This is a genomic window from Dictyobacter formicarum, assembly GCF_016587435.1.
On sequence record NZ_BNJJ01000016.1, the window covers coordinates 115344 to 227678 of the forward strand.

The 112335-nt window shown below is 52.1% G+C and carries 84 protein-coding genes, 4 tRNA genes, 3 rRNA genes and 2 pseudogenes (1 of these 93 cut by a window edge); 43 read left to right on the plus strand and 50 right to left on the minus strand.

Annotation, left to right across the window (positions count from 1 at the left end; all coding sequences use genetic code 11):
* Both JMI88_RS25820 and JMI88_RS25825 read left to right on the plus strand, forming a co-directional pair.
* Positions 1-36 carry the 3' end of a J domain-containing protein gene (locus tag JMI88_RS25820; RefSeq protein ID WP_201364845.1) on the plus strand. The gene continues 870 nt to the left of window position 1, outside the view, so 36 of the gene's 906 nt are visible here — the last part of the coding sequence; its start codon lies beyond the left edge, outside the window; its stop codon occupies positions 34-36.
* Positions 37-108: 72 nt separating this feature from the next.
* Positions 109-1059 carry a dihydrodipicolinate synthase family protein gene (locus JMI88_RS25825; RefSeq protein ID WP_201364846.1) on the plus strand — a complete coding sequence of 317 codons (951 nt, stop codon included), beginning with the start codon at positions 109-111 and terminating at the stop codon, positions 1057-1059.
* On the opposite strand, the gene JMI88_RS25830 is transcribed toward JMI88_RS25825, so the two are convergent.
* Together JMI88_RS25830 and JMI88_RS25835 are read right to left on the minus strand one after the other, a co-directional pair.
* Complete coding sequence (locus tag JMI88_RS25830) at positions 1056-2231, minus strand: hypothetical protein (RefSeq protein ID WP_201364847.1); 1176 nt, start codon at positions 2229-2231, stop codon at positions 1056-1058. The genes JMI88_RS25825 and JMI88_RS25830 overlap by 4 nt on opposite strands.
* 397 nt (positions 2232-2628) lie before the next feature.
* On the minus strand, positions 2629-3657 hold the full coding sequence (locus JMI88_RS25835; protein ID WP_201364848.1) for a hypothetical protein: 1029 nt from the start codon (positions 3655-3657) through the stop codon (positions 2629-2631).
* Between the two features lie 272 nt (positions 3658-3929).
* On the opposite strand from JMI88_RS25835, the gene JMI88_RS25840 reads away from it, so the two are divergent.
* Both JMI88_RS25840 and JMI88_RS25845 read left to right on the plus strand, forming a co-directional pair.
* On the plus strand, positions 3930-6080 hold the full coding sequence (locus JMI88_RS25840; RefSeq protein WP_201364849.1) for a GAF domain-containing protein: 2151 nt from the start codon (positions 3930-3932) through the stop codon (positions 6078-6080).
* Positions 6081-6268: 188 nt separating this feature from the next.
* Complete coding sequence (locus tag JMI88_RS25845) at positions 6269-6751, plus strand: response regulator transcription factor (protein ID WP_201364850.1); 483 nt, start codon at positions 6269-6271, stop codon at positions 6749-6751.
* A gap of 17 nt (positions 6752-6768) precedes the next feature.
* Here JMI88_RS25845 and JMI88_RS25850 read toward each other — a convergent pair whose 3' ends face one another.
* The 12 genes from JMI88_RS25850 to JMI88_RS25905 form a co-directional block, all read right to left on the minus strand.
* The gene (locus JMI88_RS25850; RefSeq protein WP_201364851.1) at positions 6769-7935 is read right to left on the minus strand and encodes a serine/threonine-protein kinase; all 1167 of its coding nucleotides are present in this window, start codon (positions 7933-7935) and stop codon (positions 6769-6771) included.
* 136 nt (positions 7936-8071) lie between these two features.
* Positions 8072-9388 (minus strand): FHA domain-containing protein, encoded by a 1317-nt coding sequence (locus JMI88_RS25855; protein WP_201364852.1) that lies wholly within the window; start codon positions 9386-9388, stop codon positions 8072-8074.
* Between the two features lie 221 nt (positions 9389-9609).
* Positions 9610-10809: a protein kinase domain-containing protein gene (locus JMI88_RS25860; protein ID WP_201364853.1), complete on the minus strand. Its 1200-nt coding sequence runs from the start codon at positions 10807-10809 to the stop codon at positions 9610-9612.
* A gap of 189 nt (positions 10810-10998) precedes the next feature.
* A complete protein-coding gene (locus tag JMI88_RS25865) occupies positions 10999-11949 on the minus strand; it encodes a ribose-phosphate diphosphokinase (protein WP_201364854.1) in 951 nt (316 codons plus the stop codon).
* 126 nt (positions 11950-12075) lie between these two features.
* The gene (locus JMI88_RS25870; protein ID WP_201364855.1) at positions 12076-13923 is read right to left on the minus strand and encodes a S9 family peptidase; all 1848 of its coding nucleotides are present in this window, start codon (positions 13921-13923) and stop codon (positions 12076-12078) included.
* A 178-nt stretch (positions 13924-14101) separates the two neighbouring features.
* Entirely contained in the window at positions 14102-14878 is a 777-nt protein-coding gene (locus JMI88_RS25875; protein ID WP_201364856.1) for a DUF4352 domain-containing protein, read from the minus strand.
* Between the two features lie 281 nt (positions 14879-15159).
* Entirely contained in the window at positions 15160-16281 is a 1122-nt protein-coding gene (locus JMI88_RS25880) for a glycosyltransferase family 4 protein (RefSeq protein WP_201364857.1), read from the minus strand.
* Positions 16282-16293: 12 nt separating this feature from the next.
* A complete protein-coding gene (locus tag JMI88_RS25885) occupies positions 16294-17448 on the minus strand; it encodes a glycosyltransferase family 4 protein (protein ID WP_201364858.1) in 1155 nt (384 codons plus the stop codon).
* 3 nt (positions 17449-17451) lie between these two features.
* On the minus strand, positions 17452-18612 hold the full coding sequence (locus JMI88_RS25890) for a glycosyltransferase family 4 protein (RefSeq protein WP_201364859.1): 1161 nt from the start codon (positions 18610-18612) through the stop codon (positions 17452-17454).
* A 31-nt stretch (positions 18613-18643) separates the two neighbouring features.
* A complete protein-coding gene (locus tag JMI88_RS25895) occupies positions 18644-18985 on the minus strand; it encodes a histidine triad nucleotide-binding protein (RefSeq protein ID WP_201364860.1) in 342 nt (113 codons plus the stop codon).
* A 96-nt stretch (positions 18986-19081) separates the two neighbouring features.
* Entirely contained in the window at positions 19082-20314 is a 1233-nt protein-coding gene (locus JMI88_RS25900) for a hypothetical protein (RefSeq protein WP_201364861.1), read from the minus strand.
* A gap of 416 nt (positions 20315-20730) precedes the next feature.
* Positions 20731-23892, minus strand: coding sequence for a helicase C-terminal domain-containing protein (locus JMI88_RS25905; protein WP_201364862.1), 3162 nt, complete (start codon positions 23890-23892; stop codon positions 20731-20733).
* A gap of 535 nt (positions 23893-24427) precedes the next feature.
* On the opposite strand from JMI88_RS25905, the gene JMI88_RS25910 reads away from it, so the two are divergent.
* A complete protein-coding gene (locus JMI88_RS25910; RefSeq protein ID WP_201364863.1) occupies positions 24428-25213 on the plus strand; it encodes an NUDIX hydrolase in 786 nt (261 codons plus the stop codon).
* Between the two features lie 59 nt (positions 25214-25272).
* Complete coding sequence (locus JMI88_RS25915; protein ID WP_201364864.1) at positions 25273-26007, plus strand: cysteine hydrolase family protein; 735 nt, start codon at positions 25273-25275, stop codon at positions 26005-26007.
* Here JMI88_RS25915 and JMI88_RS25920 read toward each other — a convergent pair.
* A complete protein-coding gene (locus JMI88_RS25920; RefSeq protein ID WP_201364865.1) occupies positions 26004-26690 on the minus strand; it encodes a hypothetical protein in 687 nt (228 codons plus the stop codon). The two genes, JMI88_RS25915 and JMI88_RS25920, sit on opposite strands and share 4 nt — an antisense overlap.
* Positions 26677-27435: an HAD family hydrolase gene (locus JMI88_RS25925; RefSeq protein WP_201364866.1), complete on the minus strand. Its 759-nt coding sequence runs from the start codon at positions 27433-27435 to the stop codon at positions 26677-26679. Before JMI88_RS25925 ends, JMI88_RS25920 begins: the two co-directional genes overlap by 14 nt.
* Before the next feature lie 633 nt (positions 27436-28068).
* Here JMI88_RS25925 and JMI88_RS25930 point away from each other — a divergent pair.
* The 4 genes from JMI88_RS25930 to JMI88_RS25945 all read left to right on the plus strand — a co-directional run bounded on the left by JMI88_RS25930 (position 28069) and on the right by JMI88_RS25945 (position 32913).
* A complete protein-coding gene (locus JMI88_RS25930) occupies positions 28069-29385 on the plus strand; it encodes an ABC transporter substrate-binding protein (RefSeq protein WP_201364867.1) in 1317 nt (438 codons plus the stop codon).
* A 22-nt stretch (positions 29386-29407) separates the two neighbouring features.
* Positions 29408-30343 carry a carbohydrate ABC transporter permease gene (locus JMI88_RS25935; protein WP_201364868.1) on the plus strand — a complete coding sequence of 312 codons (936 nt, stop codon included), beginning with the start codon at positions 29408-29410 and terminating at the stop codon, positions 30341-30343.
* Positions 30344-30439: 96 nt separating this feature from the next.
* The gene (locus tag JMI88_RS25940; protein ID WP_201364869.1) at positions 30440-31336 is read left to right on the plus strand and encodes a carbohydrate ABC transporter permease; all 897 of its coding nucleotides are present in this window, start codon (positions 30440-30442) and stop codon (positions 31334-31336) included.
* A 188-nt stretch (positions 31337-31524) separates the two neighbouring features.
* On the plus strand, positions 31525-32913 hold the full coding sequence (locus JMI88_RS25945; RefSeq protein ID WP_201364870.1) for an IS4 family transposase: 1389 nt from the start codon (positions 31525-31527) through the stop codon (positions 32911-32913).
* 124 nt (positions 32914-33037) lie between these two features.
* Here the strand turns inward: JMI88_RS25945 and prfA are convergent, their stop codons facing one another.
* A complete protein-coding gene (gene prfA, locus JMI88_RS25950) occupies positions 33038-34117 on the minus strand; it encodes a peptide chain release factor 1 (protein WP_201364871.1) in 1080 nt (359 codons plus the stop codon).
* Between the two features lie 756 nt (positions 34118-34873).
* On the opposite strand from prfA, the gene JMI88_RS25955 reads away from it, so the two are divergent.
* From JMI88_RS25955 to JMI88_RS25970, 4 genes are all read left to right on the plus strand, one after another.
* Positions 34874-37117 (plus strand): ATP-dependent Clp protease ATP-binding subunit, encoded by a 2244-nt coding sequence (locus JMI88_RS25955; RefSeq protein ID WP_201364872.1) that lies wholly within the window; start codon positions 34874-34876, stop codon positions 37115-37117.
* 428 nt (positions 37118-37545) lie between these two features.
* Positions 37546-39060, plus strand: coding sequence for a sensor histidine kinase (locus JMI88_RS25960; RefSeq protein WP_201364873.1), 1515 nt, complete (start codon positions 37546-37548; stop codon positions 39058-39060).
* Positions 39061-39081: 21 nt separating this feature from the next.
* Positions 39082-40065, plus strand: coding sequence for an MBL fold metallo-hydrolase (locus JMI88_RS25965; RefSeq protein ID WP_201364874.1), 984 nt, complete (start codon positions 39082-39084; stop codon positions 40063-40065).
* A 130-nt stretch (positions 40066-40195) separates the two neighbouring features.
* Positions 40196-41419: a sensor histidine kinase gene (locus tag JMI88_RS25970; RefSeq protein WP_201364875.1), complete on the plus strand. Its 1224-nt coding sequence runs from the start codon at positions 40196-40198 to the stop codon at positions 41417-41419.
* 128 nt (positions 41420-41547) lie between these two features.
* Here the strand turns inward: JMI88_RS25970 and JMI88_RS25975 are convergent, their stop codons facing one another.
* Positions 41548-42807, minus strand: coding sequence for a Gfo/Idh/MocA family protein (locus JMI88_RS25975; RefSeq protein WP_201364876.1), 1260 nt, complete (start codon positions 42805-42807; stop codon positions 41548-41550).
* 283 nt (positions 42808-43090) lie between these two features.
* Here JMI88_RS25975 and JMI88_RS25980 point away from each other — a divergent pair, with 283 nt between their 5' ends.
* Positions 43091-44158 (plus strand): SGNH/GDSL hydrolase family protein, encoded by a 1068-nt coding sequence (locus tag JMI88_RS25980; RefSeq protein ID WP_201364877.1) that lies wholly within the window; start codon positions 43091-43093, stop codon positions 44156-44158.
* A gap of 272 nt (positions 44159-44430) precedes the next feature.
* Positions 44431-46887, plus strand: a complete 2457-nt coding sequence (locus JMI88_RS25985; RefSeq protein ID WP_201364878.1) for a DNA polymerase domain-containing protein — start codon at positions 44431-44433, stop codon at positions 46885-46887.
* A 9-nt stretch (positions 46888-46896) separates the two neighbouring features.
* Here JMI88_RS25985 and rbsK read toward each other — a convergent pair whose 3' ends face one another.
* Positions 46897-47829, minus strand: coding sequence for a ribokinase (gene rbsK, locus JMI88_RS25990; RefSeq protein ID WP_201364879.1), 933 nt, complete (start codon positions 47827-47829; stop codon positions 46897-46899).
* 233 nt (positions 47830-48062) lie between these two features.
* Between rbsK and JMI88_RS25995 the strand changes: the two genes are divergently transcribed.
* The 5 genes from JMI88_RS25995 to JMI88_RS26015 all read left to right on the plus strand — a co-directional run bounded on the left by JMI88_RS25995 (position 48063) and on the right by JMI88_RS26015 (position 54693).
* Positions 48063-49052, plus strand: a complete 990-nt coding sequence (locus JMI88_RS25995) for a LacI family DNA-binding transcriptional regulator (RefSeq protein WP_201364880.1) — start codon at positions 48063-48065, stop codon at positions 49050-49052.
* Positions 49053-49339: 287 nt separating this feature from the next.
* Positions 49340-50719 carry an ABC transporter substrate-binding protein gene (locus JMI88_RS26000; protein ID WP_201364881.1) on the plus strand — a complete coding sequence of 460 codons (1380 nt, stop codon included), beginning with the start codon at positions 49340-49342 and terminating at the stop codon, positions 50717-50719.
* Positions 50720-50721: 2 nt separating this feature from the next.
* Complete coding sequence (locus JMI88_RS26005) at positions 50722-51702, plus strand: carbohydrate ABC transporter permease (RefSeq protein WP_201364882.1); 981 nt, start codon at positions 50722-50724, stop codon at positions 51700-51702.
* A 1-nt stretch (position 51703) separates the two neighbouring features.
* The gene (locus JMI88_RS26010; RefSeq protein WP_201364883.1) at positions 51704-52549 is read left to right on the plus strand and encodes a carbohydrate ABC transporter permease; all 846 of its coding nucleotides are present in this window, start codon (positions 51704-51706) and stop codon (positions 52547-52549) included.
* A gap of 38 nt (positions 52550-52587) precedes the next feature.
* Positions 52588-54693 carry an ADP-ribosylglycohydrolase family protein gene (locus tag JMI88_RS26015; protein ID WP_201364884.1) on the plus strand — a complete coding sequence of 702 codons (2106 nt, stop codon included), beginning with the start codon at positions 52588-52590 and terminating at the stop codon, positions 54691-54693.
* Positions 54694-54807: 114 nt separating this feature from the next.
* Here JMI88_RS26015 and JMI88_RS26020 read toward each other — a convergent pair whose 3' ends face one another.
* Genes JMI88_RS26020 through JMI88_RS26030 form a run of 3 tightly spaced genes read right to left on the minus strand, consistent with a single transcriptional unit; the run spans position 54808 to position 56658 of the window.
* Positions 54808-55347, minus strand: a complete 540-nt coding sequence (locus tag JMI88_RS26020) for a hypothetical protein (protein WP_201364885.1) — start codon at positions 55345-55347, stop codon at positions 54808-54810.
* Complete coding sequence (locus tag JMI88_RS26025) at positions 55325-55645, minus strand: hypothetical protein (RefSeq protein WP_201364886.1); 321 nt, start codon at positions 55643-55645, stop codon at positions 55325-55327. Before JMI88_RS26025 ends, JMI88_RS26020 begins: the two co-directional genes overlap by 23 nt.
* Positions 55646-55653: 8 nt before the next feature.
* Entirely contained in the window at positions 55654-56658 is a 1005-nt protein-coding gene (locus JMI88_RS26030) for a hypothetical protein (RefSeq protein WP_201364887.1), read from the minus strand.
* A gap of 168 nt (positions 56659-56826) precedes the next feature.
* On the opposite strand from JMI88_RS26030, the gene JMI88_RS26035 reads away from it, so the two are divergent.
* Positions 56827-59424 (plus strand): helix-turn-helix domain-containing protein, encoded by a 2598-nt coding sequence (locus JMI88_RS26035; protein WP_201364888.1) that lies wholly within the window; start codon positions 56827-56829, stop codon positions 59422-59424.
* Between the two features lie 59 nt (positions 59425-59483).
* On the opposite strand, the gene JMI88_RS26040 is transcribed toward JMI88_RS26035, so the two are convergent.
* Positions 59484-59666 (minus strand): hypothetical protein, encoded by a 183-nt coding sequence (locus tag JMI88_RS26040; protein ID WP_201364889.1) that lies wholly within the window; start codon positions 59664-59666, stop codon positions 59484-59486.
* 1071 nt (positions 59667-60737) lie between these two features.
* On the opposite strand from JMI88_RS26040, the gene JMI88_RS26045 reads away from it, so the two are divergent.
* Together JMI88_RS26045 and JMI88_RS26050 are read left to right on the plus strand one after the other, a co-directional pair.
* The gene (locus tag JMI88_RS26045; RefSeq protein ID WP_201364890.1) at positions 60738-61454 is read left to right on the plus strand and encodes a helix-turn-helix domain-containing protein; all 717 of its coding nucleotides are present in this window, start codon (positions 60738-60740) and stop codon (positions 61452-61454) included.
* Between the two features lie 54 nt (positions 61455-61508).
* A complete protein-coding gene (locus JMI88_RS26050; protein ID WP_201364891.1) occupies positions 61509-62102 on the plus strand; it encodes a dihydrofolate reductase family protein in 594 nt (197 codons plus the stop codon).
* 405 nt (positions 62103-62507) lie between these two features.
* Here JMI88_RS26050 and JMI88_RS26055 read toward each other — a convergent pair.
* The 5 genes from JMI88_RS26055 to menC all read right to left on the minus strand — a co-directional run bounded on the left by JMI88_RS26055 (position 62508) and on the right by menC (position 66485).
* A tRNA-Trp gene (locus JMI88_RS26055) sits at positions 62508-62579 on the minus strand.
* 8 nt (positions 62580-62587) lie between these two features.
* Positions 62588-62677 (minus strand) — tRNA-Ser (locus tag JMI88_RS26060).
* A gap of 317 nt (positions 62678-62994) precedes the next feature.
* Positions 62995-63183, minus strand: a complete 189-nt coding sequence (locus JMI88_RS26065; protein ID WP_201364892.1) for a hypothetical protein — start codon at positions 63181-63183, stop codon at positions 62995-62997.
* Between the two features lie 559 nt (positions 63184-63742).
* The gene (locus tag JMI88_RS26070; RefSeq protein WP_373323981.1) at positions 63743-65251 is read right to left on the minus strand and encodes an o-succinylbenzoate--CoA ligase; all 1509 of its coding nucleotides are present in this window, start codon (positions 65249-65251) and stop codon (positions 63743-63745) included.
* A 61-nt stretch (positions 65252-65312) separates the two neighbouring features.
* Entirely contained in the window at positions 65313-66485 is a 1173-nt protein-coding gene (menC, locus tag JMI88_RS26075; protein WP_201364894.1) for an o-succinylbenzoate synthase, read from the minus strand.
* Between the two features lie 269 nt (positions 66486-66754).
* On the opposite strand from menC, the gene JMI88_RS26080 reads away from it, so the two are divergent.
* Positions 66755-66949 carry a hypothetical protein gene (locus JMI88_RS26080; protein WP_201364895.1) on the plus strand — a complete coding sequence of 65 codons (195 nt, stop codon included), beginning with the start codon at positions 66755-66757 and terminating at the stop codon, positions 66947-66949.
* Between the two features lie 60 nt (positions 66950-67009).
* Here JMI88_RS26080 and menB read toward each other — a convergent pair whose 3' ends face one another.
* The 7 genes from menB to JMI88_RS26110 all read right to left on the minus strand — a co-directional run bounded on the left by menB (position 67010) and on the right by JMI88_RS26110 (position 74876).
* The gene (gene menB / locus JMI88_RS26085) at positions 67010-67828 is read right to left on the minus strand and encodes a 1,4-dihydroxy-2-naphthoyl-CoA synthase (RefSeq protein ID WP_201364896.1); all 819 of its coding nucleotides are present in this window, start codon (positions 67826-67828) and stop codon (positions 67010-67012) included.
* Between the two features lie 37 nt (positions 67829-67865).
* Complete coding sequence (menH, locus tag JMI88_RS26090) at positions 67866-68741, minus strand: 2-succinyl-6-hydroxy-2,4-cyclohexadiene-1-carboxylate synthase (protein ID WP_201364897.1); 876 nt, start codon at positions 68739-68741, stop codon at positions 67866-67868.
* Positions 68742-68748: 7 nt separating this feature from the next.
* Positions 68749-70587 carry a 2-succinyl-5-enolpyruvyl-6-hydroxy-3-cyclohexene-1-carboxylic-acid synthase gene (gene menD / locus JMI88_RS26095; protein ID WP_201364898.1) on the minus strand — a complete coding sequence of 613 codons (1839 nt, stop codon included), beginning with the start codon at positions 70585-70587 and terminating at the stop codon, positions 68749-68751.
* 9 nt (positions 70588-70596) lie between these two features.
* The gene (locus JMI88_RS26100; RefSeq protein ID WP_201364899.1) at positions 70597-72015 is read right to left on the minus strand and encodes an isochorismate synthase; all 1419 of its coding nucleotides are present in this window, start codon (positions 72013-72015) and stop codon (positions 70597-70599) included.
* An 80-nt stretch (positions 72016-72095) separates the two neighbouring features.
* Positions 72096-72224 carry a hypothetical protein gene (locus JMI88_RS40240; protein ID WP_268906025.1) on the minus strand — a complete coding sequence of 43 codons (129 nt, stop codon included), beginning with the start codon at positions 72222-72224 and terminating at the stop codon, positions 72096-72098.
* A gap of 1129 nt (positions 72225-73353) precedes the next feature.
* Positions 73354-74466, minus strand: a complete 1113-nt coding sequence (locus JMI88_RS26105; protein ID WP_201364900.1) for a DUF1648 domain-containing protein — start codon at positions 74464-74466, stop codon at positions 73354-73356.
* The gene (locus tag JMI88_RS26110; protein ID WP_201364901.1) at positions 74463-74876 is read right to left on the minus strand and encodes a GntR family transcriptional regulator; all 414 of its coding nucleotides are present in this window, start codon (positions 74874-74876) and stop codon (positions 74463-74465) included. The genes JMI88_RS26105 and JMI88_RS26110 overlap by 4 nt, the downstream gene beginning before the upstream one ends.
* A 62-nt stretch (positions 74877-74938) precedes the next feature.
* Between JMI88_RS26110 and JMI88_RS26115 the strand changes: the two genes are divergently transcribed.
* Complete coding sequence (locus tag JMI88_RS26115; RefSeq protein ID WP_201364902.1) at positions 74939-75082, plus strand: hypothetical protein; 144 nt, start codon at positions 74939-74941, stop codon at positions 75080-75082.
* A gap of 187 nt (positions 75083-75269) precedes the next feature.
* Here JMI88_RS26115 and JMI88_RS26120 read toward each other — a convergent pair whose 3' ends face one another.
* Both JMI88_RS26120 and JMI88_RS26125 read right to left on the minus strand, forming a co-directional pair.
* Entirely contained in the window at positions 75270-75815 is a 546-nt protein-coding gene (locus tag JMI88_RS26120) for a hypothetical protein (protein ID WP_201364903.1), read from the minus strand.
* 144 nt (positions 75816-75959) lie between these two features.
* Positions 75960-76529: a hypothetical protein gene (locus JMI88_RS26125; RefSeq protein ID WP_201364904.1), complete on the minus strand. Its 570-nt coding sequence runs from the start codon at positions 76527-76529 to the stop codon at positions 75960-75962.
* Between the two features lie 615 nt (positions 76530-77144).
* Here JMI88_RS26125 and JMI88_RS26130 point away from each other — a divergent pair.
* On the plus strand, positions 77145-78476 hold the full coding sequence (locus tag JMI88_RS26130) for an MFS transporter (RefSeq protein WP_236023072.1): 1332 nt from the start codon (positions 77145-77147) through the stop codon (positions 78474-78476).
* Positions 78477-78556: 80 nt separating this feature from the next.
* Here JMI88_RS26130 and JMI88_RS26135 read toward each other — a convergent pair whose 3' ends face one another.
* On the minus strand, positions 78557-79045 hold the full coding sequence (locus JMI88_RS26135; protein ID WP_201364905.1) for a hypothetical protein: 489 nt from the start codon (positions 79043-79045) through the stop codon (positions 78557-78559).
* A gap of 409 nt (positions 79046-79454) precedes the next feature.
* Here JMI88_RS26135 and JMI88_RS26140 point away from each other — a divergent pair, with 409 nt between their 5' ends.
* A complete protein-coding gene (locus JMI88_RS26140; protein WP_201364906.1) occupies positions 79455-79913 on the plus strand; it encodes a lipocalin-like domain-containing protein in 459 nt (152 codons plus the stop codon).
* 37 nt (positions 79914-79950) lie between these two features.
* Here JMI88_RS26140 and JMI88_RS26145 read toward each other — a convergent pair whose 3' ends face one another.
* Both JMI88_RS26145 and rrf read right to left on the minus strand, forming a co-directional pair.
* Positions 79951-82866 (minus strand): ATP-dependent DNA helicase, encoded by a 2916-nt coding sequence (locus JMI88_RS26145; protein ID WP_201364907.1) that lies wholly within the window; start codon positions 82864-82866, stop codon positions 79951-79953.
* A gap of 192 nt (positions 82867-83058) precedes the next feature.
* Positions 83059-83175: ribosomal RNA gene (rrf, locus tag JMI88_RS26150) — 5S ribosomal RNA — on the minus strand.
* 1118 nt (positions 83176-84293) lie between these two features.
* Between rrf and JMI88_RS26155 the strand changes: the two genes are divergently transcribed.
* Positions 84294-85774: ribosomal RNA gene (locus JMI88_RS26155) — 16S ribosomal RNA — on the plus strand.
* Positions 85775-85819: 45 nt separating this feature from the next.
* Here the strand turns inward: JMI88_RS26155 and JMI88_RS26160 are convergent.
* Positions 85820-86170 carry a hypothetical protein gene (locus JMI88_RS26160; protein ID WP_201364908.1) on the minus strand — a complete coding sequence of 117 codons (351 nt, stop codon included), beginning with the start codon at positions 86168-86170 and terminating at the stop codon, positions 85820-85822.
* Between the two features lie 20 nt (positions 86171-86190).
* Here JMI88_RS26160 and JMI88_RS26165 point away from each other — a divergent pair.
* Positions 86191-89156: ribosomal RNA gene (locus JMI88_RS26165) — 23S ribosomal RNA — on the plus strand.
* Between the two features lie 306 nt (positions 89157-89462).
* Positions 89463-91001: a serine/threonine protein kinase gene (locus JMI88_RS26170; protein WP_201364909.1), complete on the plus strand. Its 1539-nt coding sequence runs from the start codon at positions 89463-89465 to the stop codon at positions 90999-91001.
* 72 nt (positions 91002-91073) lie between these two features.
* Here the strand turns inward: JMI88_RS26170 and JMI88_RS26175 are convergent.
* Positions 91074-91157 (minus strand) — tRNA-Leu (locus tag JMI88_RS26175).
* A gap of 213 nt (positions 91158-91370) precedes the next feature.
* A tRNA-Leu gene (locus JMI88_RS26180) sits at positions 91371-91457 on the minus strand.
* A gap of 268 nt (positions 91458-91725) precedes the next feature.
* Here JMI88_RS26180 and JMI88_RS26185 point away from each other — a divergent pair.
* The 3 genes from JMI88_RS26185 to JMI88_RS26195 all read left to right on the plus strand — a co-directional run bounded on the left by JMI88_RS26185 (position 91726) and on the right by JMI88_RS26195 (position 94552).
* A complete protein-coding gene (locus tag JMI88_RS26185) occupies positions 91726-93210 on the plus strand; it encodes a Ppx/GppA phosphatase family protein (RefSeq protein WP_201364910.1) in 1485 nt (494 codons plus the stop codon).
* Entirely contained in the window at positions 93197-93784 is a 588-nt protein-coding gene (locus JMI88_RS40245; protein WP_201364911.1) for a CHAD domain-containing protein, read from the plus strand. Before JMI88_RS26185 ends, JMI88_RS40245 begins: the two co-directional genes overlap by 14 nt.
* 126 nt (positions 93785-93910) lie before the next feature.
* A complete protein-coding gene (locus JMI88_RS26195; RefSeq protein WP_201364912.1) occupies positions 93911-94552 on the plus strand; it encodes an HD domain-containing protein in 642 nt (213 codons plus the stop codon).
* A 38-nt stretch (positions 94553-94590) separates the two neighbouring features.
* Here the strand turns inward: JMI88_RS26195 and JMI88_RS26200 are convergent, their stop codons facing one another.
* From JMI88_RS26200 to secD, 3 genes are all read right to left on the minus strand, one after another.
* Positions 94591-95496 (minus strand): VOC family protein, encoded by a 906-nt coding sequence (locus JMI88_RS26200; protein ID WP_201364913.1) that lies wholly within the window; start codon positions 95494-95496, stop codon positions 94591-94593.
* Between the two features lie 102 nt (positions 95497-95598).
* On the minus strand, positions 95599-96987 hold the full coding sequence (secF, locus tag JMI88_RS26205; RefSeq protein ID WP_201364914.1) for a protein translocase subunit SecF: 1389 nt from the start codon (positions 96985-96987) through the stop codon (positions 95599-95601).
* Positions 96988-96998: 11 nt separating this feature from the next.
* On the minus strand, positions 96999-98396 hold the full coding sequence (gene secD / locus JMI88_RS26210) for a protein translocase subunit SecD (RefSeq protein ID WP_201364915.1): 1398 nt from the start codon (positions 98394-98396) through the stop codon (positions 96999-97001).
* Between the two features lie 305 nt (positions 98397-98701).
* On the opposite strand from secD, the gene JMI88_RS26215 reads away from it, so the two are divergent.
* The 3 genes from JMI88_RS26215 (at position 98702) to JMI88_RS26225 (ending at position 103078) form a co-directional block, all read left to right on the plus strand.
* Entirely contained in the window at positions 98702-98959 is a 258-nt protein-coding gene (locus JMI88_RS26215; RefSeq protein ID WP_201364916.1) for an RNA polymerase sigma factor, read from the plus strand.
* Between the two features lie 634 nt (positions 98960-99593).
* On the plus strand, positions 99594-100343 hold the full coding sequence (locus JMI88_RS26220) for an ABC transporter ATP-binding protein (RefSeq protein WP_201364928.1): 750 nt from the start codon (positions 99594-99596) through the stop codon (positions 100341-100343).
* A complete protein-coding gene (locus JMI88_RS26225) occupies positions 100340-103078 on the plus strand; it encodes an ABC transporter permease (protein WP_201364917.1) in 2739 nt (912 codons plus the stop codon). Before JMI88_RS26220 ends, JMI88_RS26225 begins: the two co-directional genes overlap by 4 nt.
* A gap of 32 nt (positions 103079-103110) precedes the next feature.
* On the opposite strand, the gene JMI88_RS26230 is transcribed toward JMI88_RS26225, so the two are convergent.
* From JMI88_RS26230 to JMI88_RS26240, 3 genes are all read right to left on the minus strand, one after another.
* A complete protein-coding gene (locus JMI88_RS26230; protein ID WP_201362594.1) occupies positions 103111-104466 on the minus strand; it encodes an IS4 family transposase in 1356 nt (451 codons plus the stop codon).
* 158 nt (positions 104467-104624) lie between these two features.
* Entirely contained in the window at positions 104625-105905 is a 1281-nt protein-coding gene (locus JMI88_RS26235) for an alkaline phosphatase family protein (protein ID WP_201364918.1), read from the minus strand.
* 215 nt (positions 105906-106120) lie between these two features.
* On the minus strand, positions 106121-106291 hold the full coding sequence (locus JMI88_RS26240; RefSeq protein WP_201364919.1) for a hypothetical protein: 171 nt from the start codon (positions 106289-106291) through the stop codon (positions 106121-106123).
* Between the two features lie 220 nt (positions 106292-106511).
* On the opposite strand from JMI88_RS26240, the gene JMI88_RS26245 reads away from it, so the two are divergent.
* The 6 genes and pseudogenes from JMI88_RS26245 to JMI88_RS40880 all read left to right on the plus strand — a co-directional run.
* Positions 106512-107384 carry a GNAT family N-acetyltransferase gene (locus tag JMI88_RS26245; protein ID WP_201364920.1) on the plus strand — a complete coding sequence of 291 codons (873 nt, stop codon included), beginning with the start codon at positions 106512-106514 and terminating at the stop codon, positions 107382-107384.
* Positions 107385-107436: 52 nt separating this feature from the next.
* Positions 107437-108360: a protein DA1 gene (locus tag JMI88_RS26250; protein ID WP_201364921.1), complete on the plus strand. Its 924-nt coding sequence runs from the start codon at positions 107437-107439 to the stop codon at positions 108358-108360.
* A gap of 85 nt (positions 108361-108445) precedes the next feature.
* Positions 108446-108568, plus strand: a pseudogene (locus JMI88_RS40875) (Ada metal-binding domain-containing protein); the annotation flags it as partial.
* Between the two features lie 153 nt (positions 108569-108721).
* Positions 108722-108934: a hypothetical protein gene (locus JMI88_RS26260; protein WP_201364923.1), complete on the plus strand. Its 213-nt coding sequence runs from the start codon at positions 108722-108724 to the stop codon at positions 108932-108934.
* Positions 108927-110681, plus strand: coding sequence for a recombinase family protein (locus tag JMI88_RS26265; protein WP_201364924.1), 1755 nt, complete (start codon positions 108927-108929; stop codon positions 110679-110681). The genes JMI88_RS26260 and JMI88_RS26265 overlap by 8 nt, the downstream gene beginning before the upstream one ends.
* Positions 110584-111891: pseudogene (locus JMI88_RS40880) on the plus strand (DNA-3-methyladenine glycosylase 2); the annotation flags it as partial. The gene JMI88_RS26265 and the pseudogene JMI88_RS40880, both read left to right, overlap by 98 nt.
* 125 nt (positions 111892-112016) lie before the next feature.
* Here JMI88_RS40880 and JMI88_RS26275 read toward each other — a convergent pair.
* On the minus strand, positions 112017-112335 hold a 319-nt coding region (locus JMI88_RS26275; protein ID WP_201364925.1), incomplete at its 5' end, for a hypothetical protein.

Consider the following 112335-nt stretch of genomic DNA (forward strand, 5'->3'; position numbering starts at 1 on the left):
CTGATTGCCCTGGTGGCGCTAGGTGGTCATTATTAGACCAGGACATCCATGCTATAATGCGCTTAGAACACATATTTATGTCTCTCACGCTTAATCAGGAGGATGTCTATGTCAGGCCAACCCACGATTTTACCAGGTGGTATCTATCCCCCCGTCCCTACATTTTTTGATCCGGATCAGCAATTAGACCTCGTAACTCAGCAGCGCCACTTGCGCCGCCTGGCGACCAGTGGCATCGCGGGCTATGTGGTGATGGGATCGAACGGCGAGGCGGTCCATCTGGATAGCGATGAGCGTGCGCAGTTGCTGGCGGCGAGCTATGAAACGGCGGTCAGAGGCGCGGAGAAGCCGCTGCCCATCATTGCGGGCTGTGGGGCACAATCTACCCGCCAGACCATCGCCAATTGTGAGCAGGCGGCTCGCCATGGAGCGTCCTTCGCGCTGGTGCTGCCGCCCTCATATTATCCGCGCCGCATGAACGATGTGGCATTGAGCGCCCACTATCGGGCCGTGGCGGATGCCAGTCCACTGCCGGTGTTGATCTATAACATGCCCTCCAGTGCGGCTGGCATCAACCTGAGCGTTGACCTGATCTGTGAGCTGGCGGAGCACCCTAATATCATGGGCGTCAAAGATAGCTCCAGCGATATCGTCAAGTTGCAGCAACTGGTGGCGCGTGCTGAACCCACCTTCCGTGTCTTCGCAGGTAGCGCGGATATCCTCTTGCCCGCGCTGGTGGGTGGCGCCATCGGTGCCGTAGCTGCCCTGGCCAATGTCTTTCCACGTACCGTTTGCAGGGTGCAGACCCTGTTTGAGCAGGAAAAAATTGAAGAGGCCCGCATCCTACAGGCACGCCTGATTCCCGCCAATAGTGCTGTGACCTCTAAATATGGTGTGGCAGGGCTGAAGGCGGCCCTGGAGCACTGCGCTGGTTATGGTGGTTTGCCTCGACTGCCGCTACAACCGCTGACACACCAGGAGCAGCGAGCCCTACTGACGGTGCTGGCTCCCCTGGTCGCCAGCGAAAAAGAGGCCGAAACAGGGCAGGTGTTGCCTTAAGGCGTAACCGTAAAAGTGACCACCTGAGCCAGTTGTGCATCGCTACAATTGGCCCGGGTGCACCAATAGAGTTCGGCTGCGCCCTGGGTTGGCCCGTCATAGCGCGTGCTGAAATAGCCACTGGAGTTCGTGGGATCGTGCGCAAACGTATCGGCATCCTTCATATGCTTCCCACTATACCATTTAATCTCAATATAGCCTGTCTTCGTTTTAGTCTGAATATCGAAGCTGATATATATTTTCTGCCCGGCCGCAAAGCTCTTTCCTGGATCGACGGGATTATAATTGATATCGATATGGCTTGAGGTTTGCGCATGCAAGATGATCGTGGACGCTTGCTCTACGCTGAACGTGCCCGATGGACCCTGGACCGGCACAAAAGAAGAGGCCTGCTGCGCCGGGCCGCCGCTATATTTCTGATAGGCAAACACACCAACGACGGTCACCACGACCATGCAGAGTATGAAGATCGTCAGCCACACGCCAATGACTGCACGACCTTTGCGCCGAACTGGTGCCTGCGCTCCGTCATGAGCCTCTGTCGCAGGCTGTTGCGGTGGCTGCCATAGCGATGCTGCCTCTGCTGCCTGTGGTTGTGGTGTATTGGGGAGCGCTGTAAAGGGCGTGCCCGGCATGCTACTGACTGGAGGCAGATTATTCGGCGTCGATGGCGGTGGCTGCATAGGAAACGGCGCAGAGGCTGCCGCCGGCGCTCCCCAGGGCTGCGCTGTCTGCTGCTGAGCAGGCATAGTAGCATTTTGCGGCTGCATGTCTGGCCAGGGAGATAGTTGTGGCTGTTGGGTAGGAAAACCAGCAGGTTGCGGCTGTATACCACGCAAAGATTTATTTCCCAGTAGACCTGATTGTGAAGGTTGTCTCGAAAGGGATGGACCATTCTGAGCTGACGAAGATGGCTGAGAGATAGCGAGCCCTGGTTTCTTAAACAGTGTCGATGGAGTTTTGGGCTGCAGCGGCTGCGCTGGAGCAGAAAACTGGTTACCCTGAGGCATTGCTGTCATGGGCATGACGTTCGGCGGTTGCTGTGGAGCGTTGCCAGCATTGTTAAAAGCTTGTTCACTCTGTGCGTTGCCGGGTGCCAGAGGAGTACCACAAGATTGGCAATAGGGAAGCGACGGCTGTAGTGGAGCGCCACAGAACTGACAGTGCGCCATGAATGATTCCTTCCTGAAATGAATATCGATCGTTATAAGTATTGTTTTTTTGTTATTTCATGCTTATTTGATACATAAATGCCCAATAATTTTAAATTAAGCAAAAAGCCCAAATCAATACGCGACAAACAAGAAAATCTGTAGATGCGCCCTCCCTTACGAGATCTTTCTCCCATCTACGTTTCTTTTTGACGTTCGGCGAGGATTGAAGCGCCAGCAAGGGACGCACGTATGATAGAGATATAACTCTTATTATATACTATTCCTTATTAAAAGGATATAAAGATCTCAAATACGCAAACACGTTAAAAATAGTAGCTAACGTATACATATTAAAAGATTATTGTGATTGGTGATTTAAAGGTGCCTCTCGCAGAGTATGGATACGGTGCACAGATCAGGCTGTGACCGTAAACAGAAAGTGCTGAATGGGTACTTTATCGGTACAGGCGGTTGAACTGGCCCAAGAAATATCCACAGAACCAGAGCCAACGGAGCCCGGTTTGTAATAGAAATAGGCGCTGGTCTGTGCTAAATAAGTGGCTCCACCAGGTGTTGCTGGATTGGAGTAAGGGTAGACATGATTATTCACAGACCAGTCGAGGCAGATGGCACCACTATAGGCGGCCTGGTGAATGATCATCGTTACATACACTGACTGACCCAGGCGGAAAGTCTGCGTTGGCTGTAGTGGCTGTCCTGTACGCATATCAACGCCGTTGGTAATGCTGGTATTATCCACATATAGATTGCCCGAAATGGGCGTAGTCGGCGTCGCGGTCGGAGTTGTTTGTGGCTGGGTAGCGGCAGGTTGGGTAGTGGCCGGTTTGGTCGCGACCGGTTTGGTGTTTGGCTCAGGTGCTACATTGGTGGAAACAGTTGTCTGCGTCAATGGTAGACTTTGCGCCATGATGAAAACAAAGACCATAATAAGGGCACCTGCCATCAGACACATGCCAGCGACCGTGAAGCCCAGTCTTATCCTGGGCTGACGACGCGGGGGTTGTGTCAGCGACGGCGTAGCCATACGAGGTGCCTGAGGAGTAGCGGGCCTGGTTGGGGTTGGTGTGGATGGAACATACATATTATTCTGAGCACCAGTGGCCGGGGGCAAAGGCGCGTTAGTATGAGGTGGATACGCATAAGAATTGGATGCAGGCGAAAACTGGCCCGCCGGAGCTGATACGTTTCCTGCAGCAGGCTGTGCTTCCCATGGTGAAGCAACTGGTGTAGCCGCGCCCCAGGACGGTGGCGCACCATGACCGGCGTTACTGTTATCAGGTGAATGTGAATTAGATGGCGAAGGCGCGGGGGTCAGCCTGATCTTTCCCGATGCACGTGTTCCCACGTTTCCAACCGTTGCTCCACAGCGTGGACAACTGGTACGCGATGGAGAGAGTGGCATGCCGCATTGTGAGCATTTCATGTTCTAATAAACCTCTTTATCAAACAACTACCCTGCCTGTGGACGTCATTTATAATGACGAAGTAAGAGGCCGGGCGGTAAAAAAGAGCATTAAAGTAGGAGATTAGTCATAGAGCTGCTTAATTACATTGGAATCATCGTTCAGTGATCATATACTTCGTATCTTGACACTGACTCATAGCCCAACTAAAATACGATAGATGGACAAAGTGTAATGGATGGTAGATGAAGCGCTATTTTAGCGTGGAATGAAGCAGATTAGGAAAAGAATCGTGATATCAGGCGACGGCGTAGAGCAAGTATTACATACCCATATAACTCGCTTGCAAGCATGCTTACAGCGTGTTTCTGGCGATAGTCATGGTCCAGAGGAGGGAAGTGACGCGTGGCTTCTCCTCAATGCTCTGATAGGGAATGAAGGTGTCAACAATGAAAGCATGGCCGCTCGTTTTGAGCAGTCTGGCCGCTGGTTGGCGGAACAGGGCGGCAAGCTAGACGGGCGTTTGAACGGTTTACAGCAATATATTGATGCACTCTTAAATGAACTGAAAGAAGTTTTTTCAGAGCAACCAATCATGCTGGCCGAGGCCACGACCCGCTTATCACAACTGCAATCTATCAGCGTCATGTCTCTGGCTCGTGGATATCAGAGTGTAACCGACCAATACAAGGTTGAAAGTGTCCATACCACACAACAGCTAGAGCAGCGTCTAACGGCCCTGCAGCGGATCAATGGCGTGAGTAACTCGGCTATGGACCTGGACCAGACGTTAGAAATAACTGCTCAGGAAGTCGCGGCTGAATTACACGTTGAGCTTTGCTCCATCTTTTTCTATGATGAACTGCAGCGCGTGCTGACCTTGCGCGCCACCAATGGTCCGCGTCCCCTGGGTGGGATGCACTTTACCCTGCGCCTGGGTGAAGGCTATAGCGGCTGGGTGGCCGACAAGGGGCGTCCACTATTTATGCCTGATGCTCTGTCCGATAACAATTTTGCTTCTGAAGCGCGATCCTACCATACCGATTTGCACGGCCTGATGGCATTGCCAATTATCTTCTTTGGCAATGCGGAGCGTTTGATTGGCGTCATCAGTGTGCAATCGATCGAGCCACGTGAGTTCACTCGTGACGAGATTAGCTTTGTCGAGGTGGTGGCTGGTATTGTCGCCATCAATATCGAAAACGGGCGACTCTACGAGCAAACCGATGAGCAGCTACGCCGTAAAGTTCACGAACTGGCGACGATTCATCGTGTCTCGTCGATCATCGCCTCTACCCTGAATCTAGACGAAGTGCTACAGATTATCACCACCCAGGCCGTCCATCTCTCAGGGGCGGAGCGCTCCTGCATCTTTGAGCTTGACGAGGATCGGCAGAAGCTGCATGTGCTGGCCCACTACGGTCTCAACAGTAACCTGGCTTCAAGCATACAAATCGGGGTGGGTCAATGCTGCGCCGGTCGCTCGGTCCAGACAGGTCGGCCGAGCATGGCAGTCGATTGCTTCCAGGCCGACGAGTCCTGTTTTATCCATAACGATCCCTTTGTCTCATCAGAGATTCACTCGGTGCTCTGCGTGCCCCTCAAGGTCAAGCAGAAAGTTTTAGGGTGTATTTGTATCTACAGCAATCACCGTCACCTGTTGAGTCCCGAGCAGATGCAGCTAGTGATCACCTTTGCCAACGAAGCCGCCATCGCCATCGAGAACGCTCGATTGTACGAAGAGGCGCGCCGAGGTCTGGAATTAAAATCGGTATTGCTGCGCGAACTGCATCACCGGGTCAAGAACAACCTGGCAACCGTAGGTGGTATACTCTCCCTGCAGCGGCGAAGAACCAAATCGCCCGAGATTCGGGCCACGCTGGCAGAAAGCGTAAACCGCGTCCAGGGCCTGGCCTCGACCCATGACTTGCTGGCCCACGAGGATGTCAGCGAGGCGCGCGTTGATGAAATCGCGCGCAAGATCGTCGGTGTCGCCCATTCCAACCTGTGTCCGCCCGAAAAGCGCATTACCTTCCAGGTTGAGCCGAGCCCGATCGTCATTCCTTCGCGGGCCGTGACTGTGCTGGCCCTGGTCGTCAACGAAATGATCTCCAACTCGATTAAACACGGCATGGCAAATAGAATGGAAGGCTCCATCATCATTCGGGGCCTGGAAGAAGATGGTATGGTTACCGTACAGGTGCTGGACGACGGCGTTGGGCCAGCCTTTGAGCTCTCATTCGACGAATCTGCCGAGGGCAGTTCCGAGGGACTGGGCCTCTCGCTCATCAAACATCTGATAGGTGATCTTGACGGAAAATTTTCCTTGCGCCGTGGCATGGTTACGCTCTCGAATCGCAATGCGCAAGAGAATAACGACCCAGTCGAGCGCACCATCTCAGAAGTTCGCTTTCCCCTGGTGAGACGCAGCCGTACCTCGTAGTGTGGCGCTGGCCGCCGCATCGCGAATTCCTCAGTGTATGTGAACGTCCTCGAAAAGGACATCAACGTGCCAGGGAAAGAAGCGTCCACCGTGCTCGCATGCCTGCTGCGTCGAATGGCGCAATACAGTGATGTTTATCGATGGCAGTTTGTATTTAGAAGGCTGGTGGATAGTAGAGGTAAACGAGTATGTATGAGGCACCACAGAAAAAAAGGATCCTTATTGTTGAAGATGAACGGGCTATCCAGCAGGTTCTCTGCTTCTTTTTACGGCACCATGATTTTGAGGTCGCGGCCGCCTCAAACGGCCAGGAGGCAATGCGTATCATCCCAGAATTTCAGCCGCACCTGATCATCCTTGATCTGGTCATGCAGCCAGGTTCAGGGTGGGATGTGTTGCACTGGTTGCGCAATAACCACCTGATACCTGGTATTCCTGTGCTTGTCGTGAGTGCCCTGGTTCATTTGAAGGACCAGATGCAGGGTTTTGAAGAGGGCGCTATTGAATACCTCACCAAACCTACGCAGCCCAGCGTCATTGTTGAGCGTGTCAGAGCCTTACTGTCCTTGACCATCGAACAGAGAAACATGCTGCACCACAAGCGCATGGACGAGCGGCGCAAAACTCTCGACCGCCTGACCGCCACGCAGCCGGATGAGTTCGTCTATTAGCGCCAGTCTCGTATTTTTTAAATGGCTAGCGGCTGCCCACAGCGCGTACAGAAACGATTGCCGACAGGATTGCGCTCACCGCAGACAGTGCATTGATTGAGTAGATAGCCACAGCGCGTACAATAGCGCATCTGTGGTTTGTTCAAATGCTGACAGTTAAAGCACGTAAAGAGCACATTCTGCTGGCGATTATCGACCATCGTTGGGGTGCGTGGAGCCGGTGGTTGGGCCACTGGAGGCTGAGGGAGCAGCATATGCTGAGGTATGAAGTTACCTCCTCCCATCTGTGGTTGTCCAAACATGCCACCAATGGCTGACTGCGACGGATTATTGATCTGCAATAGCGCTTGATTTAAAGCCTCGCCCATTTCCCTTGCCGTCTGATAGCGTTGCGCAGGATTTTTGGCCAGCGCCGTCAAAATGATATGTTCTATAGCTAGCGGTATCAGCGGATTGAGGGCTCGTGGGCGCGGCGGCTGCTCATAGATATGGCTATGGGCCAGCGCTGGATAGTTATCTGCCACAAATGGCGTGCGCCCGGTTTCGGCCTCAAAAAGCATAACGCCTAGGGCATAAATATCGGCCCGGCCATCTACCGGACCGCCCTGGCATTGCTCTGGTGACATATATTCTGGAGTTCCCACGCCAGCCCCTGGGCGCGTAAGGTTCGTCTTTGTACTGGCCAGCACCTTGGCGATACCAAAATCCGAGAGGATCGGGCGCCCGGCGCGATCCATCAACACATTGACAGGTTTGATATCGCGATGAATGACGCCCTGGCCATGGGCATACGTCAGGGCATCGGACAACTGCACAAAAATAGAGATCAGCTCGGTCGTATCGATTGCCCGCTTCTCCAGTAAAAATCTATCGAAGCGCTGTTTTAGTGTTCCCCCATCGACAAGCTGCATTACAATATACAGGTGACCATATTGTTCGTTCGCATCATGAACGGTCACGATATTCGGGTGCGTGAGCGATGCGACCAACCTGGCCTCCAGATTGAAGCGCTCAACGAAACTACGGTCAGCAGCATACCACGGTGGCAGAACTTTTATCGCCACATCGCGGCCCAGGTTCTCCTGGTGAGCTTTATATACCCGAGCCATTCCTCCCTGCCCTAATGCCTCCAGGATACGGTAATTGCCGAGCGTTGTTCCAATCAGATCGTCTTGCTGCATCATGTCATAGGGCCACGCCGATGATAGCTGCTTGGCTCTCCATCCGGGCAGTACAACTGCGTGGCCCCTTTCCCTCTCTAAATGGCGTTAGTATATGAGCATAGTATAGACATTGGCATAGTTTCAGAAGCGGTTCCGCTTATTTCTTAGCAAACACAAGCACGGTTTGACCAAGCTGGATGCGGTCGCCTTCCTGTAATGGATACGTCTGGAATTTATTGACGAGCTGGCCATTGACCTTGGTTCCGTTGGCGCTGCCCTCATCCTTTAATGCATAGCTACCATTGCCCATATTGACAAGTGAAGCATGCAGGCGTGAGACGGCCAGATCTTCCAGGAAGATATCGCTCTCGCGGCTCCGGCCCATGCTCAATGATTCCTTCCGAATTTCATAGACGCGGCCAGGCTCTTTTCCTTCCTCTATACGTACAAAGCCGACGCCCCCACCCATTTGCGGGCTACCACCCATCTGTGGACCCTGCGAGCGCAACATGGTTTTGTCGTTATCGACACCGCCACCATACATAGCATTGGGATCCTGGCCAAAGCCGCCCTGATTGGGCTGTTGCCATGGCGGGATCGAAGCCGGGTTAGAGAAAGGAGCAGAGGATTGCTTAGGATTGGGCGTTCCCCATGGATCAGCCTGTTGAGGTTGCTGTGGCTGCTGTGGCTGCTGTGGCTGATTCCAGCCTGCATTTGAGCCACCGCCATAGGCAGTTTGTGCCTGCTGCTGTGGAGCAGAGTTGGCCTGGGCACCCCACTGTTGGCCGGAACCACTTTGCGGTTGCTGATTAGCTCCCCAGGCGTCTTGTGCGGGGGCAGAAGCGGCAGGGGCGTTCCAGGGAGCCTGATTGCCCTGATTACCCCAGGCTGGCTGGGAAGGATTTGACGCCCCCCACGGCTGATTAGCCGCTGGCTGAGCCGGATTATTAGAGGCGCCCCATGGATTTTGCTCGGACTGAGCCGGGCTGGCGCCCCATGGATTAGCTCCCTGCGCTGGTGATTGCGCTTGCGGTTGCTGCGCGTTAGCTCCCCATGAAGCCTGAGCTGGATTGGAGGTGCCCCATGGATTTTGCTCGGACTGAGCCGGGCTGGCGCCCCATGGATTGGCACTGGCCTGTGGCTGCTGACCTGGTGTGGCGCCCCAGCTATTTTGTTGAGCTGCAGCCCCGGGCGCATTCCAGGCGTTTTGTCCCTGGCCCGCTTGTTGATTCCAACCGGCGGCCGCCCCTTGCGACTGATTCTGATTCCAGGCTCCCGCTTGTGCCTGCCGCTGCCAATCGCCGGCTCCACCAGCCCCGATAGGTGTTTTCGTCGTTTTATTTTTGCCGCTGCGCCACAGGAACAGTCCGCCAATGGCCAGAATAACGGCAACGGCAACGATTGCTCCAATGAGCACTGGCGTTGGGACAAGGCTGCTTAAAGCAGCAAAGACGGTCAAATATGGCTCTCTCATAACAGTTCACCCCTCTAAGCGTAGGGGCAGCGAGAACGCTCGCCCATGTAGCCCGGCTGATATTTCAGCCTGACCAGACTACATACGAGACTCGCCACCCGATCTGGATCGGGCACCCTTCCAGGTACCCCTACAACTGCGACTCAGTGCTATTCACACCACAGCGAGCGCAATGTTGCGTATTAGCGAATGAGTAAGAATATCCAATAATTAGCCTCTAATCAACGCAATTCGAAACGTACCTCGACGCTCCCAAAGCGTAGAATGTCACCATCTTTAAGGGTACGTTCCTCGTGTGGTGTCAAGGTCACTCCGTTTAAACGAGTCTTATTCAGGGCATTGAGGTCTTCGACTGTATAGACCCCTTGTTGATTCCGCAGGTACGCATGCCGTCGCCCAACCGTTTTGTCCGCCAGATTGATCTCAGGATAGATACCTAGCGTCGGATCTTGTCGACCGACGACCATTTTATCCCCTTTTAACGGAATGCTCTGTCCACTAGAGATCACGACGACGCGCGCCTCCCTGGCAGGCGGTGGGGCTGGTGTCTTTTTGGCATCTCCCTTGCCATCTGGCCTGGGTGGTGGCAAGATCTGGGCGATTCGCTCAAGCGCGGCATTAAAATCCTGAGGTGTCGCAAAGCGATCTTCCGGCGATTTTGCCAGCGCCTTCTGCATAAAGGAGTCCATCTCCAGCGGCAGATCGGGGCGCAACCGACAAATCGACGGCACCTTCTCATTTATGTGTTTGATAACGATATCTACGGCTGTATCCCCCTCATAAGGTGGACGCCCTGTCAGCATCTCGAAAAACACAGTAGCCACCGAGTAAAGGTCAGAACGGGTATCTGCTAAACGCCCACTTTCGGCCTGTTCGGGCGAAATATAGTAGGCGGTGCCCATAAATACATTCGACTGCGTCAGTGTAACAGTGTCCCGACCACGGGCAAGACCGAAGTCAGTAATCTTTATGATATCCTTGCTATTAATGAGTATATTTTGTGGCTTTATATCTCTATGCACTACACCTTGTTTATACGCAGTATCCAGGCCTTCAGTAATCTGGCGTGCGTAGTTAATAGCACGTAATGGTTCCATGGGGCCCTGATTAATCATGTAGTATTTAAGACTTTGTCCATCGATGTAATCCATCACGATATAGTGCATGTTATTATCGTTCCCATAATCAAAGATCTGCACAATATGCGAGTCGCTAAGATTCAAGAGAATATGAGCCTCTCTCTGGAAACGCGCTAGCAGTTCTCCGTCTCCGGATAGCTCTAGATGCATAACCTTGAGCGCGTAGATCCGGTTGTCTCCAAGGTCGCGTACGACATAGACGGTAGCAAAGCTGCCCCGGCCACGTTCATCGATCAGTTTATAGCGACCTTTGATGACACGGCCTATCATGTCACCATTCATGGCGTGAACTCCTCTAATAATAGGCTACTGTTAGCGGCTACATTATACACCATCCATTCATTTGTGTCATGATGCTCGCCGCAATGGCTGGCAGTTTCTCGCAATACACTGCTGCAAGATGGCCTGTGCTTTTAAGCGAGTGGTTCATGACAAAAGTGGCTATGATGTACTGGTGGCCAGTGACCAATCTTACACGCCTTTAAACATTTCACTGATGCTTTCCCGATTATGAATACGTTTAATGGCTTCACCAAATAGTGGCGCTACGGAGACAACCTCTATTTTAGCTGTAAACTTCACCGGGTGATTTTCGACTGTATCGGTAATAAATAGACGTTTGATGGGGCTGTTTTCAATCTGCTCAATGGCATATCCTGTCAAGACCCCATGGGTGACGGCCGCGTAGACCTCGCGCGCGCCTTGCTCCATCAAAAGATTGGAGACGCTGACCAGGGTGCCCCCTGAGGTTGTGAAATCATCAACCACAATGGCGGTTTTATCGCGCACATCACCGATTACCTCCATCACAATCGCCTTTTCATCGTGGGCCAGGCGCTCTTTATATGCGATCGCAATCGGTGTGCCCAGGTTTAGTGCATAGCGACGAGCCTGTTTGGCAAAGCCCACATCGGGCGAAACTATGATAGGATCGATGAGATTCATGGCCTTGATACGATTGCATAGCACTGGCAGGGCATAGAGATTATCCACTGGCTTATGAAAAAAGCCCTGAATCTGAGGTGCATGCAGGTCCATCGTCACCACGCGGTCGGCCCCGGCGGCCTCAATGGCATCTGCACAGACGCGGCCACGGATAGAGACGCGCGGCTCATCTTTTTTGTCGCCCTTGCCGTAGCTAAAATAAGGAATAATGACCGTGACCGAATCTGCACCGGCTCGCTTGAAGGCATCAATCCAGAACAGCAACTCCATGAACGTATCGTTGGTTGGAAAAATAGTGGACTGCACCACGTAGACACGGCGTCCACGAACATTTTCCTGGATGCGTACAAAAGTGTTGCCGTCAGAAAAATGCAGGGTTTCATTTTGACCTTGCGGGAGATGTAAATATTCACAGATACGAGCTGTCAGTTGGGGACTCCCACTGCCTGCAAAGATCAACATTGGGTCGTCGTTCATAAATCTGTTCCCTTGTTTGAACCCTTAAGAGTACATCCATTGAGATGCTAAAGGTTCCACATTCTCTAACGGACGGACTCTTAAGGAAGTGACACAGGGGTACATCTGTGTCATATTGCTTCATTACTACTCTTCGTAGCGTCCACCCAGATTACGAGCTAGAAACTTTTCTGCTGCTGCATAGAATTTGAGACGATTTTCAGGTTTGGCGAAGCCGTGTCCTTCATCTGGAAAGAGCATATATTCATAGTCAATACTCTTACCCTTCATCGCCTCTACGATCTGCTCAGATTCAGCCTGTTTGACCCGTGGATCATTGGCGCCCTGGGCGATCAGCAAAGGAATCTTGATCTTATCGACCGCGAACAGCGGCGAACGCGACTTCAAGAACTCTTCCTCGGTATCGGCATTGCCAACACGCTTTTGGAATGAGGCCAGAGCCGTTGACCAATAGGGTGGAATGGTTCGAATCAAGGTGATCAGATTACTGGGACCAACGATATCGACGGCGCAGGTAAACAGGTCCGGTGTAAAGGTTGCCCCGACCAGAGCGGCATAACCGCCATAGGAACCACCATAGATGGCCACCTTTTGCGGATCGGCTATGCCCTGCTGGACGGCCCACTCGACACCATCCACCAGATCATAATGCATCTTGCGGCCCCATTCTTTATCGCCGGCATTCAGATGCTCTTTACCATAGCCTGTTGAACCGCGATAATTGATCTGTAGGCAGGCATAGCCACGGTTGGCCAGCCATTGTGCCTCAGGATTAAAACCCCAGCTATCACGCGCCCAGGGACCACCATGAACGTTGACGACCAGTGGCAGATTGCTCTGCTGCTCTCCAACCGGCAGGGTCAGATAGCCATGGATCGTCAGGCCATCGCGGGCCTCGTAGGTGATCGGCTGCATCTGTGCCAGGGTGTACTCGCTGAGGTCCGGCATATTCACAAACAGGAACTCCGCGCTCTGGCTCTTACGATGGTAGGCATAGTAAGGAACTGGACCATTATCGGCGATAAAGGCCACGATCCAGGTTTCATCGGCGTTATCACGACTAACGACCGAGAAGTCCCCCTGATGGATCTCATGGATACGATCGAAGTCTAGCCGAATGGATTCGTCCAGCACCTGCCACTCGACGCGATCCTTATTAAAAGCCACCGCCTGGATCTCATACGTATCCGGGTGTACCATTACATCGCCGACATCATATTGAGGATCTTCCGCGATCACACTCTGTTCATTGCTGGCCAGGTGCAACTTGATCAGGCGACCCGCATTCGCCGAGCGCGAATCCTGTAGATAGATCGACTCACCATCCTGACTGAAAAACAGGCCACCACTTGTCAGTGCATCATCGGAGTCCCAGCCAAGGATATGCCGCCACTCGACCTGCTCGGTTTGCCGTATCAAAAGATCCATGCCCCCATCGGGCCGGGCGGCCATGGCACCGCGCACCTTAAACTGCGTATCCACGATCCAGCCCGCCACATTGCCAGGATTTTTCGCCACCAGTGTCAGTGCGCCACTGGTCAGATCCAGGTGATAGACATCGTGGACCTGAGGATTCTCCTTATTCATCGCGATCAGCATCTCGTTAGGAAAATGCTTATCTTGATCAATAATTTGCACCTGCACATCTTCAAACGGCGTCAGATCACGCGTCTCGCGTGTCTCAAGATTCGTAGCGTACAGGCGCCAGTTTTCATTACCGCCTATATCCTGGACATACAGAATATGTTTATTATCGAAGGCCCAGAAATAAAACCGGATCCCGCGCTCCGTATCATTCGTGACAGGATGCGATTCCTCGCTCCCAATATCGCCAACCCACACATTGAGCACATCGTTCACAGGAGCCAGGTATGCCAGTCGTGTCCCATCAGGCGAGATACGAGGACTGGCCTTTACCGGATTTCCGAACAATATACGGCGTGGAATCAATTCGGTCCTGTTTGAAACAGTCATACAAATTCCTCTCTTTTTCTTATGATATCGAAGCAATCAATGCCCGCCAAAACATGCTACGTTCTGTTAATTCTACGTATGGTTGAGGGGGAAAGTTGAGACCGATACGCAAAATGATCCCGGCACAGCGTATAAATATATGCTGTACCAGGATCGCGAAGAGAGAGGTGACTGATTGTTAGACGGAAAGATCCCAGGTAGCCTGATCATCACTAACGAGATCGGGCGTGAATTGCAAGGTGAAATTGTGTTGAGCGCTGGGTACCTCATAGACGATAAAGCCTGCCAGCGGGGAATTAGCTGCAACTTTTCCGTCAGGGGTTGCGCCCGCATCTGGATCGATGGTCTCATTATAGGCCTGACCGTTTTTATCCTGGAGCTTAAAGTAGAGCAGGCTACTCATTGTAAGCGTCTCGCTTGATGTATTTTTCAGACTAACGTGGACAATTACAAAAACATTGCCAGCTTTAGGCTTGATGATGTCGTTACCAGTGGATGTCTTGACGTCTAGCACCTGGGCCGTCCACTTATCATTCACCTTTACTACATCGCCAACTTTATGGTTTCCCTGATTGGGTGATTGCGTGGTTGTTTGGGTAGTGGCCTGCGGCGTGGTAGATGTATTGGCCTGCGACGTTGCGGTAGGTGAAGTGGTTGTGGTCGCAGGTTTCATGTTTGCGGCGACAGCTCCGATAATGCCACATAACACGAGGGCCGCAACGACAATACCAATGATGAGACCAAGTTTTGATTTTTTCTTTGGCGGCTGACCATAAGGTGGTTGCACTCCAGGTGTATAAGGTGGCTGCTGGTTATAAGGATACTGCTGATTAAATTGGCCAGATTGACCAGGTTGATTATACTGATTGGGCGGAAAAGGCTGGCCAGGCTGACCGGGCTGATTAGGCGGAAAAGGCTGATTGGGCTGCACAGGTTGATTGGGATCATTTTGCATGTTAAAAGGCTCCACTTCAGATTTAAAAACATTATATATGATTAGTGTCTATATATGATACTGCAAACCCATCAATAATGCAAGTGTTTGTCATAAATATTGGAATTTTTGTTGTAAGAATGTATTGGAAAAGAATGACAATAATTTAAACATTTTGAGCATACGAAAAAGGACGCTCGTTATATGACCCGGTCTCCATAAACATGAAACAGCTCCCATGGGGACCGGTTCGTAGTTCTGGAACCGGTCCCCATGGGAGCTGTTTCATTTGGTGCCTCTTTTCAGGGTTGTTTTTGGAGGATGGCCTGGTAGGCTTCGTAGGTCTGGCGGGCGATGTGCTCCTGAGTGTAGTTGTCGAGGACGCGTTGGCGGCCACGCTGTGCCAGGGTGGCATAGAGTTGAGGATTTTCGAGCAGCTTCTGGACGTTAGCGCTCAGGTCCAGAGCATCACCTTCTTTAAAGATCAGGCCCGCGTCTCCAATGACATAGGGGATCTCGCCGCTGCTGGAGCCGATGACGGGCGTTTCGCAGGACATTGATTCAGCCAGGACGCGGCCAAACTGCTCAATCCAATTGGGGCGCGAGAGCGAGGGGAGCACGAACACGTCCAGTTTTTCCATCTCACGAGGCACCTGGTCAGTAGGGACGCCTGGCTTGAAAATGACGCGCTGACTGACTCCTAGCCGGGCAGCCAGTTCCTCCAGATGGCTCTTCATTGGACCATGTCCCACAAAGACGACCTGGCAGTAGTCAGGCAGATGGGTCAGTGCCTCTACCATCAAGTGAAGCCCTTTTTCCTCTTTGAGGCGGCCAATGAAGCCCAGGGTGAAGGGGGCGTTGACCGCGCGCGGCTGACGGGGTGCGCTACGTTTATAGATATCGGTATCAAAGCCAAACTGCGGAATGATATGGATGGGCCCCTGGTAGCCTTTGCGACGCAAGACCTCCGAAGCATCGCGGTTGCCAGCGATAGCCAGGGCAGCGTGCTTATAATTGTACAGTTCTATCTGGCGGAAAGGTGGTGGATAGCGGCGATACAGATTTTGCCAGGTGAAGAAGAGCGCCTGTGCCCGCTGTTTCTGGGCCAGGTACATCGCCTGCATGGTTGCCAGATTATACGGCTCCTCATCGATATGCACGATATCGGGCCGCACCTCGCGCATAATCTGGCTCAGTTTTGGATAGTAGTGCCAATGGAACTTGCCATTGAAGGCCATTGGCGTCACAATCATGCGGTAGCCCTCAGTGTAGAGACGCTCAAGCATCTGCTTACTTCCATCATCACTTTGCCAGTAAGGGGGCGTAACCAGCGTCAACTCGACATCGGGACACCTGGCGATCTCTTCTAATTTGCGCTGCGAAGTCCCGGCAACCAGGGCCTTGGAAAGCATCAATATACGCATCGTCAATCCTCTTTAGCTTTTTTTACTTGCCAGCACCTCTTCGTAGACGGCGAGGGTCTGTTGCGCGGCCTGGTGCCAGTGAAAGCGCTTCGCCTGTTGCAACGAACGGGCGCGTAGTTCGGAGCGCAGGGTCTCATCGGTGAGGACGCGATACATGGCATCGACCAGGGCTTTCACATTCTCAGGATCAACACTGATGGCGGCATCGCCGACCACTTCAGGCAGCGACGTACGATTGGAGCAGACCACCGGCGCTCCACAGCTCATAGCTTCCAGCGGATCAAGCCCAAAGCCTTCATAGAGCGAAGGAAACACAAAAACACTGGCCCCGCTATAGATGGCAGGCTTATCTTCTTCCTCGATAAAGCGATAGGTAATCTGACCGCCCATGCCCAGATCGGCGGCCACCGGTCGCGGATCGGGGAAGAGCGAGCCCTTCTGCTTGTCGGGATTGCCCGCAATCAACAATTGTAGATCAGGATCACCGATCTGAGCATACAAACGGGCAAAGGCGCGCACTAGCTGAGGCACATTTTTGCGCTGATCCAGGCCACCAAGGTAGAAGATATAGCGTTCGCCCAGGCCATAGCGGGCGCGTGCAGCGGCCAGCACAGCGGGATCGGTCACCGGCTGATATTCGTCTCCAGCGGCCTCATAGATGACCCGAATACGTCCGGCAGGCAATTTCAGCGCATCGATAATGTCCTGTCGCGCATGCTGGCTGGGGGCAATCACCATACTGGCCCGGTGAGCCGCGCGAGCGATCAGACTGGTATAAGCCTTCACCTTGCTATTGGGCTGGTAAGCAGGCAGGCGCAGAGCAATCACATCGTGGATGGTCACCACGGTTGGCACGGGCGAAAATAACGGAGGAGCAAAGTGAGGAACATGTAAGAGATCAACGCGCTCCTGGCGCGCCGCCAGCGGGCTCGTAAACTGTTCCCAGACCACCTTCTCAATATTCTCATTTCTGGCTGCCAGGGCTGGTACCGCATGTACACGATAGGGATAGGACTGCACAGGTAGCTGCGGCAGCGGGCGTGGACCGAGTAAAACATATTCATTACGATCATCTACCTCAGCAAGAGCATTGAGCAGATGGGATAAATACTGGCCGCTGCCAGTGGCGGGAAACTGAAAGAACTGCGCATTGACGCCGATTTTCATTGGTTATGCCTCGCTTGCAAAGTTACTATGCCCCGAATGCAGTCGCTCATAGACCTGTAGCATCTTCTGGGCGGATTGTTGCCAGGTGTAGAGCTGTACACGTTGATAGCCTCTCTGGCGCAGATCTGTGCGGAGCTGTTCATCTTGTAGCAGGCGCAGCATCGCGTGCGACAGTTCATCTATATTATGGGGATCAACCTGTAACGCAGCATCGCCCACCACCTCTGGTAGTGATGACGTATTCGAAGTGATGACCGGTGCCCCGCAGGCCATGGCCTCCAATGGAGGGATGCCAAAGCCCTCGAAGAAAGAAGGAAAGACAAAGAGCTCGGCCATGCTATACAGCGTAATCAACTCATGCTCTGTAACGCGACCCAGGAAGCGAACCTTGTTTTCGAGCTGTAAATCGCGCACCAGTTGTTGCGTTTCCTCGTACAGCCAGCCAGTGCCCCCCGCAATGACGAGCAAAGGAGGACCATCTTTCTCTTGCTGAGCCTGATAGAAAGCTTTAACGATGCCCTGATGGTTCTTGCGTGGCTCCTGCGTACCAACGGCCAGCACGAAGGGCTGCTCAAGCTGAAACTTATGGCGCGTAGCGCCCAGTATTACGGGGTCCGTGATGCGGCGGAAATAAGGTTGAACACCATTAGGAATGACCACCAGCTTCTCACGTGGCGTCTGGAAATGCTCGATCAAGGTCCGACTGACCTCCTGGGAAACCGTCGCCACCACATCAGCGCTGGCAACCGCCTGTGGTACCACCTTGCGCAGATACTCGGCGAGCGAAGGTACTGCATATTCAGGGTGTTCCAAAAAGGCCAGATCGTGGATCGTCACCACCTTACGCACTCGTTTACCCAGGGGAGGCAGCACGAAATCTGGCCCATGATAAATATCGGTTGGACCAGAAAAGAGCGTGGCCGGCAGCGGAGCCCGCAAACGATACCAGAGAATATTCAGATAACGATCGGGGATATGCAGATTGCGTCCACGCACATTCTCCGCAATAGGAAATGGACGCTCCGAACTGGCGCGTCCACTGGTAAGCAAAGTATAGAAATTATCCTCATCCTGTGCCAGCATCGCAGCCACCAGATTTCGCACATACACGCCGATGCCTGCACCCTGTCGAATTCCCGCCGTATAGTCAATCGCAATACGCATCACAATACCTTTGCCTTGGTAGAGCCTCTTTTTATCCTGGAGGCCAGGTCATGTCGCGGCCGCCCAGGAGATGAAAGTGCAGATGGAATACGCTTTGACCTGCGTGAGGGCCAACATTGGTTACAAAACGGTAGCCCTGTTCTAGATCCAGTTGATGGGCCACATTTTTGGCAGCCGTGAATATACTGGCAAGAAGAGGACCATCCGCAGGCGTCAGCTCCGCCATTGAAGCGATATGACGCTTTGGAACGAACAAAATATGTTCAGGAGCCTGAGGGTTTAGATCCCGAAACGCAAACACATCCTCGTCTTGATAGACAACCGTGCTAGGGATCTGGCCGGATGCAATTTTACAGAAAATACAATCGTCCATAAAAACCTCAATAACCAGATGAATTATCGCCTAATCCATCTGGTTTTGACTAGACTGCATCCCAGGAGGGTGACTTAAGTCCCATTGGTGTGCAGATTATTCGTGGGCAGTCGGACTGCTATCGGACTCGGAAGCTACTGCGGAGGTCTCGGCCGGGGTTGATGGTGCAGCAACTGTCTCTTTCCCTGCTTCGGCTGCATCTTTCTTCTCGCCGCCCTCGTCCTTATTCTCAGCAGGCGCAGCTTTAGCGGCTTCGGCTGCAGCTTTCTTCGCCTGGGCACGTTTGATATGTTCGGCTAGCTCCTCCTCATGGAATTTGGGATCATTATATTGAGGCAGATTCAATTCGGTGCGAATCGCCTTAATAGCCTGGTAGACCGTACCTGGCTTCAGATCCAGCGTCTCAGAGATCTTCTTATGCACTCCTACAGGTGGCACGGGCAGATAGGGCTCATAGATCGCTTTAATACGATCCAGTTCCTCCTGGCTACCCTTATAGGTCTGAATCTCCCACCAGCTTGGAATATGCTGGCGATCGCGTAGATCTTTAATGATTTTCTTGACCGCCTTCTTAGGGATACTAAATTCTTTAGCGATCTGGGTACGGATGCCATCAAACTCGGATGGCTGGGCCAGCATCAGATAGCGCTCCTCCACCTGTGTAATCTGCTCAGGTGCCGGTGTAAACGGTTCAGGTGGCGGCGTCTTTTCGCGTTTAGGCTTTGGTGCGGGAGCTGGCTTAGGAACCTTCGGCTTCTTGCCGCCTCGGGGGCCGCCAGGGCTAGCATTCTTTGCCCAGGGTTTACCATGTCCGCTGCGATTTGGCCCACCCTCGGAAGGCCGGTGTGGCTGTGATGGCCGTTGTCCCGGTGAAGCTGTAAGCGTATTACCATTGCTAACGTGATACGCAGCGGGGCCACGTCCTGGACCATTTCCCCGCGGTGCATTGGCATCGCGCTGTCCATGGCTAGGAGGACCAGAAGGACGGCTTCCTCCTGGACCGTTCACGCGGTCGCGTTGTACAGGAGGGGATGGTATCTTCGGACGTTGTGGTGGTGGCTCAGGTTGAGCTACCTTCACATCGGACAGGCTGTCGAGCCACTGATTGGTTCCACTTTGCGCTGGCTTCGGTTTAGGTGGAGGAGCCACCTGTCGTGGCGCTGTCGAAGCGCCGGAGCCAGCAACTTTATTTGGTGCGGACGGCGCATTCTTGGCCGCCAACTTTTCTTTCCTGGCTTTTTGCGTGCAATCAGGGCAAGTTACTTCTCTAGCATTGGCCGACTGAAACCACTTGCCGCAATTGATACAACGCATCTTTGTTTTGCTCATGCGCGAACTCCCCTGTACCAATTCAAATTTTTGATGTTTATGATGAGTCGGAATGCACTTCCTATTCTATTCTCTTTTTTCAGCTCTGTCTACCTCTGTTCTTTTGGGTACCGCCATGTACCAGAAACGGATTTGCCCAAAAGTATCCACGAGACAACAGGCAAGTCTACCTTGACTGCTGTCAAAAACTGCTGTCAATTTGTGGCTGTTTTTCTGGCTTTTTATGTTGCTGTAAGGGGGAATGGCTGGTTTAATAACAAAGCTATTGATGAGGATGTGTGGGAATGTGCTCAGGCAGGCTAGGCGGCAAAGATTGGTTGTGGAATAGGTTCCCCTACATCTTGGACTCTGCTGCGATACATGCTTCTTGTTTGTTTTTCGCGCGCGAGGGGTAGAAGCGCCCGCAAGGGGCGCACCTACGTTTCTGAGAAGAATCGGTCGACGTCTCGGATGTTGGAGGTACGGCGCGCTGGCGGCAGGGCATTGAGCACCTGCTTGCCGTAGCCTTTGGTGTGCAGGCGCGTATCCAGGATGGCCATCACACCGCGATCCTCGCGCGTACGCAGCAGACGCCCAATGCCCTGTTTGAGGCGCAGAACGGCCTGGGGTAGTACATAGGTGCCGAACCAGTTTTCGCCGGCCGCCTTCATTTGAGCGACACGAGCCTCGTGAACCGGATCGTCGGGTGGATCAAAGGGGAGCTTATCGATAACGACCAGCGAGAGGGCATCGCCCGCGATGTCGACCCCTTCCCAGAAGCTTTTGAGGCCAAACAGGACCGAGCCTTCCTCTTCGCGGAAGCGCCGGGTCAGTTCAAGTCGCGTCATGTCCCCCTGTCTGAGAAGTGGATAGGGCAGGTGTGGGGCCATCAGTTCGTATGCTCGATCCAGCATGCGCCGGCTGGAGAAGAGCAGGAAGGCCCGCCCATGCGAGAGTTTGACCAGCCGGTACATCTCACGAGCAATATCTACCATATAGTCATCGGCCCCCGTGCCAAAGGTCGGTGGAGGCAGGTGGCGCGGCAAATAGAGCAAGGCATTATTCGCGTAATCGAAGGTCAGGGGCAACACATTTTCTATGACCTCGGGACGTACCAGGGGATCCAGGCCAACACGGCGGCGGAAATACGAAAAATTAGGTCCCTTCTCCTCAGGTTTGGCTGGATTAGGTCCAATGGTAGCCAGGGTCGCCGACGTGCTGATGACATTGCACTTATCGAAGAGCCGCTCCTGTAGCCAGGCCGTCACATCCAGTGGGGCGGCCGATGCCTGCAGCACAAAGCCGCGCGACACCGAGCCCTCCATACGCTCAACATAATAGACAAACTTGCTCTGGTCCGCGACCGAGAACACGGTGCGGATATTCTCGGCCAGATTCTGGGTGCGCTTCAGCAGCTTATCGTAAAGCTGACCTTCCTTTTCCGGCAGCTCCTTTGGACGCTGCTTGCGCAGTGAATCTGCCAGATCAGAGATGGTCGTGGCCAGGCGCAGTCCTTCTTCCAATGGAGCTTCCAGATTCACGCGCCCCTTAAAGCTCGGATTGGCTACCTGCTCCAGGCGCAGCCACATCATCTGCGCGGCGCGCATCGCCTCATCCTGCAGGCTGAGCTGGCTATGGTCTTTCAGCATGCGCTGGGCCAGCAACGTCTGAATCTGGCCCGGATTGATCGTAATGGTAAAGGAACGCGTGGCCTCCTCCTCTAAATGGTGGGCCTCATCCAGCACAATTACGTCGCGCTCGGGCAACAGGAAGCCGCCGATGGCCGCATCCAGCAGCAGCAAGGTATGGTTAACGACGATCACCTGGGCGCGCTCCGCACGCTCACGCATCTGTCGCACATAGCACTCATCAAAGAAACTACACTTGGACCAGGCGCACTGGTCGCTATCGGTAGCGATCCGCGAGCGCACATCGCCAGGCAGTTGAAATCCCAGCGTCTCAAAGTCGCCGGTCATATGATAGCCCGTCTCGGGATCATTGATCATCTCATACAGGCGCTGAAAGTCACGGTTCTTGGTAAAGAACTGCATACCCACGCGCTCATTCTCAACCCGATCCAGGCAAATATAATTATTCACACCCTTCACAAGGGCGGCCTCAAAGTGCTTGATATGCCGCTGTACAAACGGAATATCCTTGTAGAAGAGCTGCTCCTGCAAGGCTTTATTGGCTGTACTGATGATGGCTACCTGTCCTGAGCGCACCACTGGGACCAGGTAGGCCAGCGACTTACCGGTACCGGTTGCAGCCTCAATGATCGCGGGCACTCTCTTGTTGATGGCCCGTGAAACCAGGGTCGCCATCTCAATCTGAGCTGGCCGCTCCTCGTAGCCAGGCAAGCTCTTCGAGAGCACGCCACCCTGACGCAGATCATCCGACACCCTCATCGCCAGACGCGAATCGTGCAGCGGCGCAGCCTCCTCTGCCTCCTCGTCTAGCGCCTCTAGCTCTTGCAGGTCAGCGGGAGAAAACGCGGCGGCCCGAGATCCATTTGTTGGCTCTGTAGTCGCTTGCTGTTTACGCTGGGCCAGCCACGCGGCAAGCTCCTCCTGCCGCTCGTCGCTAACGCTATCGACTCTGGCAGCAATGTCGGCTGGCGTCTCTGGGATAGATGGCGCGATAGGAGCCTCAGCGAGCTGCTGGGCCCGTGATGGTAGCTGCGGCGTAGTAACGGCCTCAGGCTTCAGCGCGGTTTTCTCCATACTCTGAAGCACGGGTGTAGCCGGAACCGTTGGTCGCGGTGCAGATGGCCGGATTACTGGTGTTTTGACCGCTAATCCCATCAGCGCACCCAGATAGGCATTGGCAAAAGCCTGGGCATGGGGGAAACGCTGGGAAGGATCGACAGAGAGCGCCTGCAGTAAAACCTGCTCAAGTGCGGGCGAAATCTGCTTATTCAGACTCGAAGGTTTGGGAAACGTCTCATGTTTCTGCTGAGAGAGCAACTGGGAACGCTCACTGGCCAGATAGGGACGGCGTCCACAGAGCCATTCATAGGTCATAACAGCCAGCGCATACTGATCGCTGGCAGCGCTTGTCTGTCCCTGCAACTGTTCAGGTGCCATATAAGGCAGGGTCGCCTCTTCATTGTCCAGTGAAGGTATAAAGCCAGGAGGAGTTAGAGCAAAACTGGTCAGCAGCATCTCGTGGCGCTCGCTCATTAAGATCGCGCCGGGATGTAAATTACCGTGGATTACATGGCTGACATGGGCATAGTGTAAGGCGCTGGCAACCGGCGAAACATATTGCCGGACCACATCGGGAGCCAGGCAGACGCCGGGCGTCAACAACTGATTCAGGGGCCTGGCCGCCGGCTGTTCCAATACCAGATAGGCGCTATCGCCATCGAAATTTGCATCCAGGATCGCCACGATGGCGCGATCCTTCAGTTTCTTTAATTGTTTCGTGCGAGCTAAAAAGGCTTTTTTATCCTCTGCATCGGAGAAAGGGATATTGAGCCTTTGAATAATTACATTTTTCTTGCGATGTTTGCCAAGATAAAAAGTGCTCGTAGAACTCTCGTGCAATAGACCAGTAACGGGGTACGCACCAATCTGCTGAAGCTCTACCTCTGCCATGTTCTGCCTCTTCCAAATATTTGAACACCTGTTTTTGTTTATACTTCTGCAGTATAGCATAGTCAAGCCGTTAAAGACAATTTAATCAGAAGCCATCAACCACGGCTTTTCTCAAATCAAGCATAAAAAACGAAACGTGTCATCATGAGATTTCTCACTCAACGCGCGAAAAAATCCCTGTAAGAAGAAATGCTCACGGTATCAACCATCTGAACTTGTAGGGAACATGTGGCTTTCAAGCAAGGTATTACCGGGTCCTCCTGGCCTGGTGGGATCAATGTAGGGTAGATCTTGCATCGTGATCTCCTTTATTAAAAAAACTTGACAGAGGGGGGGATATAGGGTATAAATAGTGTATCGTATACACTAAGTAGGTAGAGGGTGACAGAAGACGACTCTTAGCGATTGCATTTGCTGTTACTTAAGAATATCATACCCTCTAGCACCTATATATGTCGAGTGACGAGGTATGTGAAGTGTAGCGGGTAAGAAATACTTCAGCAGTTGTGTGGCGATACAGAGAAGGCAACAAAATATGGAAGAGCAAAGCGAAGCGACGGGTAGTGGGACCAAGGGCCGGCAAGGTTTGCGTGAAGAGGCGTACGAGCAGCATGCTCACATTCAGGTCTCCGAGCAAGCAAGCAATGGCGAGGCACATCAGTATGATGTGAACAAATACGAGCGTCCATCTGTGACGGTTGATGTGCTCATGATGAGCTTGCGGCAACGCGATCTACAAATCTTGCTGATCAAGCGGCGTGCGTGGCCGTATGAGGGTATGTGGGCAATTCCCGGTGGTTTCATTAACATGGACGAATCTTTAGAAGCGGCCGCCAAACGCGAATTGCAGGAAGAAACTGGTGTACAGGATGTCTATCTGGAGCAGCTCTATACATTTGGTGATCCTGGACGCGATCCACGCACACGTGTGATTACCGTTGTCTATTTTGCTCTGCTCGATTCGGAGCGCCTGCAGGTACGCGCGGCCAGTGATGCGACCGATGTGGGCTGGTTCTCTGTTTACGAGCTGCCCCAGCTAGCGTTTGACCATCAAGAGATCGTGGATTATGCTCTCAGTCGTTTGCGCAACAAGCTTGAGTACACCACCATTGCCTTTAATCTATTGCCCGAACAATTCACGCTACGCGAATTGCAGCGTGTCTATGAAATCATTCTGCATAGGCGTCTGGACAAGCGCAATTTCCGCAAAAAGATCCTGGCAACCAACATTCTAGAGGATACAGGGTCCAAGAAGATGGAAGGGACGCACCGCCCGGCGCGCCTGTATCGCTTCAATCCGGCGGCGGAACATAAATTATAGCACTGGATCAGTAGTTAACGGATGTCAGACCAGTGATACTGGCAGATGGGAGCATAAGCATGGAGACGACTTCACCTCTGCCCGCGCAATTTTTGGCGCAGGCCAATCTTTTTTTGCAAGCCCTGGGTGATTGGGAGCAGCAGTTGCAAAGTTTGAGCTGGCGGGACCTGACCGAGCCTGTGCAGAGTGGACGTGTGGCGTTGGTTAGCGTAGATATGATCAACGGTTTCTGTCATGAAGGTGCCCTGGCGAGTCCACGTGTAGAAGGGATCATCCCGGCGGTCGTAGATGTCTTTGAAGGAGCCTATGCGGCAGGAGTGCGCCAATTTATTCTGGCCCAGGACGCTCATACGCCTGATGCGACGGAATTCGCGCAATTTCCGCCACATTGTGTGCAAGAAACGGCCGAGGCCGCCAACATCCCCGAGCTGGCTCAGCTTCCGTTCGCCAATCTTTACACTACCGTCCATAAGAATTCTCTCAGTGGCTTTCATGGTACCGGGTTAGGAACCTGGCTGGAGCAGCATCGCGATCTACAGGTCGCCATCATAGTTGGCGACTGCACCGACCTCTGCGTCTATCAGATGGCCATGCACCTGAAGTTGTATGCCAACGCCCACAATCTGCCGTTGCGCGTCATCGTACCCGCGAATGCCGTTCAGACGTATGATACGCCCTTCGCCACAGCGCGCCAACTGGGCATCTTACCCCATGACGGGGATGTACTCAACCTCATATTCTTGTACCACATGAGTCTAAACGGCATCGAGATCGTACGAAATATACAGCGTTAGTTTTGCGACGAACGAGCGGTACAATAAGAAATCTGCGCCGGGGCCCAGCCGATGCAATCGATGCGCGTCCCAACCGGGGTCTCCAGCAGGGTGCCTTCATTGGGAAGGGGCAGATTACTGCTGGGGTCCCATAGCGCGGGCAAGCCCTCTTCCTGCGTTAAGCGTTCCGACGACACATTGACAGGATAGAGGCGGCGTAAGTACGCATCAAAGAGGTAGCGCGGGAAGTGTAACACCTCGCGCCGCCAGATAACATATAAATCATCCTTGAATGTAGGCTCGGGTAGGTCCTCATTGGTGGCACTGGCCTGTAAAATTGCCGCAAACTGGTATGACTGTTGTGGACTCAGTGTGACCCGCTCAATATAGTGGCCTAAAGGATTTAAGACTGCCAGCACCTGCGTGCTATGGTGTAAAAGAGCGCGTAACCAGGTTGGTGGATTTACCAGATACGTTCCCCATTCCTGTGCGATGATCGTTTCGCCGCGCTGCTCATGGCGACTATGCCAGACCTGAAAAATCGTGTCCTGGGTCTTAAAATCACAACGACACTCATGCCAGGTAGGATAGCCACGGCGCTGGATCTCCTGATGTACATGGCGAGCTAGCAACGATGTCGCACCAGCCAGAGTACCAATAAGGGCACCAGACACAACGAACATGTTCTGTTTATTTATATTCACCTTCAAGTCGTTCAACCTCCAAGATATCAAGTAGCTCTGTGAGTGAATGAACTAATAGACAATCGAGTGTTTGTTCCGTAACGAGATGTGCGCGATCCAACAATACTGGCGTAATGCCGACCGTCCGTGCTCCCAGCACATCATTTATATAAGAATCGCCAATATGGATAGTATAGTCAGGAATAGCGTTGGCCCGTTGCAAGGCCAGATCGTATAACATTGGGGAAGGCTTGGCATGCCGTGTCGCCGCCGAAATCAAAACGCAATCGAAATAGCGGGTCAACTGCAACTGGTGTAGAATAGGTCCCAGCGAAATGCCCCAATCTGAAATAACCCCCAGGCTATAGCCACGCGTATGGAGCGTCTCTAGCGTCTCATTGACATCAGGATAAAGCTGCCAGCTGGTGTGTTTTTCAAATTCGGTATTAATGGTTGCCGCCATTTGATAGAGGCGCTTCTCATCGTGCTCCTCTATAAATGGTTGTAGGAGATGGGTATAATATTCGATCCAAAAGCTATCAATATCTTGATTATTTGCCCATGTATGTGGGTGTGAACGAACATGGCGAAAATAAAAATCTTCAGCGATTTCAATTTGCCCTTGAAGCTGTTCCAGATGGACATGCAATGAAAGTTGTTGACAGACCTGGTGACAAATTTCAGCGACTGAAGGATGAGGTCGGAGTAAGGTAAAGCCGGCATCAAAAAATATGGTGCGCATCGATTGTGGCTGTTCTAACTTCATTAAGTATTACCTATCTGGAGATCAAGCTAGATACATAGATGGACTGTTTGCATCATATGTACCTGCATGTATTGGTAGTATAAGAAAGTCTAGCATGCACGTTGGTTGATTGTCAAACCAGCCTCATTGCTCTTGCCCATGGATCCTGGCTAGAAGATGCAGCAGGAGGAATAGAAGGAGCAGCAACAATCTCCTATATCCAAATGAGCCGGCAGCCACAGCCGAGACAGATGGAATAGGAGAAGCAGCAGCAACAACCTCCTAATTGGAGTGAGCAGGCGGCGCAGCCGCCTGCTCACTCCCAAAAATCAACCTCGCGCCGCAGGCGCGAGACTTCAAGTTAATACCAGGCTTAACGTCGTGTCGCGATATAACGCACTTAAATTATATGTAAAAAAACATATCAAGATATATCTAATTCGTATCAACAATAAGATTTTCTTTCTTACGTGTATCGTATACAGATAATTCATATTAAATTGTACATATATATCCTTGACAATTCATATATATTGCAGTTATCTTTTTCTCATAGGCAATATGTATACGACGAGTCCATGTGTTGGTCTGGCTGCTTCAACGTTGAATATTTCATCGGACCTGAACTCATCATAATACTCTTAAGGAGGAGAGATGCCTACGATCGCGTCACCAAGCCGACGTTCCTTCCTCAAAACCGCTGCTGGATTAGCTGTCGGAAGCTCTTTATTTCTCGGCGGTTGTGCGCCCGCATTTAATACCGGCGCCAAGAAAACTCTCAACTTCTGGGCCTTTTCAGATACGCGTATAGCGTGGCAGAAGAAAGCCTGGGAACTGTACAAGGCGCAGAAAAACCCAGATTTTGAGATCAACTGGTTAGTATTTCCCTACACACAGATGCATGACCAGGTATTGGTCACCTCGCAGGCCGGTTCGGGTGGTCCTGATATCGCTGATATCGAGATCAGCCAGTTTTCCCGGTATATCAAAGGAGATATTATTTTTGCTGAGATGACCCCCAAACTCCAACAAATGGGTGTCATGGATCAGCTCTATCTTCCCTCGGCCACCGATCCCTGGAGCTGGAAGGGCAAGATTTACGGTATTGGCAATGAATTGAATACCTGCCTGATGTGTTATCGCTGGGATATATGGCAAAAGGCTGGTGTCAAAATTCCCATCGCGACCTGGGATGACTTTGCAGAGGCCGGGCGCAAATTCCACACCGATACCAAAAATTATCTGCTCGATTTCCCATTCAGTGACTGGGGTTACTGGTGGATTATGTCTTTGCAGAACAAGGGCGGATTCTTTAATGCACAGGGTGTGCCCTCACTGAATAGTGCTGAAAATGTAAAGACACTACAGTATCAAAAGGACTCGATTAAGGAAGGCTGGGGGACGGTGCGCCCGGTTGGGCAGGCATATAACACCGCCCTGGAACAGGGCAGTATTGCCACCATACTGGGTCCTTCCTGGAACTTTAGTGGCTTCACGCAACAAAGTTTGCCAGACACGAAAGGCAAATGGCACCTTCAGCCAGTACCGGCCTGGGAAGCCGGGGGATCACGCACCGCAACCTGGGGTGGAACCGGCGTGACAGTCCTAAAAACATCGAGCAGCGTCGATGAAGCCATGGATTTTGTACTTTTTGAGCATACGAATGCCGATGCCTTGCTCAATGATTTCAAGATCCGCCAGGTCTGGCCCACCTACAAGCCAGCGTTGGACAATCCAGTCCTGAACGAGCCACTGGCCTTTTTTGATAATCAAAGGGTTGGCGATATCATCAAAGAGGTCTCGCCCGAGATCAACAAATGGTATAATTCGCCGTTCTGGCCTGAGACGACCAGTGCATGTGTCAACTATGGTATTACGCCGGCCATTCAAAAATCGGACGTTTCGGCCCAGGCTGCCTTGGATGAGGCGCAGAAACAGTCGCAGAGTGTCATTAGTTTTGAAACTGCCTAGTTACACAGGGAGGTGTTTTACCATGGCTGTCACACAGACACAGGTAACGGCTCGTCCGCAAACTACGCGCTCGGGAAACTGGTGGCGCCGCCATCAACGTAAGCTGGCACCATTTTTGTTTATCGCGCCCTTCTATATTATCTTTCTTGTCTTTGGCCTTTACCCCATTTTCTATTCCTTCTGGTTAAGTTTCTTCAAGGGGTTTGGTTTTGAGCAGAAGGCCTTTTTTGGGCTGGGCAACTACATCCATATGTTTCAGGACCCGCGCTATATCAACGCGGTCTGGGTCACGACGCGCTTCGCCCTCTTTAGCGTATTTATTTTGTCCCCGTTAGCTCTATTGGTAGCTCTGGCTATCAACTCCACATTTGTACGCTGGAAAGGCCTGTTTAAGACAGGTTTCTTTCTGCCTACGGTGACCTCGGCGGTAATCGTCTCTGTGATTTTCTCGCGCGTACTGGACACCAACTATGGTTTGCTCAATGCTATGCTGGGTTGGTTCGGCATACAACCAATTGGCTGGTTGACAGATACCAATGTGGTCCTGCCCGCGTTTATGATTCTGGCCGTATGGAACTACGTGGGTATTAATACACTGTTCTGGCTGGCTGGCTTAAACAGCATCAACCGCGAGCTCAACGAAGCGGCCTCTATTGATGGGGCGGGGCGCTTACAAAACTTCTTCTATGTGACCCTACCATTGCTACGTCCAATCATGTTGCTGGTCACGATACAGGCCTTGATTGGCTCTTACAACGTATTTGCTGAACCGTTCCTGTTGACCGCTGGTGGTCCATCCGATGCCTCACTCTTCATCTCGGTGTATGTATACTACCAGGGCTTCGAGGCCTTTAACGTAGGCTATGCCAGCGCAATCGCCTACTCAATGACAGCTGTCCTGTTAGTATTATCGCTCTTAAACATCAAACTCTTCGGTTTTAGAGGTGTGGGCGATTAAGCCAGTTGATTTTTAGCTATCGCCAGTGCATTTATACGGTGCGGTGATAGCCAGGAAGACGTTACTGGTATAACAAGAAGAGAGGACAAATGCATCATGGCTGATGTCAATCTTGCCGCTCCAGAAGCAGCGCAGAACAACGCAGTACGGAGCCGTAGATACAACCCCTATAAGACGCGTTTTTATGTTGGATCAACCATTATCAATGCTATTTTGTTGATCCTGCTCGTCCTGACCGTGATTCCTTTCATCTATATGATCAGCAGTGCGTTTAAACCAAATTCAGAGATCTTTGGTACGCCATTGACCTTGATTCCAGTGCATTTTACGCTGTTAAATATGCAGGATCTGCTGGTGAATTTCCCCTTTGCACGCTGGGCTTTTAATACCGCGACGGTGGCGGTATTAGGTACCATTACTTCGTTAGTGCTGGGTTCTTTAGCAGGTTTTGCCTTTGCCAAATACGACTTCCCATTTAAAAACGTACTCTTTGGCATCTTGCTGGCCACCATGTTGATTCCCGGACAGGTGACGCTGGTGCCGCAATTTGAAGTGATTCGTGTCCTGCACTGGTTTAATACCTACCAGGCGCTGATCATCCCACGCGCTGTGAGTGCCTTCACCATTTTCCTGATGCGCCAGTACACCTTAAGTGTACCGAATGAACTGCTGGATTCGGCCCGCGTTGACGGCGCAACCGAATTCAGCATCTGGTGGCGAGTGATTGTGCCGCTGGTACGTCCAGGACTGGCCGTAGTCGCGATTCTTTCCTTCACTGGTTTATGGAACGACTATCTGTGGCCACTGGTGGTGACAACTGATCCCAACATGTTTGTCATGAACCTGGGCATCTCTTCGCTGGTGGGTCCATACGATTATCAGTATGGTATCTTGCTATCTGGAGCGGTGCTGGCGGCTCTGCCACTGATCATCATTTTCTTCTTCTTCCAGAAGCAATTCCTGCAAGGATTGACCGAAGGAGCCTTGAAATAGGTGTGCCCCTTGCGGGCGCTTCAAACCTTGCCACACGTTAACGTGGAACGATTTCGTGGGGGGAGGTGAAATCGGGGGCAAGCCCCAATACCATTTAGATAAGAAGAATGTCTCAACAAAAAGAAGAAAGGTCACTCCTTGTGCGATACTTCACTTATCACAAAACCTCACATGGAGAAACCTTTCTGATGAGAAGCATACGCCAAATGACCCCCCAATGTAAACTGACCGATTATGTGAGCTTGCCACAGATGGAAACCATCATTGCCCCCCATGTGGTGCATGATGTGCTCACCCGCTGTGACGCCTGGGAAGAGCGCGAGAAAAAAATCTCGATGCCATCGATGGTCTATCTCATCATAGCCCTGGCGCTCTATCCCACCGCTTCCACCCGAGAAGTGTGGCGTCGGCTCGTCGAGGGGCTTAGCGAGGATGCCATCAGCATCCAGGATGAGATCCCCACGGCCGGCGCGCTCTGTCAGCGTCGTCAGCAATTGGGTGTCACCCCCATGCGCATGCTCTTCGACCGCTGCGCCCGTCCGATTGCCCACGTCTCGACGGCGTCCGCCTTTCGCTATGGCCGGCGCCTGGTCGCGATCGATGGCGTTCTCGAAGACCTTCCCGATACCGATGCCAACCGGACGGTGTATCCATTGCATTGTCTGCAGGAGCATTCCCGCAGTCCCTTTCCACAACTGCGCTGCCTGGCTCTGATGGAATGTGGCACCCATGTCATTTTTGATGCCGAACTCTCCACGGTCCAGCAAGGAGAGACCACCAGCGCACGGGCCTTACTGGAGCGCTCGTTGATCGCAGACATGCTGGTGTTGATGGATGCGGGCATCACGTGTTGTCATCTCTTCGCGCAAACGCGTCGCATCGGCGCCCATGCCCTGGGCCGGCTCAACAGCCGGGACTGGAGCAAGCCTCTGGAACTGTTGGATGATGGCAGTTATCTGGTCGCCATGACGTGCCAGGATTCCGAACAGGGCAAGCAGGAAGTGATGGCGCGTGTGATTGAATATCGGTTGAAGCATCCGCAGACGGGAGAGCTCAGCCCGGTCATCCGTCTGGTGACCACGTTGCTGGATCCTGAGCTCTACACACGTGAGGACCTGATTCAGCTCTATCATGAACGCTGGGAGATCGAACTGGCCTTTGATGAGGTCCAAACGCATCTGCGCCTCTCCCAACGCACCTTGCGTTCACAAACCCCGCAAGGGGTGGAGCAAGAGTTTTACGGGCTGCTGCTCGCCTTTTTCGCGGTGCGCTCGATGATGTATCTCGCCGCGGTGCAAGCTGGGTGGGATCCTGATGAGGTCAGTTTTGCGCATGCGATCCATGTGGTGCAGCGTAGCCAGGTCCGTTTCCAGCAAGCGAACCACGAGCGCCTGCCTCACCTGCGGCAGGCGCTCTTACAGGAACTGGTACAAGAGCGCGTGCCCAAGCGACGCCTGCGCTTTCATGCGCGTGTGCTCAAACGCACCTATCCGCGTTTTAAACACAAGCACTATGAACATTTGCACGTTCCCTGTTTTAAAGGATCCTTTCTGGATCTCGTTGTTCTTCTTATCTAAATGGTATTGGGGCAAGCCCCGAACCTATGGGGAACGATTTCGTGGGGGGAGGTGAAATCGGGGGCAAGCCCCGAACCTATGGGGGGGGCGGGCGTTCTTAATAAAAGAACGCCCGGTTTTTTTATTAGGATTGGAACATACTTTGGAGTCTATCGGCCTGGTCGACGGCGATGAGGTTGTTGAGGAATTCCTCAAGATCTCCGTTCATGACGCCGGGCAGATTATGGCGTGTCAGACCAATACGATGGTCGGTCACGCGGTCCTGAGGGAAGTTATACGTGCGAATCTTCTCACTGCGATCGCCAGTTTGCACTTGCGAGCGGCGATTCTTACTCAACTCCTCCTGCCGCTTGGCTTCCTCAAGGTCCCAGAGGCGGGCCTTCAAGACACCCAGAGCCTTGGTCTTATTTTTCAACTGCGATTTTTCATCCTGACAGGTAACCACCAGGCCAGTTGGTAGATGGGTAATACGTACCGCTGAGTCGGTGGTGTTCACGCTCTGTCCACCGTGTCCGGTTGAACGATAGACATCGACGCGAATATCGCTCTCTTTGATATCGATATTGATATCTTCGTCGGCCTCTGGCAGTACAATAACCTTGGCTGTCGAAGTGTGAATACGGCCATTGGCCTCGGTGACCGGCACGCGCTGAACACGATGGGTGCCGCCCTCATACTTCATGCGGCTATAAGCGCCCTTACCTTTGATGACAAACGTAATGTCCTTAATGCCGCCCTGCTCGGTATCGTTGACGTCGAGGACCTCGATTTTCCAGCGATGATTGTCCGCGTAGCGTGTATACATCCGATAGAGCTCACCGGCAAAGAGGGCCGCCTCATCGCCACCGGCACCGCCCTGGATGGTCACGATCGCATTCTTATCATCCATAATATCCTTTGGCAGCAGGGCGACCTTAACCTCTTCAAGCAGCTGCTCTTTGTAGGCTTTCAAGCGCTCCAGCTCCTCATAGGCCATGTCGCGCATCTCGCCATCTTCGCTCTCATAGAGTTCCTGCGCCTCGGCGATCTGCTGGTTAGTAGTCTTCAATTCATTATATTTATGAACGACCTCTTCCAGTTCCGCATGCTCGCGGCCATAGCGCTGTAGCAGTTCAAGGTCATTAAGCACATCCTGTCGCGCCAGCAGCGAGTTTAATTCCTCATAACGCTCAGACAAGCTGGCGAGTTTACCCATAAAATCCATGCTAATTTCTCCCTATATCTCACGATCCGCCCAGAAAATGTCGCGTATCCAGGATGGCCAGGTTAGCGTCATATGGCTGTAAGCACAGGGGGGGCGGACATACGAATGCTGTCTATATAAAAAATCTATAAATAGGTCTTCTTCCAGTCAGTGTAAAGTATATTCTATTCTCACACACAAAGCACGAGTGCCTGGCTGTACAGAAGAAATGTTTTTGGGGGCATATGTAAGCGCCGCTACCCGGCGGTTAGCAGGTAGCGTGCAGTCGCCGCATGGCATGTAGAACGCAAAGCACATGCGGGAGTGGTTATGAACCTTTGTATACTGATTGTGATGAGTTGATATAGTTTCACGCTTCCATTATACCATATCTTCAATCAAAATGGGAGAGCTGGCTAAGATTAAAACATGATGATGGATTCAATCGTAATATTAATAGGTAGGCTATAGAGTGGAGTGGAGGTCTATTTCATAGCAGGGGAATAATGGAATAAGCGAGCCTGTATTCTATGTTATAATGGGTGTGCTAGCAATCGTCAACCATGAGTGCTAGACAGCAAAAAAGCTCATGTGTTATAATCGGTGTTAGCAGTCTGTAAATAAGTTTGCTAGAACATTTTATGTGAAATACGCGAAAAGTACGCTGGTGAAAGTAATCGAGAATATTGTTTCCACTTACAGCCTGATAACAAATGCCTGTATTTAACTGATTGAAAAGCGTGCTAGATTGCAAATAGCGTGAGGAGCATACAAGACATGAAATGCGAACGTTGTCAGAAGAATCCTGCCCGCGTACGTGTGGAACAGATGATAGATGGTCGCCGTGAGTCCCACTTCCTATGTCAGTCCTGTGTTGATGAGATGATGAATGCGATCGGTCAACTCGGCGATATAGATGGACAGGGTACGACAGGTGCTCCCTTTGGTTTTGCTGCTAATAATAACAATAAATTTTCCGCTAATTCTGGAAATTTGAATACCGCGACTGCTGAGCGTCAGAACAAGAAGCATAGCAAGACGCCGACACTGGACCAATACGGTCGGGACCTGACTGAGGAAGCGGCAGAGGGTAAACTGGACCCTGCGGCCGGGCGTGAGCGTGAGTTGCGTCGCTTGATTACGGTTCTGGGGCGCCGCCAGAAGAATAATCCTGTTTTGATTGGTGAGCCTGGTGTGGGTAAGACGGCGATCGTCGAGGGGCTGGCGCGCAAAATTCATGCCAATGATGTGCCTGCTACCCTGCGTGGTAAACGTATCGTCTCCCTCAATATTGGTGGTATGGTGGCGGGCGCGATGTTCCGTGGCCAGTTTGAGCAGCGTATCAAATCGATCCTGGAAGAATTACGCCAGGCACCTGAAGTGATCGTCTTTATTGATGAATTGCACACTGTGGTAGGAGCTGGCGCTGCCGAAGGCGCGGTTGGCGCGGCAGACATGATCAAGCCGGCCCTGGCCCGTGGTGAGCTACGTTGTATCGGTGCCACCACCCTGGACGAATATCGCAAGCACGTCGAGAAGGATGCCGCCCTGGAGCGCCGCTTCCAGCCCATCCTGGTCGATGAACCTACCATTGAAGAAGCGGTGGCGATGTTGCGCATCGTACGCCCTAATTATGAAGCGCACCACGGCGTATCGATTACCGATGAGGCCATTGATGCTGCCGTCAAGCTATCTGATCGCTACATCAATGATCGCTTCCTGCCGGATAAGGCCATCGACGTGATGGACGAAGCCGGGTCGGCCCTGCGTTTAGAGGCCACCGAAAAAGGTATTATTAGCCCAACCACGATCTCGGACCTTGAAAAAGAGTTGGCCGACATTCAGGCGCAGAAAGAAGCGGCCGCCAACGCTGAAGATTATGAGCGGGCAGCCATGATGCGCCAGCAGGAATTGCTGGTACTGGGCAACCTGGATCGAGCGCGTTCCGACAAGAACAATAAGGTCTCCCTGATCGTAACTCCCGAGCATATTGCCCGCGTAGTTGAGACCTGGACGAGCGTACCGGTCAGCCAGATGTTGGAGAGTGAGCGCCAGAATCTGCGCACACTAGAGAAAGATCTGCGCAGACGCGTGATCGGCCAGGACGAAGCCATCAGTGCGGTAGCGCGTGCTATTCGCCGCTCACGAGCTGGCCTGAAAGATCCTCGCCGTCCGATTGGCTCCTTCCTCTTCCTGGGTCCGACCGGCGTCGGTAAAACCGAGCTGGCCAGATCCCTGGCTGCAGAACTGTTCGGAGGCGAAGATAACCTGATTCGGCTAGATATGTCGGAATATATGGAGCCCCACACCGTCTCGCGGCTGTTCGGAAGCCCTCCAGGGTATGTCGGTCACGACGAGGGAGGCCAGCTCACCGAACAAGTACGCCGCCGTCCGTACAGTGTGATCCTGCTGGATGAGGTAGAAAAAGCCCATCCCGAGGTCTTCAACTCCTTGCTACAGATCATGGATGATGGCCGTCTGACCGACGGACAGGGGCGCACGGTAGACTTCAAGAATACCGTGGTGATCATGACCAGTAACGCTGGTAGCGCGGATCTGCGCCGGGCCGTGAACATGGGCTTTGTGTATAAAAAAGGCGACGAAGCTCGCGAAGAACAGCACGAAGCAATGCGCTCAAAGGCGATGGAAGGGCTCAAAAAGGTCTTCCGCCCAGAGTTCATCAACCGTATTGATCAGGTCGTGGTCTTCCATTCTCTGGGCAAAGACGAACTGTATCAGATTGTGGATATGCTCCTCAATCAGGTACGTGGTCGCCTGGCCGAGCAGCACATCGAGCTGGTAATCAGCGACGAGGTGCGCGACTTCCTGTTACAGGAAGGCTTCGACGAAGAATATGGGGCGCGCCCACTGCGCCGCGCCATCCAGACCTATGTCGATGACGCCTTGGCCGATGCTTTGCTGGCCAATACCATCACCAGTGGGCAGGCTGCCATGTTAACGATGGTTGATGGCAAAATTGTCGTCGAAGCACAGGAACATGTACGCGTCCAGAATCTCTAAATAGGCACAAACTATACAGATACTGTTATAGTGAAGCTCAAAAAAGCGATGAGACTAAAAAACTCATCGCTTTTTTATTGTGCTAATAGTGGCAACCCATTTGGTGGTGGCACATCTATTTGGTACGATCAATCGTGTAAAATACTAGAGCTTTGATCAATATTGAGCTATACCCTTGATTTTTGGCGCTGCACAAATGTGGCGTAGCCGCCAGCGCTAGTGGACTCCAGTGAGAATGAACGAACTGTTTTCATTGCGTGCAGATTTGATGACAGTAACGCGATTTACCTTTGAAATTTTTCCAGCTAAACAGGATATGTTAAGGAAAGGGGGTGTGGGAAAGCGATTCAGTGAAAAAATAAGGAGCGATTGGTGTAATAACGATGGAAAATAAAGATACTATTGCTTTTGGAAATGTGTGGAACCCTATGGGTAAGCAAAGTGAGAAGAAGCAGGTTGTGCCCTGGAAACAAGAGCATGAAATGCCTTATCAGATGTTATTTGAACAGTCCGCATTGGGCATTATCGCGCTCAGTGCTGGTGGCCGCTGGTTACAGACAAATGGGACGTTTTGCCAGATGCTCGGCTACAGTCGCAGAGAATTATGGCAACAGGCCTTTCCGCGTATTATTTATGCCGAGGATCGCGCTGCCTGCCTGGATCTGTTTCATCGTATCGTAACCGGAGATATTGCCACAGCCAGTATCGTAATGCGTTATCTGAAGCGAGATGGGACACCATTGCGCGTGAAAACTACCTTTTCCGCATCGGGCCAGAGGGCGAGTCGGCACTATGCCGTACTGGGTTTCGTTGAAGCTATCGAAGATAGCCAGCCAGCGGAAAAACCTTCTACCATGGCCATTTATGCGCTCCCCACACCTGCTAAAGACGAGCCGAACCAGGAAGAGCTTCCAGAGCAAGAGCCATTGTTGTTCGAATCCTCGTCTCAGCCATCCCAGCTCAAGCCAACAGAAAATTCTCAGCAACAGTTGATGGAGGAACTGGAAAGGCTGGAACTGCTACTTTCAACATCCGCCAGCCAGTCAGAAATTAGGACCCTCGGTCATGAATTGGCAGTCTTAACGCGTAATGTGTTAGACTATGCGCTAGCTGAACGTGATGATGCATTAGCGCAGGTGACAACGCTACGTGAAGCTAGAACGAGAATGGAAGATTTTTTGAGTGTGGCCAGCCATGAGTTGCGCACACCACTAACGACCATCAAGGCCAACACCCAGCTTGCCATGCGGCGCCTGAAAAGCGTCCTGCAGCGTCCCGAACTGCAGCTAGAAGGCACAGACAGCAAGGTTCGGGCCTCATTAGAGATGCTAGAGCGTGTCGAACGCCAGATCGGTGTACTTAATCGCCTGGTTGGAGATATGCTGGATGTCTCGCGTATTCAAGGAAATCGCCTGCAAGTGCATATTCACCAGGGGCCCTGCGATCTACGACCAATTATTGAAGCCGCCGTGCGTGAGCAACACAAAGCGATGCCTGAACGTACTATTAACATACGTTTTCCTGGAGATGAACCCATTCTGATCATGGTTGATCCAGATCGCCTCCAGCAGGTACTCGATAATTATTTGCTAAACGCGTTAAAATATTCTGAGGCACAGCAGCCGGTCCTGGTGAATGTCCAGGTTGAACAGGCAGCCGCCACAGGCGGTTCTCAGGTACGAGTTACCGTCCATGATAAGGGGCCAGGTATCGCCCCGGAGGAGCAAGCGCGCATCTGGGAATGTTTTTATCAGTCGCCAACCATCAAAGTATGCAGTGGATCGGGCGTTGGTATGGGCCTGGGTCTGCATATCAGCCAGACACTTATCGAGAGACAGGGAGGTCAGGTTGGTGTTGTCAGTGTGATGAACGAAGGATCAGCATTCTGGTTTACCCTGCCTCTGGCGCAGATGGAGGTGGAACAAGCGGCGACTGAGAACTAGTAACATGTACGAGGAAATCTTATGAAGCTACGTAACTGGCTAACTTTGGGAGGCATCGCGCTCGGTTCCGTTGGGGTAGCAAGCGCCATCAATAGTTTTCTGCCCCACCCTTTTGTGACGGACCCGCTCTACGAGCGGCAGTCAGAGTCAGTGAGCTTAGCTGCGACCTTGCCCGATATTGATATCGCTTTTCTGCGCTGTGGCAGTGTAACTGTTCCAGAATGTCTTGCTGTACGTGGCTCATTCTCCCTGACAGCGCGCACCATTGCGTATAGCGCAGTGCTCGTCAAACATCCCCAGGGAACATTCCTCTATGATACCGGTTTATGTGCAGATATTCCACTGTTTTTAATGGACCAGTCACTCATTTTTTCAAATACGCTGGGACGTTTCCACATGGAGCGGCCACTGTGCCAGCACCTGGAAAACCTGCATATGGAGCCAGGGGATCTTGATTTCGTGCTTTTATCCCATCTACATTGGGACCATGTAGCGGGTATCCCCGATCTGCCCGGTGTACCTTTGCAGCTTAACCGGGTAGAATATGATTTTGCCACTCAGGGACTGCTAGAAAAAAATCAGGGATTGGTACGGCGCTTATTATCTAATAATCCAGTTAAATTGCTAGATTTTGCAGGACCCGCCTATGAAGGCTTTCGCTGCAGCCATGATGTATTTGGAGATGGGTCGATTATACTGGTGCCGTTGCCGGGTCACACACCGGGCCAACTGGGCATGTTTATCAATCGCGCCTATGGTCCGCGTGTCTTCCTCGTTGGAGACGCGGCCTGGATCTCGGATAACTATATGGTTCCAGCGACCATGCACCCCATACTCTGGTCCATGGTGACCAGCGATGATGCGACGGCTCAGCAGACACTGATCGACCTGCATCATTTTGCGCATCGGCACCCTGAAGTAGCAATAATTGGTATGCATGACGCGCAAATGCAAGAAGCATTTATGACCACCGAGCGAAAACGACCCCGTGCACAAATAGTGTAAATCAACATATCCTGTTCGAGAAGGGGGAAAATAGATCTTCTGCTACTATGAACGTGAAACAGATTTATACAGGAGTATGGACACTTATGTATTGCTACCGGTCAGGTTGTAAGAGGGAGTGGGACAAAGCATGAGATTAGCTCATGGTGACATATATACAGATAAGCGGGGCCGACGTTATCGGCGCATGAGCCTTGAACAGAGATCACGTTTGCGTAAAGATTATATGAGCAGTGTGCCGAAGTGGCGCCACCCGCTGATTGGATATCTGGCAACTATACCTGCCACGATTATCGTGCTTCTATGTACGTTGTATGTCACAAAAATATTTGGGCAATTCTTTTTTCCTGGCACTTTTAGCATGGTTGTGATTGTTATGGTGGCTCTGTTCTGGGGAGCGGGCCCGGCCATCTGGTCAATTTTGCTTAACGCGGCCGTGCTGTATTATTTTTTTGTGCTGCCATTGAATGCTTATAACTATTCAAACTGGCGCGATGCTCTGCAATTATTACCTTTTGTTGGTTCTGGCCTGGTGATTGCTCTCATTACAGCGCAGCGTGAGCGTGCGCGTTTTCAGGCTATGGAGACCGAATTTGAACTGCAATCATATGCCCAGGAGCTAGAAGCGACCAACAAGCGCCTGGAAGATGCTAATCAGATGAAGGATCGTTTCCTCTCGATTGCCTCGCATGAGTTAAAAACGCCCGTCACCACCATTCGTGGACAGGCCCAATTGATGTTACGCCGCATCTCCAAGCAGAAGAATCTTGAGCACATAGATGGAGTCGCTACGGCCCTGGAGCGCATCAACGATCAGACCAGCCGTCTGACTATTTTGATTGACGAACTACTGGATGTCAGTAGTATGCGGGCCGGAAAGGCAGTTTTAAATCGGCATCTTTGCAACGTCACCTCTCTCTGTCGCGATGTGGTGGAGGATCAGCGACTGTTGTCCGAGCGAACTATTATTTTGGATGCACCTATCGAGCCCATCAGCATCAAGCTCGACGTGGACCGTTTCTCTCAGGTTATGACCAATTTGATCAGCAATGCCATTAAGTATTCACCCGACGACACGCCCGTTGAGGTGAGCATCAAACCCGGAGTCCACTACGTGCTTTTCGTGGTCCGGGATCATGGTCGCGGTATCGCCAAAGAACAGCAAGAGCATATTTTTGAGGCATTTTACCGCACGCCCGACGCCCAATCCTCTGACAAGCGTGGTCTGGGTCTGGGCCTGGCCATCACCAAAGATATCATTGAACGTCACAATGGACGCATCTGGTGCCAATCCGAGCCCAGAAAAGGTAGCACCTTCTATGTTGAGCTGCCTTATAGTGAGATAAATGAGTGAGTGTGTAGGATGGGAGGCAACCACCAGGGTAGCTTCCCATCTAACGTCCAGCCAGGTTTTTCGCAGGTTTAGCGCTTCTTTGATCGCTGCGCGGGCGTGAATTCAGCAGCGCCCATCAAGGAGCATGTCTACAGGTTCTGGCGGAATGCCTCCAATGAAATGACCTGTTTGCTCAGGCGAGCCTCTTCAGCGGCGAAGGCCATCAGGTGGCTCTGCACCGCGACGTCGGCCGAAGTGCGTCCCACCTGTACTCCATCCTGCTGTACCAGGCGCACGAAGTCCCGCATCAAGCCAAAGTCTCCACCGCCATGGCCTGTCACGCCTTCTCCGCTGGCCAGAGTAATGACCTTGCTGGCTTTCGTCGCAAAATCCAGAACCTCAATCTCGCCTTTTTCCATTGCTCCCCGAATCTCACCCATGGTGCCCATGAGCTTGATCGTGCGTTCACATTTTTCGGTGAAGGCGCACATTGTAAATACTGCAGTAACCTCATTGGCGAATTCTAGATTAACCACCTGGTGATCCACCACATTATTATCGCAATGGTAGACGCAGCGGCCATAGGGACCCTCTAATAAGGCCTGGTAGCGCGCCTCCATGCTGTGATCGTCGCTGATGATGCTGGCGGGCCAGCTCGCGTTCTCTGTCAGATAGTGTCGGGGCGCATAATACAGACAGGTATCGGCCACCGGGCAGCCATCCAGGCAGCGTTCGGGGGCTCCCTCAGGCGCATTGGCGGCCTTAAAGTGGGTCAGGGTACCGAACGAGGAGATGTTGACGCAATCCGCTCCAGCCAGCCACAGTAAGATATCCATGTCGTGGCAGGACTTGGCCAGGATCATCGGACTGGATAGCTGCGAGTTGCGCCAGTTGCCGCGCACATAGCTATGGGCATAATGCCAGTGTGCCACATTCTCATTATGCTGGATGGAGATCAACTGGCCAATTTCGCCCTGTTCCAACAATTGCTTGATGGTCGTAAAGAAATTGGTATAGCGTAGTACGTGACAGATTGAAAAGATGCGCCCCTGCTCTTTGGCGCACTCGCCCATCTCCAGGCACTCGCGCGGATCGGGCGACATTGGCTTCTCCAACAAGACATGATAACCTGCCTGTAGCGCCGCCATCGCCGGTTCATAATGCATCTTATCCTGCGTACACACTAGCACCGCATCAGCCACGTCCGGCTGAGCCAATAAATCTCGCCAATCGCTATAGCAGGCAGAATCAGCCAGCCCATGCTGCCGCTGAAATTTCTTACGCCGTTCAGGTTTGGCATCCGCCACCGCCACAAACTCTACCTCATGTGGAAACTTCAACGCATAGCGAGCATAGCAATCCATACCTCTTTGTCCGGCTCCAATTAAAGCCATCGTTACTTTTCGCAAGGTTAGACTCCATTCCTCATATAGACGGATCCGCCTCCTACGTTTTATCATACTATAAATAGTAGACGTTTTCTCTGCCTCAGATCTGACAGGAAATCACATCAATTGACACCCAATGAAGGATAGCAATTTAAGCAAGATTCTGCGCTGGCATAGATAATTTTGGGCGTGTGTAATGGACTGTCGGTTTCTGCATTTTCTAGACCATTTACATGTATAGGCGTAGAGGATAATATAATAGAGAGAAGAGCGTGCGCTTAGAGCAAAGCGGAGGTTGATATTGATGGGGTCAATGAGACGTTATGCGATCGTAGGGATTGTTATGGCGGCCCTGTTACTGGCGACCGCGTACACGTTCTATGCCTGGCCGTGGCTGCATCCCAGGGAGCCGCTGGTGAATTTGCTATCGGTGCAAGTATCTCCAGTTAATACAGATATCAAGTATTATGGGCGCTGGGATATGATGAATCGCCATGAATATGTGAGCTACTGGGGCGGTGCTTACTTAAAGACGGCCTTTAGTGGACGTCACGTGGAGCTGCGCCTGGGAGAGGCAGCCAATGTCTTTGTTAGCATTGATAGAGGACCCGACGTGCTCTATCACGGGACAAAAGGCGTGCTAAATCTGACTCCGCTGGCGCTGCTGAACGGCGATCACTCTCTACGCGTAACTACAGGCTCGGAGTGGACAAGTATCCACTTCCAGGGGCTGATTCTGGATACGGGAGCCAGAATCCTTTCTCCTCAGGTCTCGCCAGAAGTGATCGAGTTTATTGGAGACTCAATCACGGCCGGCTATTCCGATAAAATGAATGACCTCTCCAGCTATGCCTGGCTGACAGCTGAACAATTAGGGGCTGAGCATGTGCAGATTGCTACTTCGGGCATCTGCCTGAGTTCAATGGTACCATCCTGCGCAGGCATGAATACCCAATATTTTAAGTTGCAGACACTGCAGTATCCCGACTCGCCACTATGGGATACCAGGCGTTTCATACCGAATGTGCTGGTCATAAACCTGGGCACCAATGATTATAACCATGGACAATCGGCGTCGGCCTTTGAGCTATCCTACCTGGCATTCATTCAGAACCTGCGGCAGCACTATCCCAACACACCCATCTATGTGCTCAGAACGTTCTCTGGTTATATGGAATTGCCGACGCGGGCGGCGGTCGATATACTCAACGCATCGGGCGATCATAACGTCTTTTATATCGACACCACTGGCTGGTTGACCCCTGGTTCTTCAGATTTTTCCAACCGCCTTCACCCCAGCGATAGTGGACAGAGGAAGGTTGCGTTCCATCTAGCTGCCATATTGAGGCACCGCCACTCAGGAGAAGTATAAAAAATATACAAAGCAAGCTTTGAATGTATCAGGCTGGCGAGCCTGGGGAGCGCTGACGCCCCCAATCTCTTTTTTTATGTTGGTGCAAAAAGTGCGCTGTGCGCACTTTTTGCACCAACATAAAAACCTCTTTTGAGCGCCGCAGGAGCGTAGCGTCAGGGGCTGAAGGCATGAGAAAGGGACTGTTGAAGGCTTGTTATTCATAGCTAACTCATGTTATGATTAGAACAAACGTTTTCTTCGCAAGATAGACCAGGAGCGCACATTCAGCTATGCAAGCACAAACTGATCCTACGCCCATTCCGATTGAAGATGAATATCTCTTTGGTTGGAATCCGACACCGGGTATTGTTTCTGTCTGGGCCCATCGCGATGGTCGGGCGCTGATCTGGCGACGGGTGGAAGGCAGGATTGTGCGTTCCGCGGAACGCTATCGCCCCTGGCTATTGGCTACTTCGCTGCAAGATGTTTCTTATCTAGGGGATGCCCTGCAACCCTATAATGAACATGCAGGCCACAAGGTCATATTACGTTATCGTGAGCTGGAGGGTCCCACCGCATCCTACAACTACCTGTTATTTGCCCGTGATAGCCGTCTGCTGGAACGGACGATCCTGGAGGGGGCCGGTCTCCGCTTGCGCCGGCCGGTGAGTTCCATTAATGAGCTTGGAGACGCCTATTATCGCGTGGGTACAGTTGAGCAGTATCTTATGAGTACTGGCAAGGTCTATTTCCGTGGCCTGACCTATCAGGATCTTCACCGGCTGCAATTTGATCTGGAGACGACCGCGCTGGACCCGCACCGAGGCCGTATCTTCCTGGTCGCTATACGCGATAATCGTGGCTTTGAACGTGTGCTAGAGGCCAGCACACCGGAAGAGGAGGCGCAGCTGATCTATGATTTGTGCGCACTGATCCGTGAGCGCGATCCCGATGTGATCGAAAACCACAACCTGTTCGGCTTTGACCTGCCCTTTCTGGAGCATCGCGCCGTGGTGCATCGCGTGCCGCTAGAAATCGGGCGCGAAGGGGGTCCAATGGTGCTGGAGAGTTATGCGGAGACGCTGGCCGTTGGACCCGAGGCCCGTAAGCGCAACCGCTTCAGCGTAGCTGGCCGTGAGCTGATAGATACGCTGGACGCTGTGAGGCGGCATGATTTCGTGGTGCGCGACATTCCTGGCTATGGCCTCAAAGAGGTGGCCAGATATTTTGGCCTGGCCTCTCCCAAACGCGTCTACATCGAAGGCGGCGATATTTTCGAAACCTATCAGAAAAATCCCGAGCTGGTGCGTCGCTATGCACTGGATGATGTAAAGGAAGTCGATGGCCTCTCGCAGAGGCTGCTGGGGGCGCCTTTTGCTCTGGCCAGTATGGCTCCCCGCCGCTATGAACGACTGACTTCGGCGGGTCCGGCCATGGGCATTCTGGAACCGATCCTGGTACGCAGCTATCTACGCCGGGGCGCGGCCCCGCCTTACCGAGCGGCCCAGCAGAGCGCCGAAGATGGCTTGCACGAAGGAGGGGCGGTCCACCTCTTTGCCTCTGGCATCGCCGAACAGGTCGTCAAGGCCGACGTAGCTTCCCTATATCCTTCACTGATGCGCACCTTTCGGATTGGGCCCTCCTGCGACCGCCTGGGAATCTTCCTCAACATTCTGGGGCGCCTGACCGATTTGCGGTTGGAGCATAAAGAGATGGCACGCCGTACGAGGCGCCACGCGGTTGAGAGCAATCACCATGCAGCGACCCAGGCGGCGATGAAGATTTTGATTAACGCCGCCTATGGCTACATGGGAGCGGGCTCAATGGCATTGTTCGCGGACGGCAAGGCGGCTGGCGAAGTCACCCGGCGTGGCCGGGCCATTCTCAATTCGATCCTGGATGCATTGCGCCAGCGAGGCATGGCCCTGATCGAGGCCGACACTGACGGCGTCTACTTTGCGGTCCCCAAAGGATGGAGCGCATCCCAGGAATTAGATCTGGTCAATGCGATTGCCTCGGAACTGCCCGCCGGTATTCGCCTGGAGTACGAGGGACGCTACCGGGCCATGTTGAGCCACGAAGTGAAGAACTACGCCTTGCTTACCTATGATAACCGCCTGCTGGTACATGGCGTCGCCCTGCGGTCCAGCCGGGCAGAACCATTTGGCGAGCGCTTCTTGCGCAAAGCTCTGCACTGCGTCATGGTGGGGGATGTCGTCGGAGTACGGAACCTTTACCTGGAGGCCATCTCCGATCTGCGCAATCGCCGCCTGCCCGCCTCGGATCTGGCTACACGGGTCAAGCTCTCCAAGGCTCCTGACACCTACCTGGCGGCGCGTAACAATCACCAGGAGCCAGCCTATGAAGCTTTGCTCCATGCTGGTCGAAACCACTGGCATGTCGGGGAACGCGTACGCTTCTATCGGACGCGCAAAGGTTATGTCTGGCTTCCTGACGAGACCGAGGAAGCCACCATCGTCACCGACTGGCGTGAACAGGCGGATGGTAAAGTTGCGCCCCAGAAAAAGACCGCGCTGGTAACCTATCAAGATGTTGCCGATCGCCGCGACTACGATGTCGAACACTATATCCAGGTGCTGCGCAACTCATATGCCGCCCGGCTGAGCAAAGCCTTCAGCAAAGAATCCTTCGAGCAACTCTTCCGTACCGAGCAACAGCCCAGCCTCTTCGATGTGGACCCACCCATCGAAAGCATCGAACCGCTCTGGATTCGCCATAATGCATAAGATCCCTTTTTATCGGATATCGGCTCGCCTGGGGAGGCCGGATTGAGCTCCGAAGCGGGTAACTTTGATGGCGCTGGCGCGGGTAGCGAAGCGCAGGGCGTCGGAGGGGCTCTGCCCTTCGGTGAGCGCGACGGTGAGGGCGCCAACAAAGCAGTCACCGGCAGCAGTTGTATCGACGACGGTAACCTCTGGCGCTTCCTGATAGATGATATTGGTCTGGCCCTGCGCGTCTGAATTGATCAGGATAGCTCCCTGGGCTCCCAGGGTAATGACGACGGTAGGGATGCCATGTTCGTGGAGGATGGCGCCGACGTGGCGGGCATCTTCCAGGCTTTCAACTGGTTGTCCACTGAGCAGGCTGGCCTCGGTTTCGTTCACTACCAGCACGGAGAGCTTGCTGAGCGTCTCCTTGCGTAACGGGTAGGCTGGCGCCAGATTAAGGATGACCGGGACATGTAAGCTGTGAGCCCTATCGATCAGCAGCTCAACGGTGTCGTGCGGAATCTCTAGCTGCAGCACCAGAGCCTGAGCCTGCGCGAGCGCGGCGAAAATATGCTCCATCTGTTGCTGATCCTTGCCGACATGGGCATTGGCCCCCGAAGAGACGACGATGGCGTTATCCCCTTCCGCATTTAAAAAAATAAAGGCAGATCCACTGGCCGCTTCGGTGTCGGTGACGAGCAAGCTGGTATCGATCTGATCATCTTGTAAAGCAGCTTTTAGCTGCTGACCAAAGGGGTCCTGTCCGATGCGCCCGGCCATCTGAACCGATGCGCCCAGGCGTGCCATAGCCACCGCCTGGTTAGCCCCTTTGCCGCCGGGCACAAACGTAATCGAGCTCGCCCCCAATAAGGTTTCACCCATCACAGGCAGCCGCGGCACACGCACAACCTGATCCATATTCAGGCTACCAACCACAAGCACGGGTTTTGATGCAGGCATAAATATATTCTACCTTCCTTATCTTAATAGACGATTTCTGGCTCTCAATTCTATACTGGAGTTCTATTTAGAATAATAATAGCCTATGAAACCCTTGACTTGCAAATCGATTTGTATGTATACTTCATCTATACAAATCGATTTGCACTCCTGAGAAAGTCACGAACAGCTAGTCGGTAAACATATAATTGCGTGATAGATCAGGAGAATGGGAAAATTGTAGGAGTAAGTGATTGACGATTGTAACTATTGCAGATGTAGCAAAAAAGGCAGGTGTAAGTAAGACAACGGTTTCACATATGCTAAGTGGTAAGCGGCCGGTGGCACCAGAGACACAGGCACGTATCGAGCAGGTGATCAAGGAGTTGGGTTTTCAACCCAATGCACTGGCGCGTAGCCTACGCATGCAGCAAACGTATATGGTAGCGTTAATTCTGCCCGATATTACCAACGCCTTTTATCCAACATTAGCTCGTGGGCTGCAGGATGCACTGGTTGAGCATGGCTATTCTGTATTTATCTGTAACACAGATAGTGATATACAGCGAGAGCAGACCTTTATCAAAGATGCATTACAGCGCCAGGTTGATGGCCTGGTCTTATCTTCACTGCATCGCAATACTAAAATCGTGCCAGATGACAGAATGGCCTATGTTTCTATAGGGCAGAGTATTACACATCCAGATATTGATCGTGTCTCCAGTGATGATCATGCAGGAGCTAAGCTGGGTGTACGCTATTTGATTGAGCGTGGGCACACACGTATTGCCATGATTGCCGGTTCCAGAGGATTGTATCCGAACGATTCGCGTCAAGCTGGCTATTGCGAAGCGCTGGAAGAGGGTGGCTATACGGTTGACCCTACTTTGATAGCAGAAGGAGATTTTTATCGCCATGGTGGTGCGCGAGCTATGCGTCAGCTAATGGCATTGCCTGAGCGCCCAACCGCAATCTTTTGTGCCAATGACTTAATGGCGATCGGTGCCCTGGACGTTGTCCACGAAATGAACATTGCGGTTCCTGGGGACGTGGCGATTGTTGGTTATGACGATATAGAGGCTGCATCCTTGATCACACCCGCTTTAACAACGGTGGTAAATCCAGCTTATGAAACTGGCCAGAGAGCTGGAAAGTTGTTGCTGGAGCGTATGCAAGGGACGTATGATGGACCTGCTCGTCAGATCATGGTGCCATATGAATTAATCGTGCGCGCCTCGGCCTGACCGATATTATCGAAACTGGCAGAGATACCTGATATTTTGGCGGGGTTACGCTTCATCTCTCTTCCTATCTATAAATGGATAAAATTTTGCAGTTTTCCTACTAAAATCAACGTTCGTGTAGTTATATAGCGAACGGCGGGAGGTTTTTGCGCCCTGAAAGGCCTGGGTTGGATAAAGATTTATTATTTTGTTGTAGTTAGTCCTTATTTGGAAAAGGTCAAAGCAGACCTGTATGATCTGGCAATTTCGAAGTGCCATTCTATTGAAAAACAAAGGAGTAACACGCTATGCAGAGCTCTTTATCTCGTCGTCGTTTCCTCGCCCAAACCGGCCAGGTTGCTCTGGGAGCAAGCCTTGCCGGTTCTTTGTTCGCTGCTTGTGGTGATAGTGGTACAGGTTCAACCAATACACTTTCTTACTGGCTAGGTGTTGATGATGCTAAACAGCGCCTGTATATACAGCAGCATGATATCAAAGACTACATGAGTAGCCACAAAGATGTGCAGATCAAATTAAGCTTCAAACCAAATAGCGACATCGATCGTTTGTTGCAAATCGCTTTGCCAGCTGGCAACGGTCCTGACCTTGTCCCCACACCAGGTCCTTCCTACTCTGCTCAGTATACCTCTTCGAACTTGCTACTGGATCTGGATAAATACGCCACACAATATAAATGGCAGAACAAAATTTTTGATTGGGCACTCCAATCTGGTAGAGTCAATGGTAAGCTTTATTCGTTGCCTACATCCTATGAAACCATGTTGTTCTACTATAATAAAAATCTTTTCAGCCAACATGGATGGACAGTGCCGAAGAATCGAGCTGACCTGGAAGCTTTTGCGGCAGATGCTGCAGGGCATGGGATCACACCATTTATTGCTGGCAGCGCAGACTGGAAGCCAGCCACCGAATGGTTTGTCACAGTGTTTTTAAACCACTATGCAGGTCCAGATGCGGTATACCAGGCCTTGAGTGGCAAAGTTTCGTGGAAAGATCCTATTTTTGTCGAGAGCATCGACCTGATGAACAAGTATTTCCAGAAAGGCTGGTTCGGGGGAGGAGTCAAGCAATACTTTACCAATAAGTTTGATACCATCGACACAGCCTTTGCTCAGGGTAAGGCTGCGGTTGATCTGGAAGGTAGCTGGGCGTTCCAAAACTGGCCTAACTTCTTTGATGGCAAGATGACAAAAATGGACTATGACTGGGCTCCTATTCCCGCTTTGCGTAGTGGCCTGCCTGATAATATTTTTGCACTAGGTATTGGTAGCACCCTATCGATCAATGCGAAGAGTAAGGCAGCGGATGCAGCAGCCAAATATATGGACTGGCTCTTCACGACCCCCCAGCGTGTGACCAACGCCATGGGCGCTATTGGTAGCGAACCATTGCCGATTCCATTGAAAGAGAGTGATTTCCCGGCAGCCGTTGACAAACGTCTACGTGACTCTTATCTGAGCATTAATGAAAGCGCGCAGAAAGGTTCCTTCGGTTATACTACCTGGACCTTCTGGCCGCCCAAATCGGACACCTTTATGTATGAGGGGATGGATAAGGTTCTTACGGGCAACCTGAAGCCAGCGGATTTCTGTTCACAGTTGGATGATATTTTCAAAAAAGAACTTGCCCAGGGTGTTGTTCCTCCTCTACCCAAAGGAAAGGCGTAGTAATGTCAGCAAGTCAAATGCACGGTCTCTCTTCTGATTCAGCACGGGATATGCTCAAATCTGAACATATCTTTGCTCAATCCCATCATATGCAGAAGAAACGTTTTCCTCCCGAGAGGCGTCGGAAAATTCTGGCCTGGAGCTTTATGTTACCATTTCTCCTGGTCAACGGTGTTGTAGTCTTAGGACCATCCATCTCGACCTTCTACTATGCCTTTACTGATTGGTCAGGTATGGGTGAGGCGAAATTTGTTGGATTGGCCAATTTTATCCAGTTGTTTGGAGATGCAGATTTTCACCAGGCCTTCCTTTTTAATCTAATCTGGCTGGCCATGTTTCTAACAGTGCCAATTGCGATGGGATTACTGGGGGCTTTCCTGCTCTCACAAATCAAGCGCTTTCAGATGTTTTTTCGTGCCGCCTATTTCATTCCTTACATCATTGCCAGCGTTGTAAACGCCTCAATATGGGAACAGATCCTGGATCCGCAGCAGGGTCTGGCTTCATTATTGAATCGGATAGGTCTGCATTTTCTGGATAATGTCTATTTTTTTGGTGATGCTCACTATGCTTTGCTATCGGTAGCTTTTGTGGATAACTGGCACTTCTGGGGCTATCTGGTGGTGCTGTTTCTGGCCGCTATGCAAGCGGTAAGCCCTGAATTATATGAGGCTGCTAGAGTAGATGGAGCATCGCGCTGGAAGCAGTTTCTGCATGTGACGATTCCAGGTATCAGACCTGTATTGGGTATTGTCCTGCTCCTGGTCACCGTGTGGTCACTGCTGGTATTTGAGTATCCCTTTATTATTACCCAGGGCGGCCCGGCAGGAGCCACGCAGGTAATGTCCATTCTAATGTATAAGAATGCATTTGCGCTCAATGAAGCAGGCTATGCTGCTGCCATGGGCTTGAGTTTAAGCTTTATCGCAGCTATTATCACTGGAGTTTATCTCTACTTGCAACGGAAAGGAGTTGAGATTTAATATGCTGACACGTGTAAAAAAGTCATTAGGGCTAACCGAGAAGGCTTTTTACTATCTACTGGCTATCGTATTGGCCATCTTCTCGCTGGGACCTCTCTGTATATTGATTTTTAACTCCTTGAAATCGGATAGCGAAATTGGTGTTAATCCGCTAGGGTTTCCACTGAACCCACAGTTCTCCAACTTTGTGACTGCGTGGACGCAGGGTGATCTGGGCACAACCATGCGTAATAGCACGATTATCACCGTTGGAACCGTACTAGGGATATGGGTAATCGCTGGCATGGCCGCTTATGCACTGTCACACCTGGATCTACCTGGACGAAGCGTCGTGATGCTCTATCTAATTGCCAGTTTTGCCATTCCTTTCCAGCTCTTTTTGATCCCGCTCTACTTCCTGTGGAGTAAAATCGGCCTCACTGATAATCTATTCGGGTTGATCCTGATATATTGGGGAACAGGTTGTTCGCTGCCGATCCTACTACTGCGCTCCTATTTGATCTCATTGCCACGAGAATACAGTGATGCAGCACGGATAGATGGAGCCAATGAATTTCAGGTAATGGTGCGCGTGGTACTGCCACTCTCCTATCCCAGCTTTTTGACGGTGGGCCTGATTGCTGGCTTCCAAGCATGGAATGAATTTATCTATGCCGTTACCTTTATTCAGGATAATACACTGTTGCCAGTAACCACCAGCTTTCTGGCCTTCCAGCAGTCCTTCCATCGTTACTGGGGGCTGACTAATGCGGCGGCGGTCATCATTATCCTACCAATTATTGTCCTTTTTCTGATCCTCCAACGGCGTTTTATTGCTGGATTAGCCTCAGGTGGACTGCGTGGCTAAGGTTACGCTATATGTTGAAAGGTTAAAAGGTTCTTTTTATGTCAGATCAATACACATTGCCGACAGATTATATTGAGCGTGCGTATGCTGGTGTGCTGGGGAAGATCATCGGCGTCTATCTGGGGCGTCCATTTGAGGGCTGGTCGTATGAGCGGATCATGCAGGAGCTGGGTGAGATCCATTATTATGTCCATGAGAAGCGTGGTGTGCCGCTGGTGGTGACCGATGATGATATTTCCGGGACCTTTACTTTCCTGCGCGCGTTGGCTGATTATAATTATGATCCTGAGCTGTCGGCGGCCCAGATCGGGCAGAGCTGGCTGAATTATATTATTGAGGGGCGAACCATCCTGTGGTGGGGCGGCATGGGCAACTCGACCGAGCATACGGCCTACCTGCGCCTCAAGCAAGGTATCCAGGCTCCGCGTAGCGGCTCGATCGAGCTGAATGGTCAGGTGGTGGCAGAGCAGATCGGGGCGCAGATCTTTATCGACGGTTGGGCTATGGTCTCTCCTGGCAATCCCGCACAGGCCGTTAGGCTGGCTGGTGAAGCCAGCAGAGTCAGCCATGACGGCGAGGCGGTCTATGCCGCCCAGGTAATCGCCGCCATGGAGGCCCAGGCCTTTGTAGAAAGCGACATCCAGAAGCTGCTGGATACTGGCCTCTCATTTATTCCCGAGGACTCGCTTGTTTATCGCATGATCCAGGATATTCGCGGCTGGCACCGTGAGGAGTCCGACTGGCGTAAGACGCGCGAGAAGATCGCGGAGAAGTATGGCTACGACACCTATGGCGGCAACTGTCATGTGATCCCCAATCACGCCCTGATCATCATGGCCCTGCTCTATGGAGAAGATGATTTCCAGCGTTCACTGATGATTGTGAACACGGCGGGCTGGGATACCGACTGCAACTCGGCCAACGTTGGTTGCTTGTTGGGGATCAAGAATGGGCTGCGTGGCATTGATGCGGGTCCCGATTGGCGCGGGCCGGTGGCGGATCGGCTCTATTTACCGACCGCTGACGGTGGGCGGGCTATCACCGATGCTGTGACTGAAACATATCATATCGTCAAAGCGGCCTCGGCACTGGCTGGTGTGGCGTACCAGGCGCCTAAGGGTGGTGCTCGCTTTCATTTCTCGCTGCCCGGCTCGGTGCAGGGCTTTCAGCTGACCGAGGCCAGCGGACGGGCACAGTTGAAGAATGCAGAACATCCCATCCAGGCTGGTGAGCGCTGCCTGGAGATTGCTATGCAGGAGTCAGGCTCGGATGGACAAGCTCTGCAATTGACCACGGCTACCTTTGTGCCGGTGGATGCCTTGGAGATGAAGGGCTACTCGCTGCTGGCTTCGCCCACTCTCTATTCTGGGCAGCAAGTGCAGGCCGCTGTGCTGGCTGATGCTGGGAATAGCCAGGTGCTCCAGGCTCGCCTGATCATCCAGGTTTATAATGCTCAGGATCAGCTCAGCGTGATCGAGGGTCCGCAGGTAGAGTTAGCAGCTGGTGAGCAAGAAACGCTGGAATGGCTCGTGCCCGATACTCATGGGCAGCCGATCGCTGCGATTGGACTGGTGCTAGCTGGCGGACAGGCCGGAAAGCTTTACCTGGATTACCTGACCTGGCAAGGTACGCCCGAGATACTGCTGGAGCGCCCAACTGAGGGAGGCCATGCCTGGCAGCGTGCCTGGGTGAATGGTGCCGATCAGCTAGAGTTCCGGTGGTCAGACTCCTGCCGTATCATGCAGAACCACGGCCGTGGCCTGATCAGCCAGGGCACCAGGGAATGGAGCGATTATCGCGTCGATGCGGTGCTGGCGGCCCACATGGCCGATGCGGTGGGACTCGCCGTTCGTGTCCAGGGACTGCAGCGCTACTATGCTCTGCTCCTGACCAACGATAGATATGCGCGTTTGATCAAAGTCCTTGACGGCGAAACTGTGCTGGCTGAAAGCAGGTTCGATTGGGAATTGGATCGCCGCTACACCTTTAGCTTGCAGGTGGATGGTACCTCTATAAAAGCCTTTATTGATGGACAGCAACTTTTTGACGTGCAGGATCGGCGTGAACCGTTGCTCGGTGGGGGAGTTGGTCTGGTCTGTGAAGTCGGGCGCGTCGAATGCGAGAGCGTGCGGGTGCGACCATAAATCAAATACAAAACATATAATAAGGACGGGACCGAGCCATATCCCACAATGGCCCGGTCCCGTCTTCACAACCAGAAAAGCACAGGGAGGACATAGTAGTAGTTTGCTGGCGTGCTAGCGCCGTCCCGCCGCAACCTTACGGAGGTCTTCGTATTCTTCTTCTTCGTCAGGTTGACCCGCAATAAGGAGGATATAGCCAGTAGCCAGGATGGATGAGATATCGACATTGAACGAGCGCATTTTCAGGCGTGTGCGCGAAAGGGCGCAGCGCACCGGGCGCATCTCTTGATCCCAGCTACCCTCTTCCATAGCCTCTTCAAGGTGCTCGCGTGCCCTGGTGATATCGGCCTCGCTGGCCTTGCCACCGCTATAGAAATTGGCATAGAGCACTTCATAAGGACAATAATAGGGGAACAGCTCCAGGAGCGGCAACAAGACGTTCATCTCGGTATTCGTGAACTGTTCCTGCTTCAGGAGGCGTGGTATATGCAGCTCGTCGCAGGCCAGGTAGGATAGAGTCCCAAAGGTCGTGTTAAGGACCATGATATGGCCTGCAGGCAACGAGTCCTGAAGCGAGAAGTGCAATATTTTATTCGCCTGCTGGTTTGTATAGTCTGCTGGTGCTTTAGGTTTACGCAGGTAGACTTTCTGCATGGTGATACTCCTTCATAGTAGACGCATCTTTCGGGTCTACCACTCTCAACCGCATCGCCACTGTTTCGCGTACACCAACCGTGGCCGCCTCTCGGCTAGCGTAATACGGCCCCTGCTCTTGTGAGGCAACCAGATATGGGAACGCAGCGGCACTTCCACGATGTGGTTGAGTACCGGCCGGCGCATCCACACGGGATAAGGCTCCAGAGACCGCAGCCGTGACGACAAAGCGCACAGCGATGATTAACCGGGTGTTGATAGGACGATTTAGATGAATACGCTGTACATAGGTTGCCATATGCTCGACTATATCCCCCAGATTGTATGTAGTAATGAGGCTGGTATCTGTAGAGTCGGGTTGGCGCGCGCGACTTCGAGCAGATAGCCGAAACCAACGCCTCCCAGAGTACCCAGAACGACCAGCGCCATGAGAATGAGCAGTAATTTGTCCTGTTTGAGACGCTCAACGTGTGCGCTAAGAGGTGATGGCTGCTCAAATGCCTCAGGAGCTACCTCGGCATCTGATTGGACCATCTTCTCTGGTACCTGCACATCCTGCATATCCTGCATATCTAAAGAGAACTCCATATCGGACAAAAATGGGGCTTCATCCTCTTTTTCAATCAGTGCCACAGTGCTCAGCGCGCGTGTCTTGCGTACTCTTTCCCCACCTTGAACTGACCCATACGAGGGTAAGTCGGATAACGGTTCGGTCACACGAGTTGCCTGGATGCGCCTGACGGCTGGTATTGGTGCCGTATTAATCATCTCAAGCGTCTCTGATGAGCTGAATTGACCAGAAGGCTCGCGTAAGTTAGCAACGGCAACGTTGCTCGATAGGGATGCATGGTACGTTTCCCCCTGCGTACCTGTAGCATTGGTGTCATAGCTATTCCAGGGACCAGTAAAACTGGCGACCGGTGACTGCTCCATTACCGTGCGCAACTCGGGTTGGGCCGGTAATCCATCGAACATGGAGGGCCAGGAGGGCGGGAACCCCGGTTGGAGTAGTGCCTTCTGGCAGGTCTCTATCGTCGAAAAGACCGTAAAACCATGTCGACGCGCCCATAAACGCAGTCGTTCGTTACCTTCTATGACCAGAACCAGCTGAGCATCCTGTCGGGTCGCAACCTGTTGCAACTCACGCAAATCTCCCGGACGCCGAAAAACGGCATCTTGCGGCAATACGACGACGATAGGCTGCCGATAATACTGGCCCAGGTGATGAAAAAGCCAGTTGACCACAGATGTACGCTCGTCGCTCAATTCAACCACCAGGGTGCTAATGTCGTTTAGCTTCTCGTATTTCATATGCCGTCCGTATCTTTGCTTTCATTTCCTGACTACAAACTTTTTCTATGCTAATTATGTATTAAAATAAGGTATACTTTTAATGACAGATTTATCAAATGCATTTATCATTTTTATCATTCTCGCGCTATTTATCACATTCATGCTAACAGGAAGAATGGTGAACGGATGCCGACTTCAGAGACGCCCCATCAGCCGCGTGTACGCTTAACTGAAGCACGTGTCAGCTATAACCTTTCACAGCAGGAGGTCGCGGACGATATAGGCACGACCTATGTGAATGTCAGTCGGTGGGAACGTGGAATCACCAGGCCTAATCCCTATTTCCGGCGCAAATTGTGCGCGCTCTTCAATAAGAGCGAGGAAGAACTAGACCTGCTGCCAACGCGTGCCGAGCGCAGCAAGGGAGGTCGCTCAGCGGCGTCCGTTCCCAATACGCCCATTGCGGCGGTCCCGGTGGTGCCCCATGTGATCTATGATCCGGCTATCCCGTTATTGCCAGCCATCCAGCTGGTCGGCCGCGAGAGCGACCTGGCTGTGATTAAGCAGCGCCTAAAAGGCAGCGGCAACACGGCCTTGACCGCTTTGAACGGATTGCCCGGTGTGGGCAAGACCGCGCTCTCGGTCGCGCTGGCCCACGATAGCGAGATGCGCGAGTTCTTTAAGGATGGTATCCTCTGGGCCGGCCTGGGACCACAGCCCAATCTGCCGGGCATCTTTAGCCGCTGGGGTAATCTGCTGGGCATCTCTTTCGCCGAAATGACAAAGTTGGGGAGCGACGAGGCCCGGGCCAAGGCCATTCGTACCGCTATTGGTAATCGTACTATGTTGATTATCATTGATGATGCCTGGAAGTTGGAGGAGGCGCTGGCCTTTCGCGTCGGTGGCAGCAACTGCGCTCACCTGGTGACCACGCGCTTCCCCAACATTGCCTCTCACATGGCACTGGGCAACGCCATCAATATTCGCGAGCTGGGCGAGAGCGAGAGCATCAGCCTGCTCAACCTGCTGGCCCCACAGGTTATCTATCGTGAGCAGCAGAAGGTTCATGATCTCGTGCAGGCCGTCGGCGGGCTGCCGCTGGCGCTAACCCTGATTGGCAACTACCTGCGCAAGCAGGCCTACAGTGGTCCCGCGCGTCGCATCACCTCGGCCCTCGAACGACTGAGCAACGCCGAGGTGCGCCTCAAACTCAAAGAGCCACACATCCCGGCCGAGAGCCATCCCAGCCTGCCCAATGAACAATCGCTCTCCATCCAATCCATCATCGCCGTCACCGACCAGCTTCTGGACGAAGAGGCGCGGCGCACGCTGTACGCGCTCTCCGTCTTCCCGCCCAAGCCAAACACCTTCTCAGAAGAGGCCGCCATGGCCGTCGCCGCCTGCAGCACTGATGAGCTCGACGCCCTCTCAGACGCTGGCATGCTCGAAAGCAATGGTGATCGCTACCTGCTACACCAGGTCATCTCCGACTATGCCCTGCTCCAGATCTCAGATGAGCAACTCACAACCGCCCAGGAGCGCCTGGTAACCTACTATGCTGATTTTGTCGAAGTACACAAAAAAGACTACGAACAACTGGAAGAAGACACCAGCACTATTGAGGCAACTCTTGAAATTGCCTATGAGATAGGTGAAACCTCTGCTTTTGTCAGATGCGTTTGTGCGTTCGCCCCATTCTTACTGTTAAGAGGTCTATATAGCCAGGCCGAGCATTATTTAGAGCAGGCTAATGAGGCAGCGGTTGAGCAAAATGATCAAAGTCGCCAGACACAAGTTGTACTTTACCTTGGTGAGACAGCTCAAAAAAGAGGGGAATTTCAAAAGGCAGAGATGTATTTTTTGAGAGGTTTAGATATAGCACATAGTAATGCGGATAATGAGAGTGTCTGTTCTTTGCTAAGCAACTTAGGGGATATCAAATGGCGATCTGGGGATTTTAAGCAGGCTGAGGAATATTTAACAAAAGGCTTAGCGCTGGCGCAGCAAATTGGTGATATTGGAAGGATGAGCAATTTGTTAAAGCGTTTGGGGCAAGTAGTAACGAGCCAGGGTAATTATCAAAAAGCTGCAGAGTATCTACAAGAAGGTTTAGCTTTATCCAGACAGATTGATAATCGGGAACAAGCTTGCTCTCTTCTAGCTAATCTAGGTGCATTATCAGGGATGATGGGTAATTATAAACAAGCAGAGAGGTACTTTCAAGAAGGATTACTGTTAGCCCGGCAGTTAAGGCATCGAGAACAAATTTGTATATTATTGCTTAATTTAGGTGCAGTATCTGCAGATAAAAAAAATTATGTTCAGGCTAAAACATATTTCCAGGAGGGTCTGAGTATCAGTCGACAGATGGGATATCCAGAAGGCACTAGCATGTTATTACTTAATTTAGGAGAGATTGCAGTTATTGAAAAAAATCACATGCTGGCGGAAAGGTATTTGGAAGAGACATTAACTTTCGCTAGACAACTTAATAGACCGCTGATTATTGCCAGAGCGATGCATGAATATGGCAAGTTATATCTGCAACAATTGAAAATAGCGTCAGCCGAAAAGTATTTTCGCGAAGTGCTTACAATCGCTCCCAAGGGAAGCCAGGATTTAATAGCAATGGCTAATTATGGTCTGGCTCAAGTGGCGGCACATAATAACGATTTTGTCCAGGCTGTAAAGCTCGGAGAGGAAAGTTTAGCTATGCTAGAGACAATGGGAGATAATAATGCTAAAGAAGTGAGTGATTGGCTCAATTTACTCAATAATCAGTAATAACAAATGCAGTATGAACTGATAATTGGCTCAGTTCATACTGCATTTGTTATTGTGCTCTAATTCATCCAGTAATAGCTTGGATCAACTTTTTTTGATGGAGTAGCTGTGCTGGTTGGTGCTGGGGATGCGGATTTGACGCCGGCGGCGTGGCTCATGATGGCGGGGCCGAGGATGAGGACGGTGGCCATAATTAAGAGTACAAGAACGGGTACGATCCAGCGAAGATACTGTTTACGCATGATGCTTCCTTTCCTTGCCCCGAGAGAGCAGAGCCGCTTCCAAACGGTCGCTCTTACCGTCTTGCCTGCGTCTCCGAGGCTGCTACTGTTTTAAATACACGTATTTCGATTGAAACTGCAGCATCGTTATTGCGCCGCAGCAGCTGCTCCAACCTCTACAAGGCACGCGTTCGCAGAGGCTGGGTCACTGCTGGCATGTGCAGCTTTTCTTGCTATCCCAGGAAGTACTAGTATATTGACCCTTTATCAAGCATGCTGTGCTCTCCTGGTTGATGTCGGTGGGACGTCTTTTCGGTAGAAGACAGAGTAACGATTTCTTTGACATCTAATGCGCGCCCGGCCGTTTTGTCTTATACCGAATGAACAGCACCGACAAGATGTAAGGTATAAGATTTTTTGCAAATCATCATTTTTATCCTCAAGTGGTACTAAAAAAGTACTAAGGGGGGAGGAAAGTTGATGGCTATGGCATGAGGGAGCTTGTAGAGCGCGTTCATGTCATAGAAAAAATCGTCAAATTGCGTCAAAATGGCCAGACTGGTTAAAAATATCGCCGTTAAGATTGTGTAAAGATTATTGGAAATAGTTTGCCAGTGGAAAAACAGGCTAATTCTCATTGAAACTGGACAGGGGTTTAAAACGCCCTTTGCAAGTGATATACTATCAAATTGGTAGCCGGGCAGGTGGCTTGAGATGTGTTGCCAGACCCAGGCTGCCCTGGTCTTTTTGCTACCTGTATCTTCTTCTCAACTACCTTATTCTGTTAATCCCGTCGGGAGCCACTACCCTTTTGGGGGATAGAAGTTGAAGCTCTCTCCCCATGTATCGCAGGTTTCCCGTCAACTGTCTGACCTTTCAGGGTTTTGATAATGGAATGAAATCAATTGGTGGAACAATTGGCGCTGCTCGCCTGTACTACTGCTTCTTGTGGCATTTCCGATTATGCTGCATAGCTTTAGAAAAAGATAGTATCTTTTTGATTCGCTGACCTGAGAAGGATGTATTGTACCTTGTGAATTCTTCCGCATGCAGGTGGATCAGCTATGATAAATTAACTCGAACGGGTGTGGAATGATTATCTTTGATGAGGACAGACCATCGGACTCGCCTTTTGTCGAAAGAGTCTGGCGTTGCCATAGCGAAGGCGCGACTCCTTTTCTCTCCATTGCCGCGAGTCGCTGCGAACTAGTGATAAGCAGGCTGCAGGGCAAGGTCACCGTGACGGTGCGTGGGCCAGAGACCAGGGCTACACCAATTGGAGACTGTCCTGGAGATGGTGAGTGGCTCGGTATCCTCTTGAAGCTGGGCACATTTCTGCCGCAACTACCCACCAGAACGCTGGTGGATTCAGAGGTGAACCTGCCCCCCGTCGCTAAGAACTCCTTCTGGTTCTTTGGCTCTACCTGGCAACTGCCTGACTATGATAATGCCGACACGTTCATTGACTGGTTGGCGCGTAAGGAACTACTGGCGCGTGAGCCAGTCGTAGAGGCCGCCTTACAAGGTGATTGGAACGACCGCTCACTGAGCACCATCCAACGTCGTTTCTCACGGGCTACCGGGCTGACGCAGAGCGCGGCCCGTCAAATCGAACGTGCCCGTTATGCCACACACCTCTTACAGCAGGGCGTCTCGATTCTGGACACCGTTAACGAAGCGGGCTATTTTGATCAGCCGCACCTGACCCGATCGCTGAAGCACCTCATCGGACAAACGCCTGCCCAGATCCTGGAGAAAAGCCGACCCGAGCAAATGCCGTTTTTGTACAAGACAACGACTTTCGTATGAGTCATAATGTTATCTATCTGATAAACAACAAAAAGGACAAGGAGAAAGAAGAGCATGAGAAAAATTATTAGCACCATGTGGGTGACCCTTGACGGTTTTATCGCCGGGCCAAACGGAGAAATGGATTGGATCGGTGAACTCTACGATGAAGCCATGGGCAAATATGAGAGCGATTTCGTCAACGCTGCCGACACACTCTTGCTCGGGCGGGTGACGTATCAAAGTTTTGCTGGCTCCTGGCCTCATGTACCTGACAGTCCCAATGCCTCAGAGGGCGAGAAAGAATATGCTCGCACTTTGAATGCAATGCAAAAAATAGTATTTTCCAGGACGCTCGAAAGCGCGGAGTGGAACAATTCACGACTGCTAAAAGAGGTCAATCCAGCAGAGATCGAGCAACTGAAGCGCGAGCCAGGGCGCGACATAATCATCTACGGCAGCGCCAGCCTGGTGCAAACCCTGACCAATCTAAGCCTGATCGATGAATATCAAATCTTAGTCCACCCTGTGATTTTAGGCGGCGGCAAGCCACTCTTTCAAGACATCAAGGACCGGGTGAAGCTGAAACTGGTCAACACCAAAACGCATCCCTCTGGAGTAGTGGTCCTTTACTACCAACCGAGCGAGATGCGCAACTCCACCCTCTGATTTCCCCTCTGTGTTCCCTATCCACATGAAAGAAAAGCAAGCGCCTGCAAAGGGTGCTTGCTCCCTCCCCGTTCGAAAAAGCAACAAGAATCATGAAACGTCGTAGGTTCGACCCTTGCGGTCGATTGTCGCCCGCCGCAGCGTGGCGACCCCGTACCCGCACCTGCACCTTCCTCAAACATGTCACGCTCGCCAACAAATATCCTCGCCATACGTGTCTACCCCAAAAAAGGGAAGGTTCGCATTTGGGAACCGCGTGTGGGGAGGTGTTGGTATATAGAGGGACCGAGCGGCGAGGATACGGGGCCCCACAGACGGTGGGGCAATCGACCGCAAGGGTCGAACCTACGGGTTGGGGAATAAAGAAGGCTCCGGTAAATAATCACCGGAGCCTTCTTTAAGGGGCAGGGGAGACAGGACTCGAACCTGCAACAACACGTTTTGGAGACGTGGACTCTACCATTGAGCTACTCCCCTAAGTTGTCTGGCGGAGAGGGAGAGATTCGAACTCTCGGATGGGTTGCCCCATCAGCGGTTTAGCAAACCGCCGCACTAGGCCACTATGCGACCTCTCCGTGCGTATCCTGAGAAAGCTGTGTTGATGTACACATATTTGCGCTTTCCGGATTACTGTCAGGCAAGCTGGATTAGAACTGCCTTAACGAGGAAAATAATAACATAACCGCAGCAGACTGTCAACACTTTTTGGGCCGTTTTCAGGACAACGTAAAAGTCACAAGGAAATACATAATAGAGTCAAGCCTTGCTAGAATGAGAAAAATCTATCTATCCATCTCAAAAAGCGAGGATTGACTCTATCGCACAATTGGAGAAGCCTTGTGATCTGTGATAAGCTTCAACTCAGCCTCATGCGCCGCTTTCACATTTTTGCTCACGCAATGTTCTCTGTCAGTTTGCCTGTGAGAACCAACCAACGGACGAATTCTAGTCGATTCAGATGCGGTTGCCTCAGAGACTCCTCTTCTCGCTTATATTCCAGGCTCAGATTGTTCAAATGATCTATCTCACTCTCAGTAAAGCCATTTTCGTATAAAATTTCGTAATTTGCTTGCTGGTCCATGATATTCCTCCCTTTGTGTAGATGGAACCTTTATTATGAAAAACCTTTATCTATATATTCTGTATATTTATAAGAAAACAGGAAATTAAATGAGCCGCAATAACAAGACACATATCGTTTTGCTATAACAATACATTGAAAAATAGAGAAATGATATTGCTATGATCACATTCTCGGAGTGAAATACTTCACTCGCAAGTCCACCTCTTGTCTTGTTGTCCTTGCTTCATTTGAAAGCTGAGTAGTTGCAGAGCTACCTATGATACAAATAATCTGTTTATGATGGAAATATAACATAAATGAACTATATATTTTAATAAGAAACGGCTCCCCTCTCGATGAACTTTGACTAATAAACAGGAAATCTAGAAAACCTCACGCATTGACTGACGAGGAGTTCTTGCACTGATTTCAACTCCCTCGTATTTAGTCAAAGTTCATAGCCCCGAACCTACGGATCGCTTTTCTTGTTGCTTTCTTTTCTTACTATCGACATTAAATTAATAGATTGCTCTTTGCATCTCCGTTTTGGAGGAGGGATAAGGTCCGGAAATGGCTCTTAGAGGAGTTTGGGGAGTTCGCGGCGCAGGAGTTTGCCGGAAGAGTTGTGGGGAAGTGGTGGGGTGAGGTAGATGGAGCGAGGCACTTTGTAGCGGGCCAGGCGCTGGGTGGCGTAGGCGATTAGTTCGGCAGGGGTGAGCGAGCTGCCAGCGTGCAGGTGAACAAAGGCGATGGGCACCTGGCCCCATTGGGGGTCAGGTTGGCCGCAGACACCCACCTCTGCAACGTCCGGGTGGGTGAGGAGCACGGCTTCGATCTCGGCAGGATAGATGTTTTCGCCGCCGGAGATAATCAAATCGCTGCGCCGGTCGAGCACATAGAGGTAGCCTTCGTTGTCCAGATAGCCGATATCGCCGGTAGTCAACCAGCCATCCTGGATAGTGGCCGCCGTAGCGTCGGGACGATGGTCATAGCCCGCAGTAATGCTGGGACCCTTCAGGCAGATCACACCGGCCTGGTTGGGTCCAACCGCCACTCCCTTGTCTACGATACGAAGCTGAACGGGTAGCAGGGGGCGACCGGCTGAACCGAGCTTGCGCAGGGCATCGGCAGGTGAGAGCGTGACCGCCTGCGAACATGACTCGGTCAAGCCATAGGTTTGGACCACCGGCACGTTGCGGCTGGCGCAATCCTCCAGCAGTGGCCGGGGAGCGGGTCCTCCACCTAGCAGCACGCAGCGCAGCGTGGTGGGATAGCGTTGCTGACTGGCATCAAGCTCGGCCAGCATGCGTTGGAGCATGACCGCTACCACCGAAATAATTGAAATCCCCTGCTCCCGAATCGCCCGATTGACGATCGCGGCATCAAACTTCTCATACACAATAATGCGAATACCATAGATCACATTCTTCATCAAAATTGAGAGTCCGCCGATATGGAACAGTGGCATACACAATAGCCAGCAATCACTATCTGCTTGATGGCCAAGATTAAGGGCCGAGCCAACGGCATTCCACCACTGCATCTTATAGGTGATGATTACGCCTTTGGGGGTGCCGGTCGTACCCGAGGTATACATAATGGCCTGCGTTGCCTCAAGCTCAATCTCATCGAGCAGGGGCGCATGCAGATCCGGGGCTACACCCTGTAGAGAGACCTGGCGCCTGGCCGTTTCAAGCTGGAGCCTGGCTGCAGTCAGAGCGGGCAACGCCTGCTGGATGGCGGCGGCCCGCGAAGCATAGGCAGCATCGCTGAGCAACGCCACGGCCTCGACATCACGCAGCAGCCAGAGCTGTTCCTCCAGTGTCAGACGTACGTTGAGCGGCACCAGGACCGCCCCCAGGCGTATCAAGGCATGTACGCAGACAACAAAAGGCACGCCATTGCTGGCCAGTAGTGCCACTCGGCTCCCTTGCTTTATGCCCAATGTTGACAGCTGGCGAGCCAGTTGAATTGTCTGTTGATTGAATTCCGCAAAGGTCCATTCTATTTCTGGTGTACTGATTGCTTGCTTCTGAGGCGTATTGTCAGCGCATCGCTGTAACCAATTAGGAAGATGTGTTTCTATACTATTCACTTTATTACCTCAACCTATAAAAATAAAACAACCATGCACTGTTGCTTATTGATTATATATATTTTGCCAGGGCCGCGCGATCTATATGTACTCCCAAACCGGGAGCGGCTGGAGGCGCTATGTGGCCGTTTTGGATTGGGAGCGTTTCTTGAATAAGATCATCTGCCAGTAGCGGCAGGGTAGCCAGACCGCATTCCAGTGTAATTTCGGGCATGGCCGCCGCTAGCTGCAAGGCTGCGGCAACGCCGACACCGGCCTCAATGGTACTGGTGATCACACTTTGTATACCCCGGGCGGTGGCCTGGCGAATCATTTGCTGGCTCTGGCGTAAGCCACCGGCGAGCTGGGGCTTAATTACAAAGACCTCTGCAGCTTCCTCAGCTAAGACGCGTCGGGCACTTTCCAGATCCGAGAGCGCCTCATCAGCAGCGATAGGGACGGATACCGCCCGGCGCAAAGCCGCCATTCCAGCCAGGTCGGACCTCGGTAACGGCTGTTCTACATACTGGATGGACCAGCGCTCACAGGCCGACAAAATAGCGCGGGCCTGCTCAAAGTTCCAGGACTCATTGGCATCCAGGCGTAGATGGATGGAGGGACCAAGCGCGCTACGCACGGCTGCAATGAGCTCGACGGTCTGGCTTAACTGTGGTCCTACCTTGAGCTTGACGCAGGAAAAGCCTTGCACAGCCGCTTGCCGGGCCTGCACGACCGCCGATTCGAGTTTCTGCGCACCAATAACCGTATTGACCGGCAAAGTTGGGCGCACCTGAGATGATGCCAGTTCCAACGCCTGCGTGGTGGGTAGCTCGGTGAGATCAGGGAGAGCGAGCAGGGTAGCCAGCGAGCAACGATAGTATTGGCCCAGCGCATCCAGCACAGCCGTTTCCAATCCACAACGGGCCGCTGTAGGAAGCATGTCATGTAGCTGATCTAGCTTCCCCAGAGCGTCAAGCAGAGACAATCCCTGTAACCGCTGCGGCATAGCCGGTAGACAGGCCAGCACATCTTGCAATGTGCCTCCACTGAACTCCGGTAGCGGAGCGCATTCCCCAATGCCGCTTGTGCCCGCGCTCGTGCGCACCTCAACGATGACTCCGGTGCGCGTCGCCAATCGCTCATGAGCGCTGGTAAAACTGGTCGGAAGCGGCACCCGATACGGCGTCCATATGAGCTCCCGAATGATCGGGAGGTCCAGTGTGGTTGGTCTGGAATGATCTACCATGCTCAACTTTAATCCTCCGGGTTTCCTACATGTATTTGTTGTGTAGGAGGGATGTGTCGTACGCCAACAGGGTGGCATGCACGAGGCCGGATTGCGTTTTTTCGTACGGAAAACGTGTTTAGAAAGCCGCAATCCTATGCCGCCTACGAGGGTACCGTTTGGCCCACGAAAACGCTATGGGTGCATATGTTTACATTGTGATGATAATGTCCAGGGTTGTGTTCGTTTATATATAAAAAGAAAGACGTAAAAAGTAGAAGGTAGACTGTATGCAAAATTTTCAGCCGCCCAAAAGATCAGCGTTCAATCCTCAGAGACCGGCCAGAACAGTGTTTATCCCTCAGAGACCGACTAGCCAGCCGATTAATGTGCGTAAATTAATTGGCGTGTTTGTTGGCGCCTTGCTCATGTTCCTTGGTTTTCTGGGGCTGTGTTATTGTGTCTTCCTCTACTTCCATCACTGATCCACCAATGATTAAGAGGCAAGCGCTCGCTTGCCTCTTGACGCTTTTTGTGCCTGCTATTTATGGTAGGCGTGGGAATTTGGAGAAGTCAGGTTTGCGCTTCTCCAGGAAGGCGTTCTTACCCTCTTTACCCTCTTCGGTCATGTAGTAGAGCATGGTGGCATTGCCAGCCAGTTCCTGGATGCCAGCCAGGCCATCGGTGTCAGCGTTGAATGCTGATTTCAGGAAACGTATCGCAATGGGGCTCTTCTCAAGAATCTCCTGGGCCCATTTAATGGTTTCTTCTTCCAACTGCGCCAGGGGCACAACGGTGTTGATCAGTCCCATATCCAGGGCTTCCTGGGCGCTGTACTGGCGGCAGAGGTACCAGATCTCACGGGCTTTCTTATGACCAACCACGCGAGCCATATAGGTAGCGCCCCAGCCAGCATCGAAACTGCCCACACGGGGACCGGTCTGGCCAAAGCGAGCATTATCGGCAGCGATTGTCAGGTCGCAGAGCAATTGCAAGACATGTCCACCACCGATCGCATAGCCAGCGACCATGGCGATAACTGGTTTCGGCAGATATTTGATAACCTTCTGCAGTTCAAGAGCATTCAGGCGCGGCACGCCGTCGCCGCCGACATAGCCACCCTCCCCACGTACGCGCTGGTCGCCGCCGGAACAGAATGCCTTGTCGCCCTGACCCGTGAAAATAACCACGCCGATCTCGGCATCTTCGCGGCAGAGAATGAAGGCATCGATAAGCTCATCCAGTGTTTCTGGACGGAAGGCATTGCGCACCTCAGGGCGATTAATAGTAATTTTGCCCATGCCATTGGCTTTTTCAAAAATAATATCTTGATAATCACGAACTTTTTGCCATTCGACTGACATAATAGTCTCCTTATTTTTAATTTTATTCTCTATTCTATTATGGCACAGAGCAGCAGAATGTGCGGACAAGATGCTCGAACACTTCCGGTTTTTCCAGATGCATGGTATGGCCGGCGCCCGGGATAATGTGGTGCCGAGCCTGTGGAAAGCGTTCGACCATGTCACGCGCTATTGCGCAGAACTTTTGATCCTCTTCGCCGGAAAGCAGGAGGACAGGGACAGTAATGGTGCCCAGACGATCGTGGATGGCTGGTTGCGAGCCGGTTCCAACGCCGCGCAGGCTATTGGCTAGCCCACGTGTACTATTACGCAGTCGTTGCTGGCGCAGGGCTGCGCGTACCCTGACTGGTAGCTTTACCTGGCTGGCAAAGATCGGGCGGCGCTCCCAATAATTTACAAAAGCCTCAATGCCATAATCTTCGATACAGTTAGCGAGCGCCTCATCGCTACGGCGGCGCTGCTCGCGCTCCTCATGGGAGGGCAGGCCAGGAGAAGTGCTTTCCAATAGCAACGCCCTGAAATAGCCTGAGAGAGCCGTATAGAGGGCAATCCGACCACCCATCGAATAGCCAACCAGAATAGCCTTCCCGGCAGGAACCTCAAGGGCGCGCAAGGCGGCCAGAATATCCTCCTGACAATACTCCATAGCATAGCGTTGGGGATCCTCAGGCACACTTGAACGACCATGTCCCAGCATCTCCAGAGAGATGATATGCATTCCCTGCTCAGCTAAATGCTTCAGCAGAGGTCCCCAGCTGGTAGCGCACCCCGTAAAGCCATGGATAAAGACCACCGTTGGTTGTTCAATATACAGATCCTCATGCCGACCCAGCTGGAGTAGACCCATGTGTACCCCATTGACCTCAATCTGCTGAATAACCCCTTCTTGAATGTCGGGGCATTGCATTCCCATTGTCTGTTTAGTCCTCCTGGTTACGGAGTGTATTTTCTACTGCCTGCCACAACTGCCGATGCATAGCCACATTGCTTGCGCGCTCAGTACGCAGCTCAATCACGTGGAGACCTCTCGTGGCAATACTGTCCTGAAAGACCTGGCGGAAGTCGCTCCAATCCGCTGGTCGTTGATAGGTACCTCCATACATTTGCACTACCGGTTGAAACTCAAGTCCAGTTGGGGTACCGAATAACTGCTCAAAGTGTGCTGGATAGGCGGCCTGTGGTAAGAATGAGAAGATACCGCCACCATCATTATTAATTAAGATGATCACGAGATCTAATTGGTGTAATCGTGCTGCCAGTAGTCCATTGAGATCGTGGAAGAAGGATAGGTCGCCGATCACCAATACCGTCGGGGTAGAGGACTGTTTGGCCGCGCTGACTCCCAGGGCGCTGGAGATGACCCCATCAATGCCATTGGCGCCGCGATTACCAAGCGTAGAGATAGTCTGTGAACCGCCCCAGTAGAACGTATCCATGTCGCGGATCGGCATACTATTGCCAGCAAAGAGCGTTGAGCCCGGGGGCAACAAATCTGTCAGCTCAGTAAAGACCCGGCCCTCAAACGGAGCCTGGAAATCTTGAATGGCGGCCTGTAAGGTCTGGCGCGTCATACGATCGGCGCGCAGCCAGGTCTGGAGCCAGCGATCGTCATGTGCCGGCAGGGCCTGTTCCTGTTGCGCTAAGCGCGTCGTCAGTTCCTCACAGAAGGTGGCTGGATGGGCATGAATCATATGTGAGGCCAGCTGCGTCGGCTCATTCCAGTCTCCCTGTGCATCAACGACGATCTGGGGACAATCGGCATAGCGCTTAAGATAGAGCAAGAATGGTTTGGCGACCGGCATCGCCCCGAAGCGGATGATCAGCTCCGGTACAAAGCGTCCGGCAAAGGTTTCAAGGCGCAAGAAGGCATCGTAGCTACTCACAATCAGGCTCTGGTCATGCGCACCACCGCGCAGTTGTGATAGTGGATCAGCCAGAATCGGATAGCGCAGCGTGCGGGCCAGTTGAAGTAGAGGAGCCGTCAAGGCAGGATCGAAGGAGGGCCCGACCACAATTAATCCATGGGTGGTAGCGCTGGCCTGCTCGGCGACCTGTGCTATTTCTTCGGCAGAAATGCTGCCAGGAGAGGCATCATCCACACGCACATAGGGGGTATTGTCGGGCCGACCCTGCCAGAGAATAGGATCGCGTTGCTCAACTGGTGGCAGCGGCTGATCGGGCAGAGCGGCGGGCGTCAAAGGTTCGCGGAACGGCAGATTGAGATGGACAGGGCCAGCAGGCACGGCACTGGCCAGGGCCGCCACGCGGTCAGCCAGCGTCCGGATATAGCGTAAAGCCTCATTGGTCGCTTCAGGTAAGGCAACCTCAACGAACCACTTGACGTGCGTCCCGTAGAGACGATTCTGATCGATCGCCTGCGGGGCACCGGTTTCACGTAACTCATGAGGACGATCGGCGGTCAGGACCAGTAGAGGCACATGGGTCAGCTTCGCTTCAGCTATAGCCGGCAAAAAGTTGGCTGCCGCCGTCCCCGAAGTACAGACCAGCGCTACCGGGCGACCTAGCTGCTTCGCCATTCCCAGCGCGAAAAAAGCCGCTGACCGCTCGTCCACATGCATCCAGACCTTCAGAGAAGGATGGGCCGCGATAGCCATCGCCAGCGGCGTCGAGCGCGAGCCCGGACAGGCCACAATATTCTGTACCCCGGAACGTTGTAACTCATCGATAAATGCGTTTATATATGCGTACGTAGGATTCGCTGCCTGGAGCGGATCGCTGCTAGTTTGTACTTGTGCCATAGAACTTTCTCACATGTCTCCACCGAGACCACGTAACATGACCTGCAACTTCAGGCAGGATTCCTGATATTCGCTTTCGGGATCGGAATCAGCCACAATACCACAGCCTGCAAAGAGCGTGGCCCGTTGACCATCGACCAATCCTGAGCGCAGCGCCACCGCAAACTCCCCATTGCCGCCGGTCCCAATCCAACCAATCGGGCCAGCATACCAGCCTCGATCCAGATGTTCATCTTCACGAATCGCAGCCAGCGCTGGCAAACGTGGATAGCCACCGACAGCCGGAGTCGGATGTAGATCCTCAATGGCCTCCAGGATGCTATGGCCGGGCTTAAGATTGCCCATGATCGGCGTCTCGAGATGCTGGATATTTTTTAGCTTCAGCAAACGTGGAGCATCTGCTACCCAGACGCGTGAACAGAGAGAATAGAGGGCATCATGAATGGTTGTCACCACAAAATGATGTTCACCCTGATTTTTCTCGCTCTTCAGCAGTTCCTCACCGAAGCGATGATCCTCTTCTTCTGAGGCGCCGCGTGGAGCTGAACCGGCCAGCGCCATCGTCTGAATCTGCCCATCCTCGCTACACACCAGTCGCTCAGGAGTCGCGCCCATAAAATAGCGTGTACCACGCTGAATAGCAAACACATAGGCACTGGGATAGGATTGGCTCAGACGCTGCAAGGTATCATCCACATCAAACTCATCTTCCTGCTCCACCTGTACGCCACGGGCCAGCACCACCTTCTCAAATGCACCGGAGCGAATCTTCTTCACCGCCTGTGCCACCTGTTCCTTCCACTGCTCGGCTGACAACATATCATGTACAACCATCTCACCAGGCTTTTTCTCTACTGCTGCACCATCCTCAGCGGCCAGCTGATCAATCCCGTTTTGTAGCACCAGCGCCAGGCGCTGCAGCGTCTTAGCCACCTGATCAGCGCGCTGCTCAACATCATCATCAGCACCGATCAGCGCATTGATGGTCAGAGCAGCTTTATCTTCATCAGAGTGGAAGAGCAGAAAAGGGAGGATGAGCAGGCCGGCGGGAAAACCTTCCCACAAAGCCGTATGGGGTGTAAGCGTGTCAAACGTAAAACCACCTAGCAGCACCGGGCCGGAGGTATAGGGAGGCAGATTCGACGAAATTTTCTCGATAATCGCATGCTGGCGTAGCTCGCGCCAGGCCGCGGCAGCCGTAGTTACCCGTTCGGAACCAGTCGTCTCAATCGTCATTGCCTCTCCAACTCCAACCAGGGCCCGCTTATCGGCGGAACGCGCCCAGAAGAAACGATTGCCCAGGTCAAGATGTTGGAAAATGGTAAATAACAATTGCGGATCATGGACAATCATGGGAAGAGTAATGCTGACCAGAATCGGACGTTCTAGCTGGTGCGCGCGCTCCCTGGCCTGTTGGAACGTCGTCACCAAATGGTCTCGGTCATAGAGAGGGGACCCCGAATGATTTGTGTTATACGCATTATCAGTAAAAGTTATATCCATTTAACTCACCAGAAGTATGACTGATTATTATATCGATAGCGACCATGCGACCATAGTGGAATATACTCATCTATGAGCCAGACGGTGTGGGCCAGGAAATGTAGAGAGCCACAGAGAGCATCAGGATCAAGCATATGTTTCCCGTTCCCTGCATATCCACACTACTGTTGACATCTCTCGATCTAGCCACCGGGCCGCATCACAGTCATGCCTAAAGGGACCAGTAACATAATTATTTCTTGAGATAGCAGAAGTATGACCGGATGGGGCGACATACTGCGGTGGTAGAAATGCCGAAGCCAAAGCAGTGCCTGTAGTATTATAACACGTCATTGAAAAACAAACCAAAGAGGTAAGAGGGTTTAGAAATTTCTCCCGGTCGGGAGACTTGTGTGGCTTATTGTGTCCCCTTTGCGGACGGGCGCATGCGCGGTTTTTATCTGGTTGTTTGCCTGGGGTCAGCGCCCCATTTGTGTCGTTGACGAGCGATACCGTTCCCCCGTAGGTTCGGGCCTTGCACCCGATTTGCTCCCTGTTGATATTTTATTCGCGAAAATTTGATTTTTGAACCATGGAAATGTAGGCGGTGGACGATGCAGCGCCCACGGACATCGAACATATTCTCACTTGCAGCCTGGTGTCAGGATAGCACGAAGTGATTGGAAAGTCAATAGCTGAAAAATGGAATAAAAGGTGTTACACAATAATCTAAGGGTTTAAGAAAACGTGAGTGTCATTGTGGTTATCGATTAATCGTAATCGTTAAAGTTAATAAAAATATAATAACTAATATATTACGATATCGATATCGATAGGGAGGAGACTTGAGTCTCCCTTTTGGCTTTCAGGTCTCCATTGAGCGGTAAAAGTCTCCACTTTAGTTGTCATAAGATTGTAAAAGTCTCCATTGAGCGGTAAAAGTCTTCTTTTTTGATGGCATCAGGAATGCGCGACGGGTCTCCCAATTTGGAGTTCAGGTCTCCAATTTTTAGCGATGGGTCACCACCTGTTAGAGGTGTGAAAATGGTTAAGAATCGCGCCTTCTGGTAATGGGTCTCCTCTTTTGACGACGGGTCTCCAAGCTATAATGACCTGGATACGGCTATCTGCATTTATTTAATTGGATCTTATGATTGATAAAGTTGTATATGGTGGATAGTACAATTTGGCTAGAAAATCAGGAGAAAGAGAGCTGAGGACCCATTGCTGCCTGATTGCAGTTCCGGGGTCCTCTGATGTGATTGAGTAATGTGGTGCGCATTGTTAGTGACCGTGTATGATTGGCAATAGCGATGAGATGATGATGATCAATACAAAGGCGACTGCAATAATCTTACCCATGGGATTGCCAAAGTTGATGGTCCAGCCGAGGCCCATGCGCTTTTCGACCCACAGGGCCGGGTCTTCGGGATTATAGTAGAGTATTCCACCGATCCAATAACGGTCGTCGTCGCGGGCCACAAACTTCTTGTTGGGATCAAGCTGAGTGCGCTGAGACTGATTCTGGTTAGCCATCAGGCGCGTCAGATAGATGATGGTGCCGGCCAGTACCAGGACCATGATCGCGGTTACTACAGGCACGATGGTAACGGAACTACTTGACGGTAGGACGCCAAACACAAGCAAGGCCGTAAACAGAAAGATGAGGTTCGTCGTGGTCGCGATTACCAGCAGGAGTTTGCTGGTACCCTGGCGCAACAGGCGCTGGCGCTCAAGATCCGCCTCAGGATTGGCCGGATCAAGCTGCTGGCGCGTGTGGGGCAAGTAATAGGCCAGTGTATAGAGCAGGCCGGTAACCAGGATCACAGGCAGTGGCAACGTCCACAGCGCCATCGCCTTATCGGTCCATTGATTGGGCTGTCCATCAGCGCCAAAGTGGGTCGGAATCATCGCAGGCAAAGCTGGATAGCGTAGAATACCGATGGAGATAATCGCGATCAGAATCAGCAGCGAGGGCAGCAACCAGAGCAGCGAGGGACGACGTACCACAGGCTGCGAGGCTCCGATCTCTGTCATCACCACCTGGCGCAGACCGTTATACCAGCCCTCGCGCTCTTTCACATGCGCGATACGTTTATGCGCGCTGTAGTAGTAGAAGTAGACCAGCACCGTCGTCACTGCAATTTCGGCGAAGCTCGCATAGACCCAAGAGTTATACTGCGCGAAGAACCAGCTGGCGGCTCCCACCAGTAACGCAATCACAATCAGGCCAGTATGATAGTCACGTCTGACGTGCGCAATAATAGGCGCATCCACGCGATCCGGCGGAATACGTACTCCAAAGGGTATGGTAGAAGGCATAATCTGTGTCCACGACCATGCGGACACCACCAGGATGAGAGAAATGATGCTCATAAGCATATATGTAGCATTCATTGTTGACTCCAATTCTGTGAGTTGCTGTTTAGCTTATGCTGTGCAGCAAACTCTTCAAAATCTTTTAAAATGGCTTGACACTGTCGCAAAATTTCCTCAGAAGAAACATGTTTAGCATAGGCTTCGGCCAGCAATGTACGCTGCCGCTCTTGCCAGGTAGCGGATAAAGGCGAAGTCACCTGGACGACAGCCCCCGTCTTACGCCTGAGTTGAATAAAACCCTCGCGCTCCAGCAGATCATAAGCTTTATTGACCGTATGTAGATTGATGCCAAAGTCAGAGGCCAATTGCCTGATAGTTGGCAGACCTGCGCCCGCCGGTAACTGTCCGCTGGCAATCCCCTCAATGATCTGGTCGCGAATTTGCATATAGATGGGTTTCTCGCTATCGATCTCAATCATCAAAAACATGGCGCAAGCCTTTCGTTATTTGTAATATTTATACTATAACAAATAGAACAAAGAATTGCAATATGTTATATATATGGAATGTAGTAACTATTCAGATGGATTATGCAAAAGTGGGAAAATGGGATGCTATCCTGGACGATAAAGGTCTGATAGAGCCGGTTCGTGCCGGCTCCAGTGGGATCTCCATCATAGTGGATAGCGTGTAAGGTAACAGGGATCGAGGACACGGCAGCCGCAGGAGCCAGATCGATGCGCAAACGTTCACGGGCCCTCGATATGCTGGTCGAGGAGTAAGAAGCCCTATCGGTAAGTACGATGTTGCTGAAAGATGCGTCACATACATCAATGGTTATAAAAACCACGCAGTATCTGCTCAACGTAATCCATAGATGGTTACTGAAAACTACGCAGCATCTGCTCAACGTAACCTACAGAAGGAATATTGGCGAAACGGCCCCGCCGACTACCAAAACTTAGATCCCCCCAACCAGCCGCCTGGTCGACACGCTTGATAGGTGCCAGTTCATGTGGATGATAGACCATGATGCTGGGGCTCTGTCCGGGCATCTGGGTAATGATCAGCACCCGGCGATCCGTAATTGCGTAACGTGTGTATGGTAGCGCGTTACGCAGGGCAGCTTCTCTACGCAACACTCTGCGATAGCCGTAAAGAGATCGCCCCAGTATTATAAGAGGAAAGAACACCATGCCGATAACCAGAGCGACTAGCATAGATGAAAGCGAGGGACGCGGGTGCGAAAGATAGAAGATGACGAGCGGAAACAGCACAGCTCCACAAATACCACCAATCAGCGCTTCGAGCAGCAGTTTCTTGCGTATATTGCTAATTTGAGCGTTCGGCCCCGGATAGCCCCACCAGCGCACCTGCTCTCCTGCTTGCAAAGCGTTCCAAATAATAGGGTCAATCTGTTGTTGCATATACAAACGACTCTACTTTCCATGCTTACTACTAAAAACAGAAATCCTTATCTGTCTTATGCGACTTAGTTTAACATACACACGCAGTGAAGTTCGTAACTGTTTGTCCTGTGTCAACGCCTGGTAAAGAGGGGCCAGAGAATGCTACGAGCGCTTAATGTTCAGGATGCCCATATCCTCAAGATCGCGCAGACTTTGTAAAACCTCATGAATACGATCCTCCTGAGGCGAAAGGATGGAAGCAATTTTTCCCGCAGTCCGCGTACCATCCACTAGTACCAATACACGCTTCAAATGGCGTGGAAAGTTCATCAGCATTGCCGAATCGATCGGCACAATCCTTTGTGGCACAAGGTTAGTGTCGGGATGAGGAGTGGAGCTGTGTCCAGCGTATTGAGGAATAGCCTGTAGCTGTCCTGTCGTATGCTGGGGGATTGCGGGTAGGCGTGGACTGGTGTGCACATATTCTTGCATAACCATCCAATCTAAAGGACCCACATAAGCCACTGTATTGAGAGCTGCCCTGCCGGAAGTAAGCACCTGGCCCTGAGTATCGACAATATGACACGAGATGATACTGCCCTGGACTACATCAATAAAGACATAGCTACTCTGAAGCCCAAGAGTTCCGTGCGGTAATTGAGCACGCAGACGCCCATTCTGCTGATATCCTTGCATTAGTTGGAGGAGAGTTGTTAGACCAATACTATACACTGCAAACCTCTCGATTAAACGTTTTTCTGCTGGAGAGAAAGCCCTCTCTCTAAATAAGCTAACAATTTGCCCCTCCTTTTGCGTGCATATAGTCATAATACACACAAAAGAATCGTAGAAGCTCTAGTGGCCACCGCCATTGTTATTGATAGGGCTATGGACCGCATGAGCGAAGAAACCACCCGTTTAGTACTGCAATACTGTAAACGCTAAAGCACATGTAATTGACAAAGAAAGGCCAGGAATCGGGCGTTATAAAGCCAGGTTGGAGGAATAGCCAACATATATGGCCACAAATGATTCCATACTTGGTATTGTAACACAACTTTTTTGAAAATAGATCCGCTTAGCCTTTAGTAATAGCGTATGGATCATATGTGCGCTTTTTAAATGGTTGCGATAATATCTTTTGGTCTATGCTAGTATTTAATGATACAAAAGATTAATATTTTTGTTTTCCGGCTGGAAAAGACAAAACCCCAGCCAATTATGGTATAGTAGCTAGTAGGTGATCTCCCCACCATTTATATCTTCATATGTTGTGTCTTTATAAATATGTGTTCAAAAGCTTCAGTATAAAGAACAGTTTGAGTGAACTAGTTAAGAGGTACACACGTGAGTCTTGTCGACAAGGACGATCAGCAACCTGATTTTGCGCTCTCTAACACTTCCCCGCCCGCTTCCGAAATTGTTTTTCCTCCAGACCATGATCCTTATGCGGCCATGCGTTCACGCGATTTCCGGTTATTGCTCATAGGATCGTTTATCGTTTCAATGGGTGAAAGGATGCTGGAGGTCGCATTGGGGTGGGACCTTTATGATCGCACCAATTCAGCTCTGGTCCTGGGTGGTGTTGGGTTGGTCTTAATTATTCCTGTTATCTTATTATCGTTGCCCGCTGGACATATTGCCGACCGCTTTAACCGCAAAGGGATCATGCTCATTTCGCAGAGCGTGCTGGTATTATCTTCGCTGGGACTGGCCATCTTATCTCTTTTTCACGGCTCGCTCATTTTCATTTATGCCTGTCTATTTGTGATCGGCACGGCCACCGCATTCTTGAGTCCGGCCAGCTCGGCCCTCTCTGCCCAGACCATTCCCGAAGAGCACTTTGAGAATTCCGCCACCTGGAGTAGTAGTGCCTGGCAGCTAGCCTCCGTGATGGGACCCGGCCTGGGAGGCATGCTGGTTGCGCTCTTTCACAGCGCGACCCTGGTCTATGTCTTGAATGCTCTGGCAGCCTTTACTTTTGTGATCCTCTTGATCTTCATCAAGGCGCGCCACCAGGTAACCAGACCGGCAGTGAAGAAAGAAGAGGCTAGCTGGAAAGCGATCTTTGAGGGCGTACATTTTCTGCGGCGCACGCCGGTGCTGCTGGCAGCGATTACTCTGGACCTCTTTGCTGTCCTGCTGGGTGGGGCCACCACGCTGCTGCCAATTTTCGCCCGCGACATCCTGCACGTGGGACCAACGGGGCTCGGCTGGCTGCGCGCAGCTCCCTCAATCGGTGCTTTGTGTGTTGTGCTGATCCTTACCCATCGGCCACCCTTCAAGCGCGCCGGTCCCACCCTGCTAATCGCGGTAGCAGGCTTTGGCATTGCCACCATCATCTTTGGCCTTTCGCACTCATTCTGGCTCTCGCTGGCCATGCTCTTTCTCCTGGGGGCATTGGACGATGTGAGCGTAGTAATCCGCAGCTCGCTGCTACTGACCAGAACGCCCAATGAGATGAGGGGGCGCGTCTCGGCGGTCAACTCGCTATTTGTGGGGGCTTCAAATGAACTGGGAGGCTTTGAATCGGGACTGACCGCGCAGCTGTTTGGTCCCTTCTTATCGGTGGTTGCAGGAGGCATTGGAACCGTACTGGTCGTAATTTGTGTAGCCCTCTGCTGGCCCGAAATGCGCCGTCTAGGAACGCTGCGAGAAACTGAGAAGCAAGCTGATTAAGGCAGCCGTTTCCAGCCAGTTATGCAGTTTGATGGTTCCTGACGGCGCATAGAATAAGATTCTGTTGTGTAAAGTGTCTGCTACGCCTGGGGCTCAGGCGTAGCAGCATTGACAGCCAGCGTATAAGCTATGCCATCTTCAGCCAGGGCCCAGACAATATCGGGTATGCCAATCGCGCTGGAAGCAAAACTACGGTAGGTATAGCCAATTATCGTTCCCAGGGCCGCACCCAGCGCTCCGCGCATTGCTCCCGCCAGTGGTGGCTGCTGCAGACGCTTGCTAAATACAGCTCCTGACAGCGCTCCGATCACGATACGGGCCAGAAACGGACCCTTTGTGACGCGACCAGGAATAATTGGTAATTTATCGCCAATAACCTCGCCGACCGCCATATAGGTCGTCAGCTTTTTGAGGGTAGGTGAACTTTTGTCGCTGGTTGCTGTCAGGACCGCAATAGGCATCATAGAGCGCAGACCAGCCGCAATACCCAGCCAGGAAGCCTTATTTAAAACCTCAGCATTGACGGTGCGACCCCCCACCAATGTGAAATTGGTCGCAATTCTCTCCATATAAGGTTTATCTGTATCTCTGTGTATAGCGCCCATTTTTTCATTCAACCTTTCTATCACACAGACTTCCTTGCTTTTATCCTACACGTCTGAGCGAAATCATTTGGCGCACTCAGGATATAAATGTTACCTGTCTTGCCAGCAAGCAGCGGTTAAGATCTGTGCAATAATGCTACATTTGTGTTGGATTTTCTTATACAAATATAGAGAAACTACTCTTTCTACACGTAGCAGTCGCGCAAAAAGTTGTACTGCTATAGCTACCCGTTATTTGACAGCTATACGTGCATTGTGTGTAAAATATGGTGGTATAACACCACACAAAACAAGAATATCGATTTGACGTAGTTTGATAGCAGTTCCAGGTAGTATAAGCAAGTAGCTTAAAAGCTGAAAAGGACGGCCACTTATGGAACAAGTTATCGCTCCGGCCGATTTGATCGGCACATGGAAGTTGGTTTCCGTAGAGTTGCGCTATAGCGATGGTGATGTTCGATATCCCTGGGGAACGCATGCCAAAGGACACTTATTGTATTCCGCTGAAGGATATATGTCGGCAGTCATCGCCTCTGCAGAGCGGCCACTGTTTGCGACAGAAGATGTTTTAACTGGTAGCGTGGAAGAGCAAGCCCAGGCGGCCCGTTCCTACGTTTCATACGGAGGGCCGTATGAACTGCATGGTAACGAGGTCACCCATCACGTTGAAGTCAGTTTATTTCCCAACTGGGTTGGCCAGGCTCAATTGCGCTATATCGAAGCGTTAGACAACAAACAACTGATACTTCGTTCAGCTCCCATTCTAGCGAATGGCAAACAGGCCACCGGTTATCTGATCTGGCGCCGCTATGCGTCGGGCAGCGAAAACTGACTGGCTGGCTGTATAAGGGACAGACAAGGGACGTATCTCACAGTGAGATGGTCCCTTGCTTTGTGCATAGATAGCGGATATCGCAACTCTGGCAGACCGATGGTGGAGGAGGCGTCACCACCTCGAACTGTTTGTTCAGAATCTTATGGCTGATCGTATCAAAGTAACTACCAACCTGCTCCAGGTTTTCCTCATGAAAAGGCACCTCCATCATGGCATCTTGCCTGGCGGGCTCTGCCGTCCAATAGAGATACAGACGTGAGGGCAGCTGGCGCGTCCGGTGTTCCAGGGCATGCGCATACAGGTAGAGTTGTTGCTTATAGGCCGCCAGAATCGCCGCATCCTGTTCGGGCCGGGTACCAGTCTTAAAATCTATAATCTCTAATCCCTCCTGTCCCTCCAACAGCAGATCCATCTTGCCCGTCAACAGATACTGATCCTTCTCGACCTGAAAGTTATATTCGGCATCGTAGACCTGGTTAAGCAATGCTTGATTCTGATCAAAGTAGCGCAAAATCTGGACCAGAGCCTTATGTTTACTGGTTCTATCCAGCGGCGTCATTCCGCTGCAGGTCAGAAAATAAAAGGTCCGTTCAAACAGCTCCAGAATTAAATTCTCGTGTACGCTGCTCAGCGGCTGCTCAAGGGCGAGGCGATGAATGCCCTCCAGTGTCTGGTGAATCAGCTGTCCATAAAAGGTATTCTTTGTATGAGCCGGACTGAAGTTATGCTCGCGCAGGTACTCAAATTGTCGGGGACAGGTATCGTAGAGAGCGATATGGCTGGTCAGGCTCAGGCGCCGTTTGGGTGGCTCATGTGGCTGAACGGCTTCCGCCGGAGGCATACTCATCATCAGCTCGCGGTAGTGATACTCCAGTGCCTGCGTATTGTACCAGAGCAGGCTAAACTGACTATGGGGCTTCTGAGGCGCGCTCAGAATCAACACCTGCCTGGCTCGAGAAAAAGCCACATAGAACAGGCGCCGCATATCAAAGGCCGGGATGTACTTCTCTGGCTCAATGGGTTCCCGCTGATAATATGGCCGCAGCCCCTTATCTTCATTGCTTCCCTGGGGAGGTGCCTTATCCAGCCGTCCCACAATCACCACCGGAAATTCCAGTCCCTTAGCCTGGTGGATTGTCATAATCTGCACATGATCCAACGGCACCAGCTCATCGGGATTCTCAAATTGATTGACTCCATCCAGATGGAGAAAATAGAGGAAGGTATGAAAGAAATCGTACTGGATAACGGCCAGATTCCTGGTACTCAGATTGGTATGTTGAAAGCTGGTCAAAAAAGCCTTTAAATGTTGTGAGAAAATAACCAGACTGGCCAGGGCATGTTTATCCGCTCGATATATATCGAAGGCGGAAGTAAAAATGAAACGATAGAAATAATCTGCCAACTGCTTTTCCGCAGTTTCAGACCACTCACTGGTCGTCCAGATTTCCTCTTGAATAGTGTGTAGCTCGGTGGTTAAATCCCTGTGTCGCTGACAGGTCTGGGTGAGCAGCTCCCGGCATGTTTGGAGATAGAGCATAAAATTTTCTTGCTCGGGCGTAAATTCGGCCTCTTGCAGATGTAGCAACTGGGCAAAACATCCCAGCAATAATTGGATCTCCGGCTGATTGAAATAGTTGCGTGCCCGGGGACAATAGGCTGAAATATGGTACTTGTTGAGTGCATCTATGTATGGCTGACTGTAGAACGAGCGCACACTATGCAGCAGGATAGCAACCTGGCTGTAGTCTTGAATACGCCCCTCCTGTTTCAACTCATAGATCAAGCGCGCGAATTGCTCCGCCTCATCATAGTTATCCCTGGTCTCCAGCGTAATCACTGCTGGATAGTGTGCTGTCTCAGCGGCAGGGAGAGCCGAGCGTATTGTTTTCTCGGTACGAAAGATACTGGACAAATGCTCGGGTGCGTGGGGGAGTGACGCATTAAGTGTATCCATCCATTGATTGCAGGTAGCAATAATAGCCGCGTGCGAGCGGTAATTGATCGTCAACTGCACCTGCTTACAGTCAGGAAATGTCTGTGCGAATTCCAGGATATTGCGTACCGTAGCGCCGCGAAAGCGATAGAGCGCCTGATCCTCATCGCCCACCACACACAGATTATGCTGGTCGTTTGCCGAAGCCAGGCGTGAGAGAATCTGTTCCTGGATATAATTGGTATCCTGATATTCATCGACCAGCACATAACGGATATGCTGAGCAATATTCTGAAAGACCGCTGGCTGTTGGAGTAAGTCGTAGGCATATTTTTGTAAATGCGCGAAGTCAACATAATTGGCATCACGCAAGAGCTCAGCATATTTTAGATAGATGTGCGGCAACATACTGGTCAGGGTGCGCTGATCACTGCTTGCATCCAGATAAGGGCGAGGAAATTCTTGCAGCAACTTATCTATGATCAGCTCCTCAGCGATTTTATCGCACAGGAACTGCAATTTTTTGGCAATTTGCCAGCCGTTACCCCACTGCTCGCCCAGAAACCGCAGCATTCCCGGTCCACACAGTTCATCCAGGTGACGATAGATCAACATCTGCTGCGAAAACTGATCCAGCGTCTCAAAATTATTGCCCAGTGGTGTATGGTGCAGATGGCGGATCAGAAACTGCTTACAGATACTATGGATGGTGCCGATCTTGATCTGTGAGAGATCCTGCGTATAGCCGATGGTGCGCGCAATCTCCAGCAACCGATCCTGCATCTCATAAGCGGCCTTCTGGGTATAGGTGCACAAAACAATGCCTTCCGGTGGCGTATCATCGCAGAGAAGTAGGTTCATCGCCAGCAGTGTCAGACTATAGGTCTTGCCAGAACCAGGACCGGCGATCACGCGCAAGGGTCCCTGTTTATGGGCAATAATGGTCCGCTGATCATCATTCATTTTATAGTGGGAGGTCAACAGAGGGGAAATCGCGCCACTGGTTTCTCTCATCAATCGGCATGCTTTCTAAACAGAAGGAGCAAACCGCTGCATCCAGCCAGTTCGCCCATACAAAACGATAGCTCTGGTTTCTCATTTATAGATATACGCAGAGGGACCCGCTTTTTTGGCAAGAAAGGCTGTAGATGCACTCCTTGTGGGCGCTTCAAAAGGCAACAAAAAAACCACCTGTGTGGGCAGGTGAGACGGCGACTTCCTATTTTCCCACGCAGTTGCCCACGCAGTATCATCGGGGATGAAGAGCTTAACTTCCGTGTTCGGGATGGGAACGGGTGTGCCCTCTTCTCTACAGTCACCAGCTCGCCTGCACATGCAAGTGGTTTTTCTGACAGAAGAGATAATACTACAGCGTTATTGTTGTGTCAACCCCTTTTTTCTAAGTGGGCATCATTCACATTGTTGCCAGCTCGACCACGTGAAGGGGCATCGACCACGCCCCTCCCACACGAAAACGTCCTCATAGGTTTGGAGCTTGCCTCCGATTGGAGCCCTCCGCAAGGAGCGGCGACCCCGGTGCCCGGCCGGTTCGGCTCCTCACCGGCATCCCCTCGACCAGAGAGGGTGCCCCTGCGATTCCTTTGGCCAACGTGCCTGGGGTGACGTCGCCGCTCCTTGATCACGGGGGTACCCGTGCCCGGGCAACGGTATGCAATAGCTAGCGATGTCACGGGGATACCGGGGTCGCCTATCGGCTCCAATCGGAGGCGAGCTCCGAACCTATGGGTTTCGTTTCTTCTGGCTCCATGTGAAAATTTGGAAAGAGCATCATTCAAATTTTCACATGGAGCCAGAAGAAGACGAATTTTGCGATCGAATTAAAATACGTCTAAAAAGTGCTTGACAGATGATTGGCACTATGGCATAATCATCGAGCTGTCAACAAAGAGACAATCACCGCCTCCCTGAGCGTGGGTGCTCCTGTCCCTATGTCGCAGTTGTGCTACGGTAAAGTAGCTCCTCCGGGATTATCATTCCCTATGAACACACTCAACGCAACATTGCGTCCGTGGGCGTGTCAGGCCGTTTTGACCGGTGGTTGCCACGGCAACCAGGGGGCATAACGAATTTTCGGAGCCAGCCAAAAAGTGGTCAAAAACCGCTTGACAAAGCACAATGGATATGCGATACTACAGCACACGAGACAAGCGAACGAAAAAAGAACAAACGCTTGTCCGATGATGAAACACTGGTTTCGTCGATTGCGTACCTTGACAACTGAAGAGTGGAAAGCAGAACAGCAACTGGAACAAACAATACAAGTAACCAGTTCCTGTCAATTCGGTCCCAGCGCAGTTCTCCTGCGATGGTGACCATAGAATCTGCGAAACAAGCCAATGTTAATGTAACTTGGCCATGATCGCAACTTCACATGCAATTGACATTCGCTCGTTGAGCGTGATGTGTCTATAAAAAACAATTGGATGGCGAGTTTGATCCTGGCTCAGGATAAACGCTGGCGGCGTGCCTAACACATGCAAGTCGAACGCCCTTAGCAATAAGGGAGTGGCGGACGGGTGAGTAACACGTGGGTTATCTCCCTCTGGGTGAGGAATACCGGCGAGAAATCGCCGACAATACCGCATACGCTCGGCAACGAGCAAAGCTCGCAAGAGCGCCCGGAGATGAGCCTGCGCTCGATTAGTTGGTTGGTGGGGTAATGGCCTACCAAGGCGACGATCGATAGCTGGTCTGAGAGGACGATCAGCCACACTGGGATTGAGAACGGCCCAGACTCCTACGGGGGGCAGCAGTGAGGAATTTTCGTCAATGGGGGCAACCCTGAACGAGCAACGCCGCGTGCAGGATGACGGCCTTCGGGTTGTAAACTGCTTTTCTCTGGGACGAGAACGGACGGTACCAGAGGAATCAGCCTCGGCTAACTACGTGCCAGCAGCCGCGGTAATACGTAGGAGGCGAGCGTTGTCCGGAGTTACTGGGCGTAAAGCGCACGCAGGCGGTCAGATAAGTCTGTGGTGACAGTCGTCGGCTCAACTGACGAAGGACGATGGAAACTGTCTGACTTGAGGGCTTCAGAGGGACACGGAATTCCGGGTGGAGTGGTGAAATGCGTAGATATCCGGAGGAACACCAATGGCGAAGGCAGTGTCCTGGGAAGCACCTGACGCTCAGGTGCGAAAGCTAGGGGAGCGAACAGGATTAGATACCCTGGTAGTCCTAGCCGTAAACGATGACCACTAGACGTTGGGGGTATCGACCCCTTCAGTGTCGCAGTTAACACAGTAAGTGGTCCGCCTGGGGAGTACGGTCGCAAGATTAAAACTCAAAGGAATTGACGGGGACCCGCACAAGCAGCGGAGCGTGTGGTTTAATTCGATGCAACGCGAAGAACCTTACCAAGGCTTGACATGGACCTGCACCAGCCGTAACGGGCTGTCTCTTCGGAGCGGGTTCACAGGTGCTGCATGGCTGTCGTCAGCTCGTGTCGTGAGATGTTGGGTTAAGTCCCGCAACGAGCGCAACCCCTGTCGTTAGTTGAACTTCTCTAACGAAACTGCCATTTCAAAATGGAGGAAGGCGGGGATGACGTCAAGTCAGCACGGCCCTTACGCCTTGGGCGACACACACGCTACAATGGTCAGGACAAAGAGTGGCCAACCCGCGAGGGGGAGCTAATCTCGTCAAACCTGGCCTCAGTTCAGATTGGAGGCTGCAACCCGCCTCCATGAAGTTGGAGTTGCTAGTAACCGTAGGTCAGCACACTACGGTGAATACGTTCCCGGGTCTTGTACACACCGCCCGTCACACCACGAAAGTTGGCAACACCTGAAGCCGCTGGGCTAACCCTTCGGGGGGGCAAGCGTCGAGGGTGGGGTCAGTGATTGGGGTGAAGTCGTAACAAGGTAGCCGTACCGGAAGGTGCGGCTGGATCACCTCCTTTCTAGGGAGCTTGGATGGGGGTCATGGATACCATGACAACAGAGTCTCATCCCACTTCCAGGTCGAACAGGACACGGTCGCTGTGTTGCCAGAAGCGAAGCTGGTTTCCACTCTTGAGCTGTTGGGGTACAGTACCCGCAACACGTATGGCGCACCAGGGGGTGCAGGGGGACGGTTGTCCCCCTGCCGGGGGTGTGGGGGTGGCCCCCACGATCTTCTCTCCCTCTTCTGCGAGCCGCCGCAGGCGGCGACGCGTGTGGCGGCAGCCACAACAGTGCACCTGAACAACTGAAGATAGTATTCCTTCAATTTTGCTGAGCGATTGATATGCCAGCCAGAGTTGAAGCAGAGGATCGATTTGTTCGATTTGAGAACAAGTCAAAGCATTCAGAGACATGATGTAGATCTAAACGAAGAGAACAAGCTACACAGAGTACGAGGTGGATGCCTTGGCGCTAAAGACCGAAGAAGGACGCGGAGACCGGCGAAACGTTCGGGGGGAGCTGCATACAAGCGATGAACCCCGAGAATCCGAATGAGGCAACTCCTCCAGAGTGATGTCTGGAGACCGCCTGCTGAACACATAGGCAGTGACGGGGGGCAGCGGGTGAACTGAAACATCTCAGTAACTCGACGAACAGAAATCAACCGAGATTCCCGTAGTAGTGGCGAGCGAACCGGGAAGAGCCCAAACCAGTGGTTCTGCGGAACCAGTGGGGTTGTAGGACCGACAACAAAGGACCCTGGCTTACTTGAACACGTTGGAAAGCGTGACCAGAGCGAGTGAGAGTCTCGTAGAGGACGAGCGGAGGGACTGGGTCGGGATCCTGAGTACCACGAGACACGTGCAATCTTGTGGGAAGCTGGGGGGACCACCCTCCAAGGCTACACATCTTTAGCGACCGATAGCGAACAAGTACCGTGAGGGAAAGGTGAAAAGCACCCCGAGAGGGGGATGAAAGAGACCCTGAAACCACGTACTCACCAGCAGTCAGAGGCCACTGTAGCACGAGCTACCAAGGGCTGATGGCGTGCCTTTTGTAGAATGATCCGGCGAGTGCATCGTCGTAGCCTGGCTAACCAGCGCTAAAGCTGGGGAGCCCCAGGGCAACCGAGTCTGAAGAGGGCGGAATGTTGCGGCGATGCGACCCGAAACCGTGTGAGCTATCCATGAGCAGAGTGAAGCGGATGTGACAGTCCGTCGAGGCTCGCACCCACCAGTGTTGCAAAACTGGGGGATGACTTGTGGATAGGGGAGAAATTCCAATCGAACACGGAGATAGCTGGTTCTCCCCGAAATGTATTGAGGTACAGCTGTATGTTGTACTATCCTGGAGGTAGAGCTCTGAATGGGCTAGGGGCCTCGTGCAGGTTACCAAACCCAAGCAAACTGCGAATGCCAGGACAGCATGCATGCAAGTGAGACGGCGGGGGCTAAGCTTCGTCGTCAAAAGGGAAACAGCCCAGACCATCGGCTAAGGTCTCCAAATCCATGCTTAGTGTCAAAGGGGGTCACAACGCCCAAACAGCCAGGATGTTGGCTTAGAAGCAGCCACCATTTAAAGAGTGCGTAATAGCTCACTGGTCGAGTGTCGTGGCACCGACAACGTATCGAGGCTCAAGTATGGTACCGAAGCCATGGAATCTCTCGTCACGAGAGATTGGTAGGGGAGCGTTCTGTTGGGCAGAGAAGCCAGATCGTGAGGACTGGTGGAGCGAACAGAAGTGAGAATGCCGGAATGAGTAGCGTCATGTCTGTGATAACCAGACACACCGAATGCCTGAGGGTTCCTGGGCACCGTCAATCGTCCCAGGGTGAGTCGGGTCCTAAGCCGAGGACGTCACAGTCGTAGGCGATGGAAAGCAGGTCAGAGATTCCTGCACCGGAGATGCTCGTTAGGAGCAATGGGGGGACGCGGTAAGGAAGGTGAGCCCATCGATTGGACAGGATGGGTCTGTGCGTTGAAGTGCGAAGCCGAGGCAAATCCCGGTTTCCTGTGCATGACACGTGCAGCGAGCGGACGACAAGTCCGCGGAAGTCATCGGCCCCTAGGCCGCCAAGAAAAGCCTCTCGCCAGAGTCGTCTCCGCCCGTACCGCATACCGACACAGGTAGGCAGGGGGAACACTCCCCAGGTGATCGAGCGACCCTCTGTTAAGGAACTCGGCAAATTGACCCCGTACCTTCGGAAGAAGGGGTGCCCTAGTAGCTTTCAGGTTTACCTGGGGGTGAGGGGGTTGCAAGAAATTGGCTCAACCGACTGTTTACCAAAAACACAGGTCTCTGCGAACGCGCAAGCGGAAGTATAGGGGCTGACTCCTGCCCAGTGCCGGAAGGTTACGAGGAGCGGTGTGCGTAGCCGCGAATCTAAGCCCCGGTGAACGGCGGCCGTAACTATAACGGTCCTAAGGTAGCGAAATTCCTTGTCGGGTAAGTTCCGACCCGCACGAAAGGAGTAACGAGTTGAGCACTGTCTCGACAGAGGACTCGGCGAAATTGAAGTACCCGTGAAGATACGGGTTACCCACGACAGGACAAAAAGACCCCGTGGAGCTTTACTACACCTTGACCCGGAAACGAGGCAGAGCGTGCGTAGCATAGGTGGGAGTCGGAGAACCTATCCTTGTGGGGGTAGGGGAGACAGCAGTGAAATACCACTCTCGGTGTGTTTTGTTTCTCACACGTCACCGTGAGCCGGGACGTGGACAGGATCAGGCGGGTAGTTTGACTGGGGCGGTCGCCTCCCAAAGAGTAACGGAGGCGCCCAAAGGTTCCCTCAGGGTGGATGGACATCACCCATGAGAGTGTAAAGGCACAAGGGAGCTTGACTGCAAGACGGACAGGTCGAGCAGGGACGAAAGTCGGGCTTAGTGATCCCACATTCCCGAGTGGAAGGAGTGTGGCTCAACGGATAAAAGCTACCCCGGGGATAACAGGCTTATCTTGCCCAAGAGTTCACATCGACGGCAAGGTTTGGCACCTCGATGTCGGCTCGTCGCATCCTGGGGCTGGAGTAGGTCCCAAGGGTTGGGCTGTTCGCCCATGAAAGCGGCACGCGAGCTGGGTTCAGAACGTCGCGAGACAGTTCGGTCTCTATCCGTCGTGGGCGAAGGAGAATTGAGGGGCGTCATCTCCAGTACGAGAGGACCGAGATGGCTCGACCGCTGGTGTGCCAGTTGGCCTGCCCGGGCCAGAGCTGGATAGCTATGTCGAGAAGGGATAAGCGCTGAAAGCATCTAAGCGCGAAGCCGCACCCAAGACGAGTTCTCCCATCACATGCGTGTGATCAAGATCCCAGGAAGACGACCTGGTGGATAGACGACACGTGGACACCTGGTAACAGGCGGAGCGAAGTCGCCCTAATGATCGTACGGCTTGTTTCACCATTGTATCTTTATCGTGGCTCAAGAATGCGCGTTCTCTGCTTCACTCCTTGGATGGCAGTGCGCTCGGCAAAATTGAGGGAATACTATTTCCAGTTATTCTACGGAATAAAAAAAGACTTCAAGATTCGTTATATATATAGCGGATCTTTTTTTACGCTCAATCCTGCGGAGATCTCTCTTCTCATTTACTTCCCTTTAGGCATTTTTAAGTTATTATAACGTAAGGCACTTTATCTACCTGACTCACTGAATTGCTGACCTTTTTGCATCAGGTAACAATTTAGTCAAAAGGGCGCGTGCATTATGAAAGTGAATGATGATCTTGTTGGAACTGTCCTGGGGAATTATACGCTTGAAAAAGTAGTCGGGCATAGTCAACTCAGTACTATTTATCTGGCCAGACAATTTCATCCTGGACGCCTGGTAGCGGTAAAAATTGTGCAAGCACAGTCGCCCCGGCTGGATGATTTTTTCTTGCGCTTTCGGCGCGAAGTAACAAATATTGCTCGACTGGAACATCCCCATATCCTTCCCCTGCTGGACTATGAAGAACATGATCAATTGGCGTATATGGTGATGCCCTACCTTGGAACTAGTAATCTGGAGCAGGTACTAAAGCGCGAGGGCAAACTGGCGCCGCAGCAGATACTTTCTTATTTATTGCAAATCGCTTCCGCGCTGGATTATGCGCATTCCCTGCATGCTGTTCATGGAGATTTGAAACCAACTAATATCTTCATCAACTCAGATGGGCGCCTGCTTCTGACTGATTTTGCGCTGGCTAATTTGGCTGAAAGCACAGCTGATGTCGACCATACCACCGCCCTCTATATGTCCCCTGAAATGGTGCGTGGGGAGCCGCTTACCCATTACTCAGATATCTATCAGTTGGGAATTCTGCTCTTTCAGATGTTGTGTGGCCATGTGCCATTTAAAGGGGAGAGCACTTATGCTCTGATGCGCCAGCATCTTCAAGAAACAATCCCTTCGGTTGCCACGCTCGCCTCCGATTTGCCGCTAACCCTGGATCGGGTTCTGCAGAAAGCGACCGCCAGGTGCCACACCGAGCGCTATAAATCAGTTGGTGAACTGACCCAGGCTTTTGCCGCAGCTATAGCAGTAATTGATAAGCCGCAACAGTCGCTGGCACATCACCTTCATTTTCAGACATCCCCGCTGGCCAGTAGTGAGTTATATAAGCTAGAATTTATTGCTACACCTATACCGCAATCAGTGGCGGACGCTCCTGTCAGCCAGCCGCATCCAGCCAGAACAGTTGCCGACGGAGGTCCACTCTCAACAGATTTTGGATTTTCTTATATACAGGAACAGGTTTTACCTCTGCCCTCAACGATCTCGCGCAAGCCGCGCCTGCTCAGTTTCTTTTTGCTTAGATGCCTGCCCCTATTCGCCATGGTAGGCATTGGTACGCTGGCCTTGCTGCATATCCTGGGAGCGTTTGCGACTTCTCCTATAACGCCATCAGAGCAGGCTCGTGTGGTAGTCAGCCAGTATTATGATGATCTCAATCAACACAACTATCGCCTGGCCTATGCCCTCTGTAGTCCAAATTTTCAGCGACACACTAGCTATGAACGCTTTATGCGCAATTATCAGCAACTGACGCATAGTGATATGCTGTTCAAGCAGTCTGTTGAGCGCTCACCCTCGGAAGTAGATATTACTTTGCAGCTACAAACGCAGGAGAAAGATCCGCAGGGGATGCTGACGCGCTATTATCGCTGGAACGGTATCGTCAATCGACAGGCGGATGGCTCCTGGAAAATAGAGCAAATTGCTATTACCAGCGATCAACAAGAGCCAGATCATATTTATAAATGAGTATTGACGCTCCACTTTAGCAGTAAAACAAAACCGCCTTCTCTTGATCACTCAGGAGAAGGCGGGAATTGATGCCGAAGGGGGGACTCGAACCCCCATGCCCTTGCGAGCACAACGCCCTGAACGTTGCGTGTCTACCAATTTCACCACTTCGGCTTGTTCCGTTCAGGATGGGTATATCATACAGGATTCCTGGCGGCTTGTCAACGAGATTTTTCGGGCATTTTTATAGTTTGGGCCCCTATTTTCCGCCTCACCAAAAATAGGTTCGGGCCTTGCGCCCAATTTCCCACTCGACGCATGCAAACATTTAAGCACCGGGGCAAAACAAAACCGCCTTCTCTTGATCACTCAGGAGAAGGCGGGAATTGGTGCCGAAGGGGGGACTCGAACCCCCATGCCCTTGCGAGCACAACGCCCTGAACGTTGCGTGTCTACCAATTTCACCACTTCGGCTTGTTCCGTTCAGGATGGGCCTATAATACAGGATCTCGCTGCTTCTGTCAATAGGTTTAGACCCATAATTTCAAAGATCTGGTCCCTGAATTTTTATTTTGATAAGCTCTTCATTAATATCTCAAAATTCATGTTATAATAACACTAGTGTCTCCGAAGGAATAAATCTGGGGTATGTTGCACTTAGATACTATTGCTAGACTTACTCGCAACGATCTGTGTGTATTTTATAAAGTTTTATCAAAGAAATAGAAATTTGGAGTAATACATGCCAGAGCCAACCGCATCCGTGTGCATGGCTATCGACATTGGTAGTAATACCTTGCGTGTCGTGGTTGCTCGCTGCTCTGCTACTGACTTTGAAATTCTGGCCGCTGATGAAGCCCTGGTGCGTATTGGTGAAAGCGTCAATGCTACAGATACGATTTCACCCGAAAAGCAAGCACTCACAATTTCTGTACTTAAAAAGTTTCAAGCATTAGCTAAAGAGTTTGAAGCACAGACGACATTGGCGATTGCGACTGAAGCCATCCGTAAGGCTACGAATCGTGCAGACTTTCTGCAGGCTATCCAGAGGGAAACTGGTATTGAGGTACACTGCATTGGCGGTGATGTAGAGGCGACGCTCACATTTTATGGGGCGACCTATGCTGTGAATAAGCTACCCCAGCCGCCTAGCCAGTTTGGAGTGATGGATATGGGGGGTGGCAGTACCGAACTGATTCTGGCCAAAAATGCTCAGATTTCCTGGCACACTTCGTTGCCAATTGGTTCAGGCTGGCTGCACGATCGTTATTTGCAATCTGATCCGCCAACGGCGGACGACCAATCGACAGCCAGAGCGTTCTTGCGTACTTATTTAACAGGATTGAATATCAAGTCTTTTCCGTCAGTGCTCTTTGTGACGGGGGGGAGCGCAAACTCTCTGCTGTTACTCTCACAGCGGGCCTTTAAGTTGGATGACAGCGTGAGTATATTGACGTACGAAGATCTACTACGCTGTGAAGGATTATTGTGGGCTTTGCCAGCGGAAGAGATCGCCCGGCGCTACCAGCTGGATGTGCAGCGTGCTCGTATCATTGCTGCTGGTGCCTTAATTCTGACGGCGGTCCTTGAAACCTTTCATTTGAAAGAAATCCATATTAGCTCGTTTGGTATTCGGGAAGGATTGGCCATGGTCTATTGCCGTGAGGGCGAGCAGTGGTTGCAACGTGCTCAACAGCAGGCTCAAGTGTCCCAGCAGACGTCCCAACAACTGATCGCTGATAGGGAGCTAATGGATTCTACAGTCACCTATCATGATGACTTTGTTTCCACCGGTCGGCGCCTGTTTCAAGAGCGAGCTGAAACCATGCTGAGCTGGCGCGACGAGGTTTTGAGTCAAGAAGATAGTGAAGCGGTGCATAAAATGCGTGTGGCCTCGCGCCGTCTGCGTGCTGTTATGGACGCCTATCAGTCTGTCTGTGATCCCCAAAAATTTAAAGTCGCCTATCAGCAAGTGAGAGAGCTTGCCGATATCCTGGGTCCGGCTCGTGATACAGATGTAATGATTGAGAATCTACACAGGCAATCCGAAAACGTATCACTGGCTCAGCAGCAGGGCTGTGAGTGGTTAATCCAGCAGCTGACCAATTATCGGCAGGAGCATCAGCGCAAGATGGAACAATATTTACAATCATTGAAGGACAAAGCATTTCTGCGTCGCGTGATGGCATGTTTGCCAGAAGAGGAGGCTATCCATGGCAAAGGCTAGTATGGTAACCGATCTGGATCTGCATGCCTCAACCGGCAAGAATGCCCGCGCAATTGCCAGAGTGCGGTTAGCCGAAATGTTTAGCTGGGAAACCTACGTAGATGATCCTTACGCAGTCCAGAACCTGCACAATCTACGGATTGCAGCCAAACGCTTGCGCTACACCCTGGAAATTTTCGAAGATACATTCCCCGAAGAATGTGCCTCAATCATCAAGGATGTAGAACAAATCCAGGAAGAACTGGGTTCATTACACGATAACGATGTCATGGTTGCTTTGTTGCGGCTCTGTCTGGGTGGGCAGGATAGTGGAGCTGTTTATGAGCAGGCGCTGCTGACAGCGGCCCGCCAGGGCCAGAAAAAGCGCCCGGCGGTCAATCCAGCATTAGTAGAGCACCTTTTGCAGCCCTCTACGCCTCTCGTGGCTGAGCAGCGTGAGGGTTTGGAACTATTGTTGCGCGACTTGCAGCAACATCGTGAACACTTGTATAAAACTTTTTACCAGCACTGGTATCAGCTCAAGCAGCAAAATTTTCAGCATAAAATTCTCAATCTGCTTGCTGATAATGAATAACAGCCTGGCTATTTAAATTTGTCGAATTCGTGTAATGAAAGAAACAGGGATATAAGGTGGGAGGCATATTTTTCACCGACCAGGTGGAATCTTGGATGTATACTGTATCCTTGGAGGTATATGCGCATGATGATGCAAGATTCAGTTCAAGAGTTGAGTGGAGTCAGAAACGATGAGCCGACGGCGGAAGAGCTCCAGTTGAGCGGTGGTTTGCTGGTCGAAGATTGGCCCCATGCTCGTCAGGTAATGCGTCTCTCCAGACAGTTGTTTGAGGCTACTCGTCCTTTGCATGGGTATGGTAAACGTGGCTTGCGTTTATTGGAGCGGGCCGCTTTTCTGCATAATACAGGTATGATGGTAGAGGCACGTCGCCATCATAAGCACTCGTATCGCTTGATTAAAGAGACTCCACTGCCCGATTTTTCGGATAAGCAGCGCCACGAGATCGCCTGTATTGCCCGCTATCATCGACGGGCATTGCCAAGCACAGACCATGAAGAGTACGCGGCCCTCTCTCCCAATGCTCGCAAGCGCGTCTCTGCGCTCTCAGCTTTGTTGCGTATAGCGGATGCTCTGGATTACGATCATGATGGCCGGGTGCTCAATGTGGCCGCTGATCTGGCGCATTGTACTGATAAGCATTGGACCCTGCGTTTGTGGGTACGTCCATTGGCCGATCTAGACGTTGAATTGGAACGTGCGCAGGAGAAGGCTGATTTATTTGAAAAGGCCTTCGATCGCAAGCTGCACTTCGTTACCCATGATTAGTCACGAAGTGACAGCTATGCTATTTTGATAGGTGTTTGTTAATAAATTTTCTCTTCAGTTAACACAATAAGCGCGCCATATGCTTGTTTTGGATGTATCCATAACGTTTGCTGCCCGTCTTCTAGTACGGTGTAGCCAGCTTTATGGGCATCCAGATAGTGTCTGGTTGCCTGTAAGTCCTCAACCCGCAGCGTGATACGATAGAGACTTTCTCCCAGTTGGTGTAGATGTGTTGCGAGCGTGGCATCCTGTGGCAAAGGCGCTCTGGATGCTGGTAATAGCTCTGCGAGCTCTACGCTTTGTGTGCTATCCGCCAGAGACAGCGTGACTACTCGTGCACTCCATTGCTCGTGAATATGTGGCTCTGAGGGATGCAAGCCATAGATGTGTTGGAAACGCCGGCTGGCTTCGTCCAGGTTTTCTACAGCCAGAGTGACGCTCAGAACGGTCTGCACGCCCAATGGATGGATCGGTGGTGTCTGACCACCTGCCAGCCGTTTGCGCCGCTCCTCGCCGCTGCTATCGTGCTGGATAATAAAGGGATAGTGTTGCGCCAGGTCGGGGCGCTCAATGTCGGTTCGTAACCAGCTGCGTGAGACGCCATCCGCACTTTTCAGTGATCCTTGATTAGGCCCAATAACCGCCACGCCACGCTGAAACATCGCCCGGCTGTCCGCCTCAATATCATTAGAAGCCAGCACACAATTCAGATAGCCATTCCCCTGCGCCAGCCGATCCAGCATACTTTGCTGTGCCTCATCAGGAGCCCGAACCGCGATCAATTCCAGATAGGTATCCCCGATTACGATAATGCGGTTGGCCGTTCCGCCGCTGGGATGATTGCCGCCGCCGCTACTGACCAATCCTAAGCGCTGGCGAAATGTTTCATCCGCCTGCGGTAGATCATGTACACCAATAATAATATGATCCAGTGCTGTTAACATGTTCTATCCTTCCCTGCATAAAAAAGAACCGCTTGACTTCATTGTCCCTCGTAGGGATCAACGCTGTCAAACGGCTCTTCGGCTTATTTTTGTGAGAGGAAGTTAGCTACGGGTCTCCGCCAGCTCACGGATTTCGCGGTCGCGTTTGCGGGCGTATGGTTTCTCATCGCGCTTGCCTTGCAGGTATTTCATACCTAGCTCGCCTTTCTCCCAGATGACCAGCATCATACTGGCATTGAAGATTGAGGAGTAGGTACCACTGAAAATACCGATCAGCAGGGTCAGCGTAAAGGTATGGATGTCGGTGCCGATACCGGTGAAGAGCGTCAGCGTCAACAGGGTAAAGAGCACGGTCAATGAGGTGTTCAATGAGCGGGCCAGAGTCTGGACCAGGCTAGCATTGACAACTTCCTCAAAGGTTTCGACGGTACGGCGCTGCATGTTCTCACGGACGCGGTCAAACACCACGATGGTATCATGGACCGAGAAACCGATCACAGTTAGCAAGGCGGTGATGAACAGGGAGTCGATCTGCATGCCAAAGAATTTACCGAGGATCGAGAAGATACCCAGTACGACCAGGGCATCGTGCAGCAGAGCCAGGATAGCGCAGACGCCATAGCGCAGGGCTTTCGGCACCTTGCGGAACGAGAACCAGACGTACAGCAGAATCAAGATCGAAGCAGCCACAACGGCCAGGAAGGCCATCAAGGTTGTACGGCCAGCAACCGAAGGGCCAACCTGTGAGTTGCTCTCAATCTGGATGTAGGGCCCGCCATGCTGCAAGAAGTATCCCTGGATCGCGGCCTGCGTTACCTTTGCATCGCTGGTCGCGTCACCCGAAGAAATCGAGGTCTTGGTCAGAATGTTGATGGTCTGGGCGCTATTGCCAATCTGCACGTCCACAATTTTAAATGGTGTAGTTGCCGTGCTACCATTCTGCGTGTTGGTCGCTGTAGCGGTCGCCGTAGGCGTTCCTTTGGCTGTTGAGGTTGGGGTCGCCGTAGGGGTTGCGCTACCAACCGTAGGTGTGCTGGTTGCTGGCAGATTGCTCAGCGCAGCCTGGATATCTGAGGCTTTGGGGGCGCTCGTAAATTTAGTGATCGTTATCAGTGTATAGGGTTTGCTATCAGGAATTGTTGCGATCGCATACTGAAGTGACTGATTGTATTTCTTGTTCAGCGTTTTTTGAACGTTATCGGTGACAGACGTGTCAACCTTGCTATCAAAACGAACCCAGGCGGTGTTGGTGGCACCTTTGCTATCTTTACCCAGAACGACCTGCTCGCTCTCCAGATTGAAGGGCTTGAGCAGATTTCGGATCGTATCAGCATCCGTAATAGTGTGTTGAGGGCGCAGTACAATGTTGGTACCACCCGCGAAATCGATACCGACGTTCAGGCCAAAGATGAGTAGTGAGATGGTTCCCGGAATGATCACGATTAGCGAGATCAGCAGAAACAGTTTGCGATATTTGACTAAGTTTAACACTGCAGCCTCCTCTACACCGTGCTATTGCGCCGTGCCGCCACTTTTGAACTGGGCAGTGCATCGGCAGGTAATCCGAACAGTGCAGGGTGATTGATGACGCCAGTCGGAACAAGCAGATTCAAGAACGTGCGAGTGACGACCACGGCGGTGAACATACTAATGACAACGCCCAGGAACAGGGTAGTGGCAAAACCAGCAATGATGGTGGCGCCAAAGTTAGTACCAAAGGCGTACAGGACCGCGCAGGTAATCATCGTTGAGATGTTTGAGTCGCGGATCGAGGGCCAGGCGCGCTTCCAACCGATATCGATGGCCGATGCCAGCAGGCGGCCGGCGCGCAACTCTTCTTTCACGCGTTCAAAAATCAGCACGTTGGCGTCTACCGCCATACCAATTGACAGGATAAAGCCGGCAATACCAGCCAGTGACATGGTGACGCCGATCATTTTAAAGATGGCAAAGGTCAGCACTGCATAGAGTACCAGTGCAACGTCGGCAAGGAAACCAGGCAGACGATAATAGATCAACATAAACAGGGCGACGATGCTCAGACCGATGATGCCAGCCAGCAGGCTGTGTGTGATGGTCTCTGCGCCCAGCGTTCCACTGATCTCTTCTGAACTGGTTTGCTGCAGAGCCACAGGTAGAGCACCAACCTTCAAGATGTTGACGGTCTGCTGAGCCTGGGTCTGGGTGAAGTTACCCTGAATAGTACCAGGGCCAGTGATGGCGCTATTGATGACGGGTGACGTAACGACCTGGCGGTCCAGTGTCACCGTCAGGTAGTGTCCAACGTTATTGGCGGTGAATGACCCAAATCTGGCCGATGCACCATTGTTTTTCATCTGGAACTGGATCAAGAAGGCGCCGGTCTGGGGATCCTGACCAACGCTCAGGCTATTGGGGTCCAGATCATTACCAGTGAATTGGGGTTTGCCGCCAGGATTGTACTGAGTATACTGGTTGGGATCAAAAGGGGCTCCTTGTTGTAAACCGCCGCTGGTGCCGGTATCCCAGAACTCCAGCTTACCAGTTTTCAGCAACGTATTGAGAGTATCCTGCTGGTTGCCACTAAAATTGGGCAGTTCAACCACAATGCTGGTGTTATTGGCTGTGACGCCCTCTTGCAGGCGCACGCTGGGCTCTTTCAAGCCAAGACCATTAATACGAGACTCAAGCAACTGGCGCGTGACTTCCATGTTGTCGTGGTTGATGTTATCCTGGCCTGGTTTGGGCTCAAGCTGGACACGTACACCACCCTGCAAGTCCAGACCGAGGGTTGTCGTAAAAGGATTATTGACGCCGTAGAGGGGCTTACCACTGTCGGCATGGGGCCAGAAGACGACAAATGATGCGCCCGCGGCTAACAGAATGATAAAGAAGAGGAGTAGTAATGTTCCTCGCCGCATAAAATATTTTCCTCTCAACTGGGTTAGTTCGAAATCTTGGCTAGGAGCGCTCTGGGGGCGCCCCACATCTTCTTCCCATCAGGCGCATCAATTAGAGCGTTTCTGGGTGGGAACACGGTATGCGCCACACTATTTCTGTGCAGTATAGCATAGTTGACCACTGTTGCATATCCTGTTCATTTATCTATACCTGCATATGAAGGCGTTTGGACAGGTTTTGTGGACATTAGCGAACCTTTAGTGCGCATGTATCATAATCACTAAGTATGTGAACTCTATTTGTATTATACAGAAGAAAGAATATTGTGGAAGCACTACGTAATGAGCAATTGATGTCGGATGTGCTGACAGGCGATGAACGCGCTCTTAATGCGCTGGTCGAGCGGCACTACGGGCCACTGCCTGACCATCCCTACCACCTCGTTCACGGAGATCGACAACTAGCTGAAGACGCTGTACACGAAACAGTTTTACGCATGCTGCAACGCGGTGGATATCAAACCGGTCGTCCTTTTAAGCCACGGCTCTATACTATTGATACATATTATACGCGATTATTTTAAGTCTGCGATAGTCCAACATGGGGTGGATGCCGCTGATGAGATTCTACTCGCAATGTATGATCCGGCGTCTGGACCCGAAGATTCCGCCCTTTCTGATGAGCAAGGAAAGATTATTTTTATTGCTCCAGGCAAAGTAGGAGAAGAGTACCAGAGTACTACTTTTATGATGGGAAGTAAAGCGCCCCCGTACGGGCGGGCGCATGCGCGCCCGAGCCCTTTTATACGTTGGTGCAGCAGTAGCGCAAAGCGCTACTGCTGCACCAACGTATAAAAGACTTTTTGAGCGCTGTAAGCGCGTAGCGTCAGGAGCCGAAGGCGCGAAACGTATAGCTTTCAGACACTTTCCGAGATAGAACTCAACATCAGGTTGCTTCGTATCTCTTTAAGAAGAGCAATGGTAGAGCGTGAATGGAGTTTTTTGCCAGCATGCCAGGAGCAAAAATCTACTCTTTTCACACGATACGTGCTATGCTACATAGCGGTACTCAATGTCGACTACCCTCGAAACAAGTGCCTGCCCCCCTGACCTGAATCTGTGGGTTCTAGTGTCACTTGTATAGAAAAGATATATCGCTTTAATTCATATTGCCTTATTATGTATAAAGGAGCGGTTGCTTCCATGGATGAAATAGTGATGCAGCGTGCAACGGATGCTAGCGGGGCAGCCGTTTCCGAGCCACGTAAAGTTGTAATGGATGTACGGGACATTAAGAAAAGTTTACCTTTAGGACGAGAGCGCATAGATATTCTTAAAGGCATTAGTTTTCAGATTCTTAGCGGTGAATTTGTGTCGATTGTGGGACCTTCTGGCTCGGGTAAGAGTACTTTGCTGGGTATTATTGCTGGCCTGGATAATCCTAGCAGCGGGCAGGTGCTGGTGGATGGAATTGATATTGCTCGCATGAGCGAAGGGAAGTTGGCTGCGGTGCGCAATCAAAAGATCGGTATGGTCTTTCAAGCCTTTAATTTGATTCCTACCCTGACGGCCCAGGAGAATGTGGAGGTGCCGCTATATGTGGGCAAGCATAAAGGATCACCCTCGGCGCGCGCCAAAGAGTTGCTGGAACTGGTTGGCCTCTCACATCGGCTCCGCCATCGTCCCAACCAGCTATCGGGTGGTGAGCAGCAGCGCGTCGCTATCGCTCGCGCGCTCTCGACCGATCCCGCGATTGTGATTGCCGATGAACCTACCGGTAACCTGGATGCACGTAATGGTGAGAATGTCTTAAAGTTGATCGCCGACTTGCGGCAGAAGACGGGCAAAACCTTTATTATTGCCACGCATGATCCAAATGTGGCTGGCCACGCCGATCATGCCATCCGTATCGTGGATGGATTGATCAGTGAGTTGGATAACACGGGCGGGAGAATTACGCAGTCATGAAAGCTTCGATGTATTTCAACTATACCTCGCGCTCCCTCTTCCGTGGTGGCCAGCGTACGTTGCTGGCGATTTTTTGTGTTGCCGTGGGCGTGATGGCGATTGTGGCGCTGCAGCTGGTTGGCATCATGATCAATAATGCTTTCACCGGCAATGTGCGCGACGCCAATGGCGGAGATATTGCTATTCGCTCTCAGCAGCCATTCAGCAAAGACGATCTGAAGCACTTTGAGAGCTGGAAGAAGGATGGCTCGATCACCGATTATACACCGGTGATTACCTCGTTGGGTTCTGCGGGCGCCCAGGCCTCGAAGCGTCAGACGTTTAGCATACGCATCATCGATCCAGCGCATTATCCCGCCGCGACCGTTACCCCTCCCACTTTTACCAGCCCATCTCACGGGAGCCTGGATGCGTTGTTAAAAGATAATGGTGTGGTAGTGACGCAGCCGTTTATCGACCAATTTAAAGATAAGCTGGGCGATAAGCTGGATATTACCGTCGGCGGTGGTAGCCGGGGGCAGACCGGACGTGTGATTCATGCTAAGATCGCGGGTATCGTCTCCGAAACAGGCGTGCTGGCCCAATCGGGTAGCGTGGTGCTGATTTCGCAGGATGACTACGTTGCTACCTCTCCTAAATCTGCGGTGACCTATGATACGGTGGATGTGACGGCCGAGCAATCTAAGATCGATGGGGCCGTCAAAAAGATTCAGCAGCAGTTCCCGATCGCGACCACGCAGACGGCGGCGGATGTGTTGAAGCGTCAGCAGACGATCATCGATAATATCCGGAAGTTTCTGGAAATTGCTGGGCTGCTGGCCCTGCTGATTGGTGGCGTGGGCATCGTTAATACGATGCAAGTGTTGCTCTCGCGCCGTCGCACCGAGATCGCCATGCTCAAAACAACCGGCTACCGACGTTTCGACCTCTATCTGTTGTTTGGACTGGAGGCGGGCCTGCTGGGTCTGGCTGGTGGTCTGCTGGGAGCCTGCATCGCTACTGCCCTCAGCTATCTTGTGCGCAACCTGGTTGAGCAGAACTTCGGTTTGAATGTACCCTTTGTGCTGGATTGGTTTACGATCATCGGAGGCATGGTGATTGGTGTGGCAACCGCCCTGATCTTTGGTCTCCTGCCAATCGTACAGGCAGCCAATATTCGCCCCCTGAACGTGATCCGCGAGCTCCCCGAGGGACGTGGCGTGGGTAGTAAGGCCCTGACCACCATTTTACTGATCGTGCTCTCGATCCTGTTCTGTGTGCTCTCGATCGTTATCCTGAATGGTGATGTGCGCCTGGGTACGCTCTCAGTGTATGGTATCTTCATCTTCCTGGGCCTGCTGAGCCTGGTGTTGAGCTTGTTGATCGTGCTGGTCAGCAAATTGCCAGTACCGGAGCGTTTCAGTTTCTGGCAGATCTTACTGGTACTGGTCGTGGCCGCTATTGCCTATGCGCTCTACCGTATTGCGCCACCTTATGGCTTGATTTTCATGGGCTTTGCGCTGCTCGGCTTCCTGGTGATGTTTGTCCCGCGCACCCTGAAGGCCTCGACCAAAATGGCCTTGCGCAACCTTGGTCGCCAGCGGGCACGTACTACCACTACGATGGTCGCCCTGTTCGTGGGTATCTTTACCATCGGTTTGATTCTGGCGTTGGGACAGAATCTGCGCACGCAGGTCAATGAGGTTATCGCCCATACATTGAACTATAATGTCTATGCTATCACCTCAAATGATGATACCCAAAAGCTCAACGCGGCCCTGCCGCGTCTGACCGGACTGAGTACGTATCAGGAGCACACGCTGGCCTCTACAGTACCAGCCGCCATCAAAGATAAGCCATTCGCATCGTTTGTCAGCGGCTCTCAGGGTACACAGGCGCGTCGCCAGTTGCTCTCGCTCACCAATGGCGTCGAGGGTTACGATGTCGGCAACAATCAGTTGCCTTCGCTTAACTTTATCGATATAACCATGGGCCGCAACCTGAATCTGAATGATGCAGGCACAAACAACGTCCTGGTGCGCTCATCCCTGTCGCAGATAAATGGCGTACAGCTCAAGGTTGGTGATAAGATCACTTTGGTAGGAGTTGATCAGGTTAGCGCCAAAACAGTTACCATCGTGGGATTCTACGACCAGAAGACTCTGGGCGCTAACTTTGAACCGATTCTGGGGACCACCGATACGGTCAAAGCCCTTACTCCAACGGGATTTGACCAGAGCGTCTTCTACATGAAGATTGATCCCAATAAGTTGAATAGCGCGGTAGACCTGATCGGGCAAACGGTCCCCAGGGCTTTTCTGCTGAACCTGGCCAGCCTGACCGATTTTATCAACCAGCTGCTCAACGATATTCTGCTCACCCTGACCACGATTGCTTCGCTGACATTGCTGGCGGGCATCATCATCATCGCCAATGCCGTAGCCCTGGCCATGTTAGAACGGCGGCGCGAGCTGGGTATCCTGAAGTCAGTCGGCTACACCAGCCGCACCATCCTGGGCGAGGTCATGCTTGAAAATGGCCTGGTTGGCGGCATGGGAGCCCTGGTGGCCATGGCCCTGGCTTCCTTAATTACCTGGCTACTCGGCAAATACGCTTTCGATGCCAACTTTGCCGTCGACACCACCATCGTGCTGGCGCTCGTCCTGGGCTCCGTGGTTCTCTCGATGTTTATTGCCATCTGTGTTGCCTGGAGTGCCGTACGTGTACGCCCTCTAGAAGTTCTACGCTACGAGTAGGTGCGCCCCTTGCGGCATTGACTCCAACTAATTCATTCCTTCTTCTTTTTGGAGGAGGACCCCCGACGATTGGGGTCGGCATCAACGGCATAGCGTGGCTTCTGCATCCATTGCAGATCCACTGGCGGCCAGGTCACCTCGTGCCAGCTGATGTGCGGCAACTCGTGTCGGGTTCGGGTGCTGGGACGGACGAACCCCAGCGCTCGTCCCTTCTCTTGGATCACCTGCCCGATATCGATGCCGTGCGCCAGGCAGGTGGGCAGATAGCGGATCAAGAGCTCCAGAGACACGTCAAAGAGATCGACCCCGGCCTCAGCCGCGACACGCACATGCAAGGCATGCAGCAGTTGCGCCAGCAGCACACTGCCCCAGATTTGGGCTCCCAGCACCTCCGGCTTCGAGCTGATCATGAAGCGCATCTGCAAATAGTCTTTCAACACCCGGAAGCCCAGCTCTATGTCCCATCTCCGCGCGTACAAGCGGACAATATCGGCGCCACTGAGCATCCGAGGATCCCAGATATTACAGATGTAGGTGTACCAGATGCCCCGATAGCGATAGCGCACCAGGCGCACCAGATGTTGACAGCGATCGGAGCGATATTTGCCCATGAACACCAGCGCTTCGAAATAGCCATCGCGCTGCACCAGGATATGTTCCATGCTCCAACTGCCATTGCTGCGCACCCGACTGACCCACCAGATGCCCGCGTTGGTCAAGCTATCAAACCAGGCATAGTTGTAGTATCCCAGATCAAAGAGCAGCAAGGCTCCCTTGCGCACACTTTTGACCATCTCTTTGGCATGGGCCTGACAATTGGCCACCGCGTTGGGCAGCAGATCAATGCGTTTCCATTGTTGACGCCGGATGTCAAACAAACAACTCAAGCGTCCGGCCAGCAACTGCGAATGGCCGGCGGGAAGCCCTTGCAGATCAGGGACCCAACGCTTCAAGGCATCCAGGGTCGACTCATCCAAGGCCAGCACCTCAGAGGCAAAGGAAGCGAGCGAGCGGTCCTCGTAGGGGATCATGCGTGTCCCCAACCACTGGGTCATCTGAGCACACAACTGCTGCATCATCCAGGAGCCTTTCTCCTGCAAGCGATTGTAGATGGCTTGATCCACGACCGCTACCGGAGCGAAAGGGCCCAGACCGAACCCGCTGATCAGACGCCAGAGGTCCAATTGGGAAGTCCAGCCCCGCAGCAAACACCACAAACACCCCAGACTCAACAACAGCCAGGACACCTGGAAAGGGCGTCCCCGTTTCTTCAAGGCCGTCGAGGACGCAGCTAGATCACAGGCGGCATCGTGCAGGAACTGGCCGAGCAGTTCCTTGGTCTGATCAGGGGGTGGCAAGAGGTGCTGCAATGATGTATCATGGGACATAACGAGGATGATCCTTTCTGTGGAGAGAAAGTGTTTTACAAGTATTATCCTCGTTTTTTTTGTCATTTTCAAGTCACCCCTGAATTAGTTGGAGTCAATGCCCTTGCGGGCGTTTCCCGCCTCGCCGTATTAAGATGGTATCGATCGATGCGTAGGGCTTAGAGCGCCAGGAGGAGCAGCGGGATCTCCATTTCTTCGGGCGTGAGGCCGCCGTGATGGCCCTGGAAGTGCATGCTGAACTTGTTTTCTTCATACCACCAGGTGGTTTCGCGCTTGTAGGGGAGGATGACGGCATTGCCCACACGGTCCATAAAGGTACGCGAAGGCTTCTGCAGTCCAAAGAAGTTCTGGGCCACCAGATCCTGAGTTAGATACACATCAGCTTTGTTCACCAGGTGTTGCCGTAGCTCGCTGACCGCGATTTCTAGATATTCCTCTTTTATATGTAAGAACATATCGCGCGCGGAGCCCGCTGGCGCCAGCACATGACCACGATTATTGGTCTTGAGGTAGCGATTGATAATCGGCATTTGCTGATTAACATAGTAGGTATTGTAAGGATTGACTTCTACCTGTCCATGATCTGCTGTCATCATGAACAGGGTTTTGCCGGTGCTATGCCGTGTGCTTTGCAGAAATAGCTCATTCATCTGGTTTAAACAGAGATCAATTGTCTCGTCCAGTTGTTTGGATGTAGGACCATAATTGTGACAGGTAGTGTCGATCCGATCGAAATAGAGGAAATAGTAGGTGGGTTTCTTTTGTGGACGTTTGAGCATGGTGCTCAGGCTGCTAAAAGCTTCGGAGATCAGGTTGTAAGGATGAACCTCGGCTCCACGAAAGACGATGTCTGAGTAGGTAGAGGGGGTGTAGGCTTGATACTGTAGGATGTGTGAATCAATGCCTTGCTCTTTTAAGGTCTGGTAGAAGGTCTGGCGCGGAAAAAAGGCTGCGGGCGCGATGCCTGAGCTCATGATTGTATCGCGCGTCGCCTTATCGCCCGCGAACGAGAATGTCAGCGGTGAGATAATATCATTGACCAGGGGCTCATAATAATTCCATTCATAAACACCGCTCTGACCAACGTTGAGCCCGGTATGAATGCAGGTCACATGTGCCGCCGTCGTTGATGGAAACTGGGAAGTCATTTTCGAGACCACCCCTTCCGCCATAAACGTTTTCAGCAACTCATATTTGTCTGCATATTTTTCAAAGAAGCGCCAGCCAAAGGCATCGATAAAGAATAGCACCACCGTATCATAGCGAGTTGGTAGATTCCCAAAGACATCAAGAGGCAAGGCACTTTGTCCTTGTCCGGTGAGCAGAAACTGAATCGTGGCAGGAAGATTAGAGAAGCAATAAGAATCGTAACGTGGACGAATGAAGCGTTGGGCAAACCGTGAGCTATTAACTGCCTTTATTGATGCCGAATTGAGCATGCTTGTTCCTGCTTCCTAAATAGGAGGTCTTTTTTTGGCTATGGGTGCCATAATATATTGGGTATCTTTCCAACAGTATATCACGGAACGTTCAGGATGCAGATATATTTTTGGCACAACAGCAAAAGCCCGATAAACTGATTCTCGTAGAGCATCCACAGAGAAAAAAAGAAGGGGCACACATATCATATGTACCCCCTTCTTTTTTTCTCTGCTTATTCACCTTTTTTGTGGTGTTCTTGTTTATGGCGCTTCATAACGGTACGAGCCGCTACTTCCTCGGCACGATCACCATAGCGGCCACTTTTTTTGGATGACTCTTTGATGTGTTCATACTGGCGTTCTTCTTTTTCGCCAACACCTTTGAGTGGTTTCTTCTCAGGCATTTTTTTGCCCTCCTTGATATAGAAAACTGTTTGGCTAATGGCCTACTTTTAGCACATACCCTTTATACGAACTGAACTCATGGCTAGCTTCATGTCTCCATCATCAGGGGTCTTCTTCTTTTTTTCTATACTTTTTTACACTTTCATTGTATGATGGTCTATATAGACGAGGTTGAAATAATATCGATTACTAGCATATAGAAAGAATAGACACAACTGAATGAATAATAAGCAGGGTTTATATGTTGCGCAAGGTTTGAGCCAGGAAGAGCTGGCCGCGATCCACAGTCTGGCTGATGAATGTAATACTTATGAGCAGTTAGATCTCAAGTTAAATTGGAGCAGCCTGCAGGCGCGGCCGCAGGACGAGAGCAATGACTTTTTGTACTATGAACAGGGAAAACTGGTTGGCTATCTGCCTATCTTTTGTTTTAATTCTCAGGAGGCCGAGATCAGTGGTATGGTAGCGCCCGCCTGGCGCCGCCGTGGCATTTTTACAACCTTGCTTTCGGCAGCACGTAAAGAATGTCAGAGACGACAATTGCCCACTCTGTTGTTTATCGTTGAAAATCAATCTACCTCTGGACAGGCTTTTGTAGCAGCTCTGCAGCCACAGTATGATCATTCTGAGTATAAAATGGCTTTTCGATCATCGCAACCGCCGGAGCTGCCAGTGTCTTCTCCGCTACAATTCCGTCGCGCAGGTCTGGATGATCGAGCTACCCTGAAGTCTATCACCGCAGCCGCATTTGCTATGCCGGAGGAAGAGGTGGATTGGTATTCTAACAGGATGCTGAACGATGACCGGCGTACTTTCTATCTGGCCAGTATTGATGATGTTGCGGTAGGTAAGATTGATGTGTTCAGAAACACACAGGAGGCCTACATCGCGGGCGTTGGTGTGTTGCCTCAGCACCAGAAGCGCGGCTATGGGAGACAGATACTGACCTATGCATTGCATGAAATTTTGAAAAGCGGGCCAACAAACATCGTCTTAGAGGTTGAAGTTGAAAATGAACACGCACTGGGTCTTTATACCTCCTGCGGCTTTGCGCAGCTCAGTCGTTACGATTATTACCGCCTGCCAATTTAATAGTGGACGAAACAAGCTAATGCTGGACGACCAGCACTAGGAAGCAGGCAACATGGGCGCAGTACAACCAGTCTGTAAGAGCTGTGGACAGCCAATCTGGGGGAATTATCTCAGGGCCCTGGGGGCGACCTGGCACCCGGAGCACTTTATCTGTGCTGGCTGTGGGCAGATAATCCAGGGAAGCAGCTTTCAAGTGCATCAGGGTTTCCCTTATCACATAGAATGCTATAATCGTCAGATCGCTCCCCGTTGTGTTTACTGCAATAAACCTCTGGTGGGAGAATTCCTGATCGATTATTGGGGCCAGAAATTTTGCCGTGAGCATGAAAAACAGTTTCCCCACTGCGCCTATTGTGGTCGCCTGGTTCCTCCGCAGCAGCAGGAGCACAATGCTGAAGTTATTCGCTGTCCCGTGTGTCGTAGCACCGCCATTGAAGGATCTGCCGAGGCTAAACCGTTATTTTCACGTGTCATTCGTTGGATGAATAGCCAGGGTTTGATATATAACAATCTGCGCCTGAGCCTGGATTTATGTGGGCGCGCCCATTTGAATAACCTGTTGCGTGAAGGCAATATCGGACATTCCCTGGGGGCAACGACCAGTGCTATGTATACTCAGAACGGGCGCTTGCTTCGGACCGAGATCAATGGTATCGCTGTTCTACAGGGCTTGCCGGCCATTCTGTTTCAAGGTGTTACCATCCATGAGCTCGGCCATGTCTGGTTGATCGTGACCGGCGTTCACCAACTGCCCACCTGGGCTGAAGAAGGCTTCTGCGAGCTGCTCTCCTATCGCTACTATCAGGATGCCAATACCCCTGAAGGTCGCTATCACAGCCTGAGCAAAGAGCATAACGTCGACCCTATTTATGGAGATGGCTTTCGGCGCATGCGCGCTCTGGTTGACCGCGTTGGCTTTCCTTGCTTGATCGAGACGTTGCGCACCACTAAACGCTTGCCCGCCCCCAAAAGCTAACGACAGAGACACCGATATAAGTGATTAAATGGACATGTCCGAAATTCGCTAGTTTGCTGATAGACTTCGTTGTATGATGGTGCGTATGGAACAGCTACATATCTCTAATGATTTTGATCTGTGTTACCGTGCGCTCTGTAGTCGCGATGCTCGCTTTGATGGACGTTTCTTTATTGGGGTGTTGACTACAGGGGTCTACACGCCTCCCCCAATGTTACAAAAAGGGTGCTAGACTGGGAGTATACGAGAGAGATCCTGCAGAGCGACCTTCGCGCTCGTGCTGGAGACCAGCATCGCATCCTGCCTCACAGCTCAAGCTTGTCCCACGAAGGCCCTATTCCTCAGGGTCCAGGAGCTGCTCATGTTCCAACAACGTCATTGGTCCAGCCGATCCCTGGAGGTGCTGACCATGTATGAGCCGCACCGCTTCCACCAGCAGTTCCTCCAGGCCGCCTATGCCCTGGTGGTTCCAATGCCCTGCAGACACCTGACCACCGTTCCCCAGCAGGTCTCTGTTCCCAGGAACAGAGACCGAAGCCTGGTGCGCACGCAGAAAGGAGCGCGCGATGACTGAACAACACGTGGCCTTGTATGCTCGGGTTTCTTCCGAACAACAAGCCGAAGCCAAAACCATTGAGAGTCAACTGGATGAGATTCGCGAGCAAATCACTGCAGATGGCATTGATCTCACCAGCATTTTGGAGTTCGTTGATGATGGGTACAGTGGCTCGACGCTGGTGCGACCAGCATTGGAGCGGTTACGTGATGTCGCAGCAGCCGGAGGGATGGATAGGCTCTATGTCCAGTGTCCTGATCGCTTCGCCCGCAACTATGCCTATCAAGTCTTACTGGTTGAGGAACTCGCGCACCAAGGGGTCGACGTCATCTTTCTCAACCGGCCCCTGGGGCGGACCCCAGAGGATCAGTTACTGTTGCAGGTCCAGGGAGTGATTGCCGAATACGAGCGAGCGAAATTTCTCGAACGCAGTCGGCGAGGCAAACGCCATGCAGCCCAAGAGGGTCGTGTTGGGATTCTCTGCCACTCTCCCTATGGGTATCGCTACGTGAGCAAACAGGAGGGTGGTGGTGAAGCACGCTATGAAATTGTGTGGGATGAAGCCCGTGTCGTGCGGCAGGTATACACCTGGGTCGGCCAGGATCGTTGTTCCATCAACGAGGTCTGCCGTCGTCTGCATCAGGCTGGGCTTCGCACACGGACAGGCAAAGAGTATTGGGATCACAAGACTGTCTGGGATATGTTGAAGAACCCGGCCTACAAAGGCGAAGCCGCCTGGGGCAAAACCCGTTGGGTACCCAATGGTCCACGCCTGCGCGTGCCGCGAGGCAAACCCGCGCAACCGCGCCGACCGTTCTGGGGCAAAGACGCCCCGAAAGAAGAATGGATTACCATTCCCGTTCCGGCTCTGGTTGATCCGGCTCTCTTCGATGCGGTGCAAGAACAGCTCGAGGAGAATCGGCGACGGGCACGCATCCCACAGAAGGGCAGCCGCTATCTGTTGCAGGGGTTGCTGGTTTGCGCCCAGTGTGGGTATGCTTATCATGGTTGCACCAATAACGAGCGCAATGCCTACTATCGCTGTAGTGGCTCGATGAGCCTGACTCGTTTCGGGGGCAAAAGGCGCTGCTGGAACAGAGAACTACGCATGGACCAGACCGATGCCGCGGTCTGGCAAGAAGTGTGCCATCTGCTGGCAGAACCAGAGCGACTGGCGCAGGAATATCGCCGACGCTTGCAAGCCCCAAAGCAGTCGCACGAACCGGAAGGGTTAGATGCACAAATGGGCAAGCTCCGCCGAGGAATCGCCCGATTGATCGACAGCTATGCGGAAGGATTTATTGACAAGCAGGAATTTGAACCGCGAGTGACACGTATGCGTGAACGACTTCACCATCTGGAAGAGCAACTGCAACGCCTCAAAGAAGAAGCCGCGGGGGAAGAAGAACTGCAGGCCATTCTCGAACGCCTGGAAACCTTTGCAGCCAAAGTCAACGATGGACTCCACGATGCCGATTTTCAGACCCGCCGGGAGATTATCCGTGCGTTAGTCAAACGGGTCGAGATTGATGCTCAGCAGATCCGCGTGGTCTTTCGCATCAGCCCGCTTGCTTCTGCGCTCCCTTTTGATGGGACCTCCCTCAATTTGCAACATTGGGGGAGGCGTATATTGCCGGCCGATTTGCCCGGCGCGTACGGCCTATGCTGCCAATGTGCGCTTCTATGCGTGTGCCGCGGCTGCGGAGGCGGCTGGATTTCGCGGCTGTCGTCGTTGTCATCCGGAAGCAAGTCCGGGTTCCCCTGATTGGAATATGCGCGCTGACCTGGTTGCTCGTGCGCTTCGTCTAATCGCCGATGGTACAGTGGATACCGAAGGCGTGGCGGGACTTGCGCAGCGCCTCTGTGTGAGTGAGCGGCATTTGCGGCGCGAACTCATGGCCGAGGTTGGAGTCGGCCCGCTGGCGCTGGCCCGTACACGTCGCGCTCAGACGGCTCGTTTGCTGATTGATCAGACTGGTCTGTCGCTCACTACCATTGCCTTTGCCGCCGGCTTCGCCAGTATTCGGCAGTTCAATGAAACCATGCAAGCCTCCTTTGGCTGCGCCCCATCCACATTTAGACGGACGGTACCGCCAGAGAGTGGAGGAGAAGGGAAGCTCACCTTGCGTTTACAATATCGTCCCCCGTTTGACGCTTCGGCGCTGCTTGGCTATCTGCGACAGCGTACGTTGCCAGGTGTTGAGGAGGTCAGTGCGACCAGCTATCGGCGTACGGTGGTGTTACCACACTCGCGTGGCATTATCGAATTGGAGCCGCTGCAGAAGACAAACACTGTTTTGCTGCGCGTACAGCTCGATAAATTAAGCGATCTAAGCCTGCTCGTGCAACGCTGCCGCCAGCTGTTCGATCTGGATGCTATTCCTTCAGCTATTGCTGAGATCTTAGGAAGTGATGCCATGCTGGCTCCCCTCATCGCGAAGCGTCCAGGCTTACGCGTACCAGGGGCGATTAATGGCTTTGAATTGGCTGTGCGCGCGATCCTTGGGCAGCAAGTATCAGTGGCGGCCGCGAAAACGCTGGCGGGCCGGCTGGCGTCCCATTTTGGGGCTCCACTGGAGAAGCCCCAGGGGACATTGACGCACTTTTTCCCGACGCCGCAGGCTATTGCGCAGGCAGACCTGCAGGGATTGGGCCTTACCCGTAGTCGAATCGTCTCCTTGCAAGCTCTTGCCAACGCCGTTATCGACGGAAGCCTCATTCTTGAGCGCGACGCCGATCGCGAACAGACCGTGGCGCGGCTCCAGGCCCTTCCAGGCGTAGGCCCATGGACCGCCGCGTATATCGCTATGCGCACATTGGGCGATCCCGATGCCTTTCCAGTCACTGATCTGGGCCTGCGCCGCGCCTTTGAGCGCCAGGGAATGGCCGCGACTGCCAGAAGTATCGAGGAACGCGCAGAAGCATGGCGTCCCTGGCGCGCCTATGCCGCCCACCACCTCTGGGCCTTCTCATGAAGATATGGCCAGATATGCATTGGCCATCGAAACGCATCAAGAAAGACGACACGCACATAGGTTCGAGGCTTATCCTCGATTGCCGCCCGCCCGTAGGTTCGGGCCTTGCGCCCAATACTTTCAACTTAAGCACTTTTGGGATGTGGTTTGGATGGCACCTTGGATCGTTGTGCGGATTCCTGTTGTTCAGCCAAGTCTCGAACAACAGGAACCACAAACGTGAGATAGGTGTCCGTCTTCTCAAATGGCCGGGGCGCTGGCGTCCCTCGCTTTTTGGGTTTGTGTTTGTGGTAAACTTGCTTGATTTCCCGCCGATTGCTGCGCAAACGCGGGGGAGGCAAGACATGGTCGCCAATCGCTTGCACCATCCGTGTGAGAATGAGCTCTCGGTCTTCCAGACTCCGGGTCGCGACCCGCTCGATGCGGCGGCGCAGGTGCTCAAAG

Bases quoted from the DNA above. Each gene is read 5' to 3' on its own strand.
- JMI88_RS26220 (WP_201364928.1), top strand. From the start codon at position 99,594: ATGCAGCGTGCAACGGATGCTAGCGGGGCAGCCGTTTCCGAGCCACGT.
- JMI88_RS26200 (WP_201364913.1), bottom strand. From the start codon at position 95,496: ATGTTAACAGCACTGGATCATATTATTATTGGTGTACATGATCTACCG.
- secD (WP_201364915.1), bottom strand. From the start codon at position 98,396: ATGCGGCGAGGAACATTACTACTCCTCTTCTTTATCATTCTGTTAGCC.
- JMI88_RS26030 (WP_201364887.1), bottom strand. From the start codon at position 56,658: ATGAAATACGAGAAGCTAAACGACATTAGCACCCTGGTGGTTGAATTG.
- JMI88_RS26265 (WP_201364924.1), top strand. From the start codon at position 108,927: ATGACTGAACAACACGTGGCCTTGTATGCTCGGGTTTCTTCCGAACAA.
- JMI88_RS26260 (WP_201364923.1), top strand. From the start codon at position 108,722: ATGTTCCAACAACGTCATTGGTCCAGCCGATCCCTGGAGGTGCTGACC.
- JMI88_RS25830 (WP_201364847.1), bottom strand. From the start codon at position 2,231: ATGGCGCACTGTCAGTTCTGTGGCGCTCCACTACAGCCGTCGCTTCCC.
- JMI88_RS25970 (WP_201364875.1), top strand. From the start codon at position 40,196: ATGAGATTAGCTCATGGTGACATATATACAGATAAGCGGGGCCGACGT.
- JMI88_RS25965 (WP_201364874.1), top strand. From the start codon at position 39,082: ATGAAGCTACGTAACTGGCTAACTTTGGGAGGCATCGCGCTCGGTTCC.
- JMI88_RS26065 (WP_201364892.1), bottom strand. From the start codon at position 63,183: ATGGACCAGCAAGCAAATTACGAAATTTTATACGAAAATGGCTTTACT.
- JMI88_RS25985 (WP_201364878.1), top strand. From the start codon at position 44,431: ATGCAAGCACAAACTGATCCTACGCCCATTCCGATTGAAGATGAATAT.
- JMI88_RS25945 (WP_201364870.1), top strand. From the start codon at position 31,525: ATGAGAAGCATACGCCAAATGACCCCCCAATGTAAACTGACCGATTAT.
- JMI88_RS25890 (WP_201364859.1), bottom strand. From the start codon at position 18,612: ATGCGTATTGCGATTGACTATACGGCGGGAATTCGACAGGGTGCAGGC.
- JMI88_RS25855 (WP_201364852.1), bottom strand. From the start codon at position 9,388: ATGAGAGAGCCATATTTGACCGTCTTTGCTGCTTTAAGCAGCCTTGTC.
- JMI88_RS26105 (WP_201364900.1), bottom strand. From the start codon at position 74,466: ATGAATGCTACATATATGCTTATGAGCATCATTTCTCTCATCCTGGTG.
- JMI88_RS25880 (WP_201364857.1), bottom strand. From the start codon at position 16,281: ATGCGTATATTGATGCTTTCCAAGGCCCTGGTTGCCGGGACTTCGCAG.
- JMI88_RS26110 (WP_201364901.1), bottom strand. From the start codon at position 74,876: ATGTTTTTGATGATTGAGATCGATAGCGAGAAACCCATCTATATGCAA.
- JMI88_RS26120 (WP_201364903.1), bottom strand. From the start codon at position 75,815: ATGCAACAACAGATTGACCCTATTATTTGGAACGCTTTGCAAGCAGGA.
- JMI88_RS26230 (WP_201362594.1), bottom strand. From the start codon at position 104,466: ATGTCCCATGATACATCATTGCAGCACCTCTTGCCACCCCCTGATCAG.
- JMI88_RS25885 (WP_201364858.1), bottom strand. From the start codon at position 17,448: ATGAAAATCGGCGTCAATGCGCAGTTCTTTCAGTTTCCCGCCACTGGC.
- JMI88_RS26020 (WP_201364885.1), bottom strand. From the start codon at position 55,347: ATGCAGAAAGTCTACCTGCGTAAACCTAAAGCACCAGCAGACTATACA.
- JMI88_RS25925 (WP_201364866.1), bottom strand. From the start codon at position 27,435: ATGAAGTTAGAACAGCCACAATCGATGCGCACCATATTTTTTGATGCC.
- menH (WP_201364897.1), bottom strand. From the start codon at position 68,741: ATGGGAATGCAATGCCCCGACATTCAAGAAGGGGTTATTCAGCAGATT.
- JMI88_RS25980 (WP_201364877.1), top strand. From the start codon at position 43,091: ATGGGGTCAATGAGACGTTATGCGATCGTAGGGATTGTTATGGCGGCC.
- menB (WP_201364896.1), bottom strand. From the start codon at position 67,828: ATGTCAGTCGAATGGCAAAAAGTTCGTGATTATCAAGATATTATTTTT.
- menC (WP_201364894.1), bottom strand. From the start codon at position 66,485: ATGGTAGATCATTCCAGACCAACCACACTGGACCTCCCGATCATTCGG.
- JMI88_RS25870 (WP_201364855.1), bottom strand. From the start codon at position 13,923: ATGACTGTTTCAAACAGGACCGAATTGATTCCACGCCGTATATTGTTC.
- JMI88_RS25940 (WP_201364869.1), top strand. From the start codon at position 30,440: ATGGCTGATGTCAATCTTGCCGCTCCAGAAGCAGCGCAGAACAACGCA.
- JMI88_RS25825 (WP_201364846.1), top strand. From the start codon at position 109: ATGTCAGGCCAACCCACGATTTTACCAGGTGGTATCTATCCCCCCGTC.
- JMI88_RS40240 (WP_268906025.1), bottom strand. From the start codon at position 72,224: ATGCTTGATCCTGATGCTCTCTGTGGCTCTCTACATTTCCTGGCCCAC.
- JMI88_RS25955 (WP_201364872.1), top strand. From the start codon at position 34,874: ATGAAATGCGAACGTTGTCAGAAGAATCCTGCCCGCGTACGTGTGGAA.
- JMI88_RS26000 (WP_201364881.1), top strand. From the start codon at position 49,340: ATGCAGAGCTCTTTATCTCGTCGTCGTTTCCTCGCCCAAACCGGCCAG.
- JMI88_RS26140 (WP_201364906.1), top strand. From the start codon at position 79,455: ATGGAACAAGTTATCGCTCCGGCCGATTTGATCGGCACATGGAAGTTG.
- JMI88_RS26145 (WP_201364907.1), bottom strand. From the start codon at position 82,866: ATGAGAGAAACCAGTGGCGCGATTTCCCCTCTGTTGACCTCCCACTAT.
- JMI88_RS26135 (WP_201364905.1), bottom strand. From the start codon at position 79,045: ATGGAGAGAATTGCGACCAATTTCACATTGGTGGGGGGTCGCACCGTC.
- JMI88_RS26225 (WP_201364917.1), top strand. From the start codon at position 100,340: ATGAAAGCTTCGATGTATTTCAACTATACCTCGCGCTCCCTCTTCCGT.
- JMI88_RS25915 (WP_201364864.1), top strand. From the start codon at position 25,273: ATGGAGACGACTTCACCTCTGCCCGCGCAATTTTTGGCGCAGGCCAAT.
- JMI88_RS25935 (WP_201364868.1), top strand. From the start codon at position 29,408: ATGGCTGTCACACAGACACAGGTAACGGCTCGTCCGCAAACTACGCGC.
- JMI88_RS25930 (WP_201364867.1), top strand. From the start codon at position 28,069: ATGCCTACGATCGCGTCACCAAGCCGACGTTCCTTCCTCAAAACCGCT.
- JMI88_RS25910 (WP_201364863.1), top strand. From the start codon at position 24,428: ATGGAAGAGCAAAGCGAAGCGACGGGTAGTGGGACCAAGGGCCGGCAA.
- JMI88_RS26235 (WP_201364918.1), bottom strand. From the start codon at position 105,905: ATGCTCAATTCGGCATCAATAAAGGCAGTTAATAGCTCACGGTTTGCC.
- JMI88_RS25960 (WP_201364873.1), top strand. From the start codon at position 37,546: ATGGGTAAGCAAAGTGAGAAGAAGCAGGTTGTGCCCTGGAAACAAGAG.
- JMI88_RS26185 (WP_201364910.1), top strand. From the start codon at position 91,726: ATGCCAGAGCCAACCGCATCCGTGTGCATGGCTATCGACATTGGTAGT.
- JMI88_RS26115 (WP_201364902.1), top strand. From the start codon at position 74,939: ATGTTATATATATGGAATGTAGTAACTATTCAGATGGATTATGCAAAA.
- JMI88_RS26080 (WP_201364895.1), top strand. From the start codon at position 66,755: ATGCAAAATTTTCAGCCGCCCAAAAGATCAGCGTTCAATCCTCAGAGA.
- JMI88_RS26160 (WP_201364908.1), bottom strand. From the start codon at position 86,170: ATGTCTCTGAATGCTTTGACTTGTTCTCAAATCGAACAAATCGATCCT.
- JMI88_RS25905 (WP_201364862.1), bottom strand. From the start codon at position 23,892: ATGGCAGAGGTAGAGCTTCAGCAGATTGGTGCGTACCCCGTTACTGGT.
- JMI88_RS26005 (WP_201364882.1), top strand. From the start codon at position 50,722: ATGTCAGCAAGTCAAATGCACGGTCTCTCTTCTGATTCAGCACGGGAT.
- JMI88_RS26015 (WP_201364884.1), top strand. From the start codon at position 52,588: ATGTCAGATCAATACACATTGCCGACAGATTATATTGAGCGTGCGTAT.
- JMI88_RS26195 (WP_201364912.1), top strand. From the start codon at position 93,911: ATGATGATGCAAGATTCAGTTCAAGAGTTGAGTGGAGTCAGAAACGAT.
- JMI88_RS25835 (WP_201364848.1), bottom strand. From the start codon at position 3,657: ATGAAATGCTCACAATGCGGCATGCCACTCTCTCCATCGCGTACCAGT.
- JMI88_RS40245 (WP_201364911.1), top strand. From the start codon at position 93,197: ATGGCAAAGGCTAGTATGGTAACCGATCTGGATCTGCATGCCTCAACC.
- JMI88_RS25865 (WP_201364854.1), bottom strand. From the start codon at position 11,949: ATGAACGACGACCCAATGTTGATCTTTGCAGGCAGTGGGAGTCCCCAA.
- JMI88_RS26250 (WP_201364921.1), top strand. From the start codon at position 107,437: ATGGGCGCAGTACAACCAGTCTGTAAGAGCTGTGGACAGCCAATCTGG.
- JMI88_RS26035 (WP_201364888.1), top strand. From the start codon at position 56,827: ATGCCGACTTCAGAGACGCCCCATCAGCCGCGTGTACGCTTAACTGAA.
- JMI88_RS26025 (WP_201364886.1), bottom strand. From the start codon at position 55,645: ATGGCAACCTATGTACAGCGTATTCATCTAAATCGTCCTATCAACACC.
- JMI88_RS26010 (WP_201364883.1), top strand. From the start codon at position 51,704: ATGCTGACACGTGTAAAAAAGTCATTAGGGCTAACCGAGAAGGCTTTT.
- JMI88_RS26045 (WP_201364890.1), top strand. From the start codon at position 60,738: ATGATTATCTTTGATGAGGACAGACCATCGGACTCGCCTTTTGTCGAA.
- JMI88_RS25895 (WP_201364860.1), bottom strand. From the start codon at position 18,985: ATGGACGATTGTATTTTCTGTAAAATTGCATCCGGCCAGATCCCTAGC.
- JMI88_RS26240 (WP_201364919.1), bottom strand. From the start codon at position 106,291: ATGCCTGAGAAGAAACCACTCAAAGGTGTTGGCGAAAAAGAAGAACGC.
- JMI88_RS26245 (WP_201364920.1), top strand. From the start codon at position 106,512: ATGAATAATAAGCAGGGTTTATATGTTGCGCAAGGTTTGAGCCAGGAA.
- JMI88_RS26170 (WP_201364909.1), top strand. From the start codon at position 89,463: ATGAAAGTGAATGATGATCTTGTTGGAACTGTCCTGGGGAATTATACG.
- JMI88_RS25860 (WP_201364853.1), bottom strand. From the start codon at position 10,809: ATGAATGGTGACATGATAGGCCGTGTCATCAAAGGTCGCTATAAACTG.
- menD (WP_201364898.1), bottom strand. From the start codon at position 70,587: ATGGCACAAGTACAAACTAGCAGCGATCCGCTCCAGGCAGCGAATCCT.
- JMI88_RS25900 (WP_201364861.1), bottom strand. From the start codon at position 20,314: ATGAGCAAAACAAAGATGCGTTGTATCAATTGCGGCAAGTGGTTTCAG.
- prfA (WP_201364871.1), bottom strand. From the start codon at position 34,117: ATGGATTTTATGGGTAAACTCGCCAGCTTGTCTGAGCGTTATGAGGAA.
- JMI88_RS25850 (WP_201364851.1), bottom strand. From the start codon at position 7,935: ATGATGCAGCAAGACGATCTGATTGGAACAACGCTCGGCAATTACCGT.
- JMI88_RS25875 (WP_201364856.1), bottom strand. From the start codon at position 14,878: ATGCAAAATGATCCCAATCAACCTGTGCAGCCCAATCAGCCTTTTCCG.
- JMI88_RS25845 (WP_201364850.1), top strand. From the start codon at position 6,269: ATGTATGAGGCACCACAGAAAAAAAGGATCCTTATTGTTGAAGATGAA.
- JMI88_RS26040 (WP_201364889.1), bottom strand. From the start codon at position 59,666: ATGCGTAAACAGTATCTTCGCTGGATCGTACCCGTTCTTGTACTCTTA.
- JMI88_RS26050 (WP_201364891.1), top strand. From the start codon at position 61,509: ATGAGAAAAATTATTAGCACCATGTGGGTGACCCTTGACGGTTTTATC.
- rbsK (WP_201364879.1), bottom strand. From the start codon at position 47,829: ATGCCTGCATCAAAACCCGTGCTTGTGGTTGGTAGCCTGAATATGGAT.